This window comes from Nitrospiraceae bacterium, from assembly GCA_019637075.1.
Lineage (GTDB): Bacteria > Nitrospirota > Nitrospiria > Nitrospirales > Nitrospiraceae > JAHBWI01.
This window is the reverse complement of sequence record JAHBWI010000002.1, coordinates 57,672-173,014: the sequence shown is the minus strand read 5'-3', so window position 1 is coordinate 173,014 and position 115,343 is coordinate 57,672. Positions and strand designations below refer to the sequence as shown.

At 59.8% G+C, this 115,343-nt stretch carries 98 protein-coding genes and 1 pseudogene (2 of these 99 cut by a window edge); 68 read left to right on the top strand and 31 right to left on the bottom strand.

Annotated elements, in window-relative coordinates:
* From KF814_05040 to KF814_05015, 6 genes are all read left to right on the top strand, one after another.
* On the top strand, window positions 1–158 hold the final stretch of the coding sequence (locus KF814_05040; protein ID MBX3235496.1) for a hypothetical protein. The gene continues 811 nt to the left of window position 1, outside the view; only the last 158 of its 969 coding nucleotides appear in the window; the start codon falls outside the window, past its left edge; it ends in the stop codon at window positions 156–158.
* A gap of 1 nt (window position 159) precedes the next feature.
* Window positions 160–8,214, top strand: a complete 8,055-nt coding sequence (locus tag KF814_05035) for a hypothetical protein (protein MBX3235495.1) — start codon at window positions 160–162, stop codon at window positions 8,212–8,214.
* Between the two features lie 179 nt (window positions 8,215–8,393).
* A complete protein-coding gene (locus tag KF814_05030) occupies window positions 8,394–8,759 on the top strand; it encodes a PilZ domain-containing protein (protein ID MBX3235494.1) in 366 nt (121 codons plus the stop codon).
* Window positions 8,760–8,931: 172 nt separating this feature from the next.
* Window positions 8,932–9,432, top strand: a complete 501-nt coding sequence (locus KF814_05025) for a hypothetical protein (GenBank protein ID MBX3235493.1) — start codon at window positions 8,932–8,934, stop codon at window positions 9,430–9,432.
* A gap of 276 nt (window positions 9,433–9,708) precedes the next feature.
* Entirely contained in the window at window positions 9,709–10,554 is an 846-nt protein-coding gene (locus KF814_05020) for an SUMF1/EgtB/PvdO family nonheme iron enzyme (GenBank protein ID MBX3235492.1), read from the top strand.
* 70 nt (window positions 10,555–10,624) lie between these two features.
* Window positions 10,625–11,149, top strand: coding sequence for a hypothetical protein (locus KF814_05015; GenBank protein ID MBX3235491.1), 525 nt, complete (start codon window positions 10,625–10,627; stop codon window positions 11,147–11,149).
* Between the two features lie 39 nt (window positions 11,150–11,188).
* Here the strand turns inward: KF814_05015 and KF814_05010 are convergent, their stop codons facing one another.
* The 3 genes from KF814_05010 to bioF all read right to left on the bottom strand — a co-directional run bounded on the left by KF814_05010 (window position 11,189) and on the right by bioF (window position 14,818).
* Window positions 11,189–12,361: a PilT/PilU family type 4a pilus ATPase gene (locus KF814_05010; protein MBX3235490.1), complete on the bottom strand. Its 1,173-nt coding sequence runs from the start codon at window positions 12,359–12,361 to the stop codon at window positions 11,189–11,191.
* A 54-nt stretch (window positions 12,362–12,415) separates the two neighbouring features.
* The gene (locus KF814_05005) at window positions 12,416–13,474 is read right to left on the bottom strand and encodes a type IV pilus twitching motility protein PilT (GenBank protein ID MBX3235489.1); all 1,059 of its coding nucleotides are present in this window, start codon (window positions 13,472–13,474) and stop codon (window positions 12,416–12,418) included.
* A 183-nt stretch (window positions 13,475–13,657) separates the two neighbouring features.
* Window positions 13,658–14,818, bottom strand: a complete 1,161-nt coding sequence (bioF, locus tag KF814_05000) for an 8-amino-7-oxononanoate synthase (GenBank protein MBX3235488.1) — start codon at window positions 14,816–14,818, stop codon at window positions 13,658–13,660.
* Window positions 14,819–14,937: 119 nt separating this feature from the next.
* On the opposite strand from bioF, the gene KF814_04995 reads away from it, so the two are divergent.
* Window positions 14,938–15,816 (top strand): tetratricopeptide repeat protein, encoded by an 879-nt coding sequence (locus KF814_04995; protein MBX3235487.1) that lies wholly within the window; start codon window positions 14,938–14,940, stop codon window positions 15,814–15,816.
* Between the two features lie 42 nt (window positions 15,817–15,858).
* Here the strand turns inward: KF814_04995 and KF814_04990 are convergent, their stop codons facing one another.
* Complete coding sequence (locus tag KF814_04990) at window positions 15,859–17,229, bottom strand: transglycosylase SLT domain-containing protein (GenBank protein MBX3235486.1); 1,371 nt, start codon at window positions 17,227–17,229, stop codon at window positions 15,859–15,861.
* A 303-nt stretch (window positions 17,230–17,532) separates the two neighbouring features.
* Here KF814_04990 and KF814_04985 point away from each other — a divergent pair, with 303 nt between their 5' ends.
* The 44 genes and pseudogenes from KF814_04985 to KF814_04770 all read left to right on the top strand — a co-directional run bounded on the left by KF814_04985 (window position 17,533) and on the right by KF814_04770 (window position 69,889).
* Window positions 17,533–18,678 carry an alanine--glyoxylate aminotransferase family protein gene (locus KF814_04985; GenBank protein MBX3235485.1) on the top strand — a complete coding sequence of 382 codons (1,146 nt, stop codon included), beginning with the start codon at window positions 17,533–17,535 and terminating at the stop codon, window positions 18,676–18,678.
* Window positions 18,679–18,706: 28 nt separating this feature from the next.
* The gene (gene serA, locus KF814_04980) at window positions 18,707–20,299 is read left to right on the top strand and encodes a phosphoglycerate dehydrogenase (protein MBX3235484.1); all 1,593 of its coding nucleotides are present in this window, start codon (window positions 18,707–18,709) and stop codon (window positions 20,297–20,299) included.
* An 18-nt stretch (window positions 20,300–20,317) separates the two neighbouring features.
* Window positions 20,318–21,439, top strand: a complete 1,122-nt coding sequence (gene hisZ / locus KF814_04975) for an ATP phosphoribosyltransferase regulatory subunit (protein MBX3235483.1) — start codon at window positions 20,318–20,320, stop codon at window positions 21,437–21,439.
* Entirely contained in the window at window positions 21,436–22,791 is a 1,356-nt protein-coding gene (gene dnaB, locus KF814_04970; protein ID MBX3235482.1) for a replicative DNA helicase, read from the top strand. Before hisZ ends, dnaB begins: the two co-directional genes overlap by 4 nt.
* Before the next feature lie 84 nt (window positions 22,792–22,875).
* Window positions 22,876–24,735 (top strand): tetratricopeptide repeat protein, encoded by a 1,860-nt coding sequence (locus tag KF814_04965; GenBank protein MBX3235481.1) that lies wholly within the window; start codon window positions 22,876–22,878, stop codon window positions 24,733–24,735.
* An 85-nt stretch (window positions 24,736–24,820) separates the two neighbouring features.
* Window positions 24,821–25,360: a prepilin-type N-terminal cleavage/methylation domain-containing protein gene (locus KF814_04960; GenBank protein MBX3235480.1), complete on the top strand. Its 540-nt coding sequence runs from the start codon at window positions 24,821–24,823 to the stop codon at window positions 25,358–25,360.
* 224 nt (window positions 25,361–25,584) lie between these two features.
* Window positions 25,585–26,088 (top strand): prepilin-type N-terminal cleavage/methylation domain-containing protein, encoded by a 504-nt coding sequence (locus tag KF814_04955; GenBank protein ID MBX3235479.1) that lies wholly within the window; start codon window positions 25,585–25,587, stop codon window positions 26,086–26,088.
* A 393-nt stretch (window positions 26,089–26,481) separates the two neighbouring features.
* Window positions 26,482–26,601, top strand: a pseudogene (locus tag KF814_04950) (prepilin-type N-terminal cleavage/methylation domain-containing protein).
* A 617-nt stretch (window positions 26,602–27,218) separates the two neighbouring features.
* Window positions 27,219–29,366, top strand: coding sequence for an O-antigen ligase family protein (locus KF814_04945; GenBank protein ID MBX3235478.1), 2,148 nt, complete (start codon window positions 27,219–27,221; stop codon window positions 29,364–29,366).
* The gene (locus KF814_04940) at window positions 29,363–30,325 is read left to right on the top strand and encodes a hypothetical protein (protein MBX3235477.1); all 963 of its coding nucleotides are present in this window, start codon (window positions 29,363–29,365) and stop codon (window positions 30,323–30,325) included. Before KF814_04945 ends, KF814_04940 begins: the two co-directional genes overlap by 4 nt.
* A gap of 16 nt (window positions 30,326–30,341) precedes the next feature.
* On the top strand, window positions 30,342–31,298 hold the full coding sequence (locus KF814_04935; GenBank protein ID MBX3235476.1) for an ABC transporter ATP-binding protein: 957 nt from the start codon (window positions 30,342–30,344) through the stop codon (window positions 31,296–31,298).
* On the top strand, window positions 31,295–32,065 hold the full coding sequence (locus tag KF814_04930) for an ABC transporter permease (GenBank protein ID MBX3235475.1): 771 nt from the start codon (window positions 31,295–31,297) through the stop codon (window positions 32,063–32,065). The genes KF814_04935 and KF814_04930 overlap by 4 nt, the downstream gene beginning before the upstream one ends.
* A gap of 36 nt (window positions 32,066–32,101) precedes the next feature.
* Window positions 32,102–33,205 carry a UDP-N-acetylglucosamine 2-epimerase (non-hydrolyzing) gene (wecB, locus tag KF814_04925; GenBank protein MBX3235474.1) on the top strand — a complete coding sequence of 368 codons (1,104 nt, stop codon included), beginning with the start codon at window positions 32,102–32,104 and terminating at the stop codon, window positions 33,203–33,205.
* The gene (locus KF814_04920; protein MBX3235473.1) at window positions 33,202–33,990 is read left to right on the top strand and encodes an ABC transporter permease; all 789 of its coding nucleotides are present in this window, start codon (window positions 33,202–33,204) and stop codon (window positions 33,988–33,990) included. The genes wecB and KF814_04920 overlap by 4 nt, the downstream gene beginning before the upstream one ends.
* Window positions 33,990–35,282 carry an ABC transporter ATP-binding protein gene (locus KF814_04915; protein ID MBX3235472.1) on the top strand — a complete coding sequence of 431 codons (1,293 nt, stop codon included), beginning with the start codon at window positions 33,990–33,992 and terminating at the stop codon, window positions 35,280–35,282. The genes KF814_04920 and KF814_04915 overlap by 1 nt, the downstream gene beginning before the upstream one ends.
* Window positions 35,279–36,160, top strand: coding sequence for a class I SAM-dependent methyltransferase (locus KF814_04910; GenBank protein ID MBX3235471.1), 882 nt, complete (start codon window positions 35,279–35,281; stop codon window positions 36,158–36,160). Before KF814_04915 ends, KF814_04910 begins: the two co-directional genes overlap by 4 nt.
* 59 nt (window positions 36,161–36,219) lie before the next feature.
* Window positions 36,220–38,028, top strand: a complete 1,809-nt coding sequence (locus KF814_04905; protein ID MBX3235470.1) for a hypothetical protein — start codon at window positions 36,220–36,222, stop codon at window positions 38,026–38,028.
* Window positions 38,025–38,933: a class I SAM-dependent methyltransferase gene (locus tag KF814_04900; GenBank protein ID MBX3235469.1), complete on the top strand. Its 909-nt coding sequence runs from the start codon at window positions 38,025–38,027 to the stop codon at window positions 38,931–38,933. The genes KF814_04905 and KF814_04900 overlap by 4 nt, the downstream gene beginning before the upstream one ends.
* Window positions 38,934–39,075: 142 nt before the next feature.
* Window positions 39,076–41,001 carry an asparagine synthase (glutamine-hydrolyzing) gene (gene asnB, locus KF814_04895; protein ID MBX3235468.1) on the top strand — a complete coding sequence of 642 codons (1,926 nt, stop codon included), beginning with the start codon at window positions 39,076–39,078 and terminating at the stop codon, window positions 40,999–41,001.
* Window positions 40,998–41,951, top strand: a complete 954-nt coding sequence (locus KF814_04890; protein MBX3235467.1) for an NAD-dependent epimerase/dehydratase family protein — start codon at window positions 40,998–41,000, stop codon at window positions 41,949–41,951. The genes asnB (KF814_04895) and KF814_04890 overlap by 4 nt, the downstream gene beginning before the upstream one ends.
* Window positions 41,948–43,009: an NAD-dependent epimerase/dehydratase family protein gene (locus tag KF814_04885; GenBank protein MBX3235466.1), complete on the top strand. Its 1,062-nt coding sequence runs from the start codon at window positions 41,948–41,950 to the stop codon at window positions 43,007–43,009. Before KF814_04890 ends, KF814_04885 begins: the two co-directional genes overlap by 4 nt.
* Window positions 43,010–43,046: 37 nt before the next feature.
* Window positions 43,047–43,838, top strand: coding sequence for a class I SAM-dependent methyltransferase (locus tag KF814_04880; protein MBX3235465.1), 792 nt, complete (start codon window positions 43,047–43,049; stop codon window positions 43,836–43,838).
* Window positions 43,839–43,848: 10 nt separating this feature from the next.
* The gene (locus KF814_04875) at window positions 43,849–45,075 is read left to right on the top strand and encodes a glycosyltransferase family 1 protein (protein ID MBX3235464.1); all 1,227 of its coding nucleotides are present in this window, start codon (window positions 43,849–43,851) and stop codon (window positions 45,073–45,075) included.
* Window positions 45,072–46,313 (top strand): glycosyltransferase family 4 protein, encoded by a 1,242-nt coding sequence (locus KF814_04870; GenBank protein MBX3235463.1) that lies wholly within the window; start codon window positions 45,072–45,074, stop codon window positions 46,311–46,313. Before KF814_04875 ends, KF814_04870 begins: the two co-directional genes overlap by 4 nt.
* Window positions 46,313–47,470, top strand: coding sequence for a glycosyltransferase (locus KF814_04865; GenBank protein ID MBX3235462.1), 1,158 nt, complete (start codon window positions 46,313–46,315; stop codon window positions 47,468–47,470). Before KF814_04870 ends, KF814_04865 begins: the two co-directional genes overlap by 1 nt.
* Window positions 47,458–49,428: an asparagine synthase (glutamine-hydrolyzing) gene (gene asnB / locus KF814_04860; protein ID MBX3235461.1), complete on the top strand. Its 1,971-nt coding sequence runs from the start codon at window positions 47,458–47,460 to the stop codon at window positions 49,426–49,428. Before KF814_04865 ends, asnB (KF814_04860) begins: the two co-directional genes overlap by 13 nt.
* The gene (locus tag KF814_04855; protein MBX3235460.1) at window positions 49,413–50,597 is read left to right on the top strand and encodes a glycosyltransferase; all 1,185 of its coding nucleotides are present in this window, start codon (window positions 49,413–49,415) and stop codon (window positions 50,595–50,597) included. Before asnB (KF814_04860) ends, KF814_04855 begins: the two co-directional genes overlap by 16 nt.
* A gap of 7 nt (window positions 50,598–50,604) precedes the next feature.
* Window positions 50,605–51,660: an undecaprenyl/decaprenyl-phosphate alpha-N-acetylglucosaminyl 1-phosphate transferase gene (locus KF814_04850; GenBank protein ID MBX3235459.1), complete on the top strand. Its 1,056-nt coding sequence runs from the start codon at window positions 50,605–50,607 to the stop codon at window positions 51,658–51,660.
* Window positions 51,657–52,967, top strand: coding sequence for an FAD-dependent oxidoreductase (locus tag KF814_04845; protein ID MBX3235458.1), 1,311 nt, complete (start codon window positions 51,657–51,659; stop codon window positions 52,965–52,967). Before KF814_04850 ends, KF814_04845 begins: the two co-directional genes overlap by 4 nt.
* 17 nt (window positions 52,968–52,984) lie before the next feature.
* Window positions 52,985–54,178: a glycosyltransferase family 4 protein gene (locus KF814_04840; GenBank protein ID MBX3235457.1), complete on the top strand. Its 1,194-nt coding sequence runs from the start codon at window positions 52,985–52,987 to the stop codon at window positions 54,176–54,178.
* A gap of 85 nt (window positions 54,179–54,263) precedes the next feature.
* A complete protein-coding gene (locus KF814_04835; GenBank protein MBX3235456.1) occupies window positions 54,264–55,382 on the top strand; it encodes a DegT/DnrJ/EryC1/StrS family aminotransferase in 1,119 nt (372 codons plus the stop codon).
* A 161-nt stretch (window positions 55,383–55,543) separates the two neighbouring features.
* On the top strand, window positions 55,544–56,557 hold the full coding sequence (locus tag KF814_04830) for a trypsin-like peptidase domain-containing protein (GenBank protein MBX3235455.1): 1,014 nt from the start codon (window positions 55,544–55,546) through the stop codon (window positions 56,555–56,557).
* 337 nt (window positions 56,558–56,894) lie between these two features.
* Window positions 56,895–58,748, top strand: coding sequence for a PAS domain S-box protein (locus KF814_04825; protein MBX3235454.1), 1,854 nt, complete (start codon window positions 56,895–56,897; stop codon window positions 58,746–58,748).
* 5 nt (window positions 58,749–58,753) lie between these two features.
* On the top strand, window positions 58,754–59,755 hold the full coding sequence (locus KF814_04820; protein ID MBX3235453.1) for a response regulator: 1,002 nt from the start codon (window positions 58,754–58,756) through the stop codon (window positions 59,753–59,755).
* 97 nt (window positions 59,756–59,852) lie between these two features.
* Entirely contained in the window at window positions 59,853–61,868 is a 2,016-nt protein-coding gene (locus tag KF814_04815) for a Gfo/Idh/MocA family oxidoreductase (GenBank protein MBX3235452.1), read from the top strand.
* Window positions 61,869–62,102: 234 nt separating this feature from the next.
* Window positions 62,103–63,356 carry a tetratricopeptide repeat protein gene (locus KF814_04810; GenBank protein ID MBX3235451.1) on the top strand — a complete coding sequence of 418 codons (1,254 nt, stop codon included), beginning with the start codon at window positions 62,103–62,105 and terminating at the stop codon, window positions 63,354–63,356.
* Between the two features lie 105 nt (window positions 63,357–63,461).
* Window positions 63,462–64,208, top strand: a complete 747-nt coding sequence (locus KF814_04805) for a hypothetical protein (protein MBX3235450.1) — start codon at window positions 63,462–63,464, stop codon at window positions 64,206–64,208.
* A 111-nt stretch (window positions 64,209–64,319) separates the two neighbouring features.
* Window positions 64,320–64,721 carry a TraR/DksA C4-type zinc finger protein gene (locus tag KF814_04800; GenBank protein MBX3235449.1) on the top strand — a complete coding sequence of 134 codons (402 nt, stop codon included), beginning with the start codon at window positions 64,320–64,322 and terminating at the stop codon, window positions 64,719–64,721.
* A 162-nt stretch (window positions 64,722–64,883) separates the two neighbouring features.
* A complete protein-coding gene (locus KF814_04795) occupies window positions 64,884–66,008 on the top strand; it encodes a transglutaminase domain-containing protein (protein MBX3235448.1) in 1,125 nt (374 codons plus the stop codon).
* Window positions 66,009–66,166: 158 nt separating this feature from the next.
* The gene (locus KF814_04790; protein MBX3235447.1) at window positions 66,167–67,711 is read left to right on the top strand and encodes a sigma 54-interacting transcriptional regulator; all 1,545 of its coding nucleotides are present in this window, start codon (window positions 66,167–66,169) and stop codon (window positions 67,709–67,711) included.
* A 356-nt stretch (window positions 67,712–68,067) separates the two neighbouring features.
* Window positions 68,068–68,571: a DoxX family protein gene (locus KF814_04785; GenBank protein MBX3235446.1), complete on the top strand. Its 504-nt coding sequence runs from the start codon at window positions 68,068–68,070 to the stop codon at window positions 68,569–68,571.
* A gap of 17 nt (window positions 68,572–68,588) precedes the next feature.
* A complete protein-coding gene (locus KF814_04780; protein MBX3235445.1) occupies window positions 68,589–68,963 on the top strand; it encodes a hypothetical protein in 375 nt (124 codons plus the stop codon).
* 61 nt (window positions 68,964–69,024) lie between these two features.
* Window positions 69,025–69,261, top strand: a complete 237-nt coding sequence (locus KF814_04775; protein MBX3235444.1) for a CDGSH iron-sulfur domain-containing protein — start codon at window positions 69,025–69,027, stop codon at window positions 69,259–69,261.
* Between the two features lie 103 nt (window positions 69,262–69,364).
* Window positions 69,365–69,889, top strand: coding sequence for an ester cyclase (locus tag KF814_04770; protein MBX3235443.1), 525 nt, complete (start codon window positions 69,365–69,367; stop codon window positions 69,887–69,889).
* Window positions 69,890–69,935: 46 nt separating this feature from the next.
* On the opposite strand, the gene KF814_04765 is transcribed toward KF814_04770, so the two are convergent.
* From KF814_04765 to KF814_04720, 10 genes are all read right to left on the bottom strand, one after another.
* Entirely contained in the window at window positions 69,936–70,856 is a 921-nt protein-coding gene (locus KF814_04765; protein MBX3235442.1) for a hypothetical protein, read from the bottom strand.
* A gap of 82 nt (window positions 70,857–70,938) precedes the next feature.
* A complete protein-coding gene (gene ilvD, locus KF814_04760) occupies window positions 70,939–72,612 on the bottom strand; it encodes a dihydroxy-acid dehydratase (GenBank protein ID MBX3235441.1) in 1,674 nt (557 codons plus the stop codon).
* 182 nt (window positions 72,613–72,794) lie between these two features.
* Window positions 72,795–73,154: a PepSY domain-containing protein gene (locus KF814_04755; protein ID MBX3235440.1), complete on the bottom strand. Its 360-nt coding sequence runs from the start codon at window positions 73,152–73,154 to the stop codon at window positions 72,795–72,797.
* Between the two features lie 31 nt (window positions 73,155–73,185).
* Window positions 73,186–73,791 carry a hypothetical protein gene (locus KF814_04750; GenBank protein MBX3235439.1) on the bottom strand — a complete coding sequence of 202 codons (606 nt, stop codon included), beginning with the start codon at window positions 73,789–73,791 and terminating at the stop codon, window positions 73,186–73,188.
* A gap of 26 nt (window positions 73,792–73,817) precedes the next feature.
* Window positions 73,818–74,462, bottom strand: coding sequence for an NAAT family transporter (locus KF814_04745; GenBank protein MBX3235438.1), 645 nt, complete (start codon window positions 74,460–74,462; stop codon window positions 73,818–73,820).
* A gap of 22 nt (window positions 74,463–74,484) precedes the next feature.
* Window positions 74,485–75,531, bottom strand: coding sequence for a DnaJ domain-containing protein (locus tag KF814_04740; GenBank protein ID MBX3235437.1), 1,047 nt, complete (start codon window positions 75,529–75,531; stop codon window positions 74,485–74,487).
* Window positions 75,532–75,656: 125 nt separating this feature from the next.
* A complete protein-coding gene (gene ugpC, locus KF814_04735; GenBank protein ID MBX3235436.1) occupies window positions 75,657–76,736 on the bottom strand; it encodes a sn-glycerol-3-phosphate ABC transporter ATP-binding protein UgpC in 1,080 nt (359 codons plus the stop codon).
* Window positions 76,737–76,863: 127 nt separating this feature from the next.
* Window positions 76,864–77,679, bottom strand: coding sequence for a carbohydrate ABC transporter permease (locus KF814_04730; GenBank protein MBX3235435.1), 816 nt, complete (start codon window positions 77,677–77,679; stop codon window positions 76,864–76,866).
* On the bottom strand, window positions 77,676–78,587 hold the full coding sequence (locus KF814_04725; GenBank protein ID MBX3235434.1) for a sugar ABC transporter permease: 912 nt from the start codon (window positions 78,585–78,587) through the stop codon (window positions 77,676–77,678). Before KF814_04725 ends, KF814_04730 begins: the two co-directional genes overlap by 4 nt.
* Complete coding sequence (locus KF814_04720) at window positions 78,584–79,870, bottom strand: ABC transporter substrate-binding protein (GenBank protein MBX3235433.1); 1,287 nt, start codon at window positions 79,868–79,870, stop codon at window positions 78,584–78,586. The genes KF814_04725 and KF814_04720 overlap by 4 nt, the downstream gene beginning before the upstream one ends.
* Window positions 79,871–80,214: 344 nt before the next feature.
* On the opposite strand from KF814_04720, the gene KF814_04715 reads away from it, so the two are divergent.
* The 3 genes from KF814_04715 to KF814_04705 all read left to right on the top strand — a co-directional run bounded on the left by KF814_04715 (window position 80,215) and on the right by KF814_04705 (window position 81,865).
* Entirely contained in the window at window positions 80,215–81,117 is a 903-nt protein-coding gene (locus tag KF814_04715) for a multicopper oxidase domain-containing protein (GenBank protein ID MBX3235432.1), read from the top strand.
* Window positions 81,118–81,296: 179 nt separating this feature from the next.
* Complete coding sequence (locus KF814_04710; protein ID MBX3235431.1) at window positions 81,297–81,677, top strand: DUF2235 domain-containing protein; 381 nt, start codon at window positions 81,297–81,299, stop codon at window positions 81,675–81,677.
* Complete coding sequence (locus KF814_04705; GenBank protein ID MBX3235430.1) at window positions 81,674–81,865, top strand: hypothetical protein; 192 nt, start codon at window positions 81,674–81,676, stop codon at window positions 81,863–81,865. The genes KF814_04710 and KF814_04705 overlap by 4 nt, the downstream gene beginning before the upstream one ends.
* A 53-nt stretch (window positions 81,866–81,918) precedes the next feature.
* Here the strand turns inward: KF814_04705 and KF814_04700 are convergent, their stop codons facing one another.
* The 5 genes from KF814_04700 to KF814_04680 form a co-directional block, all read right to left on the bottom strand.
* Window positions 81,919–82,863: an adenine nucleotide alpha hydrolase family protein gene (locus KF814_04700; protein ID MBX3235429.1), complete on the bottom strand. Its 945-nt coding sequence runs from the start codon at window positions 82,861–82,863 to the stop codon at window positions 81,919–81,921.
* A gap of 89 nt (window positions 82,864–82,952) precedes the next feature.
* A complete protein-coding gene (locus KF814_04695; protein ID MBX3235428.1) occupies window positions 82,953–83,150 on the bottom strand; it encodes a thiamine biosynthesis protein ThiS in 198 nt (65 codons plus the stop codon).
* 157 nt (window positions 83,151–83,307) lie between these two features.
* A complete protein-coding gene (locus tag KF814_04690; protein ID MBX3235427.1) occupies window positions 83,308–83,526 on the bottom strand; it encodes a hypothetical protein in 219 nt (72 codons plus the stop codon).
* Window positions 83,527–84,014: 488 nt separating this feature from the next.
* Window positions 84,015–85,016, bottom strand: coding sequence for a DUF4931 domain-containing protein (locus tag KF814_04685; GenBank protein ID MBX3235426.1), 1,002 nt, complete (start codon window positions 85,014–85,016; stop codon window positions 84,015–84,017).
* Window positions 85,017–85,136: 120 nt separating this feature from the next.
* Window positions 85,137–87,341, bottom strand: a complete 2,205-nt coding sequence (locus KF814_04680; protein ID MBX3235425.1) for a hypothetical protein — start codon at window positions 87,339–87,341, stop codon at window positions 85,137–85,139.
* Between the two features lie 106 nt (window positions 87,342–87,447).
* Between KF814_04680 and KF814_04675 the strand changes: the two genes are divergently transcribed.
* Window positions 87,448–87,879 (top strand): VanZ family protein, encoded by a 432-nt coding sequence (locus KF814_04675; protein MBX3235424.1) that lies wholly within the window; start codon window positions 87,448–87,450, stop codon window positions 87,877–87,879.
* A gap of 47 nt (window positions 87,880–87,926) precedes the next feature.
* On the opposite strand, the gene KF814_04670 is transcribed toward KF814_04675, so the two are convergent.
* The 3 genes from KF814_04670 to KF814_04660 form a co-directional block, all read right to left on the bottom strand.
* On the bottom strand, window positions 87,927–88,223 hold the full coding sequence (locus KF814_04670) for a hypothetical protein (GenBank protein MBX3235423.1): 297 nt from the start codon (window positions 88,221–88,223) through the stop codon (window positions 87,927–87,929).
* A 469-nt stretch (window positions 88,224–88,692) separates the two neighbouring features.
* Complete coding sequence (locus tag KF814_04665) at window positions 88,693–89,073, bottom strand: hypothetical protein (protein ID MBX3235422.1); 381 nt, start codon at window positions 89,071–89,073, stop codon at window positions 88,693–88,695.
* A 312-nt stretch (window positions 89,074–89,385) separates the two neighbouring features.
* Complete coding sequence (locus KF814_04660; GenBank protein MBX3235421.1) at window positions 89,386–90,357, bottom strand: aldo/keto reductase; 972 nt, start codon at window positions 90,355–90,357, stop codon at window positions 89,386–89,388.
* A gap of 132 nt (window positions 90,358–90,489) precedes the next feature.
* Between KF814_04660 and KF814_04655 the strand changes: the two genes are divergently transcribed.
* Window positions 90,490–91,590 (top strand): phosphotransferase, encoded by a 1,101-nt coding sequence (locus KF814_04655; protein ID MBX3235420.1) that lies wholly within the window; start codon window positions 90,490–90,492, stop codon window positions 91,588–91,590.
* Between the two features lie 80 nt (window positions 91,591–91,670).
* A complete protein-coding gene (locus KF814_04650; GenBank protein ID MBX3235419.1) occupies window positions 91,671–92,426 on the top strand; it encodes an NDP-sugar synthase in 756 nt (251 codons plus the stop codon).
* Window positions 92,427–92,507: 81 nt separating this feature from the next.
* Here the strand turns inward: KF814_04650 and KF814_04645 are convergent, their stop codons facing one another.
* The 3 genes from KF814_04645 to KF814_04635 all read right to left on the bottom strand — a co-directional run bounded on the left by KF814_04645 (window position 92,508) and on the right by KF814_04635 (window position 96,434).
* Window positions 92,508–93,884, bottom strand: coding sequence for a sigma-54-dependent Fis family transcriptional regulator (locus KF814_04645; protein MBX3235418.1), 1,377 nt, complete (start codon window positions 93,882–93,884; stop codon window positions 92,508–92,510).
* Between the two features lie 136 nt (window positions 93,885–94,020).
* On the bottom strand, window positions 94,021–95,343 hold the full coding sequence (locus tag KF814_04640) for a DUF1015 domain-containing protein (protein MBX3235417.1): 1,323 nt from the start codon (window positions 95,341–95,343) through the stop codon (window positions 94,021–94,023).
* A gap of 122 nt (window positions 95,344–95,465) precedes the next feature.
* Window positions 95,466–96,434: a polyprenyl synthetase family protein gene (locus tag KF814_04635; protein MBX3235416.1), complete on the bottom strand. Its 969-nt coding sequence runs from the start codon at window positions 96,432–96,434 to the stop codon at window positions 95,466–95,468.
* A gap of 269 nt (window positions 96,435–96,703) precedes the next feature.
* On the opposite strand from KF814_04635, the gene gltB reads away from it, so the two are divergent.
* From gltB to KF814_04605, 6 genes are all read left to right on the top strand, one after another.
* Window positions 96,704–101,224: a glutamate synthase large subunit gene (gene gltB, locus KF814_04630; GenBank protein ID MBX3235415.1), complete on the top strand. Its 4,521-nt coding sequence runs from the start codon at window positions 96,704–96,706 to the stop codon at window positions 101,222–101,224.
* A gap of 59 nt (window positions 101,225–101,283) precedes the next feature.
* The gene (locus KF814_04625) at window positions 101,284–102,717 is read left to right on the top strand and encodes a glutamate synthase subunit beta (protein MBX3235414.1); all 1,434 of its coding nucleotides are present in this window, start codon (window positions 101,284–101,286) and stop codon (window positions 102,715–102,717) included.
* 314 nt (window positions 102,718–103,031) lie between these two features.
* A complete protein-coding gene (locus tag KF814_04620) occupies window positions 103,032–103,469 on the top strand; it encodes a DUF5069 domain-containing protein (protein MBX3235413.1) in 438 nt (145 codons plus the stop codon).
* A 106-nt stretch (window positions 103,470–103,575) separates the two neighbouring features.
* The gene (locus KF814_04615) at window positions 103,576–104,469 is read left to right on the top strand and encodes a HEAT repeat domain-containing protein (GenBank protein MBX3235412.1); all 894 of its coding nucleotides are present in this window, start codon (window positions 103,576–103,578) and stop codon (window positions 104,467–104,469) included.
* Between the two features lie 269 nt (window positions 104,470–104,738).
* Window positions 104,739–105,182, top strand: coding sequence for a response regulator (locus tag KF814_04610; protein MBX3235411.1), 444 nt, complete (start codon window positions 104,739–104,741; stop codon window positions 105,180–105,182).
* Between the two features lie 279 nt (window positions 105,183–105,461).
* Window positions 105,462–106,460, top strand: a complete 999-nt coding sequence (locus tag KF814_04605) for a PIG-L family deacetylase (GenBank protein MBX3235410.1) — start codon at window positions 105,462–105,464, stop codon at window positions 106,458–106,460.
* A gap of 14 nt (window positions 106,461–106,474) precedes the next feature.
* Here KF814_04605 and KF814_04600 read toward each other — a convergent pair whose 3' ends face one another.
* The gene (locus tag KF814_04600) at window positions 106,475–106,957 is read right to left on the bottom strand and encodes a PilZ domain-containing protein (GenBank protein MBX3235409.1); all 483 of its coding nucleotides are present in this window, start codon (window positions 106,955–106,957) and stop codon (window positions 106,475–106,477) included.
* Between the two features lie 163 nt (window positions 106,958–107,120).
* Here KF814_04600 and KF814_04595 point away from each other — a divergent pair, with 163 nt between their 5' ends.
* Window positions 107,121–108,281: a hypothetical protein gene (locus KF814_04595; protein ID MBX3235408.1), complete on the top strand. Its 1,161-nt coding sequence runs from the start codon at window positions 107,121–107,123 to the stop codon at window positions 108,279–108,281.
* Here KF814_04595 and KF814_04590 read toward each other — a convergent pair.
* The gene (locus KF814_04590; GenBank protein ID MBX3235407.1) at window positions 108,218–109,135 is read right to left on the bottom strand and encodes an SUMF1/EgtB/PvdO family nonheme iron enzyme; all 918 of its coding nucleotides are present in this window, start codon (window positions 109,133–109,135) and stop codon (window positions 108,218–108,220) included. The genes KF814_04595 and KF814_04590 overlap by 64 nt on opposite strands.
* Window positions 109,132–109,938, bottom strand: a complete 807-nt coding sequence (locus tag KF814_04585; GenBank protein MBX3235406.1) for a hypothetical protein — start codon at window positions 109,936–109,938, stop codon at window positions 109,132–109,134. Before KF814_04585 ends, KF814_04590 begins: the two co-directional genes overlap by 4 nt.
* A 56-nt stretch (window positions 109,939–109,994) precedes the next feature.
* On the opposite strand from KF814_04585, the gene KF814_04580 reads away from it, so the two are divergent.
* The 4 genes from KF814_04580 (at window position 109,995) to KF814_04565 (ending at window position 112,377) form a co-directional block, all read left to right on the top strand.
* The gene (locus tag KF814_04580) at window positions 109,995–110,645 is read left to right on the top strand and encodes a hypothetical protein (protein ID MBX3235405.1); all 651 of its coding nucleotides are present in this window, start codon (window positions 109,995–109,997) and stop codon (window positions 110,643–110,645) included.
* Window positions 110,646–110,698: 53 nt separating this feature from the next.
* Window positions 110,699–111,328: an MBL fold metallo-hydrolase gene (locus tag KF814_04575; protein ID MBX3235404.1), complete on the top strand. Its 630-nt coding sequence runs from the start codon at window positions 110,699–110,701 to the stop codon at window positions 111,326–111,328.
* Window positions 111,329–111,382: 54 nt separating this feature from the next.
* A complete protein-coding gene (locus KF814_04570) occupies window positions 111,383–111,898 on the top strand; it encodes a bifunctional nuclease family protein (protein ID MBX3235403.1) in 516 nt (171 codons plus the stop codon).
* Window positions 111,899–112,050: 152 nt separating this feature from the next.
* Window positions 112,051–112,377, top strand: a complete 327-nt coding sequence (locus tag KF814_04565; protein MBX3235402.1) for a PilZ domain-containing protein — start codon at window positions 112,051–112,053, stop codon at window positions 112,375–112,377.
* Between the two features lie 31 nt (window positions 112,378–112,408).
* Here the strand turns inward: KF814_04565 and KF814_04560 are convergent, their stop codons facing one another.
* From KF814_04560 to KF814_04550, 3 genes are all read right to left on the bottom strand, one after another.
* A complete protein-coding gene (locus KF814_04560) occupies window positions 112,409–112,825 on the bottom strand; it encodes a hypothetical protein (GenBank protein MBX3235401.1) in 417 nt (138 codons plus the stop codon).
* 102 nt (window positions 112,826–112,927) lie between these two features.
* Window positions 112,928–113,917, bottom strand: coding sequence for a tryptophan--tRNA ligase (gene trpS / locus KF814_04555; GenBank protein MBX3235400.1), 990 nt, complete (start codon window positions 113,915–113,917; stop codon window positions 112,928–112,930).
* Window positions 113,918–114,055: 138 nt separating this feature from the next.
* Window positions 114,056–115,343: the 3' portion of a penicillin-binding protein activator gene (locus tag KF814_04550; GenBank protein MBX3235399.1), read on the bottom strand. The gene runs 719 nt beyond the window's last position; 1,288 of the gene's 2,007 nt are visible here — the last part of the coding sequence; its start codon lies beyond the right edge, outside the window; the stop codon is at window positions 114,056–114,058.

Here is a 115,343-nt window from a genome sequence, read left to right as displayed (position 1 = left end):
GGCGCGGCTACCTCCGGAGTGGATGGATGAAGAATCTCACCGGTATTTGGTGGTTGAAGGGGCAGGCGTGTCCAAAGACCGGTGGCAAGAGAGAGCATCTGTTCGTAAAAGAGGTGCTCAAACCTCTGCCAGAATTATCCTTGGGTAAGGAGAAATAGCATGGCGCCAATCAGCACGTGGCTTCGATTCGCATTGCAGCAAACGGCCGCAGAATCGTATTTAGACCGATTCCAGAGTGGGGAACTGTTTTTATCGCAGGCACTTCAGTTGGGCAACAATAGCCAAACTGGGGAGCTATTCTCAGATCCTACCTTGCCTGGAAAGACCCGAATGACCACTCAGCAGGCTGCTGATTTCGCTATTAACTACCAAATCGTCGACCACCATGCCAGCGACGCCACGGGGTTCAGCGCGACGCTCACTAAGGATTTGAGTGATCCCACGGGAAAAACCTTCACGCTTTCGTTCCGCAGTCTTGAATACCAGAATCAAGTTAATGGTGGAGACTGGGAGCGGGATGGCATAGCAGGGGCCGCTGGAGAACTTTCATTCACTGGGTTTGCGTTGGCCCAACTTGTAAGCATGGAACGCTATTATCGAGAATTAAAGGCCGATCCCAACAAGCTTCCTCCGGGAGCGGTGTTGAATGTTACGGGGTATTCTCTGGGCGGGCATCTCGCAACCATTTTTACTGAGTTGCACTACGACGACCCCGCAGTGGCTTTTGGACATACCTACATCTTCAATGGTGCCGGGCGCGGCGGTATCACAGGAGGGACGGCGGGCCTCTCAGAGGCTGAACGTATTCGCGAAATGTTGCAAGCTGCCGAAGCTCGGCTAACGGCGATAGCTGCTTCGTGGTTTGTCACAGGCAATCCAGCAAACGTTTACGACGATCCAGCCTACAAGCAGGTTCGAGCCGACATTATTCGTGGGTTCAGTACGACGAATTCGGTTGTGCCGCCTGGACAAATTGGGATAGGGCCTGCATTCGATAGGATTAGTCAGATAGTAGGGCATGGGAGTGGTGGATTGGATGCGGAGTTCGTTGCCAATTCAGGAATTCATGCGAACCCTGTCACGGTGCTGGTTGAGACCCAGCCCCTTTACGAGGGACGAGACCTGCAGGGCCAACTGCAATATGGAAACAGCCACAGCCTTACTTTGCTAGTTGACTCCCTCGCACTTCAAGAGCTGTTCTTGAAAGTCGATCCCACCCTAACTCAGTCTAAGATCGAAGATATCTTCAAAGCCGTATCGGATCAAAAGGCGGATACCACTTCGCTGCCGGGGATAAGTCCACTCGCGGAAGGCGATACGCTGGAAAGAGCCCTCGATACACTCCGACGAGTTTTTCTTGGTGGCGTGGTTGATACGCCGTTCGGGCGGGAGCCGGGTGATTTCGGAAACCTCACGAACCGCAATCAGTTTTATCAAAACGTTCAGCAGGTCAAGGATGTATTGGGGAACACTAGCTATCGAATTGATTCGCTGGTGGATCAATCTCCCGAATCCATTGCCCTAACTGCCCAGCAAGATGGCCCCAACGATGCCACTGGCATCGCCTATCGATATGCCTTATGGCAATTGAATCCTTTTGCGGTGAGGGGAGTTGATAAGGACAGTTCACAGGCGATCTACAGCCGCTACAATGAGACCGGTGAACTGGCACTTTTGAACCCAGCTACCGGTTTTGGCGAGCTTACAGCGCAGTACCTCCGTGATCGTGCAGACTTTCTATTCAGAAAGATTGAAACCAACAGTAGCCCCCTTGGTCAGCCTTCATTGACTCACTACCAAGATGTTCCGTCGTCATATGAGCTTGGCTCCGCGACTGCTCCCCTGCCGCAAGTCATCTTTGGGGATGGAACCAATGAAACAATTAGCGGGAGTCTCTTTTTTGAAGACCATCTCTACGGTGGCAGAGGGGACGATAGGCTGTTGGGTTTGGGCGGACGGGATTATCTCGAGGGCAATCAGGGCGATGATATTCTAGACGGCGGAATGGGTGTTGACACCATGCTGGGTGGGCAAGGCAACGACACCTACATCGTTGATAACACCGGCGATGTTGTTCGTGAATATACTAGCAGCGGCATCGACGAAGTCAAAGCCTCCGTCACATTTGCCCTTGATTCTCAAGTTGAGAATCTCACAATCACCGGAATGAGCACAGCAAACGGCTTGGGCAATGAACTAGGGAACGTCATTACTGGGAATAGCGCGAGGAACATCCTAACTGGACTCGGCGGCCAGGACCATCTTATAGGCAACGGCGGCAACGATATTCTTATAGGTGGCGCCGGCGACAACGACCTGCTCGAAGGAGGCGAGGGGTTTGACACTTACGTTTATCATTCGGGGGATGGTCTCGATCGCATTGAGGACAGTGACGCCAAAGGACAGATCATCTTCGATCAACAATTGCTTCTAGGCGGTATCCACCGCGTGGGGGATGTCTCCAACATGTATGTCAGTCTGGATGGGAAGACGACATATATGATGGTCAATACTGATCTGCTCGTCAATAGCCAGCTCATCGTGAACGAAAATTTCGAGAGCGGCCAGATGGGCATCCAATTGCGTGATCTCTCATCGCTGCCGGATGGTGTCCAGGCGACCACGTCATTCGTCGGAAGCTTCTCGGGTGATATTCAGGATAACTATCTCTCGGATGGGTTGGTTCCGCTATCCAATGATGTGCTGCACGGGTTTGAGGGACGGGACATTCTAGAGGCCGGGAATGGAGATGACGCCCTCTATGGCGATGCCGGCGATGATCTGTTGTTGGACTGGAGTGTCGGCGCGCCGACTCCCTGGAGTGATCTCTTTGATGGGGGAGCAGGGAACGACTATCTGGGGGCCGGACTTGGCGACGACATTCTCAGAGGCGGGGATGGCAATGACGTGCTCCTCGGCGGGCGCTTTACTGAAGTGATTGATGAGACAGGGCGTGACTACTTGGATGGTGGAGCTGGAAGTGACTACCTTTGGGGCTCGATGGCGAACGACGTGCTCCTGGGAGGAGATGACGGCGACATCCTGCGGGGCGACAATTTGCCCGGCGATGTTCCGACCTATGAATTCATTCCCGGTGGTTATCGACTGGTCGGTCCGCCGACTCCCACCGCATTTGTGGTGAGCGCCACCGGCGGCGACGATTATCTTGACGGCGGATCCGGGAATGACTTGTTAGTGGGGGATGGCGGCAACGATGTGTTAATTGGAGGGATCGGTGACGATACTCTCTATGGGGAGTCAGATTTCACCCAAACAATAGGCGGCAACGACTGGTTGGAGGGGGGAGCCGGAGCTGATCGTCTTTATGGGGGTGCAGGTGCTGACCTTCTGTCTGGTGGAGAAGGTGATGATTTGCTCGTCGGAGATTTTTCGAGCGATCCCGGGGCAGCAGATATTCTCGATGGAGGAGCGGGAGCCGATGAACTCCAAGGTGGGGGTGGAGACGACATTCTCTACGGAGGCACAGGGGCAGACCGGCTCGCGGGTTTCGCCGGAGATGACCTGCTCGACGGCGGGGCGGATAATGACGAACTCCAGGGTGGTTTGGGCCTCGACACGTTATGGGGCGGCACTGGCGACGACCGACTTACCGGCCAGGAAGGCAATGACAGTCTGTTCGGTGATGAGGGGGCTGACTTGTTGCTCGGGGATGTGGGCAACGATGCCTTGTTGGGTGGAGAGGGTAGCGACGAGCTCTTTGGGCAGGATGGCGACGACCTGTTAACAGGTGACGGAGGTGATGATCTTCTCAACGGTGGCATAGGGAACGATGAACTGGATGGCGGAGACGGGGCAGATGACCTTCAGGGGCGTGAAGGCGACGATCTGATCACTGGCGGGTCGGGAAACGATTTTCTTTATGGGGACGGCAACGATCCGACCTCCTTGAATCTCATAGGGGGCCAGGATCGTCTCGATGGCGAAGAGGGCGACGATCAACTCTGGGGTGGGGCTGGACACGACCAGTTGTTTGGTGGCGAAGGCGCGGATCAGTTGGTCGGTGATGTCGGAGATGACGTGTTATTCGGCGAGGCTGGCAATGATTTGCTCTTGGGCGATTCGCCACTTTTCCCGAGCCAGGCTGGTGCAGATAGTTTAGATGGAGGCGACGGCGACGATCTGCTTCAAGGCGGGGCCGGAGATGACCATCTCGAGGGTGGAGATGGTGATGACGTACTCTTCGGTGGGCTGAGCGACGTTCCTGGCGTCAGCTCAGCGGATGATGAGCTGCACGGAGGAACCGGTAACGACCAGCTGATCGGCGGTGATGGTCGCGATACGTATCGGTTCAATCTCGGCGACGGGATCGATACGATTGTGGATGCGTCGGGAGAGGGCAACCGTCTGGTATTTGGAGCTGGGATTACTGCTGACTCTCTGCGCTTGGACGCGGCTGCTGGTGATGCCCTCGTCGTGCGCGTCGCCAATACCGGCGATGCGGTGCAAATATTAGGATTCGGGCTAAGTTTGCCGGAAATCGATCATTCGATCCGCCAATTTGAGTTCGCCGACGGAACGGTACTGACAGACAGTCAACTGCTTACCCGAGGATTTTGGTTGGCTGCTCCGGCAACCGGAGGCATGTTGGTTGGAACTGCCTACTCGGATCATATGGAAGGCAGCCTATTTAGCGATGAGCTTTCTGGGGGGGATGGGAATGATGTCTTATTGGGGGGAGCTGGCGATGATACGTTAGCAGGAGGTGGTGGCAACGATGAGTTAGACGGCGGCGCCGGGAACGATAGATTATTCGGGAATGCTGGAAATAATGTGTTGCGCGGCGGGGATGGAAACGATGTCTTGGAGTCGACAGGAGTGGGCGATCAGCTCCTCGGTGGCATGGGCGATGATCAGTATCATTTCCGATCGGGCTCACCGGTCATAGTCGAGGAAATCAATGCGGGTACAGACACGATTTATCTCGTGCCGACCGAGTCGCTGACCTTTTACGCCCCAGAGAATGTTGAAAGCATCAGAATTGAAGAGGACGTGTTCCTCGATCCTGCCTCGCAAGTGAACTTGGTTGGGAATACTTTGGATAATGTATTGTCCGGTTCCCATCGGCTCGACGGGCAGGCGGGAAATGACATGCTGATTGGGCTCGGAGACAATACGTTTGTGTTCGGCCATGGCTATGGACAGGATACCGTGCAGACTGGCACGCAATGGTATGCCCGCACAGGTCTCGATCAAGTGGAATTTCTGTCGGATCTTACACCGGCCGATCTCGTGCTGGAGAACCATGCCAACGATCTTGTCATCAAGATCAACGGCACCGATGATCAATTGACGGTGCAGTCCTACTTTATTTCGCCGAGCACTAGCGTGGATCAGTTTGTGTTTGCGAACGGCACGGTCTGGGGGCTTCCCGAGATCGAGAGCCGCGTACGGACTTTTGTCGGCAGCGAGGCAAGTGAGTCCTTGTTTGGCTCCATCAACGACGACACCCTCCTGGGTCTCGGCGGGAACGATCAAATCCGGGCTTCATTGGGGAATGATACGCTCCAAGGCGGAATGGGCAATGACTTCTTGGAGGGGTTTAGTGGGAACGATGTCTATGTTTTTGGGTTGGGAGACGGACAGGATTTCATAGATGAACAAGGTGATGCCTCCGATGTAGATACCCTGCAACTTGTGGAGGGAATCACCCAGGCCGATGTCAGACTGCACGCAACGCCCGATTTTGGTAGCGATGCCATTCTGACAATCAATTCGACAACTGATCAAGTGACACTCGGCGGGTTTTTCTCGTTTGATTCGCTACGCGTAGATCGCATCCAATTCAGCGATGGGACGATATGGGACTACAGCGCTATGCTTGCGCACACGGAAGGTGTGACGCTTGTAGGAACGGAAGACGCCGATTTTCTGTATGGCAATGTCACCAGCGATACATTGTCAGGTCTCGGAGGCGATGATAGCCTGACCGGCGGAGCCGGCAACGATATGCTCGATGGTGGAATCGGTGTCGACAGCATGGCTGGCGGAGCCGGCAACGATGTATATGTCGTAGACGACACCGGAGACATGATCACTGAACTGACGGGGCAAGGAATCGATACGGTCCAAAGTGGCATTACGTACACACTTGGCACGAATCTCGAGTACCTGACGTTGATTGGGACAGCCGCTATTAATGGCACCGGCAACGCGGGGAACAACATCCTCACCGGTAACATTGCTGCGAACGTGCTCACTGGAGGTGCTGGAAACGACACCTATGTTGTCGGGGCTGGGGATACCGTCGTTGAACAGGCCAGTGCTGGAACAGATACCATCCAGAGTTCTGTGTCCTGGTCCCTTGGCCTCAATGTGGAAAACCTGACATTGACCGGCACGTCGGCGATCAATGGCACCGGCAATACACTTAACAATGCGCTCATCGGCAATAGTGGCAACAATATTCTCGATGGAGGTGCGGGCATCGATGCGACGGCCGGCGGACCGGGAGACGACACGTATATCATAGATAACACCGGGGATACGATTACCGAAAGCGCCAATGAAGGCATCGATTCCGTAAAAAGTTCGGTGACCTATACGCTCGGGGCCAATCTGGAAACTCTCACTCTGACCGGTACGACTGTCATTAATGGCACCGGCAATGCTCTGAACAATATTTTGACCGGCAACAGTGCTGCCAATGTCCTGAACGGTGGGGGTGGTGCAGATACGATGGCTGGCGGAGCAGGCAATGACACCTATGTCGTGGATCATATCGGAGACGTGGTGAATGAAATCTTCGGGGGAGGAACGGACCTTGTGCAGAGCTCTGTCACCTTTACGCTAGGAGCGGAGATAGAGAACCTGAGTCTTACCGGTACCTTGGCAATCAATGGCACGGGCAATGCGCTGAACAATACCCTCGCCGGGAATTCTGGCAATAATATCCTTGATGGAGGTGCAGGCGCAGACTCAATGACCGGTGGAATGGGCAACGACATCTATATTGTGGACAATGCCGGCGATGCCGTGACGGAGGCTGCGAGTGCAGGAACCGATACTGTGCAGAGCAGCGTCACGTATACGTTGGGTGCGAATCTTGAGAATCTGACGCTGACCGGCACTGGGGGTATTAATGGAACTGGCAATACCCTCAACAACACACTACTCGGCAACAATGCTGGGAATACTCTCAATGGTGGATCGGGTGTCGATGTGATGTCAGGCGGAGCGGGAGACGATATCTACGTCGTCGACAACGCGGCAGATATCGTGACTGAAAACGGTAATGAGGGGGCTGACACAGTCCAAAGTTCAGTCACGTACACGTTAGGCGTGAATGTCGAAAATCTCGTCTTGACCGGCACGACTGCAATCAATGCTACCGGCAACGTATTGGATAACATGCTGATCGGTAACAGTGCGGTCAATGTGCTTGCGGGCGGGGCCGGAAATGATACCTATGTCGTTGGCAGTGGTGACACGGTGACCGAACAGGCCAACGCGGGCATCGATACCCTCCAAAGTTCCGTTACCTGGACCTTGGGTGCGAATATCGAGAACCTTGTGCTCACGGGAACCGCCGCGATCAATGGTACGGGCAACATTCTGGATAATCTGTTGGTCGGCAACAGCGCGGTGAATGTGCTCACCGGAGGTGCCGGCAATGATACCTATGTGGTGGGAGCCGGTGACTCGATCGTCGAAAATGCGAGTGCGGGCACGGATACGGTGCAGAGCTCCATTTCGTGGACGTTGGGTGCCAATTTAGAAAACCTAACCTTGATCGGTACGGTGGCAATCAATGGAACCGGCAATGCTCTGAACAATACGATGGGTGGGAATGCGGCGAATAATTTATTGACCGGGCTTGGAGGCAACGACACGTATCTTTTTAGCCGAGGAGGCGGGCAGGACACGGTTGTAGACAATGGAGGTGCGGCCGACAGCGTCCTCTTCAATACAACTATCAACCCCCTAGACCTTGTGTTGAGTCAGCAAGCCAACGACCTGCGACTGTCGGTCTATAGTACCAGTGACCAACTTACAATCAAGGACTGGTATTTGGGAAATGCGAACCAGACGGAGGTGATTCAGGCAGGGAACGGCCAGCAACTCCAAAATACACAGGTCAATCAACTGATTCAGGCCATGGCTGGGTTTACACAACAAACTGGGCTCAGCTGGGACCAGGCGATTGCCCAGCGGCCGCAGGAGGTGCAGGCCATCCTGGCCGCCAACTGGCACTGACCCTTCAAGAGCGTATCTTCGGAGTTCCTCGAGTTTCCGGCCGTTTACGCTCATGGGCAAACGGCCGCTTCCCCTTTTGGTCCCTCCTTTTGACGTACCCTTCACGATGGATAGTGCGTCAGTTCTTCTTGCGGTAGCCTTAGAACCGTGTGGGGCGGGCTTCTAACCGAGGAGGGATCGTGAAGTCACGATATAGCCAGCGGGCGACCGTTAAGTGCACCTGCTCATTTTCCTGCGATGGGATACTGAGCCAGGCACAGGTCGTGAACCTTTCCGTTCCCGGCTGTCTCCTGAAGACGAGACTGAAATTAAAGGTCGGGCAATCCCTGCTCCTCCGCTTGGCGTTTGCGGGCACTCAGACCCCCCTCCACGTCACGCTGGCGGTCGTTCGGTGGGTGAATGGAGCCGAGGCGGGGGTCGAATTCATTCGGATGTCTGAGGCCGATCAAATTCGGCTGCGGTGGCTGGCAGGTCATGTGGAGAAGCGCACCCCACAGCAAGCTTGGAGTTCGCCGGTCGTCTGCATGGGTGTGTCGGAAAGCTGATACAGGCGCTAAACGCAAAGGGCTATGGGTAAGGTTGAGCATAGGAGGAGGCACAGGTCGTTTCCGAGGAGCCCTACCATCGAGGTACGTCCAGCGGGTAATGCCCGTTCTGGGGTCAGATGGTAGATTTGAACTGTTAGCCACTGAGTCCGAACCTCTGAGGAGGCATGATATGGCGAATCCTAGTCAGTCCAAACTTGCTGTCTGTGCGGTATTGGCGCTTGGTCTCGGTGGCTGTGCCGTGATTGAAACCAACACAGGAAGCTCCGCTGTGCTGCCCAGCAGCGCCTATTTTTCGGTCGATCAGGCGGACTTGAGGGTTCTTCAAGGTATTGCCCATGCCCAGGAGCAGCGGTTGAAAAACTGTTCCAAGGGGCTGGCCTGCGAAGACGCCTATTATACCCGTGGGTTGGTGGCGCTCTTTGAGAATCGAGCCGATGCGATTACGGTCTTTCAGGAACTGCATACCACTATGCCGCAAAGCCGGTTTGACGCGGCGGTCGTCGGTTGGCTGAACTTGTTGCAGGACACGACTCCCGCGACAAAGCAGAATACGGCATTGCACGCGCAGTTGAAGCAGGAGGTTCTACACAATCTCCTGGAGCGGCAGGAACTGGCGCTGGCGAGGGGCATCAAAACTCAGGACCGGAAAGTTGCTGAATTGAGCCGCTAAGTATCGGAGCGTTTCGGCTCCCACCGCATTCCCGACCGGTGGTCTCTCCCGCCGGTCGGATTCCAGTTCCAATTGCTTCACCGCTTCGGCAGTTCATCCCCCCTAGACCTTCCCTTTCGGGCTCCGAACGAAACAGATCTGGCCACGACAGGCTGATCAGCCTTCCGCTGCAGGTCATTTCTGGAGTCTTTAGCTATGTTGAGTTTGAACGTTGCCACGGCTACACTGGCGGAAACTTCACGTAGCTGGCGTTGCTGTTGGGTGTGGGAGGCTCGTATGCGGTTGTCGTTCGTGTCCTGTGTTCTCGCGGGTGTGCTTCTGGGGGCTGTCCTTCTCACCCAGGCCGCCGCTCAGAACGACGGAGCTAGCGGGGGTGAGGCCATCAAAGGACAGGATGGCGTTCCGATGGCATTGATTCCTGCCGGGGCCTTTACGATGGGCAGCAATGAAGGGCTGCCCAATGAGCGACCGGAACATTCCGTCACGCTCGATGCCTACTACCTCGATCGATACGAAGTGACGATGGTGCTCTATGATAAGTTTCTGCGTGAGGCCAAGCATGACGCCCCGCCCACCTGGGACGACGAAGCGGCGACGACGGTCGGCGATCGCCCAGCAGTCGGGATAGGGTGGGGAGATGCGGCAGCCTATTGCAAATGGGCCGGGAAGCGACTGCCGACGGAAGCCGAATGGGAAAAGGCGGCGCGCGGGGTAGACGGGCGGCGGTTCCCTTGGGGGCATATGCAGCCATTCGTCGATATTGCAAACTACAATCGCGGTGTGTGGGTGAGTGAGGCCATCACCTTGGTCCCGGTGACTGGAGGCGTTGAAGGCATGAGCGTACGGCATGGGCTCAAGGAGGGGGGGCGGAGTCCCTACGGCATTCACCACATGGCGGGCAATGCTGCCGAGTGGGTGGCCGATTGGTATGATCGTGAGTATTATCAGGCCAGCCCGGACAAGAATCCGACTGGCCCGGCGAAAGGTGAGCGGAAAGTCATTCGTGGGGGATCATGGGCCGATTTGCCGACGGCGCTCCGTGTCTCCGCCAGATTTTCGGCCGACCCCGAATTTCAGGACCGGACGATCGGCTTTCGCTGCGCTATGGATGTGACCCACTGAGGCATGAACGCTTTTCCTTACCGAGGCTGACGAGGACCAGCTTGATGGTCAGGATGCTTCGTTTTGCATAATGGCTAACGCTCCACCACCTTCTTCATCCACTCGCAAAGAGAAGCTGCTGTTCATAGGGGCCGCAGGGTTCGTCTTGGTGCTGGCTCTGGTATCCATGCGATCGGAGCAGCCCCGTAACGTATCATCCGCCCGTCTCGTGTCTTCCGCTGCGCCTCAACTGGATCCTGAGAAGGTGTCTCTCGTGACCGGGGAGGAGCCCATCCAAACGCTCTTCATTCGCCCGGGTTGCCCGGTTTGCCATACGATTCCAGGCATTGAGGGAGCGAATGGGCAGGTGGGGCCGCCTTTGTGGTTGGGTGAGACCGCCGGCTCGCGGCTGAAGGATCCGACATACCGGGGGACGGCAAAATCGGTACGCGAGTATATCGTGGAGTCGATCGTTTCGCCTGGCGCCTACGTGGTTCCCGGATTTCCTCCGGATACCATGCCGAATTGGTATGGCCAGAAGCTGAGTGCGGGGGCGCTCGACAGGATTGCGTCCTATCTCGAAGACCTCAAGCCGCCTCCGGCTGCCGCTCGCTGATCGGGACGCCGAGAGCCTGTGATCTGGGCCGGTAAGAGCTTAGGCCGGCCGCTTTTTCTGTGCCGTGGAGCCGAGTTGGTTTCCCTGAATCTGAAATCCCTTCTCGCCTTTCTTGTCCTTGTCCAGTAGCGCCGCGACGGCTTCGTCCCCTTTCAGTCCTTCCAGCTTGATCTTGAGCCGCAGGTTGTTGGCGCTATCGGCGTTGATCAAGGCTTGTTCGATACTGATCTTGTTCGCCTTGTACAGCTGCAAGAGGACGTAATCGAACGTCTGGCAGCCTTCCTCGATGCCTTGCTCCATGGCCTCTTTCAGCGTGTCGACCTCCGAGCGCTTGATCAAGTCCTTGATGCGCGGGGTGTCCAACATGATTTCCAGGGCCGGTACGCGGCGGCCGTCCAACGAAGGGATGAGCCGCTGTGAAATGATCGAGCGAAGGTTCAAGGAGAGCTGCAGATAGATCTGGGCGTGTCGTTCAACCGGGAAAAAGTTCATGATGCGTTCGATTGCCTGGTTCGCGTTGTTCGAGTGAAGGGTGCCCAGGCAGAGGTGGCCGGTTTCGGCGAACGTGATGGCGGCTTCCATCGTTTCAGTGTCCCGGATTTCGCCGATGAGAATGACGTCCGGCGCCTGCCGCAGCGTATTCTTCAGCGCATGGCCGAAGGAGTGGGTGTCGAAGCCGACCTCGCGCTGCGTAATGATCGACTTCTTGTGGTGGTGCACGAACTCGATGGGGTCTTCGACACTGATGATGTGTCCGGCATGCACGGTATTGCGGTGGTCGATCATAGCGGCGAGTGTGGTGGATTTACCGGACCCTGTGGCGCCGACGACCAGGACCAGGCCGCGCTTCGTCATGGCGATGTCTTTGATGATCGGAGGCAAGTCGAGTTGCTCGACCGTCATGATCTCTGCCTTGATGTGGCGAAAGACGAGCCCGACGTTGCCCTTCTGGCGGAAGATGTTCACGCGGAATCGGCCCAGGTCCTTGTAGTACAAGGCCAGGTTCATCTCCATCTTTTCTTCGAACTCGCCTCGTTGCTGGCCGCGCATCAGGGCCAGCGCCAACGCCTCCAGCTGTTCGTTGGTAAAAGGCGGGGCGTCCGTCCGGTGAGTCGAGCCGTGGATGCGGTAGATGGGGGGGGCATCGACCGTCAAGTACAGGTCGGATGCCTCCTGTTTCACCATCACTTCGAGCAGGGTTCTCACATCCATGGTCGTCCTCTTTCCTGACCTAGGTCGTTACCGGTTTCGGCTGCGTCACGCGGATTAGGCGGCACCGCCCATGACTGCGCCGAACAGGTTGGGGTTCATACTGCGCGACTGCGCCTCGGCCTTGGTAACGACCCCTCGTGTGGCGAGATCGACCAACGCCATGTCCATGGTCTGCATGCCGTCCTTCTGGCTTGCCTGCATGACCCCGGGAATCTGGTGCAATTTCGCTTCGCGGATGAGGTTGCGCACGGCCGTGGTGCCAATCATGATCTCGACCGCCGCTACGCGCCCGCCGGTCTTTTTCTTGAGCAACGTTTGTGTGAGGACTGCCTCGAGCGTCTCGGACAGCTGCGCACGAACCTGCGCCTGTTGATTCGGCGGAAAGGCGTCGATGATGCGGTCGACTGTCTTGGGGGCGCTGGAGGTGTGCAAGGTGGCGAACACTAAGTGGCCGGTTTCTGCCGCCGTCAACGCCAACTGAATGGTGTCGAGGTCCCGCATTTCGCCGACGAGGATGATGTCTGGGTCTTCACGAAGCGCGGCCCGAAGAGCGTTGGCGAATGACAAGGTATGGACGCCGAGTTCCCGCTGGTTGACCAGGCACTTTTTTGACTTGTGGACAAACTCGACCGGATCCTCGATCGTCAGGATATGGCCTTCATACGTGTTGTTTAGGTAATCGATCATTGCGGCCAAGGTCGTCGACTTGCCGGACCCGGTCGGCCCCGTGACCAGGATCAACCCCTTCTCACGGTCGCACAGTTGTCGGAGGATCGGTGGCATGCCGAGCTTTTCCAGCGGAAGGATCTGCGTCGGAATGGTGCGGAACACGGCGCCCAATCCGCGGCCCTGAATGAAGACGTTCACGCGAAAACGGGCGATATCGCCGAGGTCGAAGGAGAAGTCACATTCCCGATGCTCCTCGAAGTTCTTGCGCTGCGCGTCGCTCATCATGTCGTAGATCAACGCGTGGGTTTCATCCTGGCTGAGAGGAGGGTGATCGAGTTTCTTGAGGTCGCCGTGGAGGCGTACCATCGGCGGCTCTCCGGAGCTGATATGGCAGTCGGAGGCGCCCTGTTGAACGGCAAACGTGAGGAGTTTGGAAATGTCAATCATCGCTCGCTCCCTCGCGTGGTATGGCTTACGTATGAATAGGGGGAGTATCCGGAAGGCCGGTCCGTCCCGTCAGACTCCTTGGATGATGCCATAGGGCGGTCAGAAAGCAAGAAAATAGCAGGAACACAAGGGGGCGCCCGCAGTCGAGCGATCAGAAAAATAAACGAACGGTATGGCCAGTTAGAGAACGGAAAGAGCTTTTGCGGCTCGCGCCATTACCGCAAGCGCCTGATTGATGTGTGCAGGGGTATGATCGGCAGTGACGGTCATCCGGATACGGCTGGTCTCGGGCGGCACCGTCGGAGGACGAATCGCCGGGGCGTAGATACCATCGGCGAGCAGTGCGTGGGACATGCGGAGCGCGCGGTCGGCATCGCCGATCAGAATCGGAACGATGGGGCTGACGGTTGGTGTAAGGGGAAACCCGAGATCCTGCAACCCACGGACGAGCCGGTCTCGGTTGGCCCACAGTCGCTCGCGGCGTGCCGGGTCTTCCCGCACGATCCGCAGGGCTTCGGTTGCCGCAGCCGCTGAGCCCGGTGCCGGCGCGGTCGTATAAATAAAGGACCGACAGCTGTTGACGAGATACGAGATGAAAGCTCGACTCCCCACCACATAACCGCCTTCCGCACCCAGCGCCTTGCTCAGGGTGCCCATCTGAAAGGCCAGACGCCCTTCGACTCCGCAGTGTTCCGCTGAGCCCTTGCCGGTCCGTCCCATCACTCCCGTCCCATGTGCATCGTCCACAAAAAGTCTGGCGTCGTAACGTTCAGCTAAGGCGACGAGGTCCGACAGGGGAGCGAGGTCGCCATCCATGCTGAAGAGCCCGTCGGTGACGATCAGCGTCGGTTGCCGAGCTGATCGACGGGCAAGCAGCCTCTGGAGGTGTTCCATGTCGCAATGACGGTATACCCGGAATGTCGCGCCGCTTAACCGGCAGCCGTCGATCAGGCTCGCGTGGCACAGACGATCCGCGAGAATCAATCCGTCCTTGCCGATCAGTGCGGGGATGATGCCGATGTTGGCCGCATAGCCTGAGCTGAATGCGAGTGCCGCCTCCGTGCCCTTGAATTGTGACAACGCCGACTCCAATTCCGTGTGGGGGGGAAGAGTACCGCAAACGAGACGCGCGGCTCCTGCTCCCGCGCCATACCGCTCCGTCGCAGCCATAGCGGCTCCAATGACGTCGGGATGGGTGGCCAAGCCCAGGTAATTGTTCGAGGCCATCAGCAGAACCTCCCGGCCGTCGAGGCTTACCGTGGGGCCGGTTGCCGAGGCGATCGGGCGGATTTTGCGAAGGAGGTGCTGAGCGCTGAGTCGATCGAGATAGTCTTGGAACATGGCGTAGTAGGGCGATGTCTGCGCAAGGTATTTGACAATGTCGAGCTGCCCCTAGTATAAGGCGCGTTGCCGCGAGAGGCGACGGTTGTTTTACCGATGGCCTCCGGCAAGGTGAAGGCATGACCTATCGCATCCGAGTCCCGTCAAAATCCGATCCCCTCGATGAGGCGCACCTCGTCAGCGGGATGGAACGCTTTCTCATCACGTTGCAGGAGCAGCGACGGGCTTTGTTGGTTGGGGTAGGTGTGTTCTTGACGGCCGGTGCCGTCGTGGCCGGTGTGCTCTGGTACGACTATCAAACCACGGAGAAGGCTCGCGAGTTGGACCGTGAGGCTACGCTCCATTATCTGAACCGCCCGGCAGACGATCCCAAGAAGGCGCAGGAGCAGCTCAATCAGGCGATCACTCTCTACAGGCAGGTCATCGACCAATATCCCAGGACACCGGTCGGCCCTCTGGCCCTGTTCCATCTGGGCAACGCGCAGGTGTTGGCCAATCAGGTCGATGCCGGCATCGAAACCTATAAGCGGTTCTTGTTGTTGTACGGCAACAATCCGTCGATGTTGGGTCTGGTGCAGCAGCGACTGGGATATGCGTTCCTCATAAAGGGCGATCGTGACCAGGCCGCCAAGGCCTTCACGGCAGTGCTTGAAATTCCGGGGGCGCTCAATAAGGATAATGTCTTGTTCGAGCTTGCCAAGCTCGAGGAGGCTCAGTCCAGGCCGGAAGGGGCCGTTGCCCACTACCAGACGTTGATGAAGGATTACCCCAACTCACCGTTTGCCAGCGAAGCAGCCGTGCGGGTGAAAGTGCTCGATCCCAAGAAGGCTGCGGAAAATGCTCCCGCCCCGGCTGCGCCGGCCGCGAGCGTTGCAACTCCGCCGGCTCCTCCTCAAACTCCGCCTCCAGCCAAGCCGGCTGCAAAGGCAAAAGACCCGGCCAAAGCCGTATCACCGGCAAAGGCTTCGACTCAGCCCGCGAAAAAGAAGCAGGAATAAAGCGGTTCGGTCTCGGTAGGACGTGTGGGATGGCGATCGCGCCTAGTGTGCGATCACCAGGAAGTCTCCAGCCTTGATCCCGGCCCCGGTCAGGTTATTGTTGGCCTTAAGGGTCTTCACCGAAATGTGGAATCGCTTGGAGATCTTTTCCAGCGAATCCCCCACCTTGACCTTGTACCATTTTCCTGAGTCGGGCTCTGATTTTCCATGCTGGACTTTCACCGGCATCGGGGGAAATTTGTGCGTCGGGGCCCGGTCTAGCAGCTGTTCGACCTTCTCCCTCGTCCCAACCGGCACCTTCAGGCGGTATTCCGGATCGTCGGGCGGGGTCGCGTCCCTTCGGAGTTCCGGGTTCAGCAGCCGCAACTCCTGATAGGAAATGCCGGTGATGTTCGAAATCGCCTTGAAATGGATGGGGCGGCGGACCACCACTTCCTCGAACTGATGCGGCTCCGCGTCATTCGTGGGGAAGCCATATCGGTCCGGATTTTTGGCGATGATCGTGGCTGCCATGAAGCGAGGCACGTATTCGCGGGTCTCGCGACGGATGAGCCTGGTCTTGGCGATGTCGGAGAAGCTTTCGGCTTGGGCCTTGTGGAGGGCCCGCATAACCTTGCCTTCTCCGGCATTGTAGGCGGCCATCGCAAGCTGCCACGTGCCGAACAGATCATAGAGATCCCGCAGATACCGAGCGGCTGCCACCGTAGACTTGATCGGGTCCCGGCGCTCGTCGACGTAGCTATCGACGCGCAGTCCGTATACTTTGGCTGTCCCCTTCATGAACTGCCAGGGGCCGGTGGCGCGGGCGCGTGAGTAGGCGTGCGGATTGAAGCCGCTTTCCACCAGCGACAGATAGATCAGGTCGCTCGGCAAGTTGAATTCCGAGAAGATGCTGTCGACCAACGGGCGGTACCGACTGAGCCGGATCAACCACTGCTCGAATCGATTCCGGATCGAGACGTTGAAGAAGCGGATATGCCCTTGGACTGACGGATCAAGGATGATCGGCACATTATAGGTCATGTCATCAGCCGCCTGGCCCTCGGCCGGTGCCGGTTCCTGCGCGAGTTCAGCGGGGGGCGTCAGTAGGTCGGAAAATCGGGCTGCGGTCCCGGTGAGGGGCTTCAATTGAAGAAGCTGTTCGGCCGGGAGGATCTCGGTCGAAGATTCAACCGACGGGGAGGCTGCGAGCTCAGCCGCTTCACTTTCCTGAGCCGCGGCTTGGTCCTCCGCATCTATTAGGTATTCCGGTTCCTGTACGAGGGGCGGTGTCTCCGGTGTGCCGGTTTCTGGGGCGGCTTCCGGAGCTTCGGTCGGGAGATCTTGCGCCGAGGTGACGGAGGGTGAACAGATGCCGGTCAGAAGCAGCCCGGCTAATAACGGTCCCATGAATCCCGGAGTATGTGTGCTCACTTGGACCTCGGCGTGATGATAGAGGACTGTGGGGTGGAGGCTCTCTCGAAGCTTAGACTATCCAGGCGGTCACAAGTTGTCAAGAAATTGCACAGTGTTGAATTGGTTCCTCGCATCGCCCTGTCTGGGCGCGGGAGAATGTGTGCCGCTCAGGGTGAGAATCGTCCGACTTTCAGCGTGAACTGGCTGAAAACATAGGCGCTTCCGTAGGTCGTTACCTTGACTCCGACTAGGGGCTATGGTAGCGTACGCCCCTTCCAATTCAGACCTTGATTGCCCTGCACAGTTGAGGAGGTTCGTTCCATGCTGAAACGGTATCTATTGGCTCCTGGTCCGACGCCTGTTCCGCCGGAAGTTTTGCTCGCGATGGCGCGACCGATGGTGCATCACCGGGCCCCTGAGTTCGATAAATTGTTCGCCGAGGTTCGCGCGGATCTGCAGTGGTTGTTTCAAACGACCAGCGATGTCCTGATCCTCGCCTCCTCCGGTACCGGCGGCATGGAAGGGTCGGTCGCAAATTTTTTGTCCCCCGGCGACAAGGCGCTCACCATCAACGGAGGCAAGTTCGGTGAACGCTGGACGAAGCTCTGTAAGGCGTTCGGCGCGCAGGTTACCGAATTGAAGGTCGAGTGGGGCCAGGCCGTGGATCCCCAGGCCGTGGCGGATGCACTCAAGAAGGATCCTTCCATCAAGGCCGTATACGTACAGGCCAGCGAAACGTCGACCGGCGTGGCGCATGATGTGAAGGCTCTGGCCGATATCGTTAAGAATTATGAAGACACCATCCTGGTCGTGGACGCCATCACCGCACTCGGGGTCCTTGACCTGAAGACGGATGCGTGGGGGCTCGACGTGGTGGTGACCGGGTCTCAAAAGGCCCTGATGCTTCCTCCGGGGTTGGCCTTCGCAAGTGTCAGTTCGAAGGCATGGCGGTTGGCTGAGAAGGCCAAGAACGCGACGTTCTATTTCAATTTCAAGCGAGAGCGAGACAACCAACAGAAGAACACGACCGCCTATACGCCGGCCGTGTCGCTGATCATCGGCTTGAAGGAAGTGCTCAACATTCTCAAGACCGAAGGGTTGGAGTCCGTGTTCGCCCGCCATGCGCAGTTGGCCAGAGCCATGCGCGAGGGCGTCAAGGCCGCAGGTCTCGAACTGTTTCCGAAGGAGCGCCCCAGCGACGCCTTGACTGCGATTTGTGCTCCGCAGGGCGTGGATGGACAGGCGATCTACAAGAACCTTCGCACGCAATACGGCATGACCGCGGCGGGCGGACAGGATCATCTCAAGGGTAAGATCTTCCGTATCTCGCACATGGGCTACATTGACAGTTTTGACGTCATTACCGCATTGGCGGCCGTCGAAATGGTGGTGAAGGGGCTCGGACACCCCGTCAAACTCGGCAGCGGTGTGGCGAAAGCGCAAGAAATCCTGATGGGCAAGGCGTAGATTCACTTTCATCCAAGGCACCACGACAATGAAAATCCTCGTCAGCGACAGCTTATCGAAGCAAGGCGTCGAACATCTGGAGAAGGCCGGGTTCACGGTCATCGTCAAAACCAAATTGCCCAAAGAAGAACTCCTCAAGGAGATCAAGGATGCGGACGGGTTGATCGTTCGCTCGGGCACCAAGGTTACGGCTGAGGTAATCGCGGCCGCGGACAAGCTCAAGGTCGTGGGGCGTGCGGGGTCCGGTCTGGACAATGTCGATACGCCCGCGGCGACCCGCCGCGGCATCGTGGTGATGAACACGCCCGGCGGCAACACCGTGACGACCGCCGAACATACGATGGCGATGATTTTTGCCATGACCCGTCGGATTCCCCAGGCCACGGCTTCCACGAAGTCCGGGAAGTGGGAAAAAGACAAGTTCATGGGCGTGGAGCTGTACAACAAGACGCTGGGCATTGTCGGTGTCGGCCAGATCGGCGGTTATCTGACGAAACTCGCGCAGGGTGTGGGTATGCAGGTCATTGCGTACGATCCTTACCTGGCTCAGGACCGGGCTCAGAAAATGGGCGTCACGATGGTGGACCTCGATGAGCTGTTCCGCCGCGCGGATATCATCTCCGTCCATACGCCGCTGACGCCGGAGACGAAGGGCATCATTAACTCCCAGGCCATCGCCAAGATGAAGCCGGGCGTGATGATCGCCAATTGCGCGCGCGGCGGCATCGTCAATGAAGCCGACCTCTGCGAAGCCTTGAAAACCAAGCGTGTCGCCGCAGCGGCGTTCGACGTGTTCGAGGATGAGCCGGTAAAGGCCGACAATCCGCTGTTGTCGCTGGATAATTTCATTTGCTCGCCCCACATCGGCGCCTCCACGACGGAAGCTCAGGAGAATGTGGCGGTCGGGATCGCCGAACAGATCGTCGATTACTTCACCAAAGGCATCGCTCGCGGCGCCGTGAATATTCCATCGGTATCACCGGAACTGCTGCCGCGGCTGCAGCCCTACTTGTCGCTCGCAGAACGAGTCGGTTTGCTCCAGGCCCAGTTGCTCGAGGGTGGGTTGGAGCGTGTGACCGTGGAGTACAGTGGCGAGGTGGCCGGACTGTCCGTTGCCGCCCTGACCATCGCCGTCCTCAAGGGGCTGTTGACCCCGATCCTGGAAGATCCGGTCAATTATGTGAATGCCCCGATTGTGGCGAAGGAACGCGGGATCGAGGTGAAAGAGATCAAGAGTACCGATGCCGGAGACTTCACCAGCGTGATTCGCGTGCGCGTGGAAGCAGGCAAAAAGTCCCATCAGGTCGCGGGGACCTTATACAACCGCAAAGATCCCCGGATCGTCGAAATCGACCGCTTCAAGGTTGAAGTGGTGCCGGAAAGCCATCTCTTGCTGATCCAGAATGAAGACCGTCCGGGCGTGATCGGAAACGTCGGCCATGTCCTCGGCGATCACGACATCAATATCGCTCGCATGCAATGTTCGCGTGAAGAGCGCGGCGGCCACGCGTTGCAGATCTTCGGCCTGGATGCGCCGCTTCCGACGGCCGTGCTCGACCAGATCAAGAAGAGCAAACACATCCTTTCCGTCAAGGTCGCGGACCTGTCGAAAGGCCTGTAGGCTCCCCGGCAGGCCACTATGGGTGTTCCCTCTCCGAAGGTTTCCGCTCCGCCCCCCGCTGCAGTCGGGAGGCAGGAGCGTTCGCTCATTCCCGTCGGGATGAGCACCATTCTCCCTCGCGCCGCGCAGCGGATCCGTCACCTCGAACAAACTCTGATGACCGTGCTGGCTCGAGCCGGCTATCAGGAAATCATCTTGCCGATGTTCGAGTACCTGGATGTCCTTGCCCCGGGGCTTGAATCCGAACTCATTGAAAAGTGCTTCCAGCTGGTGGATCGTACGACCGGTCGGTTGATGCTGCTTCGCCCGGATGCGACGGCCCAGATCGCGCGGACCGTCGCCATGGGTATGATGGGAGCCGAGCTGCCGCTCCGTCTCTGCTACCGCACGTCCGTATTCCGGTACGAACGGGAACACGCCGGTCGCGATCGGGAGATCTATCAGGTTGGGGCGGAGCTGATGGGTGTCGAAGGGGTGGTCGGCGACGCCGAGATTCTTGCCGTGATGATGGAATGCCTGAAGCGGGTCGGGCTGAAGTCGTTCAAGGTGACGGTCGGCCATGTTGGGTTTTTTCACGGCCTCTTGGTGCGCTCCGGGCTTTCGCCGGAGGGCCAGAAGCAGGCCGAAGAAGCGGCGGCTCGGAAAGACCTGCCGTTGCTGGAGGATCTCTTGCGCATCGAGGGGATATCGAAATCCTCAGCGGCCAAGATCCTTGAAGCGCTCGAATTGTGTGGAGACCGGACGGTCATCGAGCGGGGCAGGCGAATTGCCGGCCGTGATCGCCTGTTGACCGGGGCGCTCGATCGGTTGGCCAGCGTGTACGAACGGTTGTCCAAGACCGGTCAGCGTCATTCTGTTTTGATCGACCTGGGCGAATTCCGCGGGTTTGAGTACTATGACGGGATTGTCTTCGATGTCTTTGCCGGAGGCGTCGGCGCCGAACTCGGCGGTGGCGGCCGGTACGATCATCTCTTGGGCCGGTTCGGGCGGGCCATGGCTTCGACCGGCTTTGCGCTAGACGTCGATCGACTCTTCCGCGCAATCGACTATGCGACTTCTGGCGCGACCGGTTCCGCACTGGATCGAATGAACGGCCACGCGTCGCCGCAAACTCGGGCGACGCGAAGGGCGCGACCATGAAACCGCTGTCGCCTGCCGACCTCGCTGATCCTAAACTGCCTCCCCAAAATCTCGAAGCCGAACAATCCGTGCTCGGCGCCATTCTGTTGGACAACAGCGCCATGGCGAAGGCCATGGAACTGCTGACGGCGGAGGAGTTCTACCGCACCTCACACCGCAAGATTTACCAAGCGATGTTGGACTTGTCGGATCGAGGCGAGGTGATCGATCAGATCACCCTGACCGAGGCTCTGCGGGCACGCTCCGAGTTGGAAGCGGTGGGCGGCGCTGCCTATTTGGCCGAACTGGTTCAGGTGGTTCCGACCGCCGCCAATATCCGCTACCACTCGAAAATCGTACGGGACAAGGCTTTGCTGCGCGGGCTGATCCACACCTCGACTGAGGTGATTACTCGAGGCTACGACGGCACGTCGAAAGTCGACGACCTGCTGGATTTTGCGGAACGGTCCGTGTTCAGTTTGGCCCAGGGGAAACTCGATCGCTCCTTTACGCCGGTCAATCAAATCATCAAGGAAAGCCTTGATGTGGTCGATAAGCTGTCGAAGCGCAAGGAGCGCGTGACCGGGGTCCCTACCGGCTACTATGATTTGGATGATTTGACGGCGGGTTTGCAGGCCTCCGACTTGATCGTTGTCGCCGGTCGTCCCAGCATGGGGAAGACCAGTCTGGCCCTCGGAATGGCGCAGCATGCGGCATTGCACGCCGGCACGGTCGTGGGCATTTTCAGCTTAGAAATGTCCAAGCCACAGCTCGTCCTCAGAATGTTGGCGTCCGAGGCGCGCGTGGACTCCCATGCGCTGAGGACCGGAAAATTGCAGAAGGAAGATTGGTGGCGGTTGGCGGAGGCGGCCGGGAAGTTAGAGCAGGCGCCGATCTTCATCGATGACTCGGGCGCCGTGACGGTGCAGCAGATGCGCGGCAAGGCTCGCCGGCTGAAGGCCGAGCGGGGACTCGATCTGATCATCGTCGACTACCTCCAATTGATGCAGGGGCGTAGCGACGCCGAATCGCGTCAGCAGGAGATCTCAGATATCTCCCGTTCCCTGAAAAGCCTTGCGAAGGAACTGAACGTACCGGTGATTGCGCTGTCGCAGCTCAGCCGTGCCGTGGAAAATAGAAAGCCGCCGATTCCCATGCTGGCCGATCTTCGGGAATCCGGCGCGATCGAACAAGACGCCGATGTCGTGATGTTTATTTACCGGGAAGAGGTGTACGAACCAGCCACCGAACGGAAGGGCATCGCGGACATCCTGGTGAGTAAGCACAGAAACGGTCCGATCGGTAAACGCGAGCTGTTTTTCCACGATCGTTTTGCAAAGTTTGAGAGCTTGGAGAATCGCGAGGCCGTTTGACGCTCACTTTCCCCAATCTGTATAATCTCCAAAGAATTCCAATTGTTTTCCCCGGGCGCGACTCCTGCGAATAGAGCTGAAACTGTGCAACGATCATCCGATGAGTACCGGTTGCCGTCCGTCGCATCGGTCACGAGTGTGAGGGGGGCAGTCGCCGTCGGACTGGCGCTGCTGTCCTGCGTGACGACTGCCTGCAGCAACGCGCCGACTCCCAAGGCGGTTCCTCCGCCGACCATTCCGAACGTTGCACCGGTTTCCCCCCGCACCTTGCCGTCCTCTTCCGATTCCCGAGCCTCGTACCATTTTATGCTGGGATACCAGGCCGAGCTGGATCAGGAGCCGGAGCGGGCGGTCAAGGAATACCAGGCGGCGCTTCAAGTCGACCCATCCTCGAACTATCTCAAGTCCCGACTGTCCGTCCTCCACTTTGCCCTGGGCGATGTGCCGACTGCGGTGAAATATGCCGATGAAATCGCGGATGCCCCCGGGTTGGATGCGCAGGTGCTCGGGCAATTGGGCGGCATGTATTCCGCGGCCGGGAAGCCGGATCGCGCATTACAGCTGTTCAATCGTGCGATCGAACAAGAGCCGCAGCGCAGCGAACACTACTTCGCCAAGGGTTTGCTGCTGGCCAACCAGAAGCGCTTTCCGGAGGCCGAAGAAACGGTCCGGAGCGGGATCAAGGCGACTCCCGATTCGGCCGTAGGCTACTACTATCTTGGGCGGATTGCGGTGGAAGCGAAGGAGTTACCGAAGGCCATCCCGCACTTCGAGCAGGCCCTCACGCTCAATCCAGCCTTTGAGCCGGCCTATGTTGCCCTGGGTTCGGTGTACGAGGCTAGCCAGGAGCGGGAAAAGGCGATCGCCATCTACAAGCGATATCTGCAGGGCGTGAACCCCAAGAACCGAGAGATCCGGCATCACCTCATCCGTCTGCAAGTCATGATGAAGCGCCATCAGGAGGCCCTTCAGGAACTCGAAGGCATTTTGGCGGAAGATCCCGGTGATTTGGATGCGCAACTGCGAGTGGGGTTGATTCAGGGAGAGCTGAGGAATTATCCCCAAGCCATCGAGCGGCTCAATCATATTCTGACTGTGCGGCCGACCGAGCTCAAGGTCCGGGATTACCTTGGTTATCTCTATGAAGAGATGAAGGACTATCCCAAAGCCGTCGAAGCGTACAGCTTCAACTTGAAGCTCGAGCCGTCCTACTTCGAAGGGCACCTGCATCTGGGGGTGTTGCAATATCGATTGAAGCAATATGCAGAGGCGGCGCAACATCTTCGGGAGGCGAGCCGACTCAATCCCAAGCAGCCGGAAGCCCATATCGTATTGGGCTTGTCCTATTTCCAGACAGAGCAGTATGAGCCGTCGCTGGAGGCGTTTCTCGAGGGAATTCGTCACAACCCGGAGAATCCGGATCTTCACTTCAATGCCGGCACAGTATATGACAAGCTCAATCGGTTCGAGGATGTCGTGAAGTCGATGGAGTCCGCCCTCAAACTGGATCCCCACCATGCGGATGCTCTCAATTACCTTGGCTATAGCTATGCAGAGCGTGGGGTCAGGATCGAGGAGGCGATTTCGCTGACCAAACAGGCGGTTGCCCTCCGGCCGACCAACGGGTATTACGTGGATAGCCTCGGCTGGGCCTTCTTCAAGAAAGGTCTACTGGCTGAAGCCTTGGCCGAGATCAAACGCGCTGTCAGCCTTGTGGGAGACGACCCCGTCATTTACGAACACCTCGGCGAAATTTACTTGAAACAACAGCAGGTTTCGGAGGGCCGCGAGGCCCTTGTCCATTCCCTCGAATTAGATCCCTCCAACAACAAGCTCATGCAGCGGTTCCGCGAATTGGGTTTGGGGGATCCGACAAAAGAAGACCGTATTCGCCAAGCCATGCAACGCGTTTCCGACCAGAAGCCGGCTCCTTCCCATCAGTAACTTCCTAAATATCTGCTATCTTTGAGTTCAGTCGGTGCAGTAACCGGCACTAACCGGTGCGGATTGTTCTGCCCAACAAGCGCTCATGGTCAAGCTCTTATACATACCGGTTGTCTCTCGGTCTGCGCGCAGAACCCGCGCGGTCTTGGCTGGCGCCCGAGGTTTCACCATCGTCGAATTGATGATTGCCATCGGGATCATTTCGCTGCTGGCGGTCTTGGCGCTTACGGCGTTCGGGCGGTATCGAGCGCGCAGCCAGCAGGCGGAAGTGATGATGAATCTGCGCGGCGTGTTCGTGACAGAGCTGGCCTATTATGCGGATCACAAGCGATTTTCCAACTTCAATGAGACTGGTTTCAAAATAGAAGGCTCGACCAATCGCTATACCTATCGAAGCGAACAGACTACCGGAGCCGGCACCCCGACAGGCGTCATTGAGATGATTCCTGCCAGAATTGGGCTCGTGACCCCGGACAACACCATATTTGCAGCGGCGTCCAGTGCCACGAGCTTCACTGTCACTGCCACTGCGAACCTGGACAGCGATCCTACGGTAGACCAATGGCATGTGAGTGAAATTCCGCCTGATACCGGAGCCTTTGACGTGAACGATGTCAATCAATAGGCGCCTGCTATGGGCAGGCACCTAATCGCAAGTGCCAATTTTCGGCCCGCATCGGCCCAAGTTTCGCGGTCACATCGCGGCAGACCGTTGTCACTCGCAAGAAAAATGGTAGGGGCATGAAAAAGCTAAGTGCTCGACAAGTCGTCATAAATAGACCTGCCGAGGATTTGCGATGCAGTGTGGCATGGCCTGTGCCTATGGGTTTCGTGAGGGAGGAGTGGCTCATGTGCGTACAGAGACGGTCCGTTCAATCCAGAGGTCGAAGCGATGCGGGCTTCACGCTCGTCGAACTCTTGATCGTCGTGGCGATTCTGGGGATCGTTTCGGCTTTAGCCATTCCCAATTTTCTCCGGTACCAAGCGCAATCCAGGCAGAGTGAGGCACGGACCAATCTCTCGGCGATCTACGTCAGTGAGACGACCTACTACGGGGAACAGACTGTTTTCGGAAACTTCACCCAAATCGGCTACGCGCTGGCAGGAACACAAAATCGGTATGCCTACCGTGTCGGCCCCGGTACGACGGTCAACGTCGATCTTCTGTTGCCGGGCGTCGGTATCGACATGGGGCAAAACCCGATCGTCCCATCCGGCATCGCCGCTGTCCCGATTCCAGGATTCACCGCTGTAGCCACCGCGAACCTTGACGGCGACCTGGTCGTGGATGCCTGGCATGTCAACGACATCAAGCAGAATTTGCAGTCTGCCGACCAGAACGACGCTCGGTAACGGCTGATCCGTCCTCCGGCCTCCACTGCGTTCCATTTACCACAGTTTCACAACTGCTCACGCCTCGGCCACAGGTGTCGGGTTGCCGGCGGCAGCCCTCATTCATCCTGTGCCGGCGCCCCACCTCCAGAGGATTCAGTCGCATCAATGTTCAATCAGAGTGCAAGGGGTGCCAATCTTTGCCTGTTCCGAACAGAAATCGGAAAGAACCGCGTCTTCTCCAATGCCGGCAAATCCGTATCGATGCAGAACATATTGGAAGTACAGGGTTTTGGAGGGTGCTTCCAGGCTCAGCCAAAGTGGCATGGATCATGCTCAACTACCGGGCAGGGAATCGAACATATCCCACGGTCGAAAGACAGGCAGGAGCTTATTAACAAGGGAGGAGACGTCATGAAGTTGTTCAAAGGTCAAAAAGGTTTCACCCTCATCGAGTTGATGATCGTGGTTGCGATCATCGGTATCTTGGCGGCCATTGCCATCCCCAACTTCTTGCGCTACCAGGCGAAGTCTCGCCAGGCGGAAGCCAAGACCAACCTGGGTGGTGTGTTCGTCGCGCAGACCTCGTACTATGGCGAACAATCCATGTACGGGAACTTCACGCAGATCGGTTATGCGTTGGCCGGTGCCGGCAACCGCTACACCTATCGTAGCGGCGCCGCGACCACGGCGGTCGGTGGTGGTGGTAACAGCACCAACACCAACAACGTGGACCGGTTGCAGGCTGGTGTCGGTCTGTTGGCTGCCGATGGCCAGGGTCCAACGGCGATTGTGGCGAACAATCAGGCCGGTAACTCTGCGACCCCGGGCTTCACGGCCACCGCGGTTGCGAACCTGGACAACGATCCCACGATCGACCAGTGGCACGTGAACGACATCAAGCAGAACCTGCAGACTGCCGATAACGACGACGTCGTGATCTAAGCAGCCTCGGGCCCTCTGAGCGAAGTCTGGGTGGAGTAGGACAGCCTGCGCCACTCAGACTTCGCGCTTTTTTATTGACTGACCGCCGACCGATGCTACTCTTCTTCTGACCCCTTCGTTGCCTTCCAGGCCACCGCTTCAACAGTCATTTCAAAGCCGAAAACCCCTGTGCATCGATCGAACTCGATCGAGAGGAGAATCGTTCCGTGAATAAGGCTTCGAGCCTTGAGAAGGCCATTCAGGCTCTTCCAAGGGAAGGAGTGTCCCTGAAGCCGACGGCTCCTCAGCAGGAGGTCGCGATCCCATCGATCTCTCGGCGGACTCCGTTGCTGCTGTTGGCGGCGCTCCTCGCATTTGCCCCTCTACTGGACGGAGGAACGACGCATCTGGCCGTGATGGTCATTCGGCTCCTCATCGTCGGGATGGGATTGGCTTGTCTCTGGTCGATGGGGCACGGCGCCCCCTTGCCCGTCCGCCAGGCGTCATGGTTGATGCCTGCGCTAGGTTTTCTCACGGTCGCGGGGCTCTCGGCGTTCACGTCTCCGAACGTCCATCAAAGCCGTCAATGGTTGATGGTGCTCCTGCTCTATGCGGCATTGTTCTATTTCATTGTCTTTTGCCTGACCCGATGGAACCATGTGAGGAGTGTCGTGCTATGGCTCGTGGCGGCGGGAGTCGGTGAATCCGTGTGGGCCCTCTATCAATTTGGCTGGCTCAATCAGTTGCGTCCAAGCGGCACATTCTTCAACCCCAACTTTCTCTCCGGCTATCTGGCAGCCATCGGAGTCATGACGCTGGCAATGGGCCTGTTCGCGAAGAAAGGTGGTAGATCCTGTCTGGCCACCATGTATGCGGGCGATCCGCATGGCGGACGGGGTGTGCTGGGTAGCGGGGGGCGATTGTCGTGGAGCCTCACTGCACTGTGGGCGGTAGCTGTGCTCGTGATGCTCTCCGCGATGGTCATCACCGGCTCTCGTGGGGCTGTGATGGCGTTGTCGGCGGGGACGGCGGTCGTGCTGCTGGGGCGGTATCGCGTCCGCGGCCTGGCCATTGTGGTTGCACTCTTGATCGGGTTGCTGCTCATTCCCAATCCCCTTCGGTCGCGATTCGAAGCTGAGCATGCCATCAATCCGGTCGCCTATGCTCGAATGAACATGTGGATGCAGGCTGGTCACATCATTGCGGAACATCCGTTCGGAATCGGTCTCGGACTGTATCAATACATCTACCCGCAGCATGCCTTTCCGGTTGAGGGCGAGATCGCCCGCTACGGAAAAGTGGCCCAGACCCCGCACAATGAGTACCTCCAGATCGGCGTGGAGCTGGGCATTCCCGGGTTGCTGTTGTTCTGTTGGGGCCTGATACGTGTGGGACAGGCAGGCTTCGCGGCGTTGCGTCTACGCCTGTCACGTATGCATCGCGGCCTGCTCGTGGGGGTTGCCGGTGCCGCCGTCAGTCTGCTGGCCCATGCAGCGGTCGACTCCAACCTGCATGAGCCGGCGATTGCCATCCTCTTGGTCTTGTGCCTGGCGGTGCTCTTCAACGCGCAGAGTCTCGCGGCCGCGCGCGCGGTCTCCTTGCCCTCGCTGGGGCACCCGACGCATCATGGGTGGCTCGTGGGAGGAGCGGTGTCGTTGCTCTGGCTTGCTGCGGGCGCCATCCAAACCGGAACCGCCTGGATGGCGTTTGAGCAGGGGGCACAGGCGCAACGCGCCGGGCAGTTGGATGCGGCGATGGAACACTACCGTTCGGCCATTCGGATCGACGTAGACAAGGCCCTGTACCACAGTGCTTTAGCCGCAGCCCACTTCCAACGGTTCCGGCAAACCGGTTCCGGTGACGATGCGCAGCGAGCCACTGATGAATTGACCGACGCCATCAGGTGCAATCCCCTGGATGGTCGGCTGCAGGGTCTTCTGGGCCACCTGTATGCCTCGTTGGCCGATGCGATGCAGACGGGGCAAGGCGTCGAACTCAAGCGTGAATCGTTGCGGCGAAGTGCGGTGGAAGCGTATCAGGTGGCCCGCACGCTGGAGCCGTTCGTCGCGATGCATCGTCTCGAATTGGGACGTCTGTATTGGAGCTTGGGGGAGCGTCAGCGAGGGATTGAGGAAGTGGCGCAGGCTTCGGCCATGGAGCCAAATTTTCTGCCGGCGCGCGCGTGGCTCGTCCAGGCCTATCTGACCAGCGAATCTCCGGCTGATCGCGAGCAGGCGCGGCGAGAATTTCAGGAAATTCAGGATCGTCAGCGTCGATATGCCGCCATGCCGAAGAATGAACTCGAGACCCTCTATCTTTCCGCAGACATCGCGGGGTTGAAGGCCAGGCTGGAGCGAGGAGGCCCAGTGTCATGAAATCCGCGAAGCCCCTCATTCCTGTCGTGACACGGCTGACGCTGTTCTTGCTACTTGCGCTGGGTGCCTTGGCGCCCATTGCGCTGAGCTTTGTCGAGCGGGAACGGCCGGCCGCCCATCGGGCGCTCGAACTCGAATATCTTCCCAAGGGAGAGTATCTGCGTGTGGCCGTGCTGGGGTATCGCCAAATCGCGGCAGACGTAATCTGGCTGAAGGCGGTCTATCAGTTCGGTGAACGCAAACAGACCAGGGCCGGATATCGTTGGGCCTATCACGCGGTGGATGTCTTGACCGATCTCGACCCGAAGTTCGCGATGGCTTACTACGCGGCGGGAACAATCCTGGGCGTGTGGTCCGGTCAGGTGAAGGAGAGCATTGCCATTCTCGAGAAGGGCATGCGGCACAATCCGGAGATGTGGCAACTGCCGTTCGTCATCGGCTACGACTACTACTACGAACTCTGCGACCCGACCAAAGCCGCGCAGTACTTTCGTCAGGCATCCCTGTTGCCCGGCGCGCCCGACTACCTGCCGAAACTCGCTGCTCGTATGACGGTGGAAGGTGGAGACCCGGAAGCTGCGCTGGAATTCCTTGCGCGTATGACGGAACAGACCAAGGATGAGCGTATGCGCGAGGCGTTGGTCCAGCGCATCAAGGAAGTGGTCTCCGAGCGGGATATTCGATTTCTGGAAGAAGGGGTGCGTCGGTACCGGGCGCAGCACGGCAAGTCTCCCGCGAAGTTGGAAGACCTTGTGACGGGCGAGATCATCAACGAGGTGCCGCGCTCGCCGTTCGGAGAACCCTATGTGTTGGAGGCTCCTACCGGGCGGGTGTCCGATCCTGGTCTGAGCGAGCGGCTGCAGGTACACCGGCACGTCGATTGCCAAACGGTCAAGCAGAGTCCGCCGGTCCAAGGTCCCGGTCTCATTCCGCCGCCGACCCCGGCGGGGAAATCCTGACACTGCGAGGGATGTGATGGACGCAATTCGTATTGAAGGACTGATGAAAGCATACAAGTCCGGCTGGCCCGGGCGCCCGCCGGTAACGGCGCTCGATGGATTGTCACTGGACGTCGCAAGGGGAGAAATCTTCGGATTTCTCGGACCGAACGGTGCCGGTAAGACCACGACCCTCAAGATCTTGATGGGATTGATGCGGGCTGACGGGGGGCAAATCGAAATCTTGGGCGCGCCGGCCGGAGACGTCGAGGTGCGCAAGCGGATCGGTTTCCTGCCGGAGTCGCCGTATTTCTATGACTATCTCACGGCGCGCGAGTTCCTCACGTTCTACGGCGAACTGGCCGGGCTTTCCGGTATGTCTTTGCACCACCGGGTCGGCGAATTGCTCAATTCAGTCGGCCTTGCGCATGCCGAGCATCGGCAGCTCAGAAAGTTTTCCAAGGGCATGCTGCAGCGCGTCGGCTTGGCTCAGGCGATCATCCACGATCCGGAACTCGTCATCCTGGACGAACCCATGTCGGGGCTCGATCCCTTGGGACGGAAGCAGGTGAGGGATCTGATCCTTCAATTGCGGGAACAGGGCAAGACGGTATTCTTCAGCAGCCATATCATCCCCGACGTGGAAATGATTTGCGATCGAGTCGGCGTCGTGATGAAAGGCCGGTTGTTGGCGATGGGACGGGTTGATGAACTGGTGGGGCATGCTCACACCCAATCCGTGGAAATTGTCTGGGAGGGCGCGGGGCCGGAGCGAATGCCGGGTCTTGCAAAACTGGCCGAGAAGATCGTTCAGCGCGGCCGCCATTCCTTGGCAGTGCTGCCGGGCCCTGACCATCTCGATGAGGCGGTGGGAATGATTCGATCTCAGGGCGGGAAGCTTGTCTCCATCACGCCGCAGAAGGGCTCTCTCGAGGAGTTGTTCTTTGAGCAAGCAGGCAATCCGCCGGTTCTCAAAGCGGCGGTGGGAGCATGAGCATGCGTCCAATTCTGGTTATCGGTTTGAATACGTTTCGGGAAAATCTGCGGGACAAGATCCTCTACAACCTCCTGTTGTTTGCCGTGATGCTCATGGGTGCCTCGGTGCTGTTGGCCGATCTGACCATCATGGAACACCACAAGATCATCAAGGACATGGGCTTGGCCGCAATCAATCTCGGCGGCGTGATGATTGCCGTCTTTGTCGGGATCGGGTTGGTCAGCAAGGAAATCGAGCGGCGGACCGTATTTACCATCATGGCCAGACCGATCAGCCGCGCCCAGTTCATCGTGGGCAAATACTTTGGGTTGATGATTACGCTGTCGGTAAACCTGGCCGTGATGACGGCGGTGTTCTTTATGACGCTCTGGCTCTATCGCGTACCGATTCAGGTGTCGCTCTTTCAGGCGATCGAATTGATCTTCGTTGAATTGCTGCTCGTGACCGCGATAGCCCTGTTCTTTTCGACGTTCAGTTCCTCGACGCTCAGCGCCATCATGACGCTCGGGATCTATGTGAGCGGGCACTTGACGGCCGACATGAAGGGCATCGCGGAGAAAAGTCAAAACGAACTGAGTACGTGGTTCATGACGGCCTGGTACTACCTGTGCCCTAACCTCGAGGCCTTCAATATCAAGGGGCAGGCGGCAACGGGCATTCCGATCTCGTGGAATTATCAGGTGCTTGCCACAGGTTATGGACTGATCTACGCGTCGTTGCTGGTTGTGTCGGCCTGTGCGATCTTCCGGCGCCGGGATTTCTGACGCCATGCGATCGGTTCGGACCAGAATGGCGCGGCCATGAAGATCCTTACTGTCGTCGGAGCACGGCCTCAATTCGTGAAAGCGGCCGTCGTGTCGCGCGCGATCGCCGCTTGGAACAGACAGGCCGGCGGTAAGACCGAGTTGTCCGAGGTCCTCGTTCACACCGGCCAGCATTACGACGAGAATATGTCGGCCGTGTTTTTCCGTGAACTCGAGATTCCTCCGCCTGCGCATCAACTCGCCGTCGGATCCGGCCCGCACGGACAACAGACCGGACGGATGCTGGAAAGCCTCGAACGGGTTATGCAGCAGGAGCGGCCGGATCTCGTCCTGGTGTATGGGGATACGAATTCCACGCTGGCTGGTGCTTTGGCGGCGAGCAAGCTGCATATTCCGATCGCCCACGTGGAGGCGGGCTTGCGGAGCTATAACCGTGCCATGCCGGAAGAAATCAACCGCGTCCTCGTCGATCACGTATCGACGCTGTTGCTGTGTCCCTCCGAACGTGCGCGCAAGAATCTGAGTCAGGAAGGCATCACCGCCGGGGTTCATGTGGCGGGGGACGTCATGTATGACTCGGTGCTGTTCCATCTGAGGCGCGGGGACGTGGAGGTTCGTTGTTGCGAACGGCTGGGCCTTACTCCCGGTTCCTATGGGGTCTTGACCCTCCATCGTGCCGAAAATGTCGATGACCGAAGCACAGTGGAGATGATTCTGGCCGCGGTCGAGAGCCTGAACCTGCCGATCGTGTTTCCCATTCATCCGAGAACCAAAGCGATGCTGGATCGCGTCCCGTTGCGGTGGCCCCCGCACGTACGAGCGACCGAACCGTTGCCCTATCTGGAGATGTTGCAACTGATGCGTGATGCCAAGATCGTTCTCACCGATTCCGGCGGATTGCAAAAAGAAGCATTGTTCCTGAAAGTGCCCTGCGTGACCCTGCGACACGAGACTGAATGGGTCGAGACGGTGGAGGCGGGATGGAATCGTTTGGCAGGCACCGAGCATGACAGGATTGTCTCTTCCTGCCGCGATGTGCTTGCGCAGGCACTCAATGAGGCGCCCCGGCCCTACGGGAACGGTCGGGCGGGGGAGACGGTCGTGGACATTGTCGCCGGATACCTGGGGACGAAGCGATGAACGGGTTTCGCATCCTCCTGCAACATCGGCGTTTGATTTGGCACTTAGTGCTGCTTGATTTTCGGGTGCGCTACGCAGGATCTCGCCTCGGTTTGGCGTGGATGCTGCTGGGACCGGCCCTCATTCTCTGCAGCTACCTCGTGGTGTTCGGATCCATTTTGCGTGTACAGCCGAATCCCGGACTCAGCGCCGTCGACTACGCCGTGCTCGTCACGTGCGGTCTCTTGCCGTGGTTGGGGTTTTCCGAAGGCATTACCGGCGGAACCAATTCCGTGTTGGCGCATCGCAATCTGATGAAGGGGCAATTGTTCCCGATGGAATTGATACCGGTGACTGCCGTCTGTTCCGGCATGGCGGGGCAACTCATCGGCACCAGCATCTTGCTGCTGGTCATGGGCTTGCGCGGCCACCTCGGCGTCAGCCTCATCTGGCTGCCCGGTCTCCTGGCGGCCCAGGCGGTCTTCACGATCGGGCTCGTCTGGGTGCTCTCCTGCATCAATATACTGATCCGGGATCTGTCGCAGATTCTCCGGCTTGCCATGGTCCTCCTAATGTTCATTTCGCCGATTGCCTATACATCTCAGATGGTGCCGCACGGTCTGGACTGGGCCATCGGTCTCAACCCTCTTTCTATTGTGATCGACGGCTATCGGGATGTGGTGTTGTTCGGCAAGCATCCTCAGTTTGTCGGACTGGCCGCGTTCGGCGCGGTGGCGATTCTGCTGTTCCATCTGGGCTACGACTATTTCATGCGACTGAAGCGAACGCTTCCGGACTTGCTGTAATGGCTACCGTCGCGTTGGCCGTCACAGACGTTTCCAAAATGTATCGTCTGCATCGGACGACGGGCTCCCGCGCGCTCGAATTTCTTGGGCTGGGGAGAAGCCCGCAACGAAACGATGCTCCCGAGCATTGGGCGCTGAAGGGTGTGTCGTTTGAGATCGAGCGGGGCAGTACGGTTGGGATCGTCGGCCGCAATGGTGCAGGGAAGAGCACGTTGCTGAAGTTGTTGGCCGGAACCAGCCAGCCGACCGGCGGGGAAATCCTGCGTCACGGGCAGGTCGCGGCGCTCCTTGAACTCGGCACGGGATTTCATCCCGACCTGACCGGACATGAGAATATTTTCGCGAGTGGTCTGTATCTGGGATTTGACCATGCCGCCATGAGGGCGTTTTACGACGACATTGTGGAGTTCTCCGAACTGGGCGACTTCATTCATCAGCCGGTGCGGACCTACTCGTCGGGCATGTACATGCGGCTGGCCTTTTCGGTGGCCACCTGTTTGCCGGCCGATATCCAGATCATCGATGAGATTCTGGGCGTCGGAGACGCGTACTTCTTTTCGAAGTGCCTCCGCCGATTCCGGCAATTCCAAAAGGAAGGTCGTACCACGATTCTCGTGTCCCATGACAACGCCACGCTGCTGCGGTTGTGTTCACGTTGTATCTGGATCGACGGAGGGCGAGTCGCGTCAGACGGAGCACCGCTGGAAGTCATCATGGCCTACACCCATGCGGTGCAGGCGGAGCAGGATCGAAAGTCGCTGGCCGGGAGCGGATCCGGTACGGTGCCGCATGACCAGACGGCAGCGCTCCGCCAACAAGCAGCCGTGGAGGTTGCGGAAGTAGAGTTTGTTGATCGGGCTCGCAAGCCTACGACGATGGTGACGATGGGGGACCCGCTCACCGTTCGGATCACCTATCGGGCCCGCGTATCGTTAGAGCGCGTCGTCGTCACGCTTTCCGTGTTTCGCTCGGATGGGATCACGGTGACCAACGTCATTTCCTCTCTTGATGAGGTGTACTTCCGGATTCATGAAGGTATCGGCTCGATCGAAGTGCAATTCGCTCCCTGTCTGATCGGGCCTGGTGATTACACCGTCGCCATCGGGATGTATGCCTCGCTCGACCTGAACGATCCGGTGAGCCCGCAACATCTCGCCATCTGGCACCGCCCCCAGACATTCACGGTCCGCCAACCGCTTGGGATCGCGCTGGATCTCGGTGTGCTCAGGCACCCCGTTCGCTGGACATCGCTCGAAGAGCAGGAACAGGGTAAGCGACAGGTGGCGCGATGATCGGCAAGTCGCAGGCGCAAGTCGATCAGGTTTCGGCGGAGACGGAGCCTCTGCTCAAGGACCGCTATCGCCGATGCTACGACAAAATTGCCAGCGACGATCTGGTTCAGCCGCTGGAATCCGGTAAGGATGCGCGGAACCTGCCTCTCCTCAGCTGGATCGGTGATGCTCGGGGAAAGCGTGTGCTGGATGTGGGCTCTGCTCAGGGTCTGCTGTTGGATAGCTTGGGACGGGCAAAGGCGCGTGTCTGCGCCGACCTCGCGGGGCCCTATCTACGTGTGGCTCGCGCGAAAGAGCATGCTGCGGTGCAAGCCGACGGGGAGCACCTCCCGTTCGAGCCGGCGGTGTTTGACGTGGTGGTATGCACCGGGGTGCTCGAACATGTGCTGGATCCGTCTGCCGTGGTGCAGGAGGTCAGGCGGGTACTGGCGCCGGGCGGCCGCTTCTACGTGCTGGTGCCCTGGGAGGAAGATATCACCAAGTATGGCAAGGATCCCGGTGCCTATGAGTTTGCACATTTGCGCTCGTTTACGGACGAAGTCGTCCGATCCCTGTTCCAGGGATTCGAGGAAGTTCGGCGGCGAGGTGTCGAACCCAACGTGGCCTGTCCGCCGCACGAAAAACTCCTGAATCTCCTTCCGGGTCCTGCCATTGCGTGGCTTCGATGGATCTATCGCCGAGCCTGGGTGCTGTTTGACTACCTCGAGGGGCGCTGGAAGTGGCGGCTGCCTCGACGCATCCAATACGCCTACTGGCGATGGTATTGGAAGCAACTGGCCGAGTTCCCGAAGCGGGATTGGCTTTGGCTCCGGATGTATCCTCCCTTTCACATGGTCTTTGAACTGCGTCCTCTGTCAGCCGAACAGGCAGAGCGCTAATCCGATTTGAACCGGCCGATCCCGAGGCGGTTCTCGATCGCACTTCCGGAGATCCTACAGTGTCGTTGCAGGTTCTCACTCAGGAGCAATTGTCCGACAAGGCCCGGTTGAGCGAGGCGCGCGGGGAGACCCCTGTCGAAAAACTGTCGGTGCTGCTCATCTGCGATGACCATCCGGGCCATGCGAACACCGTGTTGGACCACATCGCCGCCCTGAGCGTCTGCTCCTCGCACGACGTGCACATTTTTAACCCCTGCGGCATGAAGCAGAGTCGCTACCTCGATCTGGATGAGTTCGATGTCGTGGTCCTGCACTATTCGTTGGTGATTATCTCCGACCACTACTTATCTCCCTCGTTTCAGGAGCAGATCCGTCGGTTTCGCGGATTGAAAATTCAGTTTCTCCAGGATGAGTACCGGTGGGTCGATGCGATCTCGGCTCAGATGCGTGACCTCGGGATTCACATCCTCTTCACGTTGCTCCAACCAGATCGCATCACGTCCCTGTACGACCAGCGAAGATTGCCCGGAGTGACGGTGCTTACCACGCTGGCCGGGTATGTGCCCGACAATCTGGTCGGCCTCCCCGTACCGTCTCTGTCCGAACGGCGAATCGAAATCGGCTATCGTGGGCGGACGTTACCCTATTGGCTCGGCCGTTTGGCGCAGGAAAAGGTATGGATCGGCCAAGGGGTGTTGGCCCGCGCGCCGAGATACAACCTCCGTTGCGATATCGGGTGGCGGGAAGAAGATCGGATCTACGGGCAGCGTTGGATTGACTTCATCGCGTCCTGTCGCGCGACGTTAGGCACTGAAAGCGGGGCCAGCATCACCGACTTTGACGGCACACTCGAAAAACGGACCAAGGCCTATCTTGCGGAATCTCCCCGTGCGACCTTCGATGAAGTCAGCCGCGCGATCCTCGGGGAGCATGACGGCAAAGTGCCGGTCACGGCCATTTCGCCTCGTGTCCTAGAAGCCGCGGCGCTTCGTACGGCATTGGTCTTGTTCCCCGGAGAATACTCCGGAGCGATTCAGCCGTGGGAACACTACATTCCGCTCGCGAAGGATTTCTCCAACATGGACGAAGTCGTGGAGAAACTCCGGGATCTCCCCTTCCTCAAGGCCATGACGGAACGGGCGCATCGAGATTTGGTGGCATCCGGGCGCTACTCTCAGCGGGCCCTCACCGAACTCTTCGACGATGCGGTATCCCGGTATGGTCGCCGCGTCGGAAAACGGCGCAAGCTGTGTTATCGGCTGGCGAGTCTGGAACGTCCCTGTGCCGTGGCATCGGCTAAGGTGCGAGGGGCGGTCCGGCCTTATGTGGCACTTCCACAAAATCTCCTCAAGGGAGGACTGGCTCTCGCGCGAATGGTGACGACGAAGGCCGGACGCGAAGTCCTCGGTCTCTTCCTGACCTCACCGGAAGTCCGTGCAACGGTACGATTCGGCGAGGTCGTGCGGGATGTGCTGAAACTTGCCGTTATCGGTCAAGCCCATCGACGCCGAGTATCCCCGGTCCCGTTGGAAATCCTGGCGGCCTTCCATGCTGAGCGCGGCGCGCTCGTGTTCACCAGTGAGCAGCTTCCCGCCGGCCGGCGGCCGGCGGCCTGTCGGATTCCGGCGAGCGCCCGCAACGCGGTACGGACGATGGTGTGGAATCATTCGGCGGTGGGCGGCATGGTCCGCTACAGAGTCTGTCCCGGGATCGGTCTGGCCGTATGCGTCGGCGACCATGATCTCCATACGTTTGAAGGCTTGATGGAGCTGGCGCGGGCGCTGCCGGATCAAGCCCGTCGGTTGTGTGAGGAGTTGTTGGGGCAGGGCAAAGGGACTGCGCCTGCGCCCGCAATGGGGACAACATGATGAAACACTCAACATCGGCGGTACTGGTTGACGTGACCAGGGAGAATGCGGAGTTCTGGAACACGCTGGCGGGCACGCAGCTCGCCGAGTCGTTGGGCCTGCGGGACTTTTCTTCAGAAGCGCTGGCCCGATTCGACCGCGAGTACTTCGACTATTACCCCTATTTGCTGGAGTACGTCGATCTTCCCGGGATGCGGAACAAGAAGGTGGTAGAAATCGGTCTCGGCTACGGAAGTCTTGGGCAGAAAATTGCGGAAGCGGGAGCGGAGTACCTCGGGATGGATGTGGCCCAGCAGCCCGTCACGCTGTTGAACCAACGGTTGCGAATCAACGGGCTTCAGGGAAGGGCCATGCAGGCCAGCATGTTGGAATGTCCGCTGCCATCGGAAGCATATGACCGGGTGGTCTCGATCGGATGTTTTCACCACACCGGCGACACCCAGCGCTGTATCGACGAAACCTATCGCATTCTCAAGCCTGGCGGGACTGCGGTGATCATGGTCTACAACCTGTATTCCTATCGCCAGTGGCACAAATGGCCGGGCCGGACGTTGGCGGCTTGGTGGAGGTCTCTGTTGGGACGAGACGGCATCCTTCGGGGAAACGAAGCGCAGCGATACGCCTATGACCGGGCGGATGCGACGGGGCAGGCGGCTCCGGAGACGGCGTTTCTCTCGTCGGGACAGCTCAGAAAGATGTTCGGGCGGTTTTCCGCCGTTACGGTTCGCAAAGAGAACTGCAACTCCTTCTGCCACTCGTTGACGCTTGAGTGGCCCAAAGGGGCGGATGCCGAGGCTGCCGGTCGCGCGGCGATTCGGGTCGACCTTCTCCTCAAACGTAGGAATCTCCTGAAGAGTCTCGGCAGGCGGCTTGGGCTCGACCTTTACGTCACCGCAACGAAATAACCCCGCTCCTTCGCTACCCGATTTCGTGAGTTTTCGTGCGCAAATAGAGGTTCCATCGTAACATGCTCGAAGGGACGGCTCTGTCCGTTCCCGCCGACTAAAGAGGAAAACGGAGGCCCGGAGGCTTCCGCGGGGATATCGCATGTGCGGCATTGCAGCCATCTGTGATCTGACTGATTCCCGGCGTCCGTCGCTCGACCGGCATTTGGCTGTCATGAACGATCTGCAGCGCCATCGGGGGCCCGACGGCGAAGGCCACTGGCAACACCCGAGAGGGCACGTCGGTTTCGGGCACAGGCGCCTCAGCATTATCGACCTTGCGGCCGGCCAGCAACCGATGCGGGACGAAGGGGGCAATTGGATCACCTTCAACGGTGAAATTTACAACTACCGCGAATTGCGGCAGGAACTCGGGCCCGAGCGGTTCAGGACTGAGTCGGATACGGAAGTCATCCTGCAGGCCTACCGCAAATGGGGCCGCGATTGTGTCAGCCATCTGCGAGGCATGTTCGCGTTTGCCCTGTGGGACGATGAAGCGCAGCAACTCTTCTGTGCGCGGGATCGCTTCGGCATCAAGCCGCTGTACTACACGGTCGTGGATCGCGTGTTGTACGTCGCCTCGGAAATCAAGGCACTCCTGCCGTTCCTGCCTGATGCCAAGACCAATCTCGAGGCCTTGAAGGAATATCTGACCTTCCAATTCTGTCTCGCGGGAAAGACTCTGTTCGACGGAGTGCATGAGCTGGTCCCGGGCCATGTGTTGACCGCGCGGGCCGGACGAGTCGATACCGCCCGCTACTGGGAGGTCTACTACAACCTCGATTGGGACCACACGGAAAAATACTTCGAAGAGAAAATTCGTACGTTGTTCGAGGACTCCGTTGCCTTTCACCTCCGGAGCGACGTTCCGGTCGGTGCCTATGTGAGCGGCGGCGTGGATTCCGGCATCGTGGCCTCGCTGGCGAGGACGCACCAGTCCTCCGGTTTTCTCGGATTTACCGGGAAGTTCTCGCTCGGCCCAGCCTATGACGAAAGCCGTTATGCCAGGGAATTGGCCCAATGGCGTGAATTCGAGCTGCTCGAGGCGGAGATCGACGCCGATGACTTCGTGCGTGAAATCCAGAAGGTGATTTATCACCTCGATCAGCCGGTGGCCGGGCCGGGCTCCTTCCCCCAATACATGGTCTCGAAGCTGGCCAGCCGGCATCGCAAGGTCGTGCTGGGCGGACAGGGCGGCGACGAAATCTTCGGCGGCTACGCGCGCTACCTCATTGCGTACTTCGAACAGTGCATCAAAGCGGCGATCGACGGCACCACGCAGAGCGGAAACTTTATCGTGACCTATGAATCGATCATCCCGAACCTGTCGTCGCTGCGGGAATACAAGCCGCTGCTGCAGGAGTTCTGGCGGAAGGGCCTCTTCGAAGATTTGGATCGGCGGTACTTCCGTCTGATCAATCGCGCGCGCGATGTCGGGGATGAAGTGGATTGGCGGGCGATGGAGCGATTCACTCCTTTCGACGCGTTCAATCAGATCTTTCGCGGCGACAACGTGAAGAAGGAATCATATTTCGATCGCATGACGCACTTTGATTTCAAGACCTTGCTGCCAGCGCTCCTCCATGTCGAGGACCGCATGAGCATGGCGCATGGGCTCGAATCACGCGTGCCGTTCTTGGACCACCCGCTGGTGGAATTTGCCGCGACGATTCCGTCCAACGTGAAGTTCATGAACGGCCGCATGAAACATGCATTGAAGAACGCGATGAAGCAGGTCTTGCCGCCGGCCATTCTCAACCGTACCGACAAAATGGGGTTCCCGGTGCCGTTGCACGAGTGGCTGACCAAGCCGGGACAGGTGCAGGAGTTCGTTCGGGACACCTTCTCGAGCAGGGCGGCCTTGTCGCGGGAGTTTATCGACAACAGGAAAGTATTGGAGAGTCTCGCGAAGGAAGCACGGTACGGACGAAAGATCTGGGGATTGCTGTCCCTGGAATTGTGGCAACAGGCATTTCACGATCGAATGGCGTCATTCAAACAACTGCTCACGGCGGAGGTTCTGCGATGAGAGTGTTGATTACAGGCGGGGCGGGGTTCATCGGGTCGCATGTGGCGGATCGGCTGTTGGGCCGCGGCGATGAAGTATTGGTGATCGACAACTATGCGACGGGTCGGCGCGACAATCTCGCGTCCCATCGCCGGCTGACAGTGGTGGAAGGAACGATCGCGGACGCGCGCCTGGTCGGCCGAGCCTATGAAGAGTTCAAGCCGGAAATCGTCGTCCATGCTGCGGCATCCTACAAAGATCCCGACAACTGGAGCGAGGACGCGCTTACCAACGTGGTGGGAACAGCGAACGTCGTGCAGGCTGCCAAGCGGCACGCGGCGAAGCGATTCATCTACTTCCAAACCGCGCTCTGCTATGGGCTGAAGCCTCTCGAGCAGCCGATTACCTTGAAGCATCCGGTGCGACCGGAAGGCAGCAGCTATGCGATCAGCAAGACCGGCGGCGAGCAGTACGTGATGCTGAGCGGACTTGATTGGATGTCGTTCCGGCTGGCGAACGCCTATGGGCCGAGAAATCTCAGCGGGCCCTTGCCGACCTTTTACCATCGGCTCACCAGGCAGAAGGCCTGTTTTGTGATGGATACGCGACGGGATTTCATCTTCGTGGATGATCTGGTGGCGGTGGTCATGAAGGCCATCGACGGCGCCGGCACCAGCGGGGCGTATCATATTTCCTCGGGGAGCGATGTCTCAATCAAGCAGTTGTTCGACGCGACCACGAAAGCGTTGGGCGTGACGTTGGAGAAGGATGTGGAAGTGCGCCCTCGCAGCGCCGATGACGTGGCCACGATTCTCCTGGACCCATCCTGCACCGAGAAAGTCTTCGATTGGAAGGCGGGAACCCCGTTGGAAACCGGAGTGGCGGCTGCCGTGGCCTGGTACAAGAAGTTCGGTATTCAGCAAACCTTCACCCACCTGAAGCCTGTGGAAGCCAAGAAGCCGGCGGCGTGAGCGCCTCGAAAGGACTCGAGACTATGCGGGATCAGCGTATTGTCGTGGTGGGGGGCGCGGGGTTCGTCGGGAGCAATCTGGTCCGCCAGGCCCTGGCGCAGGAATGCCGGGCGGTGTTGGTAGTAGACAATCTCCTCTCCGCTGAACGGGAGAACTTGCCCGTCGATCCCCGCGTTCGCCTGCTGGAAGGGTCGATCGCCGATTTGGCCGTGCTGGCCCGTATCCGTGACGAGTGGGACTATGTCTTCCACCTCGCGACCTTTCACGGCAATCAAAACTCGATCGCGGACCCGCTGGCGGATCACGAGCATAATCTCATCACCACACTCCGCCTGTTCGAACATCTGAAGGGGTACTCGGCTCTCAAAAAGCTCGTCTACTCCGCCTCGGGTTGCACGCTGGCCCCTCACACCTACGATAAGCCTGAACCGGTGAGAGAAGACGGTCCGGTGCCGCTGGAATTGGACAGCCCCTATCAAATTTCCAAAGTCGTCGGTGAATTTTATTCCGTCTACTACTGGCGCCAGCACAAGTTGCCCACCGTCCGGGCGCGCTTCCAAAACGTCTATGGGCCGGGAGAGGTCCTCGGCGCCGGGGTGTGGCGCGGGACGCCGGCAACCGTATGGCGGAACGTGACGCCCACGTTCATTTACCGGGCTCTCAAGCGGTTGCCGCTGATGGTGGAAAACGAGGGCCAGGCGAGCCGCGATTTTATTTACGTGGATGACATCGTGCGTGGATTGATCGCCTGTGCCGAGCGAGGCCGAGCCGGGGACGTCTACAACCTGGCCAGCGGCGTTGAGACGTCGATCCTCGAACTGGCGCAGCAGATCAATACCATGACGAACAATGCCTCGGCGATCCAGTTTCTTCCTCGTCGTAATTGGGACCATGCCGGCAAACGCGTCGGCAGTACCGAGAAAGCTCAGCAGGAGCTGTCATTTTCGACGGCTGTGTCCCTCGAAGACGGGCTGGCGGCAACGATCCGATGGACGCAAGCCAACCTGTCGTTGATCGACCGCTGCATCCAGAAACATGCCGCACGACTCGCCGCGTGAGTCGGCCCGTCCGGCTCGATCACTTGCCGGGAACCAGATGACCAGTCAGGAATCCACACAGCAGTTCCTCGACCATGTGCAACAGCACGTGACCTCTGCGCAGAAGGCGTTCGTGCTCGAGCGGCACTATGACACCGTTCGCCGGGAAATGGTGCGCGCGGGCAATTGGAAGCCTGGGGTTCGATTGCTCGATGTGGGGTGCGGGATCGGGGTCTATGCGGAGTTTTGGCGGTCTCGTGGCTTCCGAGTCACCGCACTCGACGTGGATGCCAGGCAAGTGGCGTTGGCTTCGCGACGCTCGAAAGAGCAGGGACTCGGCATCCGCTACGAAGTGGCAAGCGGAGATCGCCTTCCGTTTGAAGCCGGGTCCTTCGATGTCGTGTATGCCAACTCCCTGCTGGAACACGTGGAAGATTGGGAGCGCTGTTTGCACGAATGGATTCGTGTGCTCGCGCCCGGCGGATTGTTGTGGGTGGAAACCACCAATGCGCTGTGTCCGCGGCAGGGCGAGTTCCGGTGGTTGCCTCTGTACAGCTGGTGGCCTGGCTGTATGAAGCGTATTGCGGTGCGTTTGGCCAAGGGGCCGCTGCCGGTGTTGGCGAACTACACGCCTTGTCCCGCGCTCCATTGGTTTTCCTTTTTTCAACTGGAGCGATTCTTTCACATGCAAGGGCTTGCGGTGAGGGATCGATTCGATTGCCTGGATTCGAGCAGGGTGGGGTGGATCAAGCGCACGATTCGCCGGACGGCGCTGGCGAGCCGACTGGGGCGTCGATGCGCGTACCTGGTGATTTCGCCGCTCGTGGTCATTGCCAGCCGGCCGGTGTAGGAGAAGCCCCGTGCAGGATCCGGTCAAGACCATCGGTTTCTATGCCAAGGGAGAGACCCATTGGCGGGCGATGTTGCGCGATACCGTGGCGGGGGCTTTAGGGATTCGTCCGGACAGGGTGCCTGCCGGGTTGCGGACATGGCCGGGCTTTCGATCGATCGTGCAGGAAGAGTTCCGTGTCTTGTCCTACGTGATGGATTGGAAAGATGCGTTTGCCGAGTCGCCGGTACTCGATGTCGAGTGGTGCAACGTCAACAACCTGATCGAGTTCGAGTCGGGGCTCCGCAAACTGAAGCGCTATCCGTTGAGCCTCGTGCTCCATTCCGCCGCATGGGACGATCTGCGGTTGCTGCGGCTGGCGGAAGGACGGTTTCAGAATCGACGTGGAACGTTGTTGCTGTTCTATGGAAACGAATACCACAACATGCAGGAAAAGATCGCGTTTGCGCGATCGGTGGGGGCCGACTACATCGCCTCACAACTGCCGCTGGCCTCGGCGCAGTGGCTCTATGCCGACTGCCGCGACTCCGTCGTGGTCGCGGCCCCGGCCGCGCTGAACCAGCGGGTCTATCACTGCGATCGGGGCGCGCGCTCGATCGATCTGGGATTCCGCGGCGATATTTACGCCAGCGCCTATGCGCTCGGCGATGTCGAGCGTACCGAGGTTCTGCAGTACTTCGATCGTCATGCCGAGCAGTGGGGACTCACCAAAGACATTGCCTTCGTGCGGCATCCCAGGGAGCAGTGGAATGAGTTCTTGAACCGGTGCAAGGGCATCATGGGAGCCGAATCCGGGACCTACTTCTTAGAGCGGGACGACCATACGAGGCAAGCAGTCATCGAGTTTATGACCAGCAAGCCCGAGGCGACGTTTCCCGAAATTCACGAACGATTTTTCCGGCGATACGAGCATCCGGTCTCGGGCAAGGCGATTTCCTCGCGTCACTTCGAGCCGGTTGGAACCAAGACCTGCCAGTTGCTGCTCGAGGGCCACTATAACGGCATCCTCACGGCCGATGAGCATTACATTGCGATCAGGAAAGACTTTTCCAATATCGAGGACGCAATCCGTCGCTTCAAAGATGCCGACTACCGAAACGCGATGACCGAGCGGGCTTTCGGGCACGTCCTCTCGGCGCACACCTATGGGCATCGCGTGGCGAGCTTGCTGGCTCGGATCCTCGGTGGAAAAGATCGGGAGCAGGCCGAAGCGAGATCCTTGCGAGGGGCGGCATGATGCAAAAGGTTGCCAGCCGAGCGGTTGCCCCAGAGGCCTTCTCGGAGGAACGGCGAGGACAGGGCGCACGCCCACGCATGGTGCGAGTCTGTTTCGTGTCCCCGCTAGGCTACGGTCTGTACCATCCGGAATCCGGCCTGCCGTTCGGTGGTGCCGAAGTCCAGATTTTCCTCACATCGGGAGTGTTGGCGAAAGATACGGGTTTCCACACCAGCGTGCTGACCACCGTGGATCGGGAGCCTGCGACCGAACAACTGGGAGCGTTGACCCTGATTACGAGACGGGGCCAAGGGCGCCTGAGCGGACGCACCGGACTGCTGGCCGCATTGCGAGGCTACTGGTCGTCGTTTCGGGAAATGTGGGACTTGTTTCAGCGGATCAATGCCGATGTTTACGTCCATGCCGGGGCAGGGGTAGAAGTCGGGGCGTACGCGTTGATCTGCCGCTTTCTGCATCGCCGCTTCGTCTTCGTGGTGGCTTCGAACGCCGACCTCACCGATCGATACGGACTCGTGCGCGGGCCGCTGGCTCGGCTGTATCCATTGGGCGTGCGATTGGCGGATGAGGTCGTCTGTCGCACCGAGGATCAGCGGGAGTTGCTGCGCCGGCGATTCGGGCGCGAAGGGCTCTTGATCCGAAGCGGCCATCCGATCCCCATGCAAGGTGATCGCTCCAGGCAATCGATGCTGTGGGTCGGCCGCATCCATCCGGTCAAGCAGCCGTTGGTCTTTCTCGACCTCGCCGCCCGCTGTCCCGATATACGGTTTACGATGGTCGGCATGCGTGACCCGCTGGAGCCTACCCTGTGGGATGCCGTGCGGACACGAGTCGCCCAACTTTCGAACGTCGTGTTCTTGCCGAATCAGTCCCTGGCCGAGGTCGAGGAGACTTTTCAGGCTGCGACACTGCTGATCAACACCTCTCAGTACGAAGGCTTTCCCAATACCTATATCCAGGCTGCGGCTTCCGGAGTCCCGATCGTCTCCTTGACCGTGGACCCTGACCATGTGCTGGCTCAGCATCGAATCGGCCGCTGCGCGGGCGGTGATTTCGACGCGATGGTTGAAGCCGTCAAGCGGTTTGGTCGGGATGAGCGGCTTCGCGAGGACTATGCGCGCCGTGCCCGCGTCTATGCCATCGGCAATCACAGTCTGGAAGTGGCGGTGTCACGCTGGAAGGACACCCTGCTGACGCTCGCGGGACAGGCGCAGGTGGAGCTGCTGAGAGAGGCGGCGTGATGAGACGCTTGACGCTGTGTTTCGTCGGGCCGGCGGCATCCGTCAACCTCCGTCGATGGGTAGGGTGGTTTGCCGAACGGGGCCATGATTGCACCGTCTTGACGGTCGAGCCGGCCGACGCGCAGCGCATCACCGGCTGGCGGCAGGTGGATTTGTCCGATCCCGCGAGATGCGGAAAGTGGGGAAGACTGATTTCCGCCGCGCGGCTCGCTCCCACGATTGCTCGACTCAAGCCGGACGTAGTGCATGTCCATTACCTCAGGGGACTGGCCTGGGGACTGGCGGCGTCGATGCCCCATCCCTGCGTGCTCACTCCGTGGGGGAGCGATGTCCTACCCGACCAAGGGGCCTTTCGCGAATGGTACAGCAGTGGCTTGACGCGGCGCTTGCTGAAACAGGCCGATCTCGTCACCGCTCATTCGGCATACATGGAATCCGCCGTGCAGGGGCTTGTTGCGGACCTGCCGCGGATGGAACGAATCGGGTGGGGAGTGGACCTGAATCGGTTTCGCCCCGGTCTCGACGCGGCTGACCTGCGCCGGAGTCTGGAGCTTGGACCCAACGACCCGGTCATCCTCAGTCCCCGCCTCGCCCAGCCTCTCTACCGTCACGAACTGATTCTCGATGCAATGCCGGCGGTCTTGCGCTCCATCCCCCGAGCCTGTCTCGTTCTTACGGAGTATTTCGCGGACCCAGACTATGTCCGGCGTCTCAGAGAGAGAACCGAGCAACTTGGCATCGCGCGGCAGGTGCGGTTCGTCGGAGCCTTGAGCTACGCCGACATGCCACGCTGGTACAACCTGGCGTCGGCTGTCGTCATGGTGCCCGCATCGGATGGGATGCCGAATTCACTCTTGGAAACCATGGCCAGCGGCGCAGTGCCGGTGTTGAACCGGTTGCCACAATACGATGAGTTGGTGCAGGACGGAGAGAATGGGCGCCGAGTGGAATCGGACTCGGGATCCCTCGCCCAGGCCTTGATTGCGGTGCTGGAAGACGAGCTGTTTCGCCGGCGCTGTCGGGATGACAATCGACGGATCATGGAGCGGATCGGCGACCAGGATCGCGAAATGTCGACCATGCTCTCGCTCTATGAGCAACTCGCCGAAGCCGTCGGGCACGAGGGGTCGAGAGGAGCCCAGGCATGTGCGCGATAGCGGGCCTGCTGGTACCTTCCGGTGACGCGATCGCCCCCCGCATCCTCGGGACGATGTCCGAGCTACAGGCCCATCGTGGGCCGGACGGCGAGGGGTATACCCTCCTCGCGACGGGTGCCGGGGGTGCGGCGGTCACAGCCAGCAGCCATGAACAGCTGTCGGCGATGACCGGCCGGTTTGCGCTTGGCCTGGCGCACCGGCGGCTCGCGATCATCGATCTCAGCGAGGCGGGCCATCAACCGATGGCGAGCGCGGATGGGCGTGATTGGATCACCTATAACGGCGAGATCTACAACTTCGTCGAACTGCGGCAGGAATTGCGTGAATTGGGGTGGTCGTTTCGGTCGGCATCGGATACCGAAGTGTTGCTGGCTGCCTATCGCCAGTGGGGATTGGCCTGCCTTGATCGTCTCAATGGGATGTTTGCTTTTGCCCTGTGGGATGGTGTCTTGCGGCAGCTTGTCTGCGCCAGGGACCGGATGGGAGAGAAACCCTTCTATTACGCTTGGAAGGACGGACGGCTGGCCTTCGCATCGGAGTTGAAGGCGGTCTTGCCCGCCGTCGGGGCGATCACGGTCAATCAACCCTTGGCCTACGCCTATCTGGATGGCGGGCGGTTGGACTATACGGACGAGACGTTCGTCGAACAGGTGCGGCAACTCGAACCGGCGCACTATCTTCTCATCAAAGACGGGCGGTTGGTAAAGGGACAGTACTGGAGCCTTCCAATCGACAGGCAACAGACGGTTGATGAATCGGATGCCGCCGTGCGGGAAAGGTTTCGGGTCCTGTTGTCGGATGCCGTGCGGATCCGGTTGCGCAGTGATGTGGCGGTGGGAAGCTGTCTGAGCGGAGGATTGGACTCCTCTGCGATCGTGTGCGTGACGCAGGATTTCCTCCGCGCCTCGGCTTCCGCTCTCCCTCGAGGTTCCTATCCCCGGCAGAAGACCTTTTCCGCTTGTTTTGCCCAGGAACATTTCGACGAGCGGCGGTATATCCAAGAACTGGTGCGGGCCCGTGGCCTCGATGCCCATTACACGATCCCGGACCCGAAAGAATTGGCCACGGTGGTAGAGCATCTGGTTTGGCAACATGATGAGCCGTTCGGTTCTACCAGCATCTTTGCCCAGTGGGCGGTGATGCGCCTCGTGTCCGAGTCGGGGGTGAAGGTGGTGCTCGACGGGCAGGGGGCCGATGAACTCCTTGGCGGTTACCATGGGTTTTTCGGCGCCTACTTCGCCGATCTCCTGCGTGCCGGCCAATGGGCGAGGTTGTTCCGCGAGGGGCAAGCCTATCGCCGCTTGCATGGCAGCGTTCCTCCGCAAGCTCTCGGGAATTTCGGCCGCGCCCTGTTTCCGCCAGATGTCGTGCACGGCGTTCGCTGCGCAGGGAGCGGGAGCCGAAGCTGGATGCGGCGTGAGTTTTCCAGGCAATACGGTAACCCTGAGCCGCCGGACCCGGAAGCGGCGGATGCGGTGGCTTCACTGCAACGCCGATTGCTGTTCCGGCAAGGGCTCCGGGCTTTGTTGCGTGCCGAGGATCGTAACGCGATGGCGTTCGGCGTCGAGGCGCGGTTGCCGTTCTTGGACCATCGACTCGTCGAGTGGGTGTCGGGGCTCGAGACGCGGTGGAAGTTGCGGGACGGCTGGACCAAGGTCCTACTGAGAGAATCGCTCGAGGGGCTGTTGCCGCCCGCAATCCAGTGGCGGAGGGACAAGATGGGGTTTGCGACTCCGGAGGACGAATGGTTTCGTGGCGAATTGGGGCGGGTGTTGGCGGACTGCCTGGAGGATTCCCGTACCGGCTCCAGAGGTTACCTGGACATTGCCGGAGCCCGCCGCGCCTGGTCGGCGCATCGTGATGGACATGCCTCGATCGGTACGACGCTCTGGCGCTGGCTCAATTTGGAATTATGGTGTCGTCAGTTTGCGGATCAACGGCCATGCGGCGCGTCCTAGTCCTCATCAACAATACGGGAGTTGGGGGCACGGAGCGACGCCTGGGGCGTCTGTTTGCCCATATGGCCGAGGAGGAAAAAGACACTGTTTTCGTGATCAATCGGGGGCTTTGGGCTAAGCTGGTAGCGGGTGCATTGGTACCGGAACGCGGGGCTCGAGTGGTGCGGTTAGGGGAGCCGTTCGGTCGTGTGGCCGAGCGCTTCGCAGCCATCGGACCTCGTGCGCAGTTTTGGATCAGAAAGCTCGACTATGTGTTGATGGCGGCTTGGCTGCTGCTGCGTTACGGGTTGGCGGCACCCCGGCTGTTCCATATCGTCCTTGGCGGAGCCTACGTGGCCCGGCCGTTGATGTCCGTGAGGCGCAGCCATCGGTATGTGATCTCGGTGACGGATCCCAATCTGGCCGGCCATGTCGGTTCGGCTCGCGCCTTGCCCCTGTTTCGGGCCGCTATCGGACGGAGCCATGCCGTGGATGCATTGACCGAAGATATCAAAGTGTCGTTGGTCCGAGACGGTGTGGCACCGAATCGGATTCTCTGCTCGATGGGAAGCGTTGTGGACGTGACCCGCTTTCGTCCTGCAGCGACCAAACAGCCGCTGGTGGTGTTCGCAGGCCGGTTAGTGGAAGAAAAGGATCCGCTGCTGTTTCTGGACGCGATACCGGCCGTTCACCAGGCCATGCCGGAGGCAAGGTTCGGTTTGTTCGGGGATGGGCCGCTCCGCGGATCGGTGGAGCTTGCCGTCGATCGACTGGGGATCAGGTCCATCGTCACGACCGGGTTTGTAGAGGATCTGGCTCCGACGCTCAGTCGGGCCTGCATCTTCGTGTCGCTGCAGCAGCGGGACAATTTCCCGTCTCAGGGGCTGTTGGAGGCAATGGCCTCTGGGGCGGCGACGGTGGCGACCGACGTCGGGCTTACGTGGAAGCTGGTTGATGACGAGACCGGCATAAGAATTCGACGCTCGGCTGGCGAATTGGCCCATGCAGTCGTGGCGCTCCTGCGCACCCCCGAGCAGTGCCGAATGATGGGAGAGCGTGCGCGCCGACGTGTGATGGAGCACCATTCGGAGGATCAGTATCGGGCGTACCTGCAGTCCCTGTATGCCCGCGTGGGGGCAGCGGGGGAAATGTCGGGTTCCGCCGACCGTCCTTCTCACGGAATTCCATAACGAAGCCATGATTTTGCTCGGACTGACATTTCTGCTGGCGTTTGCGCTGTCCCTCTATGGGGTGCCGCTTGCGCGGCAGGCAGCGTTGAAGTTCGGCATCGTCGACCGTCCGGACGGTCGGTTGAAGCATCAGGGCGAGCCGGTGGCCTATCTCGGCGGATTAGCCATCTACTTGTCGTTTCTGGTGAGCTTGGCATTCACGTTCGAATTCAGGCATGACGTCCTGGGCATCGTGTTGAGTGGAACGCTGATCGTGATGCTGGGGTTGATCGACGACTTTGGCGTTCTGTCCCCCGGCACCAAATTGGCCGGGCAGTTGCTTGCGGTGTTCGTCCTGATCAAGAGCGGGATCAGAATCGAGATCGCATCGTTGCCGGACTGGCTTGACCTGGCGCTGACGGTGTTTTGGATGGTGGGCATCATCAATGCCTTCAACCTGCTCGACATCATGGACGGGTTGTCTGCCGGAGTCGGCCTGATCAGTGCGGCGTTTCTTTGTGTCGTGGCGATGTTGAACGGCGACAACATGATTGCTTTTATGCTGGCGGCCTTGATCGGCAGTCTGCTGGGATTTCTGCGATACAACTGGCGTCCCGCCTCCATCTATATGGGCGATGCCGGCGCCATGTTCATCGGGTTGATGCTGGGCGCGCTCTCGATGATCGGGAAGTACACCGAGGGACATTCCGTCTCGCTGCTCACCCCCGTCTTGATTCTCGGGATGCCGATCTTCGACACGTTGTTTGTGATGTACATTCGGTTCTTGCGAGGGCTCCCGGTGTTTCTCGGCAGTCCTGACCATCTGGCTATCCGGCTTCGACACTGGGGCTTGACCGTGCCGCAAGTCGTGCTGGTCAGCTATGCGGGGGCAGCACTCCTTGGGGGGATCGGGCTCTTAGTCATGTCCGTGCCGCAAGACTTGGCCCTCGTGCTGAGCGGGCTGACGCTGCTCGGTCTTGGCGTGGCGGCGGTGGCCTTGACTCGGGTCAACGTCTCGGCCGGCTTGCCGAACGCGACAACGCCGCAACCCAGCACGCAAGCAGGGAGGTCAGGGGCCATATGATTCTGATCGTGGGGGCCGGACTGGCCGGACTGAGTACCGCCTATCACTTGGGAGGCGTACCGTACAAGATCATCGAACGTGAATCAGAAGTCGGAGGCCTCTGCCGTTCCTATGTGAAGGACGGATTCACCTTCGACTATACGGGGCATCTGCTGCACTTCAGGCAAGCCGCCATCAAGGCGTTGGTCGAATCGCTGTTGCCGAACCGGCTCGAGCGGCACGCCCGCCGCTCCTACATTTATTCCCACGAGACGTACACGGAGTATCCCTTTCAAGTGAACACGCACGGGCTGCCGCCTGAAGTGGTGCGCGAATGCTTGATGGGCTTCATCGCGACTCTGACGAAGGGGGCTCGCGGCCCGGCACCGGAGTCTCCTTCGTTCAAACAATGGATCCTGGATAGTCTCGGGGACGGCATTGCCAAGCATTTCATGGTGCCGTTCAACGAAAAACTGTGGCAGGTGCCGCTGGAGGAATTGACCTCCGAATGGGTCTCGTGGCTGGTGCCGAAACCGGAGCTGAAGGACGTCGTGAATGGAGCGCTCGGCATCAAGGACAAGGCGTTCGGCTACAACCCGTCGTTTCTGTATCCGGCCACCGGCGGTATCAGAGTGTTGCCGGAGGCGTTTTTGCCGGGAGTGGCGCCGGTCGCGTGCGGCACCGACCTCGTCCAGATCGAGACGACCCGTCGCCGGGCGGTCCTGCGGGATGCCGCAGGAGAACGGATCGAGTCGTACGACCGGCTCGTGTCCACCATCCCCCTGCCTGAACTGGTGCGGCGATGCGTCGACTTGCCCGCCGGCATCCGTGAGGCGGCGGCTCAGCTCCGCTGGGTGTCCGTACACAATGTGAATCTCGCCGTCTCGCGCGAACAGGTGTCGGACAAGCATTGGATCTATTTCCCGGAACACCGCTATCCCTTTTACCGGGCGGGCTTTCCGATGAACTTCTCGAAGGCGATGGGGCGCCAAGGATGCAGCTCGATGTACGTCGAAATGTCTCATCAGCCGACGGAGAAGATTTCCAGCCAGCAGTTGATCGAGCGGGTCCGGCAGGGGCTCGAGGATGCCGGCGTGCTCCGTCGCAGTGACGAATTGGTGATGTCCGACGTAAAGGACATCTACTACGCCTATGTCCTGTTCGATCGGCGCCGCGGCAGCGCGGTCTCGCAAATCCTGGCCGAATTGGAACGTCGCGGCATCAGCTCGATCGGACGCTATGGGTTGTGGGAACACACTTCGATGGAAGATGCCATGGGCCAGGGGCGGCGTCTGGCCGAGCAGTTGCGAACGGCGTTGGCGGCGTAACGCGGAAAGATCCCTACGTGACAAGACCCGGCGTCTGCCATATTATTACGAAACTCGAGCTCGGCGGGGCCCAACAAAATACGCTCTTCACGGTCGAGCATCTCGATCGATCGCGATTCCGGCCGATGTTGATCAGTGGTGAGCCGGGCCTGCTTGACGGGGAAGCCAAGACGCTGCTCGGCGACGATTGGTACCAGGTGCCGTCGATGGTGCGTCCCATCAATCCGGTGTCGGATGTGCTGGCTTTGCAGTCATTGCGCCGCCTGCTCGAACGACTCCAGCCGATGATCGTCCATACCCACAGTTCCAAAGCCGGTATCCTCGGTCGGCTGGCCGCGAAGATGGCCGGTGTGCCCATCGTCATCCATTCGATTCACGGTTTCGGCGTGACGCCTGCCCAATCTGCCCTCCAGCGCTGGTTGTTGCTGGGGGCGGAGCGAATGGCCGCGCGGGCGACGCATCGGTTTTTTGCGGTCTCGCAAGCCAACCGGCAGCAGGGGCTTTACTACAACCTGTTTCGCGCGGACCAATGCCGGGTGATTCGCAGCGGAGTGGATCTCCGTGCATTGCGAAGTCTTTCGGTGGACGTGGCGGCCAAGAAACAAGAAATTGGGTTGGCGCCCGGTACGTCGGTCATTGGAATGGTGGGACCCTTGAAACCGCAGAAGGCGCCGCTCGATTTTTTGAGGATGGCGGCGACCGTTCGCCGCGCTAGGCCGGACGCCGTGTTTCTGTATGTCGGGGACGGTGAACTGCGGGGTTCGTTTGAGTCGGAGAGGGCGCGACTGGGCCTGACCGATGCGGTAAAGTTGCTCGGCTGGCGACGGGATGTGCCGGAATTGCTACGCTGCATGGATGTCTTTGTGTTAACGTCGCTATGGGAAGGGCTGCCGCGTGTGTACCTCGAGGCCTTGGCGAGCGGAATTCCGGTAGTCGGCACCAGGGTGGACGGGGCGGCGGAGATCATTCGCGACGGCTACAACGGCTACTTGTTGGATCCCCATGATTTCGACGGACTCGCGCGACGCGTGCTGTATCTGCTGAGCGCGCCCGAGATTCGGGCCTCCATGGGAGCTCGGGGACGTGATGGTCTCTCACCCGATTTCGATATTTATGAAATGGTTCGCCGTCAGGAACGGGAATACGAGGAACTGATCTCCGAGCGAGGGCCCTCTGTACCCAGGCTGTCCCATCTGCGGGGGGCGGCGTAGATCGAGGTATTCCCCGGATCTGCAGCCGACGCGATCCGCTGCATAACGTGAACACGAGACGATCAATCGAACCAAGGGAGCGCGCATGAACATTCCGTTGCTTGATTTGAAGGCCCAATACCAATCGATGCGAAGCGAGATCCTCGCGGCCATCGAAGCTACCTGCGACGATCAAGGGTTCATCCTTGGCCCTCGCGTGGCCGCGCTGGAACAGGCGATTGCCAAGTACGTCGGCAGCAGCCACGGCATCGGCGTGGCATCGGGCAGCGATGCCCTGTTGCTGGCGTTGATGGCGTTGGGCGTGAGGGCCGGCGACGAAGTCGTGACCGTGCCGTTCACGTTTTTTGCGACGGCCGGCGCGATCTCCCGTCTTGGCGCGAAGCCCGTCTTCGTCGACATTCGCCCCGACACGTTCAATATGGACCCTGCCTTGCTTGAGCGCGCGATCACGTCCAAGACCAAGGCCATCATTCCGGTCCACTTGTTCGGGCAATGTGCGGACATGGACGCCATCAACCAAATCGCGAAGCGGCACAAGATCGGTGTGATCGAGGATGCCTGCCAGGCGATCGGCGCGGGCCGGGGCGGAAAGCGCGCCGGAGTGTTAGGAGATCTGGCCTGTTTCAGCTTCTTCCCGTCGAAGAACCTGGGCGGGTTCGGGGACGGCGGTATGGTGACGACGAACGACAAGGCCGTGGCCGAATCCATCGCGATGCTGCGGGTGCACGGAAGCCGCGTGCGTTATGTGCATGAGGCGATCGGTATCAACAGCCGGCTCGATGCGCTGCAGGCCGCGATTCTCTTGGTGAAGTTGAAGCGGTTGGACGACTGGGCCGAAGGCCGTCGCAAGAACGCGGCGCGGTATCAGAAGTTGTTTGCCGATGCCAAACTGCAGGGGCGAGTGACGTTGCCGACCGTCGAAGCCTCGAGCTTCCACGTGTTCAACCAATTCACGCTTCGAGTGCAGAAGCGGGATGAGTTGCGCGCCTACTTGAAGGACAAGGGGGTCGGGACGGAGGTGTACTATCCGGTGCCGATGCACCTGCAGAACTGCTACCGGGATCTTGGTCATCAAAAGGGATCGTTTCCGCAGTCGGAGCGCGCGGCGGAGGAAGTATTGTCCCTCCCGATTTACGCCGAACTCTCCGACGAGCAATTGCAGTATGTCGTCCAGACGATTGCCGAGTTTTATCGCACCCATTGATCAATGTACCGTGAGCCCGTTCGGTCAGGTAGGCCGGGCGGGCTTGCGTTGCGGTCCCGCCGACCCGAAGCCCCAGGCCTTGCTTCGAATTGCCCTCTCGACTACGCTAGTCCACCCATATCGTGCGCCCCGCTGCTCAGGACCAATCTGAGGAGGATGCAATGCTGACCATCCGGACTGTGTGGCTCTCTGCCGTGGTAAGCGTCTTCATGTCGACCGGCGTCGTGGCGGGAGAACTCTCGCCGAGGGAAATTTACGAGCGAGCATCGCCTGCCGTCGTGATGGTCATGGGGCATTCCGATGCGGGGCGCAAAGGGAGCGGGGGGACCGGCTCGATCGTCCAGGCCGATGGTCTCGTGTTAACCAATGCGCATGTAGTGGTAGAAGAGGCGACCGGAAAACCCTATTCAAAGATTACCGTTTTCCTGAAGCCTGAACGGGTCACGGGCGAGGCGAAGGTCGATTTGTCTCGAGGCCTGCCAGCGACCGTCAAGAGTTACTCCGCGGCGTTGGACCTTGCCGTTCTGAAGATCGTCAACCCGCCGGCCAATTTGCCGGTGGTGGCGCTCGGAGAATCGAACGGCACGCACATCGGTGATCACGTCGTCGCCATCGGCCATCCAGAACAGGGCGGCCTCTGGACCTTGACGACCGGCGTGATCAGTGCAGAGTTCGAAAACTTCAACGGCGTGCAGGGGAAGGACGTGTTCCAGACGGAAACCGGCCTGAATCGTGGCAACTCGGGCGGTCCGCTGCTGGATGGAGAGGGCCACATGGTCGGCGTAAATACGGCCATTGCGCGGGTCGCGGCGGACGGCATGCCGATCACCAGCATCAGCTTTGCCCTCAAATCCTCGGTGGCGGCGGGTTGGCTTCACACCCAGGGGGTGGCGACGCCGGTGCTGGTCCTACCTCCTCCTGGTCCATCGACGCGGCCTACCCCGGCTGGATCAGCGGCTGTGACGCCGCCGGCCCCTCCTATCGTCATGCCGAAGCCAGCAACACCTCCGGCTATCACCGTGACGCCACCCGCTCCTCCGGTTGTCGCGCCTCCCGCCCTGAGCGAACCGGTGCATCCATACAATTTGGACAGCTTGGTCAGGGAACGGGAGCGTACGGAACGGGACATGGAAGACATGATGCGGGATATGCGCGATCGGCTTCGAGGCCGGTAGTCGCAGCGATGACAGCCTCGATGCTCCTGTCGTTCAAGCTTGAACAAAGTTGAAGGCGGCACTGTACAATTCAGTTTTTCCTCTCCGACTGGTCATTGCTCTCGAGTCCTGCGGGCTCGTCAGTTCATTGACGCCCACATCCTTTCTCGCCTCCCAATAAAGGCAAAATCACTGTCGCTGCATGGGCAGCGGTGTTTCCGACTCTGACTGCCGCCGTCCCCCGCCCAAGAGTGTTTCACCTCGAGTCACTCGAGGTTCCTGCAGCCTACGCATTCGGCTCGCCCGACCTTGAAACAACACGTAAGGCATGAGGCTTGCTCAATACTGGAACTAGAATATGAACAAGGTCAGGCAGACGATGACAACACCCTACGCCATGCTGTTCGGCCTTCAACGCAGACATTACCCGGTGCTTGGAGCGGCGCTGGCCATCATTGCGGCGATCTTTGCGATCGATTGGTGGTTGCCGTTGGGACTCACCATCACCACGCTCTACGTCGCGCCGGTGTTGATCACGTCAAGAATTCCCCACCCACGGCTCACCTTCTGGGTGGCGGCGCTCGCGTCTTCCGTGACGGTGCTCGACATATTCCGAGGGCCGATCGCGACCATCACGTGGGTCGTGGTGACCAACCGCGCCTTCGCGCTTATGGTGATTTGGGTCACGACGTTGCTCTGCTTGCGCCGTCAACGAGACGAAGCCGAGTTGATGCGCATCAACGAGGACATCGAACAGCAGGTCCAGGAGCGTACGGCCGATCTGGCCAAGGCGAACCAAGAACTCGAAGAATTGCGGGCGGAGGCCCTTTCCGAATTGGCCGCGATCGTGAAGTCTTCCGACGACGCGATTGTCGGCATGTCGCTCAACGGCATCATTCAAAGTTGGAACGCCGGCGCGGAGCGCGTCTACGGCTATCCGCCGGAAGAAGTCATCGGCCGCTCGATCTCGGTGCTCTGTCCGCCGAATCGGTTGGACGAGGTGCCGGCGATGCTGGACCGGATCGCACGGGGCGAGCACGTCCGCAATGTGGAGACGGTGCAACGACGAAAGAAAGGGGAGCGCATCGACGTGTCCCTGACCATCTCCCCGGTGAAGGACGGGGACGGGACCGTGATGGGGGCTTCGGCGATCGCGCGCGACGTGACGGAGAAGAAACGTACGGAAGCAGCCTTACGCCAGAGCGAAGCGCGGTTCCGCATGATGGCCGACACGGCGCCGGTGATGGTGTGGATGGCGGGCCCGGACACGCACATCACCTTCGTCAACAAACGATGGCTCGAATTTACCGGGCGCACGCTTCAAGAAGAGATTGGTGACAACTGGTTCACGGGGATTCATCCAACCGATCTGGAGCGCTGTCGCGAATCGTATTTGGATGCATTCAAGTCGGAGCAGCCCTTCTCGCTTGAGTACCGGCTGCGGCGTCACGACGGGGAATATCGCTGGATCATCGACACAGGCGTACCGCTGTTCGACGCCAACGGCCGCTTCGGCGGGTATATCGGGAGTTGCATCGACTTGACCGAGCGCAAAGAAATGGAAGACCAGTTGCGTCGGACGCTGAAGGAAAAGGAAAGCCTGCTCCGCGAAGTGCACCATCGGGTCAAGAACAACCTCCAGGTCATTTCGAGTTTGCTCAATCTGCAGTCGGCCTCGATCAAAGATCCGTTGGTCAACCAACTGTTCCGGGAGTGCCAGGTCCGCATCACGTCCATTGCATTGCTCCACGAGACGCTGCATCGATCGAGCGATCTCTCCCGGATCAAGATGGGCGATTATATCCGCACGCTGACGGGACACCTGTTCCGATCCTACGGCGTCGACCCTAACGTGATCGTATTGGAACTGAACGTGGACGATGTGGAGTTCGACATCGATACCGGGTTGACCTGCGGTCTGATCATCGACGAACTCGTCTCGAATTGTCTCAAGCACGCCTTCATCGACGACAACGGCGGGAAGGTGCATATCGAGCTCCAAGACCACCTAGACGGGACCTTCTCGCTTTGCGTCAGCGACGACGGCATTGGAATTCCAAAGGACGGAGTGCTCAACAATCCCGACTCTCTTGGCCTGGAACTGGTGACCCTCCTGGCGGAGAAGTTGGACGGAACGACGGAGCTCTGCAGCGGCACCGGCACCGAATGGAAAATTCGGTTCCAGCAGCTGCAGTATTCAGAAAGGGTGTGACGAACATGAACGCTGCCAACATTTTGATCGTAGAAGATGAACCGGTTGTCGCCAAGGATATCCAGCTGAGCCTGCAGCGGCTGGGTTATAAGGTGCCGGCCACGGCTACTTCGGGAGAAGAGGCTATCCGCAAGGCTCGGGAGTCTCAGCCGGATCTCATTCTCATGGATATCGTGCTGAAGGGAAAGATGGACGGCGTGGAGACCGCGCGCCAGATTCAACGGACCCGCGATGTCCCCGTGATTTACTTGACGGCCTATGCCGACGACCATACGCTGGAGCGGGCCAAGGTGACTTCGCCGGCCGGCTACATGCTCAAGCCCTATCAGCCCAACGAACTGCGAACGACGATCGAGTTGGCGCTGCACCGGTCGCATCACGATCGCCACATGCGGGAAAGTTTGCGCTGGATTGCGACGACGATGCGTTGTATCGGGGATGGGGTTGTGACGACGGACCGCCATGGACGCGTGACCTATCTGAACCCCGCCGCGGAGCAATTCACGGGATGGAAGCAGGAGGAGGCTTCCGGGATGAGCCTGACGGCGCTGTTGGGCTTCGAGCAGGAGGGGCCGATCCAGCACGTTGAAAACCCGGCGCTTCATGCGATGATGGACGTGCGGATCGTGACGATCGAGGAAGCGCGCCTGGTTTCGAAGGACGGTTCCCAACGATGCATTCGTGGCAGCGCCGCTCCGGTGGCGGATGACGGGGGAGCGGTATTGGGGGCTGTGCTCGTATTCCATGAAATTCCTCCGGGCGGGCATCTCTGTCGCGGCCAGGACGAACCGAGCCGCATGCTGAGCGAGGTTCAGGAGCGCATGGGGCGGCCCCAGGGCGTGATCAATCTGTGCGCCTGGTGCAAACGCGTTCCGGATCACTCAGGCGAATGGTACGATTTGGCGACGTTTATCGCGGAGCGCTCGGCCATCCAGTTCAACGGCGGGCTCTGCCCGGATTGTATGGGGCGCTGCTTCCCGGATCCCAGCGGTGGCAATCATATGTAGGGCGGGGGCGGTCGACAACCGGCTCGGTGAATTTTTCAACAACCCTTCTAGAAATCGAATAAATAGACTATAGTGGTCCTGCAAGTCAGGACTGCCTGTGACCAACCCGAGCCACACACATCCCCACGCGACTCCTATTCGCATCGCGCTGTTTGGGGCGGGGCGACATGCCCAGCACCATGCGCGGGCCATACTTCGTTGCCCCGGCGCAGAGCTCATTGCCGTAGCCGATCCCTCGGATGCGGCCCAAGCGGCCATGCGCGCGATCGTGCCGGGGATCAAGAGTTATAAGACCCCGGAGGAGCTGCTCGCGGCGGAACGCCCGCACGTCGTCCATATCATTACCCCGCCGGCGTCCCATGCTCCGCTGGCTGCGCTCGCGCTGAAGGCCGGCAGTCACATCTACGTCGAGAAACCCTTTACCGAACGGGTTGAGGACGCGCAGCGGATTCTAGACGATGCTCGATCCAAGCATCTGCTCGTCTGCGCGGGCCATCAGCTGCTCTATGAACCTCCCACGCGGGTGCTTGCCGACTATCTGCCTTCGATTGGGAAGGTCGTACACGTCGAAAGCTACTTTTCGTTCCGGACCGTCCGCCATGCTCCGGGGGGACGCCAAGTGCTCCGCGCGGACCATCAGTTGCTCGATATTCTGCCGCATCCGGTCTATCTCCTATTACGGGTCCTGGAGTTGGCAGGCGAAGGGCCGATCGAACTTGTCTCGATGGAAGTCAGCCAAGCAGGGACCGTGCATGCCCTGGTGCGTCGGGGCGGGGTGACCGGTACGCTGATCGTGACGCTAGAGGGACGTCCGGTGGAGAGCTACCTGCGCGTCATCGGCAAGAACGGATCGCTGTTTGCCGACTATGTCCGCAGCACCACCCAGCGGGCGATCGGTCCCGGTTCCTCCGGCATCGACAAACTCTTCGCTCCTTATCGTCAAGCCTGGCAGCTACTGACCGGCACGACGGCCGCGATGGCGAATCGATTTCTCAAGAGCCAGCGCAGCTACCCCGGGTTGGCCGAATTGTTTACGGCGTTTTACGACGCTGTTCGGACCGGCACGGCATCGCCGCTGTCGCCGGAAAGCCTGCTTGAGACTGTCCGCATTTGCGACCGGGTGGCCCAGGCGCTGAAAGTTGCGGAGACCAAGGCCCTTGCGGCCGCCGCGCCCAAACCGGTGGAGAGTCGGGGCGTCCTCGTGACGGGTGGAACGGGATTCTTGGGCAAAGAAATCGTACGGTCGCTGCTGAAGCGTGGCCGACCGGTGCGCATCGTTGCCAGACGGGATCCCTCTCCCTGGGAACGCATCGCCGGCGCCGAGTATGTCGTGGCCAATGTGGCCTCCGGTGCGCCGGCCTCCTTGTTCAAGGGGGTCGATACGGTGATCCATGCGGCGGCCGAAACGGCCGGCGGGTGGGAAGAGCATCAACGCAACTCGCTGGATGCCACCGAGCAGATGGTGCGTGGCGCGGCGGCGGCGGGCATCAAACATTTCGTTCATGTCAGCAGTCTTGCGGTGCTGGCGCAGGCCAATGGGCGCACGATCGGCGACGACCATCCATTGGAGCCGGACAGCAAAGGATCCGGTCCCTATGTCTGGGGGAAGTTGGAGTCGGAAAAGCTGGCGGTGCGTCTCGGGCAGGAACTGGGCATCTCGGTGAAAGTCGTGAGGCCCGGTGCGCTGGTGGATTACCGCGATTTCGATCCCCCCGGTCGCCTGGGCAAACGGCTCGGCAACATTTTTGTGGCGGTGGGTTCATCCAGTGACCGGCTGGGGGTGGTGGATGTGGGGTTCTCCGGCCGCTTCTTGGCGTGGATGGCCGATCAGTGGGACAGCGTGCCGAGTCCGCTGAATCTGCTCGATCCCGTATCGCCCACCAAGCAGGCATTGTTGGATCACCTTCGAAAAGCCAATCCTGACCTGACAGTGCTGTGGCTGCCGACGTTCGTGCTGATTCCTCTCTCCTGGTGCGCAACGCTTGCGCAAAAGATTCTTCGTCCCGGCAAGCCGGCCATCAATGTTGCCAAGGTGTTCAGCGTATTGCCCTACGACACGTCGGGAATCGCCAAACTCGCGCCCCTCGTGGAAGAAACACCCAGAGCCGTCTGACCTCCATCACGGCATAATGCTGCAGTCCCACGGCAAATCTCTTCAGGTTTCCTTACGGACGTTTTAGAACTGATTGAATTCGTTACGGAAGCTACTTTCGCCACCTCCACTGGCCTCGACGGGGTTGATTTGAGGTGGCTGCGCGGGGTAAGTCTGTACTGGTAATCGTCCCGGCCGGGCTGCAACGAAGGCCACACACCTCAACCATCTTCTTTCCCAGATAGGATCGTGTCTATGGATCGCCGAACCATCGTGCAGACCGTTGTCATGAGTGCGCTTGCTGCTGTTACGCTTGCGGGCTGTGCCGAAGATCAGCGTTGGCTCATGGCAATGGAGCGGGGGAATGCCGCCCTCCGGTCGGGCGACTATACCCACGCCGAAGAGCAGTATATCGTGGCGCGAAAAGAGGCGGAAACGATCGACCCGGGTGGTAAGCGCTTGGCGGAGACGTTGGGACAGTTGGGCGAGGTGAATCGGGATCTTGGCCGTTTTGCCGAGGCAGAGAAAGTCTTTCAGCAGGCGCTCGCCATCCGCGAGAAGGTCTACGGACCGGACCATGCGGAGACCGCCGCCAGCCTGACCGATTTGGGCGAACTCTACCGCATGCAAGGACTCTTTACCCAGTCGGAGGCCCTCCACCAACGGGCGCGGGAGATTCGGGAAAAAGTTTTCGGGGCGGACAGCAGCAAGGTTGCCGAGAGTTTGAACAACATCGCAGTCGTGTATCAGGAACAGCGGCGCTATGCGGACGCGGAGCCGATTCTCCAGCGGGCGCTGACCATCCTCGAAAAGCGATCGGGACCGGAGCATAGCCTTTCCGCGATCACTCGCGACAACCTGGCCAAGATGTATCAGGCGCAGGGGCAACATCCCCGGGCGATGCCGCTCTATCAGCGATCCTTGACCATTCACGAGAAAGCGTTCGGTCCAAATCATCCCATCGTGGCCAGGAACCTCGTCAACCTTGCAGATACCTATAAGGCGCAGAATCAGTACCAGCAGGCGGAGGTACTGTATCAGCGGGCGATCTCGATCTTTAAGAAGTCGATCGGCAGCGACCACGTCGATACGGCCGATGCCATGAGCCGGCTGGGGCAGCTGTACGATGCACAAGGGTTGTACTCCCAAGCCGAGCCGTTGTTCCAAGGGGCCATCTCTATTCGAGAGAAGCAGCAAGGCGCAGACCATCCTCAGCTTGCCAGCGAGATGAGACATCTCGCCGGCCTCTATCAAGCGGAGAATCGGCTGGACCAGTCAGAAGACCTGTACAAACAAGCCATCGCGATTTTTGACCGGTCGAGCGGGTATGACCAGGAAGTGTTTGCGAAAACGCTCAAGAATTACGCGTCGCTGTTGCGACGCCGGCAGCGGTCCGGTGAGGCGGAACGGCTGGAGGAACGCGCCACCATCGTGCTCCGCCGTCTATCCCAGGAAAGCCAAAGCAAGAGCAAGACCGCATCAGACCTCCAACCGGCCCCAGCTCCCTAGAAGGGGCCCGCTCGGGCCCCCCCGATCGTACGTATTGAGGCTCATCGTCAATTTCCCTACACTGTGTCCTCTTTTTGTCTAAGAGGCCACCCAGGGAGATCGTATATGAGCCGAGTGTTTGTTCTATTCATTGCCGCTGTGCTGTTGACGACCGTCGCCTGTGCCAGTAAACCAAAGAAGCCGTTCCAGCGCCTGGCCGGGGAGTTTGTCCCTCCGGTCAATATTACAAAGCCCGTGGACCAGCAGAGCGCGGCGGTCGGGATTACGATCAAGACAGACAAATGGCTTCCCGGGAGCGAAGACCGCGTATACCTGGTGAGAGTGGATCGGGAGCAGGATCTGTTTCAGGGGGCAAAACTGATTCCGACCAGTATTGTCAAGCCGGCGTCCGGCGCGGGCGGCGGCACAGCCTACGTTCAAAACCTACCGCCGGGACGGTATGCGGCTGTGGCGTTTACGGTCGGAGAAAAGGGGTACGGTAAGACACGCGAGATTACCCTGTATCTGCTGCCCAAAGAGCTGGTCAAACAGAGCGAGACTCTTGTCACCGCCTCGGCCAGCGCGTTTATGGGCGAGTATGAACTCGGTGCCTCCACCATGGTGCTGAACGACAAGGCTGCCGATGACGTTCAATCCCACTACTTTGAAGCGTTTTGGGGACGACCGTTAGAAAGTGTGATTGCGGATCTGCGGATGGTGGGCACTCCGGCCTACTTCTCCGTCCATTCCATCACCCTCACCAAGGGAAGCCGCGACAGCGCGGCGGAACAACGCTTTATGGAGACGGCCCGTCGGGACATGGAGCCCAGTTGGGGGCCGGTGATCGACCGAGGCCGGGCCGGTGGAAAATGACCGGTATGGCGAAGGCTTCTCACGACTGTTAACCCGGCCTTGAGATCTTCCTGACACCTCCGTGACGAGGGGGCGGTACTCTCGAAGCAGTCCCTAGCATGGAGGTGTCGCATGGAAGTCCTAGAAGAAACTTCTCTCCTCGATCAGACTCTGTCCCGTCGCCTCGAACTTGCCGCCCTCCGACGCACGTGGCATGAAGCTCGGTTCGCCTTGGCGACTAGAATCCAAAAACTGCAGATTCTGCAGAGTCAACAGTTCCAACTGGCGGAAACACTCGATCTTCGCTGCTGCAGTCAGGAACAGGTATTCGAAGATCTGCTGATCCAGCGGGCCTCCGCAGAATTGCGGGATATCGACCGCGCGCTGAGTTGTATGCAAGCGCGTTCCTACGGCATCTGTCGGGTCTGCCGTTGTGACATTGCGATTCCCAGGCTGCAGAAGCAGCCCGACGCCACCCTCTGTGCTACCTGCATCGAAGAGCGCCTGGAGACCCTCTCGGCCGACGCGCTTTAGCTGTACGGGGTTTGCTCTTCGACATCGTTTCTTGACGGCGTTCTCAGCCGTCCTCCTAGCGTTCGTGCCAGCTTGCTCGATTCGTAATCTTCCTCGACTCGGAAGCTCATCCTGTTATGATTTCTCTATTGCAATTGCTGTCTGTTTCGCCGGAGCGGTTCGATGAATGCCGAATTCTCATGGTGGTGTGGGTGCCTGCTGCTGGGGGTGAGCCTCTATGCGGGGATCATTCCGTCTGCTTGCGCAGAAGCACCAGCCACGGCTGCAACCTCTGTTGTCGAGTCGGCGCTCAAGACGATCGAGCAGGATGCGGAGTATGTTTCCAAGTACGTCCCGTGGCCAAGCGGGACCGACGTGCGTCAGGTGCGAGAATTCGCCCTCGCGCTCTCGGCGATGAATTTTGTCCAACAGCGGGTCAGTTCGCTGCAATACGGATATCGCCTCCATGCGACGCCGGAGGATTTACCCACGACGGTCGAGGCCTGTTTGTCGGCGAACGCCGGCATCTGCGGCAACCAGGTGGCCGTCTATATCGATCTGGTGCATCGACTCGGATTGCAGGTCCGAAGCGTGGAATTCTATTGGACGACCGCCAAGGGCCAGGCGATGTCGCATGTGGGGGTGGAGGTCAAGCTGGCGGGGAAGTGGCGGTATCTTGACGTTACCTGGGGTGCTTATTTTCTCGACTCCGATCGGGATCGCGCGGATATGCCATTCTATACGAGGCTCCTTTCCTTCGAAGAACTCCAACGGCTGCCGGCGAACAAACGCCGGCGCATGACCAACGAAAGCGCGCTGGTCTATCAACTTCAGCTGCAACAGCATCTGGATCCCTTCGAATACTTGTCGGCGGACAAGTCCGTGCTGTTTGGCAAAGCAGGAACGATCGTGCTGCCTGCGGAACGACAGGGAACGGGCCTGCGCTTTCAGCCGACTAACCGACCGAACTACGTGGGCGTGGTGCAGGATTACAATAGCGCCGAACTGGGCGCGACGGCGGTTGCCCTGCGAGTTCCAGGTGCGGGAGAGTCTCTGGACGTGAATCTGACCGGTATCGTCTGTGCGGAGGGGAAGCTGCTGTTGCAATCGGATCGGCAACGGATAGAGCTGTCCCTGCCGGTCAAGGGAGAACGGCATGTGAAGGTCCCCTTGAATGGGGCGGGCGGCCTTCTGTCCTTGGCGGTCGTTCCGAAGCAATCCGGAGAACCCTGCTATTTCGTCTACGATCACATCGACCTACAATTCCTGCCGCGAACCACGGCGGCCAAGCCTCAAGTCAAGCCCTAGCCTCGTCCTGACTTGCCCAGGCCCGTTGTCCGTCTCAATTCCTCGCCGTAACCCCAGAAAAGTGCTGGTACTTCGCCTGCGTCTCGGGCACTATCTTGCCGTAGCTTTCCCGGAACAAGTCTCGCACAATAGACTCGGACATGGCATCTGAACCCCTTATGATGGACGGTCGGCAGGCAGTGAGTTGGGAACGGCTTGCCGCCCAATATCACGCGCTGCTGGGCGTTGCCGAGGCGATCTCAGCCCATCGGGATCTCGACCCACTCCTGCGTGAACTTGCCCAGCGTTTGCCCCTCGTGGTCCAGGTCAACTTTCTGGACCTTTCTCTCTACGATCCCGTGAAACAGTGCATGAGGTTGCAGAGTATTCAAGCCAATGTCCCGGCAGACCTCGTCGGCGGGCATGAATCACCGGTCGACGACTGTCCTGCCGGGGTGGTCTGGAAGACACAGCGATCCTTGCTGGTCTCGGATTTGGCCGGCGAACGCCGCTGGCCCCTGGTCACTACCCAAATGGCGGAAGATGGGACCCAGTCCTTTTGTTTTGTGCCGTTGACCACGGCAGCCGGCCGGTTGGGGGCGATGGGTTTCCTCAGTCTGAAGAAGGCGGCCTATTCGGAGGCGGATCTGGAATTTCTCCAGCAGGTCGGTCGGCAGGTTGCCGTGGCCGTGGAGAATGCCTTGGCCTTTCAGCAGATCGTCGAACTCAAGGATCGACTGGCCAAGGAGAAACTCTACCTGGAGGAAGAGATCCGCAGCGAAGGCGCCTTTGAGGATATCATCGGTGAGAGCCCAGGGCTGAAGCGGGTACTGGCGCAGGTGGAGGTGGTCGCTCCGACTGACTCCAGCGTGTTGATCCAAGGGGAAACCGGGACGGGCAAGGAACTCATCGCCCGGGCGATCCATCGTCTGAGTGGTCGGCGCGAGCGGACGTTCGTAAAGCTTAACTGTGCGGCTATCCCGACTGGTTTGTTGGAAAGCGAACTCTTCGGCCACGAACGGGGCGCCTTCACGGGAGCGATCGCGCAAAAGGTCGGCCGCTTCGAATTGGCCGACGGTGGAACCATTTTCTTGGATGAAGTGGGGGAGATCCCGCTCGAATTGCAGCCGAAACTGCTGCGTGTTCTACAGGAGCAGGAATTCGAACGCCTCGGGAGCACCAGGACCATCAGAGTGAACGTGCGGTTGGTTGCAGCCACCAACCGGGACCTGGCGGCGCTAGTCGACCAGAAGGGATTCCGCAGCGACCTGTTTTACCGTCTGAACGTGTTTCCCGTGACCCTGCCGCCGCTGCGTGAGCGGCGAGAAGATGTCCCCGTGTTGGTCCGTTACTTTGCCCAGCACTATGCTGGCCGCATGAAGAAACGGATCGAAACGATTCCCGCCAAGGTGTTGGAGGCGCTCTCACGCTACCGGTGGCCCGGCAATATCCGTGAGTTGGAGAACCTGATCGAACGAGCGGTGATCCTCAGCCAGGGGCAGGAACTACAGGTTCCCATCGGGGAACTCAAACTGGACGAAGCCGCCCCGCCACCTTCGAACTCAACCCTGCACGAGGCCGAGCGCGAGCAGATCCTTCGAGTGCTGCGAGAGTCGCAGTGGGTGATCGGGGGACCCACCGGCGCCGCGGCGCGACTAGGCCTCAAGCGGACGACTCTCACGTCGAAGATCAAGAAACTCGGTCTGTCCCGTCCACGATCGTGACGATGCACTTCGTCACCTGACGAACCCTCGTCTGCTCCACGTCGTCACACGCTTCGTCCTCTCTCAAGATTCGCTTCAGTTATTCCGGCAATTCAGAACCAAAACAATAAGTTAGCCAAGGCATCCCCGACCTGATGTGAGGTGGAACAGCCCTTGCTGTAATCATGGGCAAGCGTGACATCAGGACCGGGAGGTGAGGCCATGAATCATAGAACGATCTGGGGTTGGTGGTACGGCATGCTTTTGGCCCTGCCTCTGATCATGGTCGGTCTACTGGCAAAGGAATGGGTGACTGGACTGGTTCATCATCGAGTCGCAGGGACACGCATGTGATCCCAACAACAAGGAGGTTCGACATGTGGTTCTTTAAAACGGACGAGTCATGGGCAGGGTTGATTCTGCGGGTGTCGTTGGGCAGCGTGATCTTCGCCCACGGAGCGCAGAAGCTCTTCGGGTGGTTCGGCGGATTTGGGTACGAAGGCACGATGGGGTTCTTTACCCAGAAGATGGGGCTCCCGTGGTTGGTCGCGTTCTTGGTCATCATCGGGGAATCCATCGGTAGCCTCGGTTTGATCGCGGGATTCTTGACGCGCTTCACGGCGGCCAGCTTCATCGTGATCATGGCGGGTGCGGTCGCGACGGTGCATTGGCCGCAGGGATTCTTCATGAACTGGTTCGGCCAACAGCAAGGGGAAGGGTTTGAATACCACTTGCTCGTGATAGCGATGAGTCTGGTGTTAGCCATCATCGGCGGTGGGAAGTGGTCGCTCGACGGAGCGATCGCTCGCCGGTTGAGCGAGGCGCCTGCGTCCGGTACGACTGAGGCACGCAAGCCGGCGTATGGCTTCCGGATGTTGTAATCGGAGCCGCTTCGAGCATGACAGCGGAGGCTCGGCAGACCATGTTGAAGATCACGCAGTCGAATTCAGGTCATGGGACCACCATCGTCCTCTCCGGGCGACTGGTCGGTCCCTGGGTCGGGGAGCTGTTGGCCTGTTGGCTGCGGATGAAGGAAGCCGGGGGGGCAGTCCAGCACGCCGACCTTCGGGAAGTCACATTCATCGATGAAGCGGGGAAGAGGCTTCTGGGTGAGATGCATCGACAGGGCGTCACGATTCAGGTGTCCGGCTGTCTGATGCAGGCCCTCGTGCAGGATGTCATTGGAGGGGGCATCGTGGGACGTCGGCCCCGTGCCTCAAGTGCCGAGAGCGAGTCTGATGACGAGAGGACCTCGTTGCCATTGTCGATATGAACAGGTAACGTGCGATCGTTCGAAACCTATTGCCGCAATCATTCAGACAGGAGGAAGCAGGATGGAAAAGCCAGTCGTTGCAGCCAAGCAGCCGGTCGTGATGGAGTTGGAGCCGGGCACCTACTATTGGTGCCGGTGCGGACGTTCGAAGAATCAACCGTTCTGCGATGGGGCCCACAAGGGGACCAGCTTCACCCCCATGGAGTTCACCATGACCGAGAAGAAGACGGTGGCTTTGTGTCAGTGCAAGCACACCAAGAATCCTCCCTTCTGTGATGGGACCCACAAGACACTCTGATGAAGCGAGTGGAATGGATGTGCCGTCGAACCTGAGCAGGGCGCCCTCGCAGCCGCCGAGACCTTGAACGTGATGTGAAAGGCATCCAGCGAACAGGTGAGTCATGAAGCGGACATGCGCGATCTTCGTCTTGGCACTTCCATTCGGATCTCCGGGAGTGCCGCAAGCTGCGGAATCCAACAAGGGAGTCGATGATCACGCGCAAGCCAATCTCACGCGCTTTGATCGGCTCGATTTCGAGGCCTACAGCGAGCGAAAGAACATGACCCTGTTTCGAGAGATTCACTGTCCGGATGTGAAGGTGGTGTTTCCCGATGGCCGAACGACACAGGGCATCGAACCGCACGTGAAGGATATCGAGGGACTGTTCAACGGCGCGCCCGACAGCCGCATCACCGCGCATCCTATCGCGTTCGGCTCCGGAGAATGGACGGTCACGACAGGGATCTTAGAAGCGACCTTCTCTGAGCCGATGACCTTGCCCGATGGGAAGACCATTGCTCCCACGGGCAAGACGGTCAAGTTGCCGATGGCAATGGTTGCCAAGTGGAAGAACGGGTGCATTGCCGAGGAGCATCTCTTTTGGGACAACGCTGAGTACATGAAGCAATTGGGGGTGGGCCGGTAGGCCGAGGAGGGGACTCCGGTACTGTGGACAGGGTGGCGGCAGGCGGCTACGGCCCCGGTTCGCCTGCTCTACAACCGATCCGTTGCGTCGACACGACGAAGTTGTCGAAGTAGCGTGCCTGGATCTTCGAGAACGGCACGCTGGTCCAATAGTTTTCCAGATATACTGCGTTGATGCCGTAGTCCGAATACCCGCCGATCCAGTTGATTCCCCTGCGTTGGGCTTCGAGCCGATCGTCGATCCAATATTCGAGCAGGCCGTCCGCCTCGGTGGAGGAATTGAGCTTCATGTGCACCTCGATGCAAAACCACCGGCCGGCGTTGGCGTCCGAAAAGAGCGGCGTCGAGCCGCCGGCGGCTCCGAGCCACCGGAGGCGTGGAAAGTCGTTGTAGGTGGTCGTCCGTAGGGTCCCGAACTCGTCCGTGCCCGATGCGGGATCGATGTAGAGCCGGATTGGGTCCGAGTCGGGTGGCGCGCCGCTCCAGAGATGGCCGATCGCGGCTTGCGCGAACCGATCGCTTGAAAGAATCGTTGCGCGGGTGAGCTTATCGGCTCCACCCCCGGTCCAGCCGGGCTGAAGCCGGAGATGGAAGCGCCAGTAGATGTCCCGGTAACGGGCGGTGCCTGCGTCGACCGGCTTCATATAGGGGCTCGGCGTGCGGCCAAACGCGACATGAAGAAACCCGCCATGAGGATCGCCGGGTAAGTACTCGGCGCGCATGCCGGCTGATCCGTCGGTGCCGACGCCACCTTCTCTTACGAAGCGTCCGTGCCGAATGTCGTGTTCGAAATAACTCTCGAGGCGATCGCTCTCGAAATCGTCGCACCAGAGCCACTCCGGATGGCGGGTCTGCCAATCGATACAGGGGGGCACCGCTGATTCAGCGGCTTGGGCGGGAGAATGCGCGAGGAAGTTACACAAACCGAGGACCGTGATGCGAAGCAGTCGCTGAACGAATTGCCGCATCACGGTCCTCAAGGTGGTGTTGTCCGCGTGTCCCGCGCTGTCTAATAACACGCGCGACACGTCTACCGTCTAACGTGTCATGTCAATTGGTCATCGCGCCTTCCGAGGCCGATGACACGTGCCGCGCATATTTCCCCATGACACCGGAGAGATAGCGCGGGGCGGGATGCTTGACCTTCTTCAGGCGCGAGGCGATTTCCTTCTGGCTGAGTTCGACATCCAATTTTCGCTTGGCGATGTCGAAGGTGATCATATCGCCGTTCTTGACCGCACCGATCGGTCCGCCCTTGATCGCTTCCGGCGAGACGTGGCCTGCCATCAAGCCATGCGTGGCACCGGAGAACCGGCCGTCGGTCAGCAACGCGACGGAATCGCCGAGTCCTGCCCCGACGATGGCGGCGGTGACGCCCAACATTTCTCGCATGCCGGGGCCTCCAGAAGGCCCTTCATAACGAATCACCACTACGTCGCCGGCCTTGATCTTGCCGGACTTCACGGCGGCGAAGGCGTCTTCCTCACGATCGTACACTTTCGCCGGGCCGCGGAAATGCATGATGGAATGGCCTGCGACCTTTACCACACAGCCTTCCGGCGCGAGGTTCCCCTTGAGAATGACCAGGCCGCCTGTGGGCTTGATCGGGTTTGAGATGGGCCGCAGTACTTGCTGCCCCGCTGTTTCCTGCGCGGACTTGGCCTCCTCGCCGATCGTCTTGCCAGTCACCGTGATTTGATCGGGGTGGAGAATCTTGGCGTCGATCAATCGCTTGGCGACCAGCGTCGTGCCGCCTGCGGCAAACAGATCCGATGCCATGAACCGTCCGCCCGGCTTGAGGTCGGCCAGCAACGGCACCTTGCGGTTGATCTTGTCGAAGTCATCGATCGTCAGCCGCACGCCCATTTCGCGCGCCACCGCGAGCAGGTGGAGCACGGCGTTGGTCGATCCGCCGGTCGTGGCGACGGCGGCAATGGCGTTCTCGATCGAACGACGGGTGATGATCTGGCGCGGCCGGACGTCCTTTTTCAGGAGCTCCATGACGAGCTTCCCGGTCTCGAAGGCCACATCGTCTTTCTTTTGATCCATGGCGGGGATGCCGTTGCGTCCCATCGGCGAGATGCCGAGGAACTCAAAGGCGATCGCCATCGTATTAGCCGTGAACTGGCCGCCGCAGGCTCCGGGGCCTGGGCAGGCATGGTCTTCCAAGTCTTTCAACTCGGCGTTGGTCATCTTGCCGGACGCATGTTTGCCGACCGCCTCGAAGACGTCCTGAATGGTCACGTCGTGCCCCTGGAACTGTCCCGGCATGATCGAACCGCCGTAGAGCATGAGCGACGGGATGTTCAAACGGCACAATGCCATCACGGTGCCGGGGATGGTCTTGTCGCAGCCGGAGAGGGCTACCACGCCGTCGAACAGATGTCCGCGCGCGACCAGTTCGATCGAGTCCGCGATCACTTCACGGCTGATCAACGAGGCCTTCATCCCCTCGGTACCCATCGAAATGCCGTCTGAGACGGCGATCGTGTTGTACTCGATCGGGGTTCCCCCCGCGGCCCGGATGCCGGCCTTCACTCGCTCGGACAGGCGGCGCAGGTGGTAGTTGCAGGGCATCACCTCGATCCAGGTGTTGGCGACGCCGATCAGCGGGCGTTCCAGGTCGGCATCGGTGAACCCGACGGCCTTCAACATCGCGCGGGCAGGGGCCCGTCCAGGTCCATCGGTAAGGTCGTGGCTTTTGTGTTTCGGATTGCTCGTCATGGTCAGTCCTCTATAGGGAATAGCAATGTGCCTTCGCAACGATCGGCGAAGAGGCAAACTTTCTCACAGAATCCCGTAAAGGGTCAATCGGCGCGGGAAGCTGGGGTATTTGGAGGAGAATGGGAGAGGCGAAAGGGAACGACCGGGCAGGATCGATTCGATCCCGCCCGGTACGGAGGGACTTAGTGCTTCTTCTCTTTCTTGTCGTGTTTCTCGTGTTTCGCTTCGGTGTCGATGACGTCGCCGGTGGCGGCATCGATGTGGACTTCGGTCATCTTGCCGTCGGCCCCGAGGATTTCCACTTCCCACACCGTCTTGTCGTGCTTCTTTTCGATCTCGGCTTCGACGGCGGTCCCGGGAACCTTCTCGATCGCGGTTTTGATGGCCTGGTCGATAGTGACCTTGGCGTCTTTGATGAGTTCCGCGACGTTGCATTCCTCGTCCTTGTGCTTGCCCTTGGAGCCCTTATCGCTCCAGGCGGGGGTGGTGACGAGGCAGAGGGCGCCGACGGCGAGGGCACTCATGGCAACCTGCTTGAACATAGTCATCCTCCCTTCGACGATAAGTCGTCCGTTACTGCTGGGGGGCCGCCTGCCCGTGGGGGTTGGCGCCGTGCGGGTTTACGCCGGAGCTGCCATGGGGGTTGCTGCCCTGCGGAGCACCCTTGCCCATGCTCTTGTGCTGCTGCATGGCCTTCTCATGCTCGACTTTTTCCTTCGCGCGCTGGTCCGCGGTCAACACGCCGAGGGCTTCCCGGCGCGTCTTAATCGAGACCATGCGGAGGGCCACTTGCAGGTCCGCACTCTGCTTCAGCTTGGCTTCGATCGCGCCCAGGTCGGATTTCTCATCGTCCGTCAACGCCTTCAACTCGCGCTCGGCGACCTGTACGTCGGCCTCCATCTTAATGCGGGTCTTGTCGAGATTGAGCTGTATGTCCTTGAGTTTGGCGACTTGCTCGGCAGACAGGCCGATTTCCTTTTCATGCTTCAGCAGGTGGCGGATGAGGTGCCCGGCGCCGCCGTGCATCATCATTTCCATGATGCCTGCGCCCATCGCATGACCGCCCTTGCCGTATCCGCCGCCGCCGTGCCCGCCTTCGTAGTTGGCCCAGGCCGGGGACAGGGTCAAGGCGCAGGCGATTGCAGAGGCCGTGGCAAATGTGAAGAGCTTCGTCGTCATTCGTTCCTCCTTCGGGTTTGTGAGCGTTAGTGCGTGGCGACTTGCGGTATCAGTCCGACTTCTTTGAGCCCGTTGAACATGAATTGGACAGCCAGAGCGGACAGCAGCAGCCCCATCAGGCGGGAGATGATGCGTTCCGCGATGGGGTTGAGCCACTTTGCGCCCGTGGCCGCGATCGCTAATATACTGTAACTCGCCAATCCGATCAGTACAAGGCATCCCAACAAGGCTGCGCGCTCGGCCAGGCTCTTGGCCTGGGCTTCCAACAAGACGACGGTCGAAATCGCCGCCGGACCTGCCAGCATGGGAAGGGCCAAGGGGGTAATGGCGATATCGTCCTTGGTCGTTCCGGCCGCGGTTTCTTCCGCGGTCTCTTGGACGCTCGAGCGCTGTGCCCGCAGCATGTCGAGTGCCACCAACAATAGTACGAGGCCACCGGCAACTTGGATGGCCGGGAGCGTGATTCCGAGGGTTTTCAGGATCGATTGGCCGAGTAACGCGAAGGCCGACAGTACGATGACGACCGCCAGTGACGCCACCCGGGCTGTCCGGAGGCGCTGCGCGATCGAGTCCCGCGGGGTCATGGCTAAAAAGGCCGGCACGGCCGCGACCGGGTCGACGATCACGAACAGCGAGCTGAAGGCGAACAGGGTGTATTCGAGGATCTGCATGGCGAACGGCCTGTCTGTCGGGTCAGGTCGAATTGCGTCGGGCGGCGGCCAAGACGTCCGCTCGCGGATCGGTATGGTGGAACCGCTGGAGTTGTTCGTACAGGGCGCGTTCCTCTTCCGACAGGTGTTGCGGCATCACGATCTTGAGCTTGAGGAACAGGTCGCCATGTTGACCGCTTGAGGTCGGCAATCCCTTTCCCTTCAGCCGCAGCTTGCTGTCGGACTTGCTCCCTGCCGGGATCTTCACTTTGACCGGTTCCGTCAAGGTGGGGGCCATCACCTCGGCGCCGAGGGCTGCTTCCCAAGGCCAGACCGGTAGAGTGACGTGCACATCGGAGCCCTTCTGGCGAAACACTCCGTCCCGTTCGAGTTGCACTCGTAGATACAGGTCTCCTGGCTTCCCGCCGTTGATGCCTGGCTGGCCCTTGCCCGCGATGCGGACACGCGTCCCATCCTCTACTCCGGCCGGAATTCGCACTTCGATCTTGCGTTTGTCGATCTGGGTGCCGGAGCCGCCGCACACGACGCAGGGGCGGCCGCGGACTACGGCCTTTCCCTCGCACGCTTTACAGGTAATCCGTTCCGAGAGTTCCACGCGTTTGCTGACGCCGGTCAGGAGATCGCGGACGGTGAGCTCAACGTCGGTTTCCAGGTCCTCGCCGTCGACGGGGAATCCCGTCGAACTGCCCCGGCTGCGACCGCCGAAAAACGTTTCGAAGATGTCGCCGAAGTCGCCGCCGCTCCCGCCGAATCCTCCACCGCCGGTCGCACCGGTGCCGGCCCAGCCCGGTTGGGCGCCGGCTTGCTGGCGAGCCCGTTCGTAGGCCTCAGCGTTCTCCCAGTTGTGTCCGTACTGGTCGTATTTCTTCCGTTTGTCGGGGTCGGACAGGATCTCGTGCGCTTCGTTCAATTCCTTGAATTTCTTCTCCATCTCCGACTTTTTAGCCCCAGCATGGAGGTCGGGATGGTATTCGCGCGCACGACGTCGAAAGGCCTTCTTAATGTCGTCGGCCGAGGCGCTGCGGGGGATACCGAGGATGTCGTAGTAGTCGCGTTGGGAGGTCGCCATCAAGAGTGCAATCCTTTCGGCAGCTTACGGGGTCTCCTGGAGCAATGCAAGCGAAAGCGGGCTTCGCGCATCATCATACTCTCTTAGATAAGGGAGTCGGGCGGGCAGTCAAGAGGACACCGTGTTTACGGGACACGGCGGTTTTCTTGAAACAGATGCAGTTTGGCAGTCGGCACGTAGAGGCGCACCGCTTGGCCCGATGCGATTGGAGTGTGGCGGCCGGTGCGAACCGAGATCCCCAGGGGGCCGATGCGCCCATGCAGCAGGAGATCCGCGCCCAGATCCTCGATCAGTTCGATGGTCGTCTCCAGGGCCAGCGCTCCGGCCGATGGCTCCATCACAATATCCTCAGGGCGTATGCCCAGGGTCGCCGACGAGCCCTGTAGCCCCTTGTGAATGTGCAGCCCCGCCGGCAGTGGGATCTCGAAGCCCTCCGTCCGAAAGACCGACTGTCCCGAAGTCTCGACGATCTGCCCTTCCCACAGATTCATCGCCGGCGTGCCGATGAACGAGGCCACGAAGGGATTGGCCGGCTCCCCGTAGAGGCGATCCGGCGGATCGACTTGTCGAACATGGCCGCCTTCCAGGACGACGATCTGGTCGCCTAACGTCATAGCTTCGACCTGGTCATGGGTGACGTACACCATCGTGGCACGCAGCCGCTGTTGAAGTTTCTTGAGCTCGACCCGCATCGTCGTGCGTAGTTGGGCATCAAGGTTCGAGAGCGGCTCGTCAAAAAGAAAGAGCTTCGGCTTCCGCACGATGGCTCGGCCCATTGCGACGCGTTGGCGTTGGCCGCCGGAAAGTTCCCGTGGTTTTCGATCCAGGAGCGATTGAATGTCGAGCAGCTGCGCCGCTTCAGCGATGCGCTCCTCGATCACCTGCCGAGGCGCGCGGCGCATTTTGAGCGCGAAGGCCATGTTCTCCCGCACCGATAAGTGCGGGTAGAGCGCGTACTGTTGAAATACCATTGCGATATCGCGCTCGGCCGGGGCCAGCGCGTCGACGGCCTTGCCGTCGATCATGACCTGGCCGGAGGTTTGCGCATCCAACCCCGCGATGATCCTCAGCAGCGTCGACTTGCCGCAGCCGGACGGACCCAAGAGAATCGTGAACGAGCCGTCCGGTACCCGCAACGAGATCTCGCGCAGGACCTCGACCTTGCGAAACGACTTGGAGATGGAACGCAGTTCAAGCTGAGCCATAGACGACGTCACTCTTGTCCGACCGGCGGTTCAAAGTTCGTTCGGCACATGCTGGCATACTGGCCGCATCATGCCACGTCTCGCGTCTTCCGTCTTACACCCCTCGTCGTTCGTCTTGGGCATCCTGTCATCCTTTCACGGCGCCGGCCGATAGCCCGCTAATAATCCACCGCTGACAGAGCAAGACGACGAGAATGAGCGGCAACGTAGCCACGACGGATGCAGCGGCTAACTCGCCCCAGGGCATCGTGAACTCTCCCTGAAACAGCGCAATGCCGACCGGCAGGGTCTGCCGCTCCGGTTGGGTCAGGATCAGCAGCGCAAAAAAGAATTCGTTCCAGGCATAGATCAGGATCAAGATCGCCGCCGTAAAGATGCCGGGCGAGGCCAGCGGCAACATGATGCGCCACAACGTGGTCCAGGGTCCGCAGCCGTCGACGCGGGCGGCGTCCTCCAGTTCGGCCGGCAGCTCCCTGAAGAAACTGGCAAGAATCCAGATGGCCAACGGGAGCGTGAGGGCCGTGTAGGGGAGAATGACGCCCCAATGGCGGTTGAGGCCTCCAATCGAATCGAGCAGCCGCCACAGCGGAGCGGCGATTGCCATTTGTGGAAACATGGAGATGCAGAGCAGCAGCGCCATGATGGCGCCTTTGCCGGGCAGAGGAAGACGCGCCAGGACGTAGGCGGCGGGAATGCCGATGGCCAAAGCCAGCAGGGTCGTTGATCCGGCCACGATGGCACTGTTGGCGACATAGTCGAGCAGGTGATGGTCGATGAGGGCGCTGCGATAAAATCCCAAACTGCCGGAGGGCCACCAGGTCGGAGGGGCCGCCTCGATCTCAGCTTGAGACTTGAACGACGCCGACACGAACCAGAGAAACGGCAGGAGGCTCACTCCCACCGTGAGTACGATACCGAGTATGAGCAGCATGCGCCGATTCATGGCTGTCGTCGCTCCACGAGTGACGAGCCGATCGCACGTAGATAGATCAACGAAAGGCACAGAATCGTCAGAAACACGACCACGGAAATGGCCGAGCCCTCGCCGAGTCGACCTTCGGTGAAGAGGGTTTGATACCCGTAAAATTGCAGTACCTGGGTGGCGTCGCCTGGACCGCCCTGCGTCATGACGAAGACGAGGTCGAACACGCGGAACGCATCCATGGTGCGGAACAAGAGCGCCAGCAGCAGCGCCGGTTTCAGGAGCGGCAATGTAATGTGGCGGAACCGTTGCCACAGATTCGCGCCATCGACTCTCGCCGCCTCGTAGACGTCGTCGGGAATGACTTGGAGTCCGGCCAGGATCAGCAGCGCCGCAAAGGACGAGGTTTTCCAGACGTCCGCCAGCACGATCGCCGCGAAGGCCATGCCCGGGAAGGCCAACCAGGGCACGTATTCGTTCAATCGGTCTCCGAACAACAACAAGTTGGCGAAGCCGTATTGATCGTTGAAGATGTAACGCCAGAGTTGCGAGGCAACGACGGTTGGAATGGCCCAGGGAATGAGGATGGCTGCGCGGACCAGCCCGCGGCCACGAAATCGCTCGTGGATCACGAGCGCGATGCCGAGGCCACAGAGTAACTCGAACAGGGTGGAAAGGACCACGTAGGCCAAGGTGACGGCAAAGGCATGATGCGCCATGGGATCGCGAAGCAGCGCCAAGTAATTGTCCAGCCCGACGAACGGTTGGCCCAGCGACGGCACACCCACGAACAGGCGGTGCAGACTCAGCCACAGCGAGTCCATGACCGGGTACAGCACGAACAGCCCGGTCACGAGGAGGGCGGGCGCCACCATCGTCCAGGCCGCGATCCGGTCCCTTTGTCTGGGGTCGGCGCCGGCGGTGTTCATGGGCCGGCCTTGGTGAAGGTGAGCAATCGATTGATTTGCGCGTCCGTAACGGCAGCTTCTCGCGGCAGGTCGAACTCCTCCAGTGAAAGGGCGCGGCTGAAATAGCTCTGCAGGAGGTGGGATAGCGCGGGGTAGATAGGGGTTCTCGGCCGCGGTACCGCCGATTGCAACACGTGCAAATGATTTCTGAGTTGAGGGTTGGCGGCAAGCAACTCGGGATCGTCATACAACGATCGCCGTGAAGGCGCGATGCCGGCCTCTCGGGAGAACCAGCGTTGCATGGCCGGCGTCGACAGAAAGTTGATGAACTGCCAGGCCTCGGCCGGATGTTGTGAATAGGCGCTGATCCCATAGAGCCAGCCCCCGAGAGTGGCGCCATGGCGTCCTCGACTGAATCCTGGCAATGGGGCCACGCCGACCAGCCCGGCGACTTTCGAGCGGGTCCGGTTGTTGGTCACTTCCCAGGCATAGGGCCAATTGCGATGAAAGACGGCATGGCCTTGCAGAAACAGCGCGAGCGATTCGGTTTCCTGGTAGGTGAGCGCCGCGCGAGAGGCTACGGAGCCGATCAGTCGTTCGCGCACGAACGCCGTGGCGGCAAGCGCCTCCGGTGACGTGAGGGTCGCGCGCGATCCGTCCGCGGTCAGGAGGGTGCCGCCGTGGGAGTCTACGAACTCCAACATGTTACAGACCAGGCCTTCGTATTGTTTGAACTGGGCCGAATAGCCGCGCAGGGTCGGGTTCTCTCTGCGTTCCCCATCGGTGATGGCGTCTGCTTGCCGAATGAGCTCTTCCCAGGTTTCAGGCGGCCTAAAGCCGTACTTGGCTAACAGGTCCGCTCGGTAGTAGAGGAGTCCCGCATCGATGCGGCTCGGCACCCCGTAGATGTGAGCTCCAAATTCTCCGACGGCAATGGTGGCAGGGAGAAATTCCGCGCGTTCTTCCGGCCTAAATTCCGTATCGAGCGGGCGGGTCCAGCCGGCCGCGGCAAACTCCGGGACCCACACCACGTCCATGAAGAAGATGTCCACGGTCTCGTCGTGGTTCTTTAGTTTCTGCGTCAATAGGTCGTGATACGCGGTGGAACTGTGGGGGGCCAACTCCCGAAGCACTCGAATTTGAGGATATGCCTGCATGAAACGAGTGATCGCTTCATCCCAGACACGGGGATGATCGGGCTTCCAGGAGACGAAACGGAGGGTAATCGGCGTCGAACTGCCCGCAGTCTCCGCCAAGCCGGCAGTGGCAGCCAAGAACTCAGTTGTGGTGAGCACCAGCAGCATCAACAGGCGCACAGCCAAGGAGCGAAATCTCGCCGCGCGGCCGGTACTGGATTCGGAGTGGTGCTGAGGGGATGCAGTCCGTTGTATCACCTTTCCAGCTTATACACACTCGGGGGAGACGATGCAAAATGCCGCGGTATGAGCCGTCGTATTTCTCGAAACAAGTGCATCACATCGGTTGAACCTGAAAGTCGCGACATGCGAATCATGCGCATATGACGAAAACCATACTATTTCAGGTCTTCCTGTTTTAGAGTGACACGGTCGGTGAGTCATTTATCAACAAGGAGGCTGAAGCGAGAGGAAGACAGTGTGTTGCATTGGCATGCGCGGCGCTGTTCGCGATGGCGGCAGCGGTGGAAGCGAAGACTGTGAAGGTGGAGATGACGGCCGTGGAGACCGACGTGGTCGTCGACGGCGAGGGCACGACGTACAGTGCCTGGACCTTCAACAATCAGTATCCCGGTCCCGTGATCCGGGTCGAGCAGGGCGATCTGGTCGACTTCAGCTTCACGAATCCGGAGACGAACGGCCGTCCGCACTCCATGGATTTCCATGCTGCGCAGACCGATTTCTTGATGCATTACCGGGAACTCCGTCCCGGTGAGTCGCTCCAGTACACCTGGGAAGCCAAAGAGCCGGGGATTTTCGTGTACCACTGCGGCGCGTCGCCGATGATTCAGCACGTGGCGCGGGGGATGATGGGTGCCATCATCGTGGACCCCAAGGATAAGAAATCCATGCCCGTTGCCGATCGCGAATATGTTCTGGTGCAGAGCGAGCTATACAAAGATCCGGACGACGTGCAGGGCATGTTCGATCGGAAGTATGAGAATGTCGTGTTCAACGGCGGCGTCTTTCGCTACGACCCGGTGCACAGCAAGAGCGGCGGGCATTTCCTCGAAGCCAAGCCGGACGAGCGGGTGCGGTTTTATTTCGTGAACACCGGTCCGAACAATTTTTCCGCGGTCCACCCGATCGCGGAGTTGTGGGAAGATGTCTGGGAGAGCGGCAATCCTGCCAACCGTCTCCGGGGCGTGCAGACCTACATGGTTCCGCCGGCAGGCGCCGCGATCATGGACATGGTGGTGGATAAGGGGGAAGGCGTGGTGCCGATCGTGACGCATTCTTTGACCGATGCGTTGCGCGGTGCGATCGCCATCCTCAAGGTCCACAAGGATGCGACAAACCTGCCCTTGATGCCTTTCATCGCGTCGGGGAAGGTGAAGTCGGCAGCCGCTCACTAAGGAGCAACTGAGTCGTCATAGGTTCTGCGAGGCGAACGGCCGGCATGCCCATCCATGGGGTGCCGGCCGTTCTGTTTCGTGAGCAGTCGACCAGGCCCTTAAGGTGGTCCTGCGGAGGCTTCCCTACGACGCCCAAGTCGTGAATCTCTATCTCGCATTGCTGCGAGGTGGTGTGCTGCATGGGAAGGACTCCGGACTATCAGTGTCAGGACTTGACGATCGAAGTTATCGGCGTGTGGGATACCGTCGGGGCCCTCGGGAGCCCGCTTGGGCTTTTCAGCGGGCTCGGCCATTTCCTGTTCCGATTCCACGACACGGCGCTGCATCCGAACGTGCGGTTCGGTTATCACGCGGTGGCGATCGACGAAAGGCGCGAAAGCTTCGCCCCGAGCTTATGGGGCGCGCGTGAAGGAGTCGAACCGGTGTGGTTTGCCGGCATCCATGCGGATAGCGGCGGGGGGTATCAGGAAACCGTGCTCTCCGACCTCGCGCTGAGTTGGATGCTCACGAAGGTGCAGCCGCATGGGGTTCTGTTGGCGCGAGTGGATTGCCGGACGTGATCGGCGATCCACTGATGATGCCGATGCACGATTCTTACAAGCCGCCGTTTGTCACCGTCCGTCCTGCCGTGCGGGCGATTCCTCCATCCGCTTTGCTCCATGCCAGTGTCGGACAACGCTGGGACAAGGCACAACCGCCCTATCGGCCCGCAAACCTTCCGCCTGAGCCGCGTAAGTACGTCGCATGAACGGAACGGGAGCGGATGGCGTAGGGCCTCATGGCCATGTGGGTACAGCGTGGTTAGCGCGGAGCGGTGGCCTTGGCCTTCGCCATCATCTTGCAATAGGTGCAGACGTCGGCGGTGGTCGGTTGGCCGCAGGAACTGCAGGGGTGGAGTGTACGCTGATCCTTTTCCGCCATGGATTCGGCGGGAGCATCCGGCTTGTTTTGCTTATCCAAGAATCCCCAGTAGAATCGCTGCTTGGTTCCTGGAGACTCTGTCTCGAGCTTGTTCAGAACGTCCTTGTACAGCAGCATCTTCGAACCCTTGGCCATCGGGCATTCGTCCACGATGTAGTCGAGGCGATTGACGATGGCATAGGCGGCAATTTCACGCTCCGTCAATCGATAGAGCGGTTTTACCTTCTTCGCGAATCCCTCCACCGAAGCAGGCAGCGACGGGCCCTGTTTCTCCAGATATTCCTCTTGCCAGTGCAGGACATTGCCCAGCAAACGGGCGGCTTCGTCATCGAGGTTATGGCCGGTGGCCATCACGTCATACTGATGTTCGATGGCGGCTCGATTGAACTGGTAACGCTTGATCGTCCCGCAGGTCGAACAGGTCGGGCGATGGATCACCATCGAGAGTTCGCGGATGCCGGCGCCTGCCTCCTGTTCCACGACATGCACGTGCAGTGTCGCCCCTTTCGGTGCCGCCACCGTTTCGGCGAATCGCTGAACCTTGCGATGCGATTCTTCGGAGTATCCGCCGATGCCGAGGTTCACGTAGAGCGCGTCGGCGCGATAGCCGAGCGTGAGGAGGATATGCCAGAGCGCGAGGCTGTCCTTGCCGCCGGAGACGGCCACGAGGATGCGATCTTCCCGGCCGAACATTTCTTGCGACTTGATCGCGCGGGCAACCTGGTCATGGACGAACTCGGTAAAGCAAGCCTTGCAAAACGCGGCATTGTGCCGCGGCAATCCAATGACCGCTCTGGTGCTGGTGGGACACTTCGTGCAGTTCATGATTCTGTGCCGGCTTTCGGGATTCGGCTGTCGGCGTTCCGCATGAGGGATGATTGGGTTGCGGGATAGCGTTCAATGATGGCTGACCGCTATACCCCTCCGGAAATGACCGGCCGGATTTCGATCTGATCCGTGTCGCGCAGGAGTTCGTCCTCGGTGACGAGTTCGTCGCCGCGGATGACGAGATGGGCCTCCACTACAAGATTCAGTTCCCGCAGCACTTCTTTGCTGCGCTTTGGTCCCTTGATCTCGACCTGGCGAGGGGGATGGCTGAGTTGAATGATCATGGGCCGATGATACGGCCCGAGACGGAAGGATTGCAAATCACCCGCGGCGGTACGCTGGCGGCACCATAGGCCGGCCGGAGCTGATCAAGACGGCATGAAAGGACGTGAGTCGACCATGCCTTTTACTGTCGTACGAGGACGCTGGATTGGCCGCGAACTACTTTCCGTAGAGTTGAAGGATTTGGTACAGGAGCAAGCCGCTCATGGCGAGGAAGAGGAGGCCGGATCCGGCGGCGAGCCATTTGTGAAACCGCGATGACTCTTCCATCATGTTGAAGGGTTTGTTGAACGGTGTGTCCTTCCAGTCAGCCTGTGTGGCCGTCATGGCAAGGTCGCCGTTGTGTCGAGTGAGTGGCGGGGTGTTCCGAATAGCCATTGTTGCGCTCCTTGTTCTCGGCGCGTCCGCAGTCGCCTCGTTGAATACCCTTACTAACGAGACCTACATATGCCATTCGCGCATCGAAACACAACCATTTCACCTGGACAAATGCCTGGCCGGTCGAAGGATCTTGTCAAACTGTATGAGTGTGGCACGCGGGGTCTTGTTGATGTGTTAGGCGTGGACAAAATGTACGTGTCGTCGCGTATTGGCGACGTATTCGAAGAAGGGCGTGTGATTCACGATTTCTGAAGTGAGTCGCGAATGATCGGTGAGGGAGAGCCCTGCGCTATTCGGCGAGGCGACGGAACCAACCGTAAAGGGCCGAGCAGGAACCGGAGGAGCGCTTCCAGGGCACAGAGCGAGAACAGAACTCCGAGGGCGATGCTGATGAGGGGGAACGTCGCCCGTCTCGTGTGCCGGCGTCAGGTGATGGCTCAATCAACGAGGTGGAGCACAGCACCGCCGAGCTTTCCAACATGCTGCTAGATCTCAGCGTCGCGAAGGGCGCTGGCTGATTCCTCGGGCGAGACGGGGTTGATGTAAAAGCCTGTGCCCCACTCGAATCCGGCGACCTGCGTCAATTTGGGGATGATCTCCAAGTGCCAGTGGTAAAACTCCCCGGTCCGTTCGTGGAGCGGGGAACTGTGTAGCATGAAGTTGTAGGCCGGTTTAGCCAGCACCTTGTCCATCCGTTTGAGCGATTCACAGAGGATCGGGGCTAAGAATTCGAATTGCCCCCGCTGGCTTTCCTCGAAATAGCCCGCGTGCCGCTTGGGCAGGATCCACATCTCGAAGGGAAATCGCGGTGCGAACGGAGTGATGCAGACGAACTCCGGGTTTTCCGCCACTACTCGGCCGCCGTCCGCCAGATCTTGCCGCATCACGTCGCAGTAGATGCAGCGTTCCTTCTGCTGGTAGTGGGCGCGGCACCCGTCGATCTCCTCCATCACGTTGGTGGGGACGATGGGGAGTGCGATCAATTGCGAGTGGCTGTGCTCCAGCGTCGCCCCGGCGGCGGCGCCGTGGTTCTTAAAGATCAGGATGTAGCGAAACCGAAGATCCTTTTTCAGGTCGAGGATGCGGTCGCGATAGGCCCACAACACGTCTTCGACCCGCTTGGGCGGAATATCGCCGAGGCCGTCGCTGTGGTTGGGGGTCTCGATGATGACTTCATGCGCGCCGATCCCGTTCATGCGGTCGTAGAGCCCGATGCCTTCCCGTCCCATCTCGCCCTCGACTTGGAGCGCCGGAAATTTATTCGGGACCACGCGCACGTGCCAATTGGGACCGTTGGGCTCCGATCCGGACGCGCGGTAGGCGAGGATCTCCCGCGGCGTGAGGCGTTCTTGGCCGGGACAGAACGGGCAAAGCGCATTGGAAGCGACCGGCGGGCAGGGCACGATCAAGTCTTGCGGCCGGCCGCTGCGCTCCGTGGAAATGATCACCCATCGTCCTACGATCGGATCGCGTCGTAACTCAGGCATCGAGTCTCCTCAAGGTTGATTTGGTAATCCAGCGATCTGGTGAGTTCAAGAGTCGAAGGACAAATGGAATAGTCGTAGGACACATCGCCAAATTATGCGGTCAGCAATTTGTCCTTTCCCCTATACTCTCCACATCGCCGATTCAAAGTCGTCGCCGGGGCGTTGGAAGGTGACGGGGTTGTGGTGCGGGTATCGCGCCACTTCCAGTTGATTCTCGGACACCGTGAGCACCAGCCGAACTTCGTCGCCGACGGCGATATCGAAGTCTTTGAACGGCACGGCCAATTCGAGGATCCTGCCGCGCGCAATGGAACTGTACTGCCGAAGCTCGTGAAAACTTCCAGTGTCGTCCGCCTGGCTGGCGATGAAGGTGTGGACGCCGGTCGGTGCGAGTGAGCAGGAGAGCCGGTATTGCTGGATGCCGCAGGAGATGGTGAGGTCCGCCGTGCACTGTTCCTGCCTGGATTGGGACCGGTCGTCCGGATCGAGCCGCAGGTAGAGGTGCTCCCGATCGAAGCCGAAAAAGATTGCGGCAAACAGCCCTTCGGATTTCCACATGGCGCCCAACGGTGGGTTGGGATTGATCATGCCGGCCCCGCGCCACTCGAAAAAATTCGAGACGGCGCCGTCGATCGTGGGCTGGACGAACGTAACCGGGAGCTGCACGAGATCCAGTTCCTGGGCCGTCCTCACCTTGACGATCGGTTCGTTGAGCATGTCCGGCGGCGTCAGGCCCGCATAGGTCCACACGTTACGCAGATGCGTGCGAAACAGCCGGTCGAACTCCTGCTTGTAGTCGGTGTCGAAGTCGTCGCCGTACCACCAAAACCAGTCGCTACCTTCAGCGGCATACAACTCGTCCCAGGCCGCCTGCGCGCGATCCGGCGGCAACGACGGGGTGACTTCCAGGAGCCGGGCCCTCGTATGTTGCAGCAGGTCCCACCCGCGGTTGTCCTCGTAGTGGCCGATCCAAATCTTGAAGTCCTGGTTGATCCAGGAGCCGGAGTGGAGTTGGGTGAGGCGTTGTGTCGGCGGCGTCGCTCCGAGCGCGTCACCGATCGTGCTCGTTCTGACACGGATGCCGTGGCCGATATGCAGTCCGTCCGGTTCAAACGCCTGGAACAACAGCGAGAGGAACCGCTCGCCGCCGTCGTGGTAATGCTCCCAGGGGTTTTCGCCGTCCAGAATCACCGGGATGATGCCTTGGGCATGGGGGATGTCATGGGCGAGGCTGCGCACGCGGCGAAGCACATCTTCCGCCGCCGAGTCCGGGGTGGTTTTATGGTAAACGAAGCCGAAGGCATCCGAAATGTCGCGGTCCCGGAACAGCATGGCAAGCGGGGGATCGGAAAATTCGGTGCGATAGGGCTGGTATAGATGATAGTGGCGGTTCCAGGCCTGGTGGGCCATTTGAATGGAGCGATAGAGCACGCCCTCGTCGGTGGCCAACCAGCGAATCCCTGCCTTCGCGAGAATCGGGAACATTTCAGGACAGACGGAGCCTTCCGACGGCCAGAGCCCAGCCGGGGCTCGGCCGAACGTGCGGGTATGGTACTCAACCGCCCGTTGGATCTGGGCTTCGGCGTCCGCCGGTGCATGGAAGCGAGCCGGGAGCGGCAGGTCGGGCCGCGCGCGGCGGGTGAACTCGGTATCGATGACCAGCGGCAGGATCGGATGAAAGAACGGCGTGGTCGTGAGTTCGACCTGGCCCCGATCCTGGAGCGCGCGATACATCGGCACGATTCGTCGGATCGCCTCCTGCTGGAGCGCGAGCACTTCCTGCTTTTCCTCCTCGGTGAATCCGCGGTTCTTTGCGCGCAAGGCGGCGAGCCGGGGGAACTGTTTCATGCTGCCGTACCCGAACCAGGCCAAATTGTGCCAGACCTGAAGGTCGAGGAAGTCCTGCGTGGAAAACGTCTTGGCGATGCGATCCAGGTCCCGCCCCTGAACGTCCGTGCCGCGTTTGACCAGCAGCTCGTGATAGCGCGGGAAAGGACGCACCATGGTGGCCCAGTTGGCTGAGAAGAAATGACGAATGAGGAAGGCCTTTTCGGTCGAGGTCAGATCGGCCGCCGGCCGTTGCGCGTATTCGAGAAAAAGGTCTCGTACGCGGCCGGTTGAAAATTCCTCGAGCTGGAGCAGGAGCGACGGGGTGAAGTTAAACGTCGATCGAGCGTGTGGATACTGCTCGAGAATGAAGGCCATGTCGTAGTAGGCCTTCGTCGCATGGAGGCGCACCCAGGGCATACTCGCGGACCCCGCCACGGGGTCCGTGTAGTACGGCTGGTGCATATGCCAGAGGAAGCAGAGGCGAATGTCTTTCATCGTGAAGTTTGTTGCAGAGTCAGGCGCAGTATGTCATAGGGGTATGAGGGTTGCAACGAACACGCGTGATCATGCAACTCGCGTAAGCCCCGACCAGTGAGGCCCTATGTCGTCTGAGCAGATCGCATCCCCTTCCGCGCAACATCTTCAGGACCGTTCGATCGCGTTGAACCTCTGGTATTGGGGCCCGGTGGCGGCGTATGCCGCGTTGATCTTCTATGGGTCCTCGCTCTCTGCCACGCCGGAGGCGGTCTCTTCCCTCATGAAAGAAGTGTCGGACAAAGTGCTGCATTTCTGCGAGTACAGCGTGCTTGGAGCGCTCACCTTTCGAGCCTGCCGTCACGCCGCCGGTCCAACCATTGCGCAGTCCGCATTTTCTTATGCCGTTGCCTTTTGCGCCTGCTACGGGGCGAGCGACGAAATTCACCAGCTCTTTGTTCCGTTTCGGGAAGCCGATGTGCTGGACTTGGTGGCCGATGTCGCCGGAGCCTCGGCCGGTGGCTTGGTTTGGAGTGTGCTGGGGCGAGAGCGAATCTAGCACCCCGTCGTTCCGTAACCGGACCAATTTATCGGTTCACCGGATCACTAGGTTCCCAACGGAGTAACCTCATCTCCGATGTGCTGTGGCGTCAGGTTTCCGCGTTTCAACCGGTGAATCCCGTAGTGCTTTTCGATCGGTTCCCCTGCGGCATCCGCAATCTTTCGACACTGCACGCAACGGAGCGCGCGGACCCACACATGTCCGCCGGCATCGATGGTGTCGACATAGACGTCGGCCACGAGATGTCCTCGGCACAGGGGACATTGTGATGCGAGCGCCGGCGACGGGGCCGCTGCGGTGCGTTTTGCCTGTGTCCGTGGATGGACCTGATGGGCGTTCATGCGCGTATACCTCCCTGCTGCCGGTGGTCGAGGGATTGCCAGGGACGATGAAGGGAGCAAGGATAGTGCCGCTTGCGTCGCAACGCCTGCTGTCCTTCTTTGGTCGACGATATCCCGCGATAGAAACGACGAAGCAGCCCAGAGACGCGGTGATGGCAGGTCGTTACGCAGGTACCGGCGTCGGGACCAGGCGCGCTGATTGCGTAGTCTCTCGTCGCTCCGTACAAGATGTGTGTGTTCACACTGTTCTTCATTGGACAGCCCGCGCCTTGCGCGAATGCTGCGAGAACGGAAACAGTCGCTTGTCCTCCAACCCGGCAGGAATGTCCGGACTCCGGAAAGCTTGTGCTGCCGTCGGGAAAAAAGGTCCCGGTACCGGGGGACACATGCGGCAATCGCGGGATGGCAGACGTGAGACGCGAGATGCGTCTATCTCGATGGTGCTGTTCGTCTCGGACGTCTGGTTTCATCACTCTCCCGCCATTGCCACGTAGGGCACGATGTCGCAGCGACAGCCTTCACCTTTCTGGTCGACCCACATGTGGAAATCGCCGGTGTCCTGCTCGTCGTACCAATAGAAGAGCGGGTACGGCATTGTTTCGACCACGGTGTTTCCGAAGGCGTTGTGTTCCGCTTGAATGATCTGGCGGGCGGTTTTGAAATCGACAATGCCGTTCCCGGCCAGTGAATACTCGCGGATGTAGAGTCCGGCCACGACGTTCACGTCTTCGTTGATGAGCCGTTCAGCGCCTGGTTCCGCTGGTAGCTGCTGAGAAAAAGCAGGAAGGGCTATGGCGGTGAGAAAGGTGAAGAGGCAGAGACTGAATCCGGCGCGGCGTAAGGTACGCATAACTTCCCCCTCGTGTTGGTGGTGAGTCCGACCAACCTTCGTGATACCGACGAGGTGCGCGCCTCACTGAGTAGAACAGCAAGTCTGATGCCGTTCCTATCTTTCTCTCGGTTCGCTGGAAGGCAATCTTGAGTGGGGCAGGAAGGGGCGCCTGATCGCATGGCCTGGAGCCGCGTTTGGCGCGGGTGGGGCATTCGGCGACAGGGAAATTTTTCTAGGACGTCTGTAGGACGATCGCGCAGGGCGAATCAATGAGTCCTGCGCGGAACCTGACTGTGTCGTCAGGCTCCTGACAGGCCAGTAATGTCTGCGCTACCAGGCGTAAGCTTCCGGGGCTGGACCGCCGGGTCCCGGAAAGATCTTGTCGAGCTGCTTCAGCGTCTCGCGGTGCAGGGAAAGCTTGACCGCGCGCATCGCACCGTTCAATTGCTCCAGCGTGCGCGGGCCGATGATCGGCGCCGTGACGGCCTTCTGCTGCAGCAACCAAGCGAGGGCCACATCAGCCGGGGCTTCGCCCAGCTTCTTGCACAACTTTTCGTAGGCCTCGAGCTTTGTCCGGTGAGTGGCGATATGCTTCATGACATCCTTCTCCGCTCTGCGGCCTGCCGCGGCCTTGGCCAGGGCGCCCCCCAGCATGCCTCGCGCGAGAGGGCTCCAAGGGATCAGTCCGATGCCGTAAGCCTCGCAGGCGGGAATGACTTCCAATTCCACGGTCCGCTCGGTGAGGTTGTACAGGCTCTGTTCCGACACGAGCCCGAGAAAATGGCGCGCTTTTGCCGACTCCTGCGCCTGCGCCACGTGCCAGCCTGCGAAATTGCTGCTGCCGACATAGAGGACCTTGCCCTCTCGGACCAGTTGTTCCATCGCTTGCCAGATTTCATCCCACGGGCAATCCCGGTCGATATGGTGCATTTGATAGAGATCGATGTAGTCGGTCTGCAGACGGCGCAGACTGTCCTCGCAGGCACGCTTGATATGGAGCGCCGAGAGCCGTTGCTCGTTCGGCCACTCTCCCATGCGGCCGAAAACCTTCGTGGCAAGGACGACCCGATCACGTCGGCTGCCGCCTTGCGCAAACCAGCGCCCGACGATTTGCTCGGTCACGCCCTTCCCGAGTTTCCAACCGTAGACGTTTGCGGTATCGAAAAAATTGAGGCCGAGCTCCAGGGCGCGATCCATGATGCGATGGCTGTCGGCTTCCGTCGTATGGGGGCCGAAGTTCATCGTGCCGAGACAGAGACGGCTGACACGGACCCCCGATCGACCGAGGTGCACGTACTGCATGGCGGCTCCTTTCTTTCGTGACCCAGCATACGCATGGAGCGTGAGCGATGACAACGTGCTTCACGCACACGCGCGTTGCAATGGGGGAGTTTCTGCTGGCCATTCGAAGAGTTTTGGATATAATGCCCACATATGACAACGACAAATCCTGCCGCACCTGCCAAACCGCTTGCACCTCCTGATCCTGATCGCATTGCCCAGACGGTTGCGAACAAATTGCCGTTCAGGGCTGCGTTTGCCGCTATGGTTCAGTTGGCGGGCGATGCGTCGAACCGCAGATATTTCCGTGTGACGCTCAAGGGGCCTCCCGCCGGGGTCATCCTCATGCAGTTGGCGGAGCCGGAAGGGTTCAAGCAATCGGAGGAAGCGGTCAGCGGCTCCTCGGTGCAAATCACCGAACTCCCCTTTACGAATGTGCTCACGCATCTTCGGAAGACGGGGGTGACGGTTCCGCAGCTCTATCACTATGACCGCGAGGCGGGGCTCCTGTATCTGGAAGATTTTGGCGATCTGACGTTGGCCGAGTCCTGCCGCGATGCGGATCGCGCGACGATTCAATCTCTCTACGGCGAGGCGATTCGGCAACTCGTGGAGTTCCAGGTGAAGGGGACGACGCCGGCCGCGCCTGGATGCATCGCATTCCACCGTCGCTTCGATGTGCCGCTCTTGATGTGGGAGTTCGACCATTTCTTGGAATACGGCATCGTGGCCCGCAACGGGAAGCCGATGGCGTCGGCCGACGAGCAGGCGATCAAATCCGAGTTTCATCGGATTGCCGAGCTGCTGGCAGGCCAACCTCAAGTGTTCGTTCACCGCGATTACCATTCGCGGAATCTGATGGTGGATCGGGATCGGATCGGGATCATCGATTTTCAGGACGCCCTCATGGGCCCGGCAACCTACGACCTTGCGTCGTTGTTGAAGGATGCCTACATTCAGTTGGACGAGGCGGTGGTCGATCACCTCATCGACCGATTCCTGGACGGGCTGGCGTCGCACAAGCAGGGCTGGGCGGACCGGGCGGCATTCCGTCGACTGTTCGACCTGACCAGCATTCAGCGGAACCTCAAGGCGGCGGGACGATTCGTCTACATCGACCGCGTCAAGCACAACCCCAAGTTCCTGGCCGATATCCCGCGCGTGTTGGGCTACGTCAAACGCAACCTTGGAAAGTATCCTGAACTGGCGATCCTGCAGCGCCATCTCGCGCCCTATGTGCCGGAACTGCGCTAGAACGAAAAGCGTGAAACGGTAGACGTGAGCGACGGAATTGCATCTGACGTCTTACGTTTCACTTCTACCGATAGAAGAAGATGAAAGCCATGATCCTTGCGGCGGGGTTCGGCACCAGGCTGAGACCGCTCACCAACGTCGTTCCGAAGCCCCTATTGCCGGTCGCAGGGACGCCCCTCATTGTTTGGAATCTCCTCCTCCTCAAGCGGTATGGGATCCACGAGGCCATCATTAACCTGCACCATCTTGGCCCGATGATTCAGCGGGCGCTGGGAGATGGGGATAAGTTCGGTCTGCGCCTGACCTATTCGCAGGAGCCGGTGATCCTGGGCACGGGTGGTGGGATCAAGCAGGCAGAGCCGAACTTTAACGGCGAACCGGTGCTGGTTCTGAATGGGGATACGCTGTTTGAGTTGGATCTCGGTGCCGTAATCGCGTTTCACCACAGGCAGCAGGCTGCGGCTACGATGGTGTTGCGACGAGATCCCGATGCAGCGAAATGGGGATTGGTCGAGGTGAACGCCAGGGGCGAGGTGGTCCGGATCACGGGCCGAGGCCTGGCCTCAACCGAACCGACCCAAGCCCGTATGTTTGCCGGCATCCATATCCTCCATCCGAGGCTCCTGCATTCGTTGCCGGCCGGGAAGGAATCCTCGATCATCGATGCCTACGTGAGAGGCATTCAGGACGGCGAGCGCATCGTCGGGTATGATTTCGACGGGTACTGGACGGATGTCGGAACGCCCGACCGATACGCTCAAGTCGAGCATGATGCCGCTGCCGGGTTGATCAGCCTCGCCGCACGTCAGCAGTTCGTGGGAAATGAGCGCGTATAGGCTGTAGCGTACGGCTATTTCGTGAAGCCTTGCCGGTGCGGCAAAAGGAGATACCCTTCATGAACCACCACCGACGCTGTTCTACTGCTCTTCGGGAGTGGCTTTGCGCTGCTTGATGAGTCTGGCCAGGTAGGTTCGTTGCAGGTCGAGGAGTTCGGCAGCCTTCGTCTGATTGCCTCCCGCCTTGCCCAACGCCCGTTCAATGATGTAGGCGCTGTGGGCTTCCATCGATTCATGATAGGTCAGGTTCAGGTAGGGGAGTTCGTCTCCTCCCGCCGCCCGGAGTGGTTCGTCCGGTGACAGGGCCAGGACTTCCGGTTCGATCACGTCACTCGGGCTCAGGACGACCGCGCGGGAGATGACGTTGTCCAACTCTCGAATGTTTCCCGGCCAAGGGTAGCGGGTTAAGGCAGCGCGGGCCGCAGTGCTGAGCGTCATGCCGGGCCGCTTGGCCTCGATGGCGTGGCGCTCCAAGAAGAAGTCGGCCAGCGTTGCAATATCTTCCGTCCGTTCCCGCAAGGGCGGGAGGGTGAAGCTGACCACGTTGAGCCGGAAGAACAGATCCTCCCGGAATTGTCCTGCCTTGACGGCCTGCTTCAAGTCCTTGTTCGTGGCCGCAATGAACCGCACATTGACCGAGACGGGCCTGGTTCCGCCGACTCGGTGAAACTCCCGGTCCTGTAAGACGCGAAGCAACTTCGCCTGGAGCGGAAGCGACATATCGCCGATTTCATCGAGAAAGACCGTCCCGCCTTCGGCCATTTCCAACTTGCCCTTCTGCTGACGGTCGGCTCCTGTGAAGGCCCCGCGCTCGTGACCGAAGAGTTCATTCTCCAGCAAGGTTTCGGTGAGCGCCACGCAGTTGATGACCACCATCGGCGCGCTTTGACGAGGGCTCCATTGGTGGATCGAGCGTGCGAAGAGTTCCTTGCCGGTTCCGCTCTCGCCCAACAACAGTACTCCGGCGTCGGACTTTGCCGCGCGCTGCGCAGATTCGATGACAGTACGAATTTTCGGGCTGTTGCCCACGATCGTGGCATATCGGTTGCGCAGATCCGACTTCAGGACCGCGACCTGGCGCTTGAGGGAATCGCGCTCCAGCGCCTTCTGGATCACGATCAGCAGGTGATCCTTTTCGAGCGGCTTGGTGAGGAAATCGTAGGCGCCCTGGCGCATCGCCTCGACCGCATCCGGAATAGTGCCGGCGGCGGTCATCACGATCACGGGTAGTTCCTCGATCTGTCGGCTCTGAGCGAGGCGTTTGAGCACGTCCATGCCCTTGAGGCGCGGCAGATAGAGGTCGAGCAACACCAAGTTCGGCGACTCCTGCTCGATCAGTTCGAGCCCGCGCTGGCCGTCGCCCGCCGTGACGGTCTTGTATCCGCTCGCATCCAAGCGATCCTGCAACATCGTCACGATGTCCTGATCGTCGTCGACAATGAGGATCTTGGCTTTCATCGTGACACCGCGAGGCGTAAGACGCCTAATGTGAGAGGAGGCAAGTAAAATGGGAGATATGGTGACAGGGATTCAGCCTGTGTGAATATCGCGGTCATTGCTCGTGCCATCAGCTATTCGCCCTACGCTCTCGGTCTTACCCTTCCATCACGTTCATCACGAGCCCGGTCAGCGGCTTGGGGAAGAAGTAGGTGGACTTATGCGGCATGCGCTCACCGGCGGAGGCGACGGCCTGAACTTCGGCAACCTTCGTCGGGTTCAGCAGCAGTGCGGCGGTGCCCGTGCCTTTGATGACCCAATCCAAGGCCTCGTGCTCGTCCTTTGTGTAGAGAATGGCTTCCTGCTCCTGCTGCGTGGGGCAGAGCGCCGGCACGACATGCTGCTGCAGCAGCGAAACGTCGAGCCGATCACGCGGCGAAGTGGCCTGTGAGGGGCGCAGTTCCGAATGAAGCGTCAACAGGTGGTAGGCCTGGTCCTTTTGCACCGCCAACCCGAAAACCGGTACCGACTGTCCCTTGCTTCGCAAGGCTTCAAGAAATTCCCGCCGTACGGAGGTTTCATTTCCAAGGTTCCAGACGAACGACTGAATCTCGCAGGTTTTCCCGAGCAGGTTCTTCAGGTCCGCAATGGCCGGTACCTTGGTGGTCGGCACACGATGGGTCGGCAGCACGGTGAGGCCCTTGTCTTCCAGGCTCGCGAACAACATGAACACGTTGTCATAGGGCTGAGGGCCGGTCACGGCGCCAGCCTGCTGTCTCCTGGCACGACGATAGTTCAACGCCGTTTCATATCGGTGGTGTCCGTCGGCGATGAAGAGCGGTTTGGTGTCCATCAACGCGACGACCTTCGCCAGCACGGCCGGGTCGCTCACACTCCACAAACGTTGGCGAAAGCCCACATCGTCTTGAAAGTCGATGCGCGGTTTGGTCGACCCAATGGCCTGCTCCAAGAGAGCCAGTACCTCGTTCTTGGGATCTGAATAGAGCGAAATGATCGGGCTGAAGTTGGACCGGCAGGCCTCGAGCAGATTCAATCGGTCGCTCTTCGCGGCCGCCCGGGTGTTCTCATGTGGGAGAATCTTGCCGGAGCTGAACTCCTCCAATTGCATCGTGGCCAGAAAGCCTTTGAAGAGACGGGTCGGGGTGCCGGGCGTCGAATAGGGCGGCTGATATTCGATCGTGTGGTAATACACGGCCGGCTCCGCATCCCGCTTGAGGGCTCCAGCGGTCATCCACTCCTTTAAGGCCACCGCCGCACGGGTGTATTTGTTGCCAGACGGACCATCGCCGGCCTGTTCATATCCCAATTCCAAGCGGATGACGTTGTGAGGGTTCCGCTCGTGCAACGTCTTCTGCAGCGCGCTGTCGATGATGTCGTAAGGCGGCGCGACGACTTGCCGGACATCGCCGACGGTCGCTGGGTTGTAGAGTGTGCCGCGGAAGGGAATGATGTGTGCCATGCCGGTTCATATCCTTTTCGTTGCTGGTGACGGTTGTTGTCTGCTTGCCCGGGTCGGGCCGGGGTATTTCGGGGACGCGCCTGCGATGAGCGGCAAACCGGCGTGATCAGGACGGAAGGAACTCAGCGGTCGCGAGTCACCATGTAGTCGGCGGCGATGGACAGGGCGCGCTTGGCAGTGCTGTCGTGAAACAGGTCGAGGTCGCGCTTGGCTGCGGTGACGAACGCGTGAGCCCGCTCCATAGCGTAGCTGAGGGACCCGTATTCGTGCATCAGTGCGGTGATGCGACGCAGTTCCTCGTCGGTGAGGGTCCTGGTCTCCATCCGATCCTTGATCAATTGCCGGTCTTCGTCCGAACAGTGCTGCAGCAAGTGAAGCAACGGGAGCGTGGCTTTGCCCTGCCGCAAATCTTGTCCCAAGGCCTTGCCCAGGTGGTCGCCGTTGGCGGCGTAGTCCAAGGTGTCGTCCGCCAACTGAAAAGCGATGCCGATCCGTTGCCCGAAACGGAACAGGGCTTCCTGCAGTTCTTCGGTTGCGCCGCCGATGATCGCGCCGATCTTGCAGGCGGCGGCGATCAACCCCGCGGTTTTGTGTTCGATGATTCGGAGGTATTCCGATTCCGGCATCAAGGGATTGCCGTTGTAGTAGAGCTGGAGGACTTCGCCTTCCGCCATCTTCCGGCAGGCCTCGGACAATGCTTCATTGATGCCCTGGTTGCGGAATTCGACGATTTGGCAAATGGCCCGGGAATACAGGTAATCTCCGACCAGAATGCTGATTTGATTGCCCCACACTTTGCGGGCGGCTCTGCGTCCCCGGCGCAGGTCGGCGTCGTCGACGACGTCGTCATGCAACAGGGTGGCGGTGTGGATGAATTCGACAAGACTGCCGACGACATGGTGGTCTCGGCCGGCGTATCCGCAGAGATGCGCGCTCAGGAGTACGAAGAGAGGACGGATGCGTTTGCCGCCGCTGCTGAGGATGTGCGCCGCCACCGTATTGACCAAGGCCACGCTGGAGTCGAGGTTTTTTCGGACCTGTTCCTCGACGCCATCGAGTTCCTCGCGGTACACGTCCCACACGTCCGCCATGGTGTGCAAAGTCAGCGTAGTGGGTCCATTCGGCATGGGGCGGATAGTAGGTCAGAAAACTTGGCTAAGTCAAGGTGTGGGAAGCGGGTTTTTCCCGTCGGCCGTGGTTCGCTTCTCTTGACAGTCTCGCAGTCCATCCAGTAAGGTTAGCCCTCATTTTTTCCCCAAAGGATGGTCATCGTTACCGTAGTCGCTCGGCAGCTGCAGCGTCCCCCTCAGGGGCGTCTGATCTCCCGGTAAGTGCCTGCCTTTTTGACGAGATACGTGTCATGAACGTACCAGGTTTACCTCCCAAGCAAGGGTTGTACGATCCCCAGCACGAGAAGGATTCGTGCGGCATCGGGTTCGTCGTCGATATCAAGGGACAGAAGTCCCATCAGATCGTGCAGCAAGGGCTTCAAGTCCTCGAAGCGTTGACCCATCGCGGCGCCCAGGGAGCGGATCCCCTGACCGGCGACGGTGCGGGCATCCTGCTTCAAGTGCCGCACGAGTTTCTGAAGCGTGCGACGAAGGACATCGGCCTGAAGCTGCCCGGCCCCGGTGAATACGGCGTCGGGATGGTCTTCTTGCCGCCGGATGCCGAAGCCCGCAAGCAGTGCGAAACCCTCTTTACCCGCGTGATCAAGGATGCGGGCGCGAAGCTCATTGGTTGGCGAGATGTGCCGGTCAAGAGTGACATGATCGGACCGGTCGCCCGGCGGACCGAACCCTTCATGCGCCAGGTCTTCATCGCTCGTGGCATCTTCACCGAAGAGGAATTCGAGCGGAAGCTCTATGTGATCAGGAAGTGCGTAGAGCGAGCGGTCCGCGAGTCCGCGATCGACGGACGGGAATACTTTTACATCCCGAGCCTATCCAGTGGAACGATCGTCTATAAAGGGCTGTTGCTTCCGCACCAAATTCCCCAATACTACCAGGACTTGACCGACAGCAGTCTGACGAGCGCCATGGCCCTCGTCCACTCGCGGTTCAGCACGAATACGTTCCCGACCTGGCCGTTGGCGCATCCGTATCGCTATATCTGCCACAACGGCGAGATCAACACGCTCAAGGGCAACGTCAATTGGATGCGCGCGCGCCAGGGGCGCTTGAACTCGGAACTGTTCGGCGAAGACATGCAGAAGCTCTTCCCGATCGTCTACGAAAACCAGAGCGATTCGGCTTGTTTGGATAACGCGTTAGAATTTCTCGTGCTCGGCGGCCGATCGCTGCCGCACGCGATGATGATGCTAATCCCCGAGCCCTGGGTGGCCAATCCCCAGATGGATCTGGATCGGCGCGGTTTCTATGAATACCACGCCGCAATGCAGGAGCCGTGGGATGGTCCCGCGGCAGTCTGCTTCACCGACGGCAAAATGATCGGTGCGACGCTGGACCGGAACGGTCTACGGCCTTGCCGATATCAGGTGACGACCGACGGGCTTGTCGTGCTGGCGTCCGAAGCGGGCGTATTGCCGATGGAACCGTCGCGCATTCGGCAAAAGGGCCGCTTGATGCCGGGGCGGATGTTCCTCGTGGATACCGAACAGGGCCGCATTATCGACGACGAAGAGGTGAAGGCGGATATCGTCCGCCGCAAGCCCTTCCGCTCGTGGGTCACCGAGTACCGTATCTCGCTCGACGAGTTGCCCGAGCCGATCAACGTTCCGCAACCGGACCATCCTACGATTCGTCAACGGCAGCAGGCCTTCGGCTACACGGTCGAAGAGCTCAAGATGGTGATTACGCCGATGGTGGTCGAGGGGCAGGAAGCCGTGTCTTCGATGGGCACCGACACGCCGCTTGCCGTGCTGTCGGATCGGCCGCAACTTCTGTTCAAGTACTTCAAGCAGCTGTTTGCGCAGGTGACCAACCCGCCGATCGACCCGATCCGGGAAGAGTTGGTGATGTCGCTGACCACGAGCATCGGCCCGAAGCCGAACCTCATGGACGAGCATCCGGAATCCTGCCGCCGCATTCGTGTGAAGCAGCCGATTCTGACGAATGCCGATCTCCAGAAGATCCGTGAGATCGCCGACCCGCACTTCAAGAGCAAAACGCTCCGCATGCTGTTCCGCGTCGCGGAAGGCCCGGAAGGGTTGGGAGCCGCGGTGGACGATCTGTGCAAGCAGGCGTCGCAGGCGATTCGGGAAGGCTACAAATTCCTGATCTTGAGCGATCGCGGCGTGAACGCCGAATGGGCTCCGATCCCGAGCCTGCTCGGCGTGGCCGCCGTGCATCACCATCTCGTGCGCGAATGTACCAGGACCGAAGTCGGTTTGACCGTCGAAACTGGCGAGCCGCGCGATGTGCACCACTTCGCTTGCCTCATCGGTTACGGCGCCGGCACGGTGAATCCGTATCTCGTATTCGAGTCTCTCGTTGACATGGAACGCGACGGGTATCTGCCGGAGGGCCTCGACGCCCAGACGGCCGAGGGTAAGTTCATCAAGGCCATCAATAAGGGACTGCTCAAGATTTTCTCCAAGATGGGCATCTCCACGGTCCAGTCCTATTGCGGCGCGCAGATCTTCGAGGCGATCGGGGTCAGCCACGAGTTGATCGACCGGTACTTCACCGGCACTCCCTCGCGCGTCGAAGGCATCGGTCTTCGGGAAATCGGCGAAGAGTCCTTGCGCCGCCACCGGGTGGCATATGAACCGGCCCCGATTCGGCAATTGGACTTCGGCGGCGAAATCCACTACCGCATCCAGGGGGAACACCACAATTGGAATCCCGATACCATCTATAAGTTGCAGCACGCGACCCGCAACAACGATGCCAAGACGTTTGCCGAGTTCGCACAGTTGGTGAACGACGAGAGTAAGCGGCGGTCGAACCTGCGCGGGTTGCTCGAGTTTAAGTTCCTGCCGGAACCGATTCCGTTGGAAGAGGTCGAACCGGCGAAAGATATCGTCAAGCGGTTCACGACCGGTGCGATGTCCTTCGGATCCATCAGTAGGGAAGCGCACGAAACTTTGGCGATCGCCATGAATCGCTTGGGGGCGAAGAGCAACACCGGCGAAGGCGGTGAGGATCCGGATCGATTCAATCCGCTACCGAACGGGGACTCCCGGAACAGCTATATCAAGCAGGTGGCCTCGGCCCGCTTCGGGGTCACGAGTCACTATCTCGTCAACGCCAAGGAATTGCAGATCAAGATGGCGCAGGGCGCCAAGCCGGGCGAAGGCGGGCAGCTGCCCGGCCACAAGGTCGATGAGAACATTGCGCGGCTGCGTTATTCAACGCCCGGCGTGCAGTTGATCTCGCCGCCTCCGCATCACGACATCTATTCGATCGAAGATTTGGCGCAGCTCATTTTCGACCTGAAGAACGCCAACCCGGATGCTGCGGTCTCGGTGAAGTTGGTGTCCGAGGTCGGGGTCGGTACCGTCGCGGCTGGTGTGGCGAAGGCCCATGCAGACAAGGTGTTGATCAGCGGCGACTCCGGCGGCACGGGCGCCAGCCCGCTGTCCTCAATCAAGTATGCCGGCATTCCCTGGGAACTGGGATTGGCGGAAACCCATCAGACCCTCGTGCTCAACGATCTGCGCGGCCGAATCCGCGTGGAAACGGATGGGCAGATGAAGACGGGCCGCGACGTGGCGATCGCCGCGTTGCTCGGTGCGGAAGAATATGGGTTCGCGACGGCTCCGCTGATCGTCGAGGGCTGTATCATGATGCGCAAGTGCCATCTGAACACCTGTCCGGTCGGCATTGCCACGCAGGACCCGGTGCTCCGCAAGAAGTTCACCGGGCAGCCGGATCACGTGGTCAATTTCTTCTTCTTCGTGGCGGAGGAACTTCGCCAGATCATGGCGAAGCTGGGCTTCCGCACCATCAATGAAATGGTCGGCCGGGTCGACAAGTTGAAGATCCAGAAGGCGGTTGACCATTGGAAGGCGAAGGGGCTCGATCTGGCCCCGCTGTTGAATCTCCCGGATGTGAGTGCGGACGTCGCGCGGTACTGTGTGCAGAAGCAGGACCATGGCATCGCCGATATCCTGGACCGAAAACTGATCGAACAATGTGCGCCGGCCATCGAGCGGGGCGAGAAGGTGAGTCTCGAACTCCCGGTCCGCAACCTCAATCGCACCGTCGGGACGATGCTCTCAAGCCGTATCGCCAAGAAATACGGATTGGAAGGGCTGCCGCCGGACACCATCACGATCAAGTTCAACGGCTCGGCAGGACAGTCTTTCGGGGCGTTCCTTTCCCGCGGTATCACCCTCGTGCTGGAAGGGGAGTCGAACGACTACATCGGCAAGGGCCTGTCGGGCGGCAAGATCATTGTGTTTCCGCCGAAGAATTCGATCTATACGCCGGAAGAAACCATCCTGATCGGCAACACGTCCCTTTACGGCGGCACTCAGGGTGAAGCCTATTTCTACGGCATGGCCGGCGAGCGTTTCGCGGTGCGGAACAGCGGTGTGCGGGCAGTCGTGGAAGGCACGGGCGATCACGGCTGCGAGTACATGACCGGAGGGGTTGTGGTGGTGTTGGGTCGGACGGGCCGGAACTTTGCGGCTGGTATGTCGGGCGGTGTGGCCTTTGTCTTGAATGAACTGGACAAGTTCCAGTCGCGCTGCAACCTGGGCATGGTAGAACTCGAGCAGGTGGAGGTAGAAGAAGATAAGAAGCTGCTGCACGAGATGATCACTTCCCATTTCCTGTACACCGGAAGTCGGAACGCAAAGCGCGTCCTGGACAGCTGGGAGGCGATGTTGCCGAAGTTCGTGAAAGTCATGCCGATCGATTACAAGCGTGTGCTGTCCGAGCGGAAGGCCGCGGTGGTGAAGGGAACAAAGTAGCCGCGCTGTGTGAAGCGTCCGGCGGCATACGAAATACGAACCACGAGATACGAATTAGAATGGGCGATCCAAAAGGTTTCTTAAAATATCCTCGCGAGGGACCGAAGCGTAAGCCGGTCGAGCTGCGTGTGCTCGACTGGAAAGAAATGTACGAGCCGATCCCCGAGGACAAGCTCCGGACGCAGGGCGCGCGCTGCATGGATTGCGGCGTGCCGTTTTGTCAAGGCAACACCGGCTGTCCGGTGGTGAACCTGATCCCCGAATGGAATGACCTTGTTTACCGCGGGCGCTGGAAGGATGCCCTCAAGGCGCTCCACACCACGAACAACTTCCCTGAGTTCACCGGCCGGCTCTGTCCCGCGCCCTGTGAAGGCGCCTGTGTGTTGGGCATCAACAACGACCCGGTGTCGATTCGGATCATCGAGTGGAATATCATTGATCGCGGCTTCAACGAGGGCTTGGTCGGCCCGGTGATTCCTGTGCGGAAGACGGGCAAGAGCGTGGCAGTCGTCGGTTCCGGTCCTGCCGGCCTTGCGGCGGCGCAGCAATTGGCTCGCGCCGGCCATAGCGTCACCCTTTTCGAGAAGGCCGACCGTATCGGGGGGCTGCTCCGCTACGGCATTCCTGACTTCAAGATGGAAAAGTGGGTGATCGACCGCCGGCTTGAGCAGATGAAAGCCGAAGGGGTCGAGTTCCGAACCGGGGTCACGATCGGGAAGGACATCACTGCCGAGCAACTTCGCCAGCAATTCGATGCCGTCGGTCTGACGATGGGTGCCGAGCAGGCGCGAGAACTGCCGGTGCCGGGGCGTGATTTAAAGGGTGTCCATCTGGCGATGGAATATTTGACGCAGCAAAATAAGCGCACGGCCGGTATCCCCGTGACCGAGGAGTCGATTACGGCCAAGGGCAAGCGAGTCGTCATTATCGGAGGCGGTGATACCGGGTCAGACTGTCTGGGGACCGCCCACCGGCAGGGCTGCGTGGAAGCGCACCAGTTTGAATTGCTGCCGGAACCTCCTCCCTCGCGCGCCGCCTCGACACCCTGGCCGCTCTGGCCGATGCAGTTGCGCACGTCCCACGCGCATGAGGAAGGTTGCGACCGCCAGTGGAGCGTCTCGACGACCAAGTTCACCGGTCACAACGGCCATGTCACGAAACTGCACGCGAACCGCGTGAAGTTCGAAAACGGCAAGTTCATCCCGATTCCGAACAGCGACTTCGAAATGGATGTGGACCTGGTGCTACTCGCAATGGGTTTCACGGGCCCGGTCAAGAACGGTTTGCTCGACAGCTTGGGCGTGAAGTACGATGCCCGCGGCGCGGTTGCGGTGGACGACAACTTCATGACCACCCTTGACGGGGTCTTTGCTGGCGGCGACACCAAGCGTGGCGCCTCGCTCATCGTGTGGGCGATCGCCGAAGGCCGCAAGATGGCCGCGGGGATCGATCGGTACCTCCAAGCGGGAAAATCCGCCAAGTCAGGCCGCTGAACAGGACTTCCAACTTCGTTCCCGCAAGTACTCGCCTCTCGACCAACCCGACACCGTATGCCTCAAGCTCTCGTTCGCTGAGGCCTTCGTGGAAGACCCTCTTGAAGAGTCTGTGGTCTCGATTGCAGGGATGCACCGACCGAATTTGCGGGTGGTAGAGGGCACGGAGGACGTGTACTGGATGCTATGGGTAATCGATCCCTCAACGAAGGTTACGCTCCGCTCTGATGCGCCACTTGTTTATCCTCTTCGGCGCTGTGTAAGTTGGGTCGCTGAATGACCGTCTCTTATCCTTCGCTTGGAGGTGTTCGACAATGACCGACCTACAATACCCTCGCAGTCCGAAGGCCCTACTGGGAGGCATTGCTCATCTCGGACGGTTCATCGATAAAATTCGGTTGCGCCATGTGGGAAAGATTCAGGATTACAACTACATCACGGTCGGCTTCGATAAGTATCTGATCGATTTTCTGCAAATCGATCCGGATCGGTTCGTCCAGCAGGTTCTGTCGGGAAGGAATGAGGCCGAACTGCTGGAATGGATTCGTCACCACGGCCGTCAGGTGACCGATGCCGAGATTGCCCAGTGGTCGCAGGGCCTTTTGTCGTCTGGCCCCAAGGACGACGCCGCACGGCAGCGCTTTCAGGGGCGGCTGCAGGCCATCGCCGACTCACGCGGAGTTCCATTGAGCGCCCTTCCCGCTGTGACCACCTGGGCGGATGTGATTGAACTCGACGAAGGGCGACTTTGAGGGAAAATCACTCCCTTGCCTGGGGCAAGTCCTAGGTTGTTCAGGCCCTACCAACTCCCTACAGTGAGAGTCATCGCTCTTCGCCTGCTTGGAGGGAGGTGGCTCCATGCTCAAGAAGAGTTCTACGCTTGCCCTTGTGGGCGTCCTCTCGCTCGCCGGGCCGCTTCTCGATCCGGCAGTCGCCAGGGCGGCCGATTCTCCTTCCGAAGCTGAGGAAGCCCCGCCTATCTTTTCCCGTCCGGTCGTCTATGTGGATCTTGTCGCCAATACCGGGAAGCCGCGAGGGCGAAGTTCCTTCGGTATCCTGCCGATTCTTCGTAACAAACTCAATGCCGCCGGGTACCGCGTGACGCAGGATGCATCAGCTCCTCGGGATGCGACGTTGAGGGTTCGCTATCGCGAGGAGCGTGGGCGGAAAATTTCGACCTCCCTCTATGGCACGCATATCTTCTGGACGGTCACCTTCGCCCGTGTGGGAGAAACAAATAGTAGTCAGGTGACGATCGAGGAACTTCCCGAGTATGGTGCGCTTATTTCCGCGCCCTATGTAGAAGTCATGGAGAGTCTCCAGATCAATCCCTATTTTTATTATCTTGCCTCCGTGTTGCAGGGTTGGATGGCTATGAATCAAGACCCGGCCGCCTCGCTCATCGATGCGTTGGATCGGGACCTCTATCCGATCGGCGTGCCGGAACCGACACCCCTCGACACCTTGCTTTCTCCTTCCGAGACCTTCGCCGATCTCCAGGAACATTATGCGCCGGTGGCAAGAACTCGAGCGATCGAGGAGGTCGGACGATTGAAGGATAGGCGCGGGCTGGATCTGCTTTTCCGTCTGACGACCCATGAGGACCGATTCGTGCGAGCGCAAGCACTTCGTACGCTGGAAGGGTTTGAGCGGTCGGTGGTTCGTTCGGCGGTGCTCCGTGCCGCCGGCTCGGATCCGGATCACACGGTTCGGGAAACTGCCAGAGCGCTGCTCGAACGGATCCCGGACTGAGCAAATTTGTCGTCCATCTCTCCCTTCGAGACCCTGCCTACAGTGCCGTATGGACCTAATTGGTTCAAATCGGCTCAGTTTTCCAATGGTTTCGGCTTTGAGTGGGGACTATTTCTGTAGGCCGAATGCTTAGATGGGAAAACCACAGCTTCCTACCGATGATTCCGCTGCCGTCCGATGTTGCAACTTGCCCTGTCATGAGACAGTAGCCATCGATAGCTAACCGGGGGCCAGAGGATTGGCCATGAAAATAGACAGGAGGACAGAGAATGGCGCGCTGTTTGCTGGCAATGGAAAACAGTGGAGCGGGGACGATGCTGCGCTCACAGTTGGAGCGGAGTGGGCACGTGGTGCGAAGCGTCCGGGACCGGGCGTCCTGTCTCGACGTGTTGCAGTCGAGCCTGGTGGATCTGTTGGTGGTAGATCTCGATCTGGCCGGAACATCCTCCCTCGAGGCATTGAAAGCCGTGACCAGGCCGCAATTGGCGGGAAGTGTCGTGGCGTTCACGGGCGCAGCTCGAGGCGAATGGGATGAATTGGTTGAGGCTGCCAGAGCGGCAGGAGCGATCTGTCTGATTCAGAAGTCCTGTGACGCAGGACATGTCCTAGCCGCGGTTCGCTCAGCGCTGAGTCGGGCTCCTGGACTGCGCTCGGCATCGGCTGCGCTTCAGGTTGCTGAGCGTACGATAAAGGACTCCGTTCTCGATTCATAGTCCCACGCAGTGTCCGGTGCTCCCTCCCTCCTGTCCGCCCAACCAACAGAATCTCCGCTGGTCTATGATGGCGTCGGTGCCTTGCCGGGGTGCTTCGATGGCACCCGCCTCGCGCGCACGAGCCTTTCCCTGCAAGTTAGGCACGATGCCTCGCTCCAGACCCTCTTTTTCTTCCGCCTCACTTCAAGTACCCTGGCCTATCGGTTGGCAAGGGGCCCAGTCGGGTCTTTATCAGTGTTCAGGGAGAGTTTCCCTGATTCGCTCTGCGGAAAGAGAGACATGTCGTTGCGTGTAGCTTGGGCTCTCCGGCTCTGGTCGATCATCGGGGCAGTGATCCTCGTCGCGGGCGGATTGCCGGCCTGTGCGCCTGGCGTGCGGGGATCAGGGATGCTTACCGGGACTCCGGCATCCCAGCATCTTGGCGTGGTGGCGACGATTCAGCAGGGACGTCGCGTGCTGTGGGTCGGCGCTCATCCGGATGACGAAGTGTCCTCCATCGGATTGTTGGCGCGAGCCAAGCAGATGGGTGCCTCTCTCTATCTGGTGAGTCTGACGAGCGGGGAAAACAGCTTCGACCTCTGGGATGGGTTGCGTCGCGGATCGGAAATTGGTCGCTCACGGGCGACGCTATTCGCCCAGGCGGCCTCCGTTCTCCACGCCGACGGTTTCGAGGTCGGGCCATTTACGAACGGACCCTGGTTGCGGGAGGAATTGGATGCATCGCCGGCTGATGCCCCGCACCGCGATTGGCCTCCCGGTACGACCTCCGATCAGGTTATCAGCAAATGGCAGCGAGAAGGGGATCCCGTAGCCTTCCTTGCCGGCATTCTCCGGCGCGTTCGCCCGGGGGTGGTGGTGGCACTTGATCCTCATTGCGGAGTGACAGGGCATAAGGAGCATGTGGCTGTCGCGAGGCTGGTCGCCCAGGCGATCAGCCTGGCATCGAATCCGGCGGACGGATGGAAGGTTGATTCAGTGATCTACAGTGCCAGGGTCACTCCTGAGCTGGTGGCTTGCGGGTTTTGCTCCTGCGAGGGTGAAGCCCCCTCGGAGCCGGTTCACGAAGTCGGTATGGTGGAGGTGATGCCGGAGTATGGCCTGACGGAGGTCGGCATTGCCTGTCTGGTCGCACGCACCTATGAGCAAACCATGTTGGGACGCCGCTGGTCGGAGGAGGAACTTCGTGCCCCCTGCAGAGAAGAGTCGATGAAACTTGCTGTATCGGGTCGGCCCGTTCCCGTTCCACCGGAAATCTATCGGGTTCGACCGTTGCCCTGAGCGGATAGGCCGGACTATGTCAGGTGGCTCTTTGCCACCAGAGGTTGTTCGTCGAGACTGGGTGGAAAGAGCTCGCTCAGGCGAGCTGCGGCGAGGGGATTCATGGTGAGCAAATCCAGTCCGAATTCTCGTCCATCAGACCAGCGAACCAACGTGCGATCGATCTCCAATGGCTCTTGCGCGTCGGGGAGGCGAAGGGTCAGCCGCAGCACCATGCCCGGTGTGATCGGATGGCTGCTTCTGATCCTCCATCCGCTCCTGGAAATGTCGAGGACGCGGCCCTGCCCTCGCTTCTGACGCTCATCCACAAAGTCGACATCACAGTGAAAGCGATGCCGCGGAGCGCGATTCCAGGCATAATGACGTTCGCTCGAGCCGGTCGCTCGCGGAGCGAGGAGCCCGAGTTCCCGGTCCTCACGATCAAGAGGTCGAGTAAACCAATAGGCGAAGACAGACACTGTGCTCAAGAGAATCACCAGTTCCGCGAGTGTTTGCATTGTATGTGGTTCCTTGGATCGCTGAGTGTGAGACATGCGCCCTGACAAAGGAAAAGATACCCGCGGAAGCAGTCTCCCGGTAGACACGAATGGGGGCCCTCAAAGGAAGGGCCTGAGGTTCCGGCCCAGTCAGGGCCAGAATCGCCTTTCAGAACGATGGGTTGTGGGTGGGGCCTGTCTCGTGCTGTTGTTCACCTTGCCGCTGATCGGGGTGGCGCTGTCGGGCCAGCCCATCCAACCTTACCTGAGGGTCCCCCCCACAACCCATCCGGTGGTCCACGAACCATTCTCCTGGCCGGTGTTTGGTGGGCTTGCACTGCTCATCATGGTCACGGTCGGTCCCGTCCTCCACCGCCTCTTCGCGTCTTCCCGTGCTGTCAGCCCATCATGGCCTGAACCTGCCGCATTTCCCGAGTATCGGAGGTTCCCCTGGTGGGGGTGGCTTGGCCTAACGGTCACGGCCATATCCTGGTTCCTGGCCTGGACAAGACTCGATTGGATGGGGGCTCTGCAATCCTTCACTTTCACTCCCCTGTGGATCGGGTACATCCTGACTGTGAACGCGCTCACGTTCCGTCGAGTAGGCCGATGCATGTTGCTGCATCGGCCGCGATATGTAGCATCCTTGTTTCCTCTGAGTGCGGCGTTCTGGTGGACATTCGAGTACCTGAACCGCTTCGTGCAGAATTGGCATTACCTAGGAAGCGGCGATTTAAGTGCGTCGGCCTATGTGCTGCAGGCGACCGTGCCCTTTTCCACCGTGCTTCCTGCAGTCATCGGAACGGCGGAATGCCTGAGCGCCTATCCCAACCTGTCGGCAGGGTTACAACACTGGGTGAAATTCAGTTGGTGCAGAGGTCAGAGGTGGGGCTGGCTGCTGCTGATCTGTTCGGTCTTTGCGTTGGTCGCCTTGGGGCGATGGCCAAGTTACCTGTTTCCACTCGTGTGGGTCGCACCGCTTTCGCTTATCACCGCGATCCAACTCATTCGAGGGGTGGAGACGATCTTTGCCTCTGCCGCCGAAGGCGACTGGCGGGTGCTTTGGGTCGTGGCATTGTCAGCATTGATCTGCGGCTGGTTCTGGGAACTCTGGAATGTCGGGAGCTTGGCCCATTGGGAATACTCGATTCCCTTTGTGGATCGCGTTCACCTGTTCGAGATGCCGATCCTGGGGTATGCCGGCTACCTCCCATTTGGTCTCGAGTGCCTGGCAGTGGCGGATCTGTTTCTGCTTCGAAGATTCTCAGGCGGCGTGGACTATTACCGCGCGACGGTGGGAGCAACGGATTTGGCACAACGGAACCCGATGGTCGCGGAGCGTTGACTGGGGGAGGCGCCGCCGCGGGTCGGAGTCCGCAACATCATCGGATTGCTTTTCCATGAGCCGCCTCGGACACTCTTGTACCGCCCAGTCACCGGGCCCGGCGGATTCTTTTCCGGCATGTAGGCGTAGTAATCCGGGTTGAACCAGTCGTTGACCCACTCGGCGACGTTCCCGGCCATGTGGTGCAGCCCGAAAGAGCTCTTACCTGCCTCGCCCTGATCCACCGGCGCAAGAATTGGAATCTCGTGCACATGGTGCTGGCCGAACATGGCGAGTTTCGGGTCCGGGTCAGCGTCACCCCAGGGAAACAAGTTTCCATTGGGGCCGCGCGCGGCCTTTTCCCATTCGGCTTCCGTCGGCAGCCGCTTGCCTTTTGCTCGGCAGACTGCGTCGGCCTCCTTCCACGTGACGTAGAGTGCGGGCCACCGTGCGAGTGTCTCGTCGGCAATGGAATGCACCGTGATGACGTGCCAGATTAATTTTTGGAGTTCTTCAGACGGGTGCAGTTTGCGCACGTGGAGGTACGCGAGGTATTCGCCCAGGCTTACTTCGTCGCGATCGACGTCGAACGAATCCATCCACACTGTATGCTGGGGGAGTTCGGTGTCGTCGTATTGGGTTCGCAGACCGTACGGATCGTCGTCGACGCGGATTGTGCCGAGGAGAAAGGGGCCTTCCGGGATCGTAATGATTGGCGAGGGGGCCGCCAGTTTGCCGATGGAGAGCAGATGCTTGCCCAGTTCGGGAGAAGGCGCGGGCCCCGCGGAGGCGTCAGGCGGGCAAGCAAATAATCCCAGGAAGGTGCCGACTGCGATACAGGCCCAGGACAGGGCTGCCAACGCTGCGCGATTCACAGTTTGCCGGGGGATGAGACGGCCTTGCCGATTTCCGCGATGAGGCGCCGCTCGATCTCAGCTGTCTCTTCCGCGCTGACCCCAAGCACCCGCCCGCCCTGCATGAGCTTTTCGAAATCCGCCTTCACGCTCAATCGAGTCACGTTGGACGGAAGCGCTTGCAGCGACACGACATACTGGTTGCGGAAGCCCGACATCTCGAGCGAGGCCGGGGTGGAGACCTTGCGCTCGGTGACGAACACCGCCCGCTGTTCTGTTTTGAGACCGACCTTCACCTGGTAGCCGTTTCGGGCAAGCGCTTCTTCAGCGGCTTTGCTCACCACGGCGAGTGCACGTGGAAGATCCTCGGCTTGGGCGCCTTTCTCTTCCACTTTCAGGCTCTCGGTGGCCTGTGCCGCCTTGGCGGCGGTGCGCTGCACTTCTGCGGAGAGTTTTTTGGTCTCCGCGAGCTGTGATTCGAGCTTCGTGCCGAGGGTTTTGGATTCCGTTTGAAAAGCTTTCGCGTCCGCCAGTGCCTTCTCCGCTTGCTTTTTGGCGTCACGCAGTTCTTGATTCAGCAGATCGATCTGCTGCTGCATGACTTTGTTGCCGTCCTGGAGGGAGGAGAGGACGGATTCTTGTTTGTTCAATTGTTTGCGGAGCTGATCGTTTTCCTGCCGAAAGGGACTTTCGTCGGGCTGGCAGCCGACAAACAGCGACGCAAGCGCGAAACCGAGGAAGGGGACCGAAGATCGCTGGGGGGACTTGATCATAGTGTGGTTGAAACAGCAGACCAATACCATTTGTCGGGGGGGCTTGTCCATCCTCCTGGGCCTCCCTTTGTTTGACCGGCAGCCGAAGTGACGGCTATGCTTCTTCTATGAATGAATGGGTGCGGCGATGGATGGTTGTGCTGGGGCTCTGCCTCCTGCCGACGGCCTCGCTTGCGGGCGCTGCGGGAGAACCGGAAGCGGTGCCCGCGGAAGACTATCCGCTCATGGACGAGGTCGTGTCCTCCAAGTTTCTGAGCTCCCAGACCCGCGTGGTCGTGATGGAGCGGTCGACCACCACACGTTTGAATCCGGAGGACGAGCGGCTGCCCAGCCTGGCGCTGTTCGAAGAGGGTGGATTCTTCGAGTTCCGTCTCCCTCCCGATCTGGTCCGCAATTTCATTTTCAATAACCAACGGCCGTACAAACTGGAATCCCGGTTCGCGTTTGGCGTGCGGTATCGGTTTGTGTCCGGTGATGGCAGCGAAGAATTGGAAACCAGGCGGTTGGGACCCGACACCGGTCTGTACCCGGTGCAGAACGTCGAGCCTTCCGACAGTGTCGATCGCCTCATTTTCTCCCGGGTCGGGCGGACGGTGAAGGGCGACCAAGCCTTGGTCTATGTGGCCAATCTCAGGCCGGACAGCACCGGTGCCGGTTTCTTGTTCTGGCTGCGGTGGGGCAACGGCAAATGGTGGGTGTTTGACAGCGATGTGGTGTGGGTCGCGCGGCCGAACCGCGGAACGCTCGAATCGCCGTAGGTTGCGGCGATCGACTGCCACAGCTAGCATAGAGCGAGAAGGAGCGGATGACGATGATTCGGAAGACGTTCTCAGTGCCTCCCCTCGGGTGTAATTGTTCGATCATCGGTGATCCGGTGACGAAGCAGGCGATCGTAGTGGATCCGGGCGGTGCGCCGGAGCGGATTCTGCGCGAGGTGAGGGAATTGGGGTTGACGGTCGTGAGCATCCTGCACACCCACGCGCACTTCGACCATTTTCTCGCCTCCGGGGCCATGAAGGCGGCCACGGGAGCCGCGCTGTGTTTGCATCCCGATGATCGACCGCTCTGGGACATTCTGGAGACTCAATGCCGAATGTTCGGTGTGGCCTATGTGCCGGCGCCGCCGCCGGACTATTGGCTTTCCGATGAGGAGCGGGTGAAGGTGGGGGCGATGGAAGCGGTGGCGCTTCATACCCCTGGCCATACTCCAGGCTCCATGTGTTTCCATTTCCCGGGAGCTCACGTCTTGCTGGCGGGTGACACCCTGTTTCGCGGTGGGATCGGACGGACCGATCTATGGGGCGGAGATTTTGAGGCGATTGAGCGATCCATCCGTGAGCGATTGTATACCCTCGGTGAGGACACGACCGTGGTGACCGGGCACGGACCGGAGACGGAGATAGGGCTGGAGCGGGAGAACAACCCATTCGTGCGGGTCTGACGGGGCGGCGGGTGCGCCGCGCAATCAGCCGTTGACCTGCGACAGGAGGCGGCAATGAACCTGACGACTGCTCGGCTGGCGCCGGTTCTGTTCCTCGTGTGGTTGATCATGCTGTCGGGGGCTGAGCCCTTCGCGCGCGCCAGCGATGGAGACGGGCCGACGCAAGTCACGATCAATGATATCCAGGTTCGCCTCTCCGACCGCGGCCCGGTCGTGCTGCTCGCTGCAGAAGGAAAAGTGATCCCGATTTTCGTCGACCACACGGTCGCCGGGTCGATCCATGCGGCCCTCACCGGCCAGACCTTGCCCCGCCCGCTGTCGCACGATCTCATGCACACGATTCTCGAGAGCTTCGGCGGCAAGGTGGTAAAGACCGTCATCACCCTGAAGGGCGGGACCTACTATGGAACGTTGACCGTCGCGCTCCAAGGGAGTGAGAAGGTGTTCGACAGCCGCTCATCTGATTCGATCGCGCTCGCGATTCATTTCAAGGCCCCGATTCTTGTCAGCCGGGACCTGCTCAATGCCGCAGGCAAGGGGGTCGAGGAGCCGCCGCCCCAACCCTTATAGTGTGGGCCTCGCATGTCGCAGGCGGAGCCTTGAACCGTTTCCACGTTGAGTCGGGAAAACAGCGATTCCTCGCCTTTTGTGCTGTTCTGGCCTAATCTACCGGTATCGCGCCGTAACTTACGGCGGGGATGTGGTGAAGGGGGCCAACCGCCATGAACGGGAACAAGCGCAAGCACGAGCGGGTTCGGGTTCAGTTCCGCACCCATTTTTCGGTAAAGGGGAAGATGATCGCCGGGGACGGGGAACTTTGCGATCTCTCGCCGGGGGGATGTCGGGTCAAGAGCGGAGCCATTGTGCTGGCGGGTGCCGAACTGGAAATCTGTATTTTCCCGGGGGATGAGTCGAACCCGATCTTGGTCGATGCGGCAGTGGTGCGCTGGCTCAAACCGAATGAATTCGGCTTGTCCTTTACCAAGGTTCGGGCACCGGTGTTGCGCCGCTTGACCGATGTCTGGCGCAAGCTCGCCATCCCTGCCTAGGTCCCGCTTGGGCAGAGCGGCCTGAACGGGGTTATTTGAGAGGCGGGGACGCGGCGGGCAATCGCTGGTCCAATGTCAGGTAGATTTCGTCGTCGAATGCGAAGAATCCGCCGTCGTGCACGTCCTTGTAGATGCAGAACGGCGAGAACACGATCAAGCAGCCGAATACATCTCCCAGCACCCACCACGACCAAGACCGTTCTATCCTCAACTCCGCATTCTCATAGCCATCCTTGAAGGCGACGGCCGTGTGAGCTGACTTCCGGCTGAGCGAGACTGTGCCGGGCGTCGTGAGGTGGATGTAGTTGTCCACCGTGAGGGTCGCGCCCGGAGGGACGGAAAAGATTGTGACGGACTGTTTGTCCGAGTGCATGTTGGTGCCGCATCCCGAGAGCCAGAGCCCAGCGGCGCAGACGATGAGTCCGGTCCATCCAGTGATCCCCCTCATACCACACTCCTTTGATTCGGGTTCGTCGCAGGGTCTGCTCAAACCACAGGCCGTGGCGGGTCGGCTGTCGGCCGATCACGGCGCCATCGGTCACCAGGTGGACTAAATCTTCATCGCGTCACGCACTTCTTCCATGGTGCGAGAGGTAACAGCGACCGCGCGGCGGCGGCCCTCTTCGACGATATCGTTGAGCTGCGCAGGGTTTTGGGTCAGGCCGGCGCGCGCTTCCCAGATGGGGCCGAGCCGTTCGACCATTCGATCGGCTACAAGCTTCTTGCAGTCGATGCAACCGATCGCGGCGCTGCGGCATTCGCTGTTGACCTGCTCGATCACCGGGAGCGGCGAGAAAATCTTGTGAAAATCGTAGACGGGGCAGACGTCCGGGTTGCCGCGGTCGGTACGTCGGACGCGAGCCGGATCCGTGATCATGGTTTTCAGCTTCTGCCGGACGACCGGTTCGGCGTCCGAGAGGTTGATCGTGTTGCCGTAACTCTTGCTCATCTTGCGGCCATCGGTGCCCATCACCTTCGGAAACTTCGTGAGGTGCTCCTGCGGCTCGGGGAAGACGGGCCGATACAGGTCGTTGAAGCGGCGGGCCAATTCCCGAGTGAGCTCCAGGTGGGGCAGCTGGTCCTTGCCCACCGGTACGAAGTCGGGCTTGTAGATCAGGATGTCGGCGGCTTGCAGCACAGGATAGCCGAGAAACCCATAGGTGCTCAGGTCCCGTTCGCGGATCTCCTGTTGCTTCTCTTTATACGTGGGGTTCCGCTCGAGCCATGAAACCGGGATGATCATCGAAAACAGCAGGTGCAGGATCGCATGGTCCGGTACCTGTGACTGCACAAAGACCGTCGAGCGTTTGGGATCGATGCCGACTGCAAGCCAGTCGATCAGCAACTCGCGGACATACTCGCGGATGCGGCTGGTGTCGGCGTAGTTCGTGGACAAGGCATGCCAGTCCGCCACAAAGAAAAAACAGTCATATTGCTCCTGCAGTCCTTTCCAGTTGTCCAGCGCTCCCAGCCAGTTGCCGAGATGGAGCAATCCGCTCGGCTGCATGCCGCTGAGCACCCGCTTACGGCCCGTGTTCATGTCGTCACTCCCTAACAGACGGTTCAAAATCGAGATCGGATTCTGAAAACATTCACAGCGTCGTGGCCGCCGTCGCCATCGAGTCGGGCGTCGGTAGAACTTTGGCTTGGGCCAAGCCGGCGGTTTTTGACCAGCCTGCTATTCCACCTGCACGAACTTACCCTGTTTGACCTGAATCAAAAACACCTGCCGGTTCAAGGTGCCTTCCGCGCTGAAGCCGCTCGGCCCGGTCACGGTCGGGAGGTCATGTTGCATCGAGAGATAGTCGCGGATCGCCTCCCCAGTCGTGGCGCCTTTTCGGATCGCATCGACCACGAGACGCGCTGCGTCATAACCCTGTGCGGCAAACAGCGACGGTGCGGTTTGATACCGTTTTCGGTACCGCTCGACGAAATCCTGCACGGACGGCATCGTGCTGTCAACGAAGAAGCCGTCGACGAATACGCTGCCTTCGATGCTTCGATCGGCGACTCTGGCGAAGTCCGGGCTATTCCATCCGTTGGCCCCCAGCAGCGGGACCGTCATGTCATGGAACGCCAACTGAGCTGCCAAGAGCCCGACGTCCAGCGAACGGCCGGGTATGTAGATCGCGTCGAATCCCGGTGAGTAGAGGATTCGCTTCCCCTTCTTGCCGGTGGGTTTCGGCACCGGTTTGTTCGGATCGTCCTCTATGGGCACCTCGACCCCGTACTTTTTCAGGTCCTCGGCCTTGAGCTGACCGATGGGGCCGCGAAAATCCGTATCGCCCTCTTTGTAAGGGAGGCTTGCGATCAATTCACCATCCTGTTGGTGGACTTCTTGGGCGAAGAGCCGAGCCAGTTCGCGGCCGTAAACGGTGTCGGGGTAGAGGATCGCGATGCGTTTGTAGTGTTGATCGCGCAGGGCGTAGTCGGCCATGCGCTTGGCCTGGTGGCCATAGGTAAGGGCGGTGCTGAAGACATAGCTTCCCAACCGGCGTACGTTCGTAGCGGTGGCGCTCGGTGTGATCAACGGGACGTGCGCACGTTCCGCCAACTCCGCCATGACGGGGAGGTTTTTGGACAGCAGCGGGCCGATCACCGCCACGGGCCGATCGTCGCCCAGCAGGTTGGCGAACTCATCCAGAAACGACGCGCGGTCGGATTCCGTGTCCTTGACGATCAGGCCGACAGATCCTCCCTCGCCGCCATCCTTGCTGCGTTCGAGTGCCAGGTGAATGCCGTTGAGCACTTCTGTGCCGAACGGGGCTAGCTTGCCAGATAGGGGGAACACCGCCGCAATCGTGTAGGCATGGGATTTCAGTCTGGTCTGGATGGTGGACTGGAGTTCGGAGGCCTTGGAGGCATAGGAATGATTGGGAAATCGGCCGAGGAAGAGCCGCAGGTCACGCTCGACCAGATGATCCTCGCCGCTCGACGTATGCAGCTCGATCAGCTTGATCGAGGCA

Excerpts from the sequence above, each read along its gene's own strand:
- KF814_04610 (MBX3235411.1), top strand. The coding sequence starts at position 104,739 with ATGGCGCGCTGTTTGCTGGCAATGGAAAACAGTGGAGCGGGGACGATG.
- KF814_04820 (MBX3235453.1), top strand. The coding sequence starts at position 58,754 with ATGAACGCTGCCAACATTTTGATCGTAGAAGATGAACCGGTTGTCGCC.
- KF814_04910 (MBX3235471.1), top strand. The coding sequence starts at position 35,279 with ATGATCGGCAAGTCGCAGGCGCAAGTCGATCAGGTTTCGGCGGAGACG.
- KF814_04985 (MBX3235485.1), top strand. The coding sequence starts at position 17,533 with ATGCTGAAACGGTATCTATTGGCTCCTGGTCCGACGCCTGTTCCGCCG.
- KF814_04785 (MBX3235446.1), top strand. The coding sequence starts at position 68,068 with ATGTGGTTCTTTAAAACGGACGAGTCATGGGCAGGGTTGATTCTGCGG.
- KF814_04570 (MBX3235403.1), top strand. The coding sequence starts at position 111,383 with ATGAACCTGACGACTGCTCGGCTGGCGCCGGTTCTGTTCCTCGTGTGG.
- KF814_04645 (MBX3235418.1), bottom strand. The coding sequence starts at position 93,884 with ATGAAAGCCAAGATCCTCATTGTCGACGACGATCAGGACATCGTGACG.
- KF814_04690 (MBX3235427.1), bottom strand. The coding sequence starts at position 83,526 with ATGGCTATTCGGAACACCCCGCCACTCACTCGACACAACGGCGACCTT.
- KF814_04850 (MBX3235459.1), top strand. The coding sequence starts at position 50,605 with ATGATTTTGCTCGGACTGACATTTCTGCTGGCGTTTGCGCTGTCCCTC.
- KF814_04730 (MBX3235435.1), bottom strand. The coding sequence starts at position 77,679 with ATGAATCGGCGCATGCTGCTCATACTCGGTATCGTACTCACGGTGGGA.
- KF814_04745 (MBX3235438.1), bottom strand. The coding sequence starts at position 74,462 with ATGCAGATCCTCGAATACACCCTGTTCGCCTTCAGCTCGCTGTTCGTG.
- KF814_04780 (MBX3235445.1), top strand. The coding sequence starts at position 68,589 with ATGACAGCGGAGGCTCGGCAGACCATGTTGAAGATCACGCAGTCGAAT.
- dnaB (MBX3235482.1), top strand. The coding sequence starts at position 21,436 with ATGAAACCGCTGTCGCCTGCCGACCTCGCTGATCCTAAACTGCCTCCC.
- wecB (MBX3235474.1), top strand. The coding sequence starts at position 32,102 with ATGAAGATCCTTACTGTCGTCGGAGCACGGCCTCAATTCGTGAAAGCG.
- KF814_04955 (MBX3235479.1), top strand. The coding sequence starts at position 25,585 with ATGTGCGTACAGAGACGGTCCGTTCAATCCAGAGGTCGAAGCGATGCG.
- KF814_04775 (MBX3235444.1), top strand. The coding sequence starts at position 69,025 with ATGGAAAAGCCAGTCGTTGCAGCCAAGCAGCCGGTCGTGATGGAGTTG.
- asnB (MBX3235468.1), top strand. The coding sequence starts at position 39,076 with ATGTGCGGCATTGCAGCCATCTGTGATCTGACTGATTCCCGGCGTCCG.
- KF814_04605 (MBX3235410.1), top strand. The coding sequence starts at position 105,462 with ATGTCGTTGCGTGTAGCTTGGGCTCTCCGGCTCTGGTCGATCATCGGG.
- KF814_04930 (MBX3235475.1), top strand. The coding sequence starts at position 31,295 with ATGAGCATGCGTCCAATTCTGGTTATCGGTTTGAATACGTTTCGGGAA.
- KF814_04825 (MBX3235454.1), top strand. The coding sequence starts at position 56,895 with ATGAACAAGGTCAGGCAGACGATGACAACACCCTACGCCATGCTGTTC.
- KF814_05025 (MBX3235493.1), top strand. The coding sequence starts at position 8,932 with ATGGCGAATCCTAGTCAGTCCAAACTTGCTGTCTGTGCGGTATTGGCG.
- KF814_04585 (MBX3235406.1), bottom strand. The coding sequence starts at position 109,938 with ATGGACAAGCCCCCCCGACAAATGGTATTGGTCTGCTGTTTCAACCAC.
- KF814_04685 (MBX3235426.1), bottom strand. The coding sequence starts at position 85,016 with ATGCCTGAGTTACGACGCGATCCGATCGTAGGACGATGGGTGATCATT.
- KF814_04940 (MBX3235477.1), top strand. The coding sequence starts at position 29,363 with ATGAAATCCGCGAAGCCCCTCATTCCTGTCGTGACACGGCTGACGCTG.
- KF814_04855 (MBX3235460.1), top strand. The coding sequence starts at position 49,413 with ATGCGGCGCGTCCTAGTCCTCATCAACAATACGGGAGTTGGGGGCACG.
- bioF (MBX3235488.1), bottom strand. The coding sequence starts at position 14,818 with ATGTTCCAAGACTATCTCGATCGACTCAGCGCTCAGCACCTCCTTCGC.
- KF814_04920 (MBX3235473.1), top strand. The coding sequence starts at position 33,202 with ATGAACGGGTTTCGCATCCTCCTGCAACATCGGCGTTTGATTTGGCAC.
- KF814_04660 (MBX3235421.1), bottom strand. The coding sequence starts at position 90,357 with ATGCAGTACGTGCACCTCGGTCGATCGGGGGTCCGTGTCAGCCGTCTC.
- gltB (MBX3235415.1), top strand. The coding sequence starts at position 96,704 with ATGAACGTACCAGGTTTACCTCCCAAGCAAGGGTTGTACGATCCCCAG.
- KF814_04900 (MBX3235469.1), top strand. The coding sequence starts at position 38,025 with ATGATGAAACACTCAACATCGGCGGTACTGGTTGACGTGACCAGGGAG.
- KF814_04795 (MBX3235448.1), top strand. The coding sequence starts at position 64,884 with ATGAATGCCGAATTCTCATGGTGGTGTGGGTGCCTGCTGCTGGGGGTG.
- KF814_04750 (MBX3235439.1), bottom strand. The coding sequence starts at position 73,791 with ATGACGACGAAGCTCTTCACATTTGCCACGGCCTCTGCAATCGCCTGC.
- ilvD (MBX3235441.1), bottom strand. The coding sequence starts at position 72,612 with ATGACGAGCAATCCGAAACACAAAAGCCACGACCTTACCGATGGACCT.
- KF814_04845 (MBX3235458.1), top strand. The coding sequence starts at position 51,657 with ATGATTCTGATCGTGGGGGCCGGACTGGCCGGACTGAGTACCGCCTAT.
- KF814_04700 (MBX3235429.1), bottom strand. The coding sequence starts at position 82,863 with ATGAACTGCACGAAGTGTCCCACCAGCACCAGAGCGGTCATTGGATTG.
- KF814_04865 (MBX3235462.1), top strand. The coding sequence starts at position 46,313 with ATGAGACGCTTGACGCTGTGTTTCGTCGGGCCGGCGGCATCCGTCAAC.
- KF814_04960 (MBX3235480.1), top strand. The coding sequence starts at position 24,821 with ATGGTCAAGCTCTTATACATACCGGTTGTCTCTCGGTCTGCGCGCAGA.
- KF814_04680 (MBX3235425.1), bottom strand. The coding sequence starts at position 87,341 with ATGAAAGACATTCGCCTCTGCTTCCTCTGGCATATGCACCAGCCGTAC.
- KF814_04600 (MBX3235409.1), bottom strand. The coding sequence starts at position 106,957 with ATGCAAACACTCGCGGAACTGGTGATTCTCTTGAGCACAGTGTCTGTC.
- KF814_04740 (MBX3235437.1), bottom strand. The coding sequence starts at position 75,531 with ATGGCGACCTCCCAACGCGACTACTACGACATCCTCGGTATCCCCCGC.
- hisZ (MBX3235483.1), top strand. The coding sequence starts at position 20,318 with ATGGGTGTTCCCTCTCCGAAGGTTTCCGCTCCGCCCCCCGCTGCAGTC.
- KF814_04810 (MBX3235451.1), top strand. The coding sequence starts at position 62,103 with ATGGATCGCCGAACCATCGTGCAGACCGTTGTCATGAGTGCGCTTGCT.
- KF814_04790 (MBX3235447.1), top strand. The coding sequence starts at position 66,167 with ATGATGGACGGTCGGCAGGCAGTGAGTTGGGAACGGCTTGCCGCCCAA.
- KF814_04640 (MBX3235417.1), bottom strand. The coding sequence starts at position 95,343 with ATGGCACACATCATTCCCTTCCGCGGCACACTCTACAACCCAGCGACC.
- KF814_04915 (MBX3235472.1), top strand. The coding sequence starts at position 33,990 with ATGGCTACCGTCGCGTTGGCCGTCACAGACGTTTCCAAAATGTATCGT.
- KF814_04650 (MBX3235419.1), top strand. The coding sequence starts at position 91,671 with ATGAAAGCCATGATCCTTGCGGCGGGGTTCGGCACCAGGCTGAGACCG.
- KF814_04755 (MBX3235440.1), bottom strand. The coding sequence starts at position 73,154 with ATGTTCAAGCAGGTTGCCATGAGTGCCCTCGCCGTCGGCGCCCTCTGC.
- KF814_04770 (MBX3235443.1), top strand. The coding sequence starts at position 69,365 with ATGAAGCGGACATGCGCGATCTTCGTCTTGGCACTTCCATTCGGATCT.
- KF814_04560 (MBX3235401.1), bottom strand. The coding sequence starts at position 112,825 with ATGAGGGGGATCACTGGATGGACCGGACTCATCGTCTGCGCCGCTGGG.
- KF814_04880 (MBX3235465.1), top strand. The coding sequence starts at position 43,047 with ATGACCAGTCAGGAATCCACACAGCAGTTCCTCGACCATGTGCAACAG.
- ugpC (MBX3235436.1), bottom strand. The coding sequence starts at position 76,736 with ATGGCTCAGCTTGAACTGCGTTCCATCTCCAAGTCGTTTCGCAAGGTC.
- KF814_04800 (MBX3235449.1), top strand. The coding sequence starts at position 64,320 with ATGGAAGTCCTAGAAGAAACTTCTCTCCTCGATCAGACTCTGTCCCGT.
- KF814_04575 (MBX3235404.1), top strand. The coding sequence starts at position 110,699 with ATGATTCGGAAGACGTTCTCAGTGCCTCCCCTCGGGTGTAATTGTTCG.
- trpS (MBX3235400.1), bottom strand. The coding sequence starts at position 113,917 with ATGAACACGGGCCGTAAGCGGGTGCTCAGCGGCATGCAGCCGAGCGGA.
- KF814_04890 (MBX3235467.1), top strand. The coding sequence starts at position 40,998 with ATGAGAGTGTTGATTACAGGCGGGGCGGGGTTCATCGGGTCGCATGTG.
- asnB (MBX3235461.1), top strand. The coding sequence starts at position 47,458 with ATGTGCGCGATAGCGGGCCTGCTGGTACCTTCCGGTGACGCGATCGCC.
- KF814_05015 (MBX3235491.1), top strand. The coding sequence starts at position 10,625 with ATGGCTAACGCTCCACCACCTTCTTCATCCACTCGCAAAGAGAAGCTG.
- serA (MBX3235484.1), top strand. The coding sequence starts at position 18,707 with ATGAAAATCCTCGTCAGCGACAGCTTATCGAAGCAAGGCGTCGAACAT.
- KF814_04935 (MBX3235476.1), top strand. The coding sequence starts at position 30,342 with ATGGACGCAATTCGTATTGAAGGACTGATGAAAGCATACAAGTCCGGC.
- KF814_05020 (MBX3235492.1), top strand. The coding sequence starts at position 9,709 with ATGCGGTTGTCGTTCGTGTCCTGTGTTCTCGCGGGTGTGCTTCTGGGG.
- KF814_04675 (MBX3235424.1), top strand. The coding sequence starts at position 87,448 with ATGTCGTCTGAGCAGATCGCATCCCCTTCCGCGCAACATCTTCAGGAC.
- KF814_04565 (MBX3235402.1), top strand. The coding sequence starts at position 112,051 with ATGAACGGGAACAAGCGCAAGCACGAGCGGGTTCGGGTTCAGTTCCGC.
- KF814_05035 (MBX3235495.1), top strand. The coding sequence starts at position 160 with ATGGCGCCAATCAGCACGTGGCTTCGATTCGCATTGCAGCAAACGGCC.
- KF814_04870 (MBX3235463.1), top strand. The coding sequence starts at position 45,072 with ATGATGCAAAAGGTTGCCAGCCGAGCGGTTGCCCCAGAGGCCTTCTCG.
- KF814_04620 (MBX3235413.1), top strand. The coding sequence starts at position 103,032 with ATGACCGACCTACAATACCCTCGCAGTCCGAAGGCCCTACTGGGAGGC.
- KF814_04695 (MBX3235428.1), bottom strand. The coding sequence starts at position 83,150 with ATGATCATTCAACTCAGCCATCCCCCTCGCCAGGTCGAGATCAAGGGA.
- KF814_04580 (MBX3235405.1), top strand. The coding sequence starts at position 109,995 with ATGAATGAATGGGTGCGGCGATGGATGGTTGTGCTGGGGCTCTGCCTC.
- KF814_04765 (MBX3235442.1), bottom strand. The coding sequence starts at position 70,856 with ATGCGGCAATTCGTTCAGCGACTGCTTCGCATCACGGTCCTCGGTTTG.
- KF814_04665 (MBX3235422.1), bottom strand. The coding sequence starts at position 89,073 with ATGCGTACCTTACGCCGCGCCGGATTCAGTCTCTGCCTCTTCACCTTT.
- KF814_04995 (MBX3235487.1), top strand. The coding sequence starts at position 14,938 with ATGACCTATCGCATCCGAGTCCCGTCAAAATCCGATCCCCTCGATGAG.
- KF814_04830 (MBX3235455.1), top strand. The coding sequence starts at position 55,544 with ATGCTGACCATCCGGACTGTGTGGCTCTCTGCCGTGGTAAGCGTCTTC.
- KF814_04715 (MBX3235432.1), top strand. The coding sequence starts at position 80,215 with ATGGCGGCAGCGGTGGAAGCGAAGACTGTGAAGGTGGAGATGACGGCC.
- KF814_04835 (MBX3235456.1), top strand. The coding sequence starts at position 54,264 with ATGAACATTCCGTTGCTTGATTTGAAGGCCCAATACCAATCGATGCGA.
- KF814_04625 (MBX3235414.1), top strand. The coding sequence starts at position 101,284 with ATGGGCGATCCAAAAGGTTTCTTAAAATATCCTCGCGAGGGACCGAAG.
- KF814_04725 (MBX3235434.1), bottom strand. The coding sequence starts at position 78,587 with ATGAACACCGCCGGCGCCGACCCCAGACAAAGGGACCGGATCGCGGCC.
- KF814_04670 (MBX3235423.1), bottom strand. The coding sequence starts at position 88,223 with ATGAACGCCCATCAGGTCCATCCACGGACACAGGCAAAACGCACCGCA.
- KF814_04615 (MBX3235412.1), top strand. The coding sequence starts at position 103,576 with ATGCTCAAGAAGAGTTCTACGCTTGCCCTTGTGGGCGTCCTCTCGCTC.
- KF814_04635 (MBX3235416.1), bottom strand. The coding sequence starts at position 96,434 with ATGGCGGACGTGTGGGACGTGTACCGCGAGGAACTCGATGGCGTCGAG.
- KF814_04720 (MBX3235433.1), bottom strand. The coding sequence starts at position 79,870 with ATGCTGCTGGTGCTCACCACAACTGAGTTCTTGGCTGCCACTGCCGGC.
- KF814_04710 (MBX3235431.1), top strand. The coding sequence starts at position 81,297 with ATGGGAAGGACTCCGGACTATCAGTGTCAGGACTTGACGATCGAAGTT.
- KF814_04805 (MBX3235450.1), top strand. The coding sequence starts at position 63,462 with ATGAGCCGAGTGTTTGTTCTATTCATTGCCGCTGTGCTGTTGACGACC.
- KF814_04655 (MBX3235420.1), top strand. The coding sequence starts at position 90,490 with ATGACAACGACAAATCCTGCCGCACCTGCCAAACCGCTTGCACCTCCT.
- KF814_05010 (MBX3235490.1), bottom strand. The coding sequence starts at position 12,361 with ATGGATGTGAGAACCCTGCTCGAAGTGATGGTGAAACAGGAGGCATCC.